General features: G+C 69.2%; 106 protein-coding genes and 2 other RNA genes (2 of these 108 cut by a window edge). 54 read left to right on the plus strand and 54 right to left on the minus strand.

Annotation, left to right across the window (positions count from 1 at the left end):
• Nucleotides 1-1,974: the 3' portion of a L,D-transpeptidase family protein gene (locus U742_RS0111435; RefSeq protein ID WP_051661095.1), read on the plus strand. Its footprint begins 144 nt before the window's first position; only the last 1,974 of its 2,118 coding nucleotides appear in the window; its start codon lies beyond the left edge, outside the window; the stop codon is at nucleotides 1,972-1,974.
• A 271-nt stretch (nucleotides 1,975-2,245) separates the two neighbouring features.
• On the plus strand, nucleotides 2,246-3,952 hold the full coding sequence (locus tag U742_RS0111440; RefSeq protein WP_248310339.1) for a peptidoglycan L,D-endopeptidase MepK: 1,707 nt from the start codon (nucleotides 2,246-2,248) through the stop codon (nucleotides 3,950-3,952).
• Between the two features lie 222 nt (nucleotides 3,953-4,174).
• Here the strand turns inward: U742_RS0111440 and U742_RS0111445 are convergent, their stop codons facing one another.
• From U742_RS0111445 to U742_RS0111455, 3 genes are all read right to left on the minus strand, one after another.
• Nucleotides 4,175-4,453: a DUF2312 domain-containing protein gene (locus U742_RS0111445; protein ID WP_029353094.1), complete on the minus strand. Its 279-nt coding sequence runs from the start codon at nucleotides 4,451-4,453 to the stop codon at nucleotides 4,175-4,177.
• A gap of 144 nt (nucleotides 4,454-4,597) precedes the next feature.
• The gene (locus U742_RS0111450) at nucleotides 4,598-4,912 is read right to left on the minus strand and encodes a DUF1244 domain-containing protein (RefSeq protein WP_029353095.1); all 315 of its coding nucleotides are present in this window, start codon (nucleotides 4,910-4,912) and stop codon (nucleotides 4,598-4,600) included.
• A gap of 19 nt (nucleotides 4,913-4,931) precedes the next feature.
• Nucleotides 4,932-5,786: an N-formylglutamate amidohydrolase gene (locus U742_RS0111455; protein ID WP_029353097.1), complete on the minus strand. Its 855-nt coding sequence runs from the start codon at nucleotides 5,784-5,786 to the stop codon at nucleotides 4,932-4,934.
• Between the two features lie 149 nt (nucleotides 5,787-5,935).
• On the opposite strand from U742_RS0111455, the gene U742_RS0111460 reads away from it, so the two are divergent.
• Nucleotides 5,936-7,228, plus strand: a complete 1,293-nt coding sequence (locus U742_RS0111460; protein ID WP_029353099.1) for a glycerate kinase type-2 family protein — start codon at nucleotides 5,936-5,938, stop codon at nucleotides 7,226-7,228.
• Nucleotides 7,197-7,748, plus strand: a complete 552-nt coding sequence (locus tag U742_RS0111465; protein ID WP_038361336.1) for a DUF1036 domain-containing protein — start codon at nucleotides 7,197-7,199, stop codon at nucleotides 7,746-7,748. Before U742_RS0111460 ends, U742_RS0111465 begins: the two co-directional genes overlap by 32 nt.
• 178 nt (nucleotides 7,749-7,926) lie before the next feature.
• On the opposite strand, the gene U742_RS0111470 is transcribed toward U742_RS0111465, so the two are convergent.
• The 6 genes from U742_RS0111470 to U742_RS22895 all read right to left on the minus strand — a co-directional run bounded on the left by U742_RS0111470 (nucleotide 7,927) and on the right by U742_RS22895 (nucleotide 12,578).
• On the minus strand, nucleotides 7,927-9,453 hold the full coding sequence (locus tag U742_RS0111470) for a Do family serine endopeptidase (RefSeq protein ID WP_029353102.1): 1,527 nt from the start codon (nucleotides 9,451-9,453) through the stop codon (nucleotides 7,927-7,929).
• Nucleotides 9,454-9,639: 186 nt separating this feature from the next.
• Nucleotides 9,640-9,825, minus strand: a complete 186-nt coding sequence (locus U742_RS0111475; protein WP_029353104.1) for a DUF2065 domain-containing protein — start codon at nucleotides 9,823-9,825, stop codon at nucleotides 9,640-9,642.
• 12 nt (nucleotides 9,826-9,837) lie between these two features.
• Nucleotides 9,838-10,755, minus strand: a complete 918-nt coding sequence (hflC, locus tag U742_RS0111480; protein WP_029353106.1) for a protease modulator HflC — start codon at nucleotides 10,753-10,755, stop codon at nucleotides 9,838-9,840.
• A gap of 11 nt (nucleotides 10,756-10,766) precedes the next feature.
• The gene (gene hflK, locus U742_RS0111485; protein ID WP_029353107.1) at nucleotides 10,767-11,909 is read right to left on the minus strand and encodes an FtsH protease activity modulator HflK; all 1,143 of its coding nucleotides are present in this window, start codon (nucleotides 11,907-11,909) and stop codon (nucleotides 10,767-10,769) included.
• A 208-nt stretch (nucleotides 11,910-12,117) separates the two neighbouring features.
• Complete coding sequence (locus U742_RS0111490; protein WP_029353110.1) at nucleotides 12,118-12,396, minus strand: ribbon-helix-helix domain-containing protein; 279 nt, start codon at nucleotides 12,394-12,396, stop codon at nucleotides 12,118-12,120.
• The gene (locus U742_RS22895) at nucleotides 12,393-12,578 is read right to left on the minus strand and encodes a DUF4169 family protein (RefSeq protein WP_081852959.1); all 186 of its coding nucleotides are present in this window, start codon (nucleotides 12,576-12,578) and stop codon (nucleotides 12,393-12,395) included. Before U742_RS22895 ends, U742_RS0111490 begins: the two co-directional genes overlap by 4 nt.
• Before the next feature lie 384 nt (nucleotides 12,579-12,962).
• On the opposite strand from U742_RS22895, the gene fumC reads away from it, so the two are divergent.
• Entirely contained in the window at nucleotides 12,963-14,354 is a 1,392-nt protein-coding gene (fumC, locus tag U742_RS0111495; protein ID WP_029353112.1) for a class II fumarate hydratase, read from the plus strand.
• 130 nt (nucleotides 14,355-14,484) lie between these two features.
• Nucleotides 14,485-15,078, plus strand: a complete 594-nt coding sequence (locus U742_RS0111500; RefSeq protein WP_029353115.1) for a Spy/CpxP family protein refolding chaperone — start codon at nucleotides 14,485-14,487, stop codon at nucleotides 15,076-15,078.
• A 186-nt stretch (nucleotides 15,079-15,264) separates the two neighbouring features.
• On the opposite strand, the gene U742_RS0111505 is transcribed toward U742_RS0111500, so the two are convergent.
• From U742_RS0111505 to U742_RS0111515, 3 genes are all read right to left on the minus strand, one after another.
• Nucleotides 15,265-15,744 (minus strand): GNAT family N-acetyltransferase, encoded by a 480-nt coding sequence (locus tag U742_RS0111505; protein ID WP_029353116.1) that lies wholly within the window; start codon nucleotides 15,742-15,744, stop codon nucleotides 15,265-15,267.
• Between the two features lie 13 nt (nucleotides 15,745-15,757).
• Complete coding sequence (locus U742_RS0111510; protein WP_029353118.1) at nucleotides 15,758-16,552, minus strand: thymidylate synthase; 795 nt, start codon at nucleotides 16,550-16,552, stop codon at nucleotides 15,758-15,760.
• 104 nt (nucleotides 16,553-16,656) lie between these two features.
• Complete coding sequence (locus U742_RS0111515) at nucleotides 16,657-17,016, minus strand: hypothetical protein (RefSeq protein ID WP_029353120.1); 360 nt, start codon at nucleotides 17,014-17,016, stop codon at nucleotides 16,657-16,659.
• 231 nt (nucleotides 17,017-17,247) lie between these two features.
• Here U742_RS0111515 and U742_RS0111520 point away from each other — a divergent pair, with 231 nt between their 5' ends.
• From U742_RS0111520 to U742_RS0111535, 5 genes are all read left to right on the plus strand, one after another.
• A complete protein-coding gene (locus U742_RS0111520) occupies nucleotides 17,248-17,562 on the plus strand; it encodes a hypothetical protein (protein ID WP_029353122.1) in 315 nt (104 codons plus the stop codon).
• A gap of 40 nt (nucleotides 17,563-17,602) precedes the next feature.
• Nucleotides 17,603-17,958, plus strand: a transfer-messenger RNA (tmRNA) gene (gene ssrA / locus U742_RS22900).
• Nucleotides 17,959-18,016: 58 nt separating this feature from the next.
• Nucleotides 18,017-18,664 carry an SspB family protein gene (locus U742_RS0111525; RefSeq protein ID WP_029353124.1) on the plus strand — a complete coding sequence of 216 codons (648 nt, stop codon included), beginning with the start codon at nucleotides 18,017-18,019 and terminating at the stop codon, nucleotides 18,662-18,664.
• Nucleotides 18,665-18,704: 40 nt separating this feature from the next.
• Nucleotides 18,705-20,000: a flavin monoamine oxidase family protein gene (locus U742_RS0111530; protein WP_029353126.1), complete on the plus strand. Its 1,296-nt coding sequence runs from the start codon at nucleotides 18,705-18,707 to the stop codon at nucleotides 19,998-20,000.
• On the plus strand, nucleotides 19,997-20,545 hold the full coding sequence (locus U742_RS0111535; protein ID WP_248310340.1) for a dihydrofolate reductase: 549 nt from the start codon (nucleotides 19,997-19,999) through the stop codon (nucleotides 20,543-20,545). Before U742_RS0111530 ends, U742_RS0111535 begins: the two co-directional genes overlap by 4 nt.
• A gap of 198 nt (nucleotides 20,546-20,743) precedes the next feature.
• On the opposite strand, the gene U742_RS0111540 is transcribed toward U742_RS0111535, so the two are convergent.
• From U742_RS0111540 to U742_RS0111570, 7 genes are all read right to left on the minus strand, one after another.
• Nucleotides 20,744-21,382 (minus strand): tetratricopeptide repeat protein, encoded by a 639-nt coding sequence (locus U742_RS0111540; protein WP_051661097.1) that lies wholly within the window; start codon nucleotides 21,380-21,382, stop codon nucleotides 20,744-20,746.
• A 192-nt stretch (nucleotides 21,383-21,574) separates the two neighbouring features.
• Nucleotides 21,575-21,700, minus strand: a complete 126-nt coding sequence (gene ykgO, locus U742_RS0111545) for a type B 50S ribosomal protein L36 (RefSeq protein WP_029353131.1) — start codon at nucleotides 21,698-21,700, stop codon at nucleotides 21,575-21,577.
• Between the two features lie 119 nt (nucleotides 21,701-21,819).
• On the minus strand, nucleotides 21,820-22,254 hold the full coding sequence (locus tag U742_RS0111550) for a DUF4260 domain-containing protein (RefSeq protein WP_029353133.1): 435 nt from the start codon (nucleotides 22,252-22,254) through the stop codon (nucleotides 21,820-21,822).
• A gap of 11 nt (nucleotides 22,255-22,265) precedes the next feature.
• A complete protein-coding gene (gene rnhA, locus U742_RS0111555; RefSeq protein ID WP_029353135.1) occupies nucleotides 22,266-22,781 on the minus strand; it encodes a ribonuclease HI in 516 nt (171 codons plus the stop codon).
• Nucleotides 22,778-23,758: a homoserine kinase gene (locus tag U742_RS0111560; RefSeq protein ID WP_029353137.1), complete on the minus strand. Its 981-nt coding sequence runs from the start codon at nucleotides 23,756-23,758 to the stop codon at nucleotides 22,778-22,780. The genes rnhA and U742_RS0111560 overlap by 4 nt, the downstream gene beginning before the upstream one ends.
• A 15-nt stretch (nucleotides 23,759-23,773) precedes the next feature.
• Nucleotides 23,774-24,736 carry a 4-hydroxy-3-methylbut-2-enyl diphosphate reductase gene (gene ispH, locus U742_RS0111565; protein WP_038361416.1) on the minus strand — a complete coding sequence of 321 codons (963 nt, stop codon included), beginning with the start codon at nucleotides 24,734-24,736 and terminating at the stop codon, nucleotides 23,774-23,776.
• A 126-nt stretch (nucleotides 24,737-24,862) separates the two neighbouring features.
• A complete protein-coding gene (locus U742_RS0111570) occupies nucleotides 24,863-25,558 on the minus strand; it encodes a sulfotransferase family protein (RefSeq protein ID WP_051661099.1) in 696 nt (231 codons plus the stop codon).
• 246 nt (nucleotides 25,559-25,804) lie between these two features.
• On the opposite strand from U742_RS0111570, the gene U742_RS0111575 reads away from it, so the two are divergent.
• Both U742_RS0111575 and U742_RS0111580 read left to right on the plus strand, forming a co-directional pair.
• Nucleotides 25,805-26,512: a DUF1013 domain-containing protein gene (locus U742_RS0111575; RefSeq protein ID WP_029353143.1), complete on the plus strand. Its 708-nt coding sequence runs from the start codon at nucleotides 25,805-25,807 to the stop codon at nucleotides 26,510-26,512.
• A gap of 90 nt (nucleotides 26,513-26,602) precedes the next feature.
• Nucleotides 26,603-27,274 carry a class I SAM-dependent methyltransferase gene (locus U742_RS0111580; protein ID WP_029353145.1) on the plus strand — a complete coding sequence of 224 codons (672 nt, stop codon included), beginning with the start codon at nucleotides 26,603-26,605 and terminating at the stop codon, nucleotides 27,272-27,274.
• A gap of 55 nt (nucleotides 27,275-27,329) precedes the next feature.
• On the opposite strand, the gene U742_RS0111585 is transcribed toward U742_RS0111580, so the two are convergent.
• Nucleotides 27,330-29,276 carry a propionyl-CoA synthetase gene (locus U742_RS0111585; protein WP_038361340.1) on the minus strand — a complete coding sequence of 649 codons (1,947 nt, stop codon included), beginning with the start codon at nucleotides 29,274-29,276 and terminating at the stop codon, nucleotides 27,330-27,332.
• A 349-nt stretch (nucleotides 29,277-29,625) separates the two neighbouring features.
• Complete coding sequence (locus tag U742_RS0111590; RefSeq protein WP_029353148.1) at nucleotides 29,626-29,811, minus strand: YdcH family protein; 186 nt, start codon at nucleotides 29,809-29,811, stop codon at nucleotides 29,626-29,628.
• Nucleotides 29,812-30,040: 229 nt separating this feature from the next.
• On the opposite strand from U742_RS0111590, the gene U742_RS0111595 reads away from it, so the two are divergent.
• Nucleotides 30,041-30,247 (plus strand): YdcH family protein, encoded by a 207-nt coding sequence (locus U742_RS0111595; protein WP_029353151.1) that lies wholly within the window; start codon nucleotides 30,041-30,043, stop codon nucleotides 30,245-30,247.
• Between the two features lie 73 nt (nucleotides 30,248-30,320).
• On the opposite strand, the gene U742_RS0111600 is transcribed toward U742_RS0111595, so the two are convergent.
• Nucleotides 30,321-30,806 (minus strand): peroxiredoxin, encoded by a 486-nt coding sequence (locus U742_RS0111600; RefSeq protein WP_029353153.1) that lies wholly within the window; start codon nucleotides 30,804-30,806, stop codon nucleotides 30,321-30,323.
• Between the two features lie 103 nt (nucleotides 30,807-30,909).
• Entirely contained in the window at nucleotides 30,910-31,725 is an 816-nt protein-coding gene (locus U742_RS0111605; RefSeq protein WP_029353154.1) for a protein-disulfide reductase DsbD domain-containing protein, read from the minus strand.
• 250 nt (nucleotides 31,726-31,975) lie between these two features.
• On the opposite strand from U742_RS0111605, the gene U742_RS0111610 reads away from it, so the two are divergent.
• On the plus strand, nucleotides 31,976-32,590 hold the full coding sequence (locus U742_RS0111610) for a YqgE/AlgH family protein (RefSeq protein WP_029353156.1): 615 nt from the start codon (nucleotides 31,976-31,978) through the stop codon (nucleotides 32,588-32,590).
• Between the two features lie 94 nt (nucleotides 32,591-32,684).
• Here U742_RS0111610 and U742_RS0111615 read toward each other — a convergent pair whose 3' ends face one another.
• The 3 genes from U742_RS0111615 to U742_RS0111625 all read right to left on the minus strand — a co-directional run bounded on the left by U742_RS0111615 (nucleotide 32,685) and on the right by U742_RS0111625 (nucleotide 37,723).
• Nucleotides 32,685-35,681 carry an EAL domain-containing protein gene (locus tag U742_RS0111615; protein WP_081852985.1) on the minus strand — a complete coding sequence of 999 codons (2,997 nt, stop codon included), beginning with the start codon at nucleotides 35,679-35,681 and terminating at the stop codon, nucleotides 32,685-32,687.
• A 258-nt stretch (nucleotides 35,682-35,939) separates the two neighbouring features.
• Complete coding sequence (locus tag U742_RS0111620; RefSeq protein WP_197028243.1) at nucleotides 35,940-37,091, minus strand: tetratricopeptide repeat protein; 1,152 nt, start codon at nucleotides 37,089-37,091, stop codon at nucleotides 35,940-35,942.
• The gene (locus U742_RS0111625) at nucleotides 37,091-37,723 is read right to left on the minus strand and encodes a thiamine phosphate synthase (protein WP_029353163.1); all 633 of its coding nucleotides are present in this window, start codon (nucleotides 37,721-37,723) and stop codon (nucleotides 37,091-37,093) included. Before U742_RS0111625 ends, U742_RS0111620 begins: the two co-directional genes overlap by 1 nt.
• A gap of 352 nt (nucleotides 37,724-38,075) precedes the next feature.
• Here U742_RS0111625 and U742_RS0111630 point away from each other — a divergent pair, with 352 nt between their 5' ends.
• Complete coding sequence (locus tag U742_RS0111630) at nucleotides 38,076-40,565, plus strand: carbohydrate-binding protein (protein WP_029353165.1); 2,490 nt, start codon at nucleotides 38,076-38,078, stop codon at nucleotides 40,563-40,565.
• Between the two features lie 86 nt (nucleotides 40,566-40,651).
• Here the strand turns inward: U742_RS0111630 and U742_RS0111635 are convergent, their stop codons facing one another.
• The 4 genes from U742_RS0111635 to tkt form a co-directional block, all read right to left on the minus strand.
• Nucleotides 40,652-41,677, minus strand: coding sequence for a class I fructose-bisphosphate aldolase (locus U742_RS0111635; protein WP_029353167.1), 1,026 nt, complete (start codon nucleotides 41,675-41,677; stop codon nucleotides 40,652-40,654).
• Between the two features lie 133 nt (nucleotides 41,678-41,810).
• Nucleotides 41,811-43,019, minus strand: coding sequence for a phosphoglycerate kinase (locus U742_RS0111640; RefSeq protein ID WP_029353168.1), 1,209 nt, complete (start codon nucleotides 43,017-43,019; stop codon nucleotides 41,811-41,813).
• Nucleotides 43,020-43,180: 161 nt separating this feature from the next.
• Nucleotides 43,181-44,188, minus strand: coding sequence for a type I glyceraldehyde-3-phosphate dehydrogenase (gene gap / locus U742_RS0111645; RefSeq protein WP_029353171.1), 1,008 nt, complete (start codon nucleotides 44,186-44,188; stop codon nucleotides 43,181-43,183).
• A gap of 149 nt (nucleotides 44,189-44,337) precedes the next feature.
• Nucleotides 44,338-46,338, minus strand: a complete 2,001-nt coding sequence (tkt, locus tag U742_RS0111650) for a transketolase (RefSeq protein ID WP_029353172.1) — start codon at nucleotides 46,336-46,338, stop codon at nucleotides 44,338-44,340.
• Nucleotides 46,339-46,568: 230 nt separating this feature from the next.
• On the opposite strand from tkt, the gene U742_RS0111655 reads away from it, so the two are divergent.
• Entirely contained in the window at nucleotides 46,569-46,850 is a 282-nt protein-coding gene (locus tag U742_RS0111655) for a DUF4164 domain-containing protein (RefSeq protein ID WP_038361345.1), read from the plus strand.
• Nucleotides 46,851-46,862: 12 nt separating this feature from the next.
• Complete coding sequence (locus tag U742_RS0111660; RefSeq protein WP_029353176.1) at nucleotides 46,863-47,246, plus strand: cell division protein ZapA; 384 nt, start codon at nucleotides 46,863-46,865, stop codon at nucleotides 47,244-47,246.
• Between the two features lie 211 nt (nucleotides 47,247-47,457).
• Here the strand turns inward: U742_RS0111660 and U742_RS0111665 are convergent, their stop codons facing one another.
• Nucleotides 47,458-48,069, minus strand: a complete 612-nt coding sequence (locus tag U742_RS0111665; RefSeq protein WP_029353178.1) for an NAD(P)-dependent oxidoreductase — start codon at nucleotides 48,067-48,069, stop codon at nucleotides 47,458-47,460.
• A gap of 181 nt (nucleotides 48,070-48,250) precedes the next feature.
• Here U742_RS0111665 and U742_RS0111670 point away from each other — a divergent pair, with 181 nt between their 5' ends.
• The gene (locus U742_RS0111670; RefSeq protein ID WP_248310352.1) at nucleotides 48,251-48,595 is read left to right on the plus strand and encodes a winged helix-turn-helix transcriptional regulator; all 345 of its coding nucleotides are present in this window, start codon (nucleotides 48,251-48,253) and stop codon (nucleotides 48,593-48,595) included.
• 28 nt (nucleotides 48,596-48,623) lie between these two features.
• Here U742_RS0111670 and U742_RS0111675 read toward each other — a convergent pair whose 3' ends face one another.
• A complete protein-coding gene (locus tag U742_RS0111675) occupies nucleotides 48,624-49,697 on the minus strand; it encodes a hypothetical protein (protein WP_156034207.1) in 1,074 nt (357 codons plus the stop codon).
• A gap of 179 nt (nucleotides 49,698-49,876) precedes the next feature.
• Between U742_RS0111675 and U742_RS0111680 the strand changes: the two genes are divergently transcribed.
• The 5 genes from U742_RS0111680 (at nucleotide 49,877) to U742_RS0111700 (ending at nucleotide 54,139) form a co-directional block, all read left to right on the plus strand.
• The gene (locus tag U742_RS0111680) at nucleotides 49,877-50,665 is read left to right on the plus strand and encodes an inositol monophosphatase family protein (protein ID WP_029353185.1); all 789 of its coding nucleotides are present in this window, start codon (nucleotides 49,877-49,879) and stop codon (nucleotides 50,663-50,665) included.
• A 221-nt stretch (nucleotides 50,666-50,886) separates the two neighbouring features.
• Entirely contained in the window at nucleotides 50,887-51,969 is a 1,083-nt protein-coding gene (locus tag U742_RS0111685) for a hypothetical protein (protein WP_038361351.1), read from the plus strand.
• A gap of 24 nt (nucleotides 51,970-51,993) precedes the next feature.
• A complete protein-coding gene (locus U742_RS0111690; RefSeq protein ID WP_029353190.1) occupies nucleotides 51,994-53,028 on the plus strand; it encodes a peptidoglycan -binding protein in 1,035 nt (344 codons plus the stop codon).
• Between the two features lie 27 nt (nucleotides 53,029-53,055).
• Entirely contained in the window at nucleotides 53,056-53,550 is a 495-nt protein-coding gene (locus U742_RS0111695) for a GNAT family N-acetyltransferase (RefSeq protein ID WP_081852986.1), read from the plus strand.
• A complete protein-coding gene (locus U742_RS0111700; RefSeq protein ID WP_029353192.1) occupies nucleotides 53,519-54,139 on the plus strand; it encodes a hypothetical protein in 621 nt (206 codons plus the stop codon). The genes U742_RS0111695 and U742_RS0111700 overlap by 32 nt, the downstream gene beginning before the upstream one ends.
• Here the strand turns inward: U742_RS0111700 and U742_RS0111705 are convergent.
• Nucleotides 54,136-56,028, minus strand: a complete 1,893-nt coding sequence (locus tag U742_RS0111705) for an ABC transporter transmembrane domain-containing protein (protein ID WP_248310341.1) — start codon at nucleotides 56,026-56,028, stop codon at nucleotides 54,136-54,138. The genes U742_RS0111700 and U742_RS0111705 overlap by 4 nt on opposite strands.
• Before the next feature lie 109 nt (nucleotides 56,029-56,137).
• Between U742_RS0111705 and rpmE the strand changes: the two genes are divergently transcribed.
• Nucleotides 56,138-56,362, plus strand: coding sequence for a 50S ribosomal protein L31 (gene rpmE / locus U742_RS0111710; RefSeq protein WP_029353196.1), 225 nt, complete (start codon nucleotides 56,138-56,140; stop codon nucleotides 56,360-56,362).
• A 334-nt stretch (nucleotides 56,363-56,696) separates the two neighbouring features.
• On the opposite strand, the gene U742_RS0111715 is transcribed toward rpmE, so the two are convergent.
• The 3 genes from U742_RS0111715 to U742_RS0111725 all read right to left on the minus strand — a co-directional run bounded on the left by U742_RS0111715 (nucleotide 56,697) and on the right by U742_RS0111725 (nucleotide 58,978).
• On the minus strand, nucleotides 56,697-57,203 hold the full coding sequence (locus tag U742_RS0111715; protein ID WP_029353197.1) for a protease adaptor protein RcdA: 507 nt from the start codon (nucleotides 57,201-57,203) through the stop codon (nucleotides 56,697-56,699).
• Nucleotides 57,204-57,643: 440 nt separating this feature from the next.
• The gene (locus tag U742_RS0111720) at nucleotides 57,644-58,564 is read right to left on the minus strand and encodes a DMT family transporter (RefSeq protein WP_051661146.1); all 921 of its coding nucleotides are present in this window, start codon (nucleotides 58,562-58,564) and stop codon (nucleotides 57,644-57,646) included.
• Between the two features lie 222 nt (nucleotides 58,565-58,786).
• Entirely contained in the window at nucleotides 58,787-58,978 is a 192-nt protein-coding gene (locus tag U742_RS0111725) for a DUF1192 domain-containing protein (protein WP_029353202.1), read from the minus strand.
• A gap of 161 nt (nucleotides 58,979-59,139) precedes the next feature.
• Between U742_RS0111725 and U742_RS0111730 the strand changes: the two genes are divergently transcribed.
• The 6 genes from U742_RS0111730 to U742_RS0111750 all read left to right on the plus strand — a co-directional run bounded on the left by U742_RS0111730 (nucleotide 59,140) and on the right by U742_RS0111750 (nucleotide 64,074).
• Nucleotides 59,140-60,141, plus strand: a complete 1,002-nt coding sequence (locus tag U742_RS0111730; protein WP_029353206.1) for an NAD(P)H-quinone oxidoreductase — start codon at nucleotides 59,140-59,142, stop codon at nucleotides 60,139-60,141.
• Between the two features lie 297 nt (nucleotides 60,142-60,438).
• Nucleotides 60,439-60,595, plus strand: a non-coding RNA gene (ssrS, locus tag U742_RS22905) — 6S RNA.
• Between the two features lie 12 nt (nucleotides 60,596-60,607).
• Entirely contained in the window at nucleotides 60,608-61,273 is a 666-nt protein-coding gene (locus U742_RS0111735; protein WP_081852962.1) for a 5-formyltetrahydrofolate cyclo-ligase, read from the plus strand.
• Between the two features lie 3 nt (nucleotides 61,274-61,276).
• On the plus strand, nucleotides 61,277-62,092 hold the full coding sequence (locus tag U742_RS0111740; protein ID WP_029353209.1) for a TIGR00282 family metallophosphoesterase: 816 nt from the start codon (nucleotides 61,277-61,279) through the stop codon (nucleotides 62,090-62,092).
• Between the two features lie 111 nt (nucleotides 62,093-62,203).
• Nucleotides 62,204-62,950, plus strand: coding sequence for a YebC/PmpR family DNA-binding transcriptional regulator (locus U742_RS0111745; RefSeq protein ID WP_029353211.1), 747 nt, complete (start codon nucleotides 62,204-62,206; stop codon nucleotides 62,948-62,950).
• Nucleotides 62,951-63,138: 188 nt separating this feature from the next.
• Nucleotides 63,139-64,074 carry a glycosyltransferase family 8 protein gene (locus tag U742_RS0111750; RefSeq protein ID WP_029353213.1) on the plus strand — a complete coding sequence of 312 codons (936 nt, stop codon included), beginning with the start codon at nucleotides 63,139-63,141 and terminating at the stop codon, nucleotides 64,072-64,074.
• Here U742_RS0111750 and U742_RS0111755 read toward each other — a convergent pair.
• A complete protein-coding gene (locus tag U742_RS0111755) occupies nucleotides 64,063-64,809 on the minus strand; it encodes a sulfite exporter TauE/SafE family protein (protein WP_029353215.1) in 747 nt (248 codons plus the stop codon). The two genes, U742_RS0111750 and U742_RS0111755, sit on opposite strands and share 12 nt — an antisense overlap.
• A 226-nt stretch (nucleotides 64,810-65,035) precedes the next feature.
• On the opposite strand from U742_RS0111755, the gene U742_RS0111760 reads away from it, so the two are divergent.
• Nucleotides 65,036-66,037 (plus strand): DMT family transporter, encoded by a 1,002-nt coding sequence (locus U742_RS0111760; RefSeq protein WP_081852964.1) that lies wholly within the window; start codon nucleotides 65,036-65,038, stop codon nucleotides 66,035-66,037.
• 39 nt (nucleotides 66,038-66,076) lie between these two features.
• Here U742_RS0111760 and U742_RS0111765 read toward each other — a convergent pair whose 3' ends face one another.
• The gene (locus U742_RS0111765; protein ID WP_038361354.1) at nucleotides 66,077-66,430 is read right to left on the minus strand and encodes a COG4315 family predicted lipoprotein; all 354 of its coding nucleotides are present in this window, start codon (nucleotides 66,428-66,430) and stop codon (nucleotides 66,077-66,079) included.
• Between the two features lie 107 nt (nucleotides 66,431-66,537).
• Entirely contained in the window at nucleotides 66,538-67,005 is a 468-nt protein-coding gene (locus tag U742_RS0111770) for a pyridoxamine 5'-phosphate oxidase family protein (RefSeq protein WP_348981014.1), read from the minus strand.
• Between the two features lie 132 nt (nucleotides 67,006-67,137).
• Here U742_RS0111770 and ruvC point away from each other — a divergent pair, with 132 nt between their 5' ends.
• The 7 genes from ruvC to U742_RS0111805 all read left to right on the plus strand — a co-directional run bounded on the left by ruvC (nucleotide 67,138) and on the right by U742_RS0111805 (nucleotide 72,510).
• A complete protein-coding gene (gene ruvC / locus U742_RS0111775; protein WP_029353223.1) occupies nucleotides 67,138-67,662 on the plus strand; it encodes a crossover junction endodeoxyribonuclease RuvC in 525 nt (174 codons plus the stop codon).
• Between the two features lie 13 nt (nucleotides 67,663-67,675).
• A complete protein-coding gene (locus U742_RS0111780; protein ID WP_029353225.1) occupies nucleotides 67,676-68,113 on the plus strand; it encodes an anthrone oxygenase family protein in 438 nt (145 codons plus the stop codon).
• On the plus strand, nucleotides 68,110-68,727 hold the full coding sequence (gene ruvA / locus U742_RS0111785) for a Holliday junction branch migration protein RuvA (protein ID WP_029353227.1): 618 nt from the start codon (nucleotides 68,110-68,112) through the stop codon (nucleotides 68,725-68,727). The genes U742_RS0111780 and ruvA overlap by 4 nt, the downstream gene beginning before the upstream one ends.
• 25 nt (nucleotides 68,728-68,752) lie before the next feature.
• Nucleotides 68,753-69,790, plus strand: a complete 1,038-nt coding sequence (gene ruvB / locus U742_RS0111790) for a Holliday junction branch migration DNA helicase RuvB (RefSeq protein WP_029353229.1) — start codon at nucleotides 68,753-68,755, stop codon at nucleotides 69,788-69,790.
• A 213-nt stretch (nucleotides 69,791-70,003) separates the two neighbouring features.
• Complete coding sequence (locus U742_RS0111795; RefSeq protein WP_029353230.1) at nucleotides 70,004-70,648, plus strand: TetR/AcrR family transcriptional regulator; 645 nt, start codon at nucleotides 70,004-70,006, stop codon at nucleotides 70,646-70,648.
• A gap of 93 nt (nucleotides 70,649-70,741) precedes the next feature.
• A complete protein-coding gene (locus tag U742_RS0111800; protein WP_029353232.1) occupies nucleotides 70,742-71,170 on the plus strand; it encodes a DUF2852 domain-containing protein in 429 nt (142 codons plus the stop codon).
• Nucleotides 71,171-71,316: 146 nt separating this feature from the next.
• Nucleotides 71,317-72,510, plus strand: coding sequence for a M14 family metallopeptidase (locus tag U742_RS0111805; protein ID WP_029353234.1), 1,194 nt, complete (start codon nucleotides 71,317-71,319; stop codon nucleotides 72,508-72,510).
• An 11-nt stretch (nucleotides 72,511-72,521) separates the two neighbouring features.
• On the opposite strand, the gene U742_RS22515 is transcribed toward U742_RS0111805, so the two are convergent.
• Entirely contained in the window at nucleotides 72,522-73,523 is a 1,002-nt protein-coding gene (locus tag U742_RS22515) for a cupin domain-containing protein (protein ID WP_156034208.1), read from the minus strand.
• 210 nt (nucleotides 73,524-73,733) lie between these two features.
• Here U742_RS22515 and ybgC point away from each other — a divergent pair, with 210 nt between their 5' ends.
• The 9 genes from ybgC (at nucleotide 73,734) to ftsH (ending at nucleotide 83,267) form a co-directional block, all read left to right on the plus strand.
• The gene (gene ybgC, locus U742_RS0111815; RefSeq protein WP_029353238.1) at nucleotides 73,734-74,243 is read left to right on the plus strand and encodes a tol-pal system-associated acyl-CoA thioesterase; all 510 of its coding nucleotides are present in this window, start codon (nucleotides 73,734-73,736) and stop codon (nucleotides 74,241-74,243) included.
• A gap of 448 nt (nucleotides 74,244-74,691) precedes the next feature.
• A complete protein-coding gene (gene tolQ / locus U742_RS0111820) occupies nucleotides 74,692-75,405 on the plus strand; it encodes a protein TolQ (protein WP_029353239.1) in 714 nt (237 codons plus the stop codon).
• A gap of 6 nt (nucleotides 75,406-75,411) precedes the next feature.
• Complete coding sequence (tolR, locus tag U742_RS0111825) at nucleotides 75,412-75,864, plus strand: protein TolR (protein WP_029353241.1); 453 nt, start codon at nucleotides 75,412-75,414, stop codon at nucleotides 75,862-75,864.
• A gap of 5 nt (nucleotides 75,865-75,869) precedes the next feature.
• The gene (locus U742_RS0111830) at nucleotides 75,870-76,841 is read left to right on the plus strand and encodes an energy transducer TonB (RefSeq protein ID WP_029353243.1); all 972 of its coding nucleotides are present in this window, start codon (nucleotides 75,870-75,872) and stop codon (nucleotides 76,839-76,841) included.
• Nucleotides 76,842-76,879: 38 nt separating this feature from the next.
• Nucleotides 76,880-78,262 (plus strand): Tol-Pal system beta propeller repeat protein TolB, encoded by a 1,383-nt coding sequence (gene tolB, locus U742_RS0111835; RefSeq protein WP_051661101.1) that lies wholly within the window; start codon nucleotides 76,880-76,882, stop codon nucleotides 78,260-78,262.
• Between the two features lie 162 nt (nucleotides 78,263-78,424).
• Complete coding sequence (gene pal, locus U742_RS0111840; RefSeq protein ID WP_029353247.1) at nucleotides 78,425-78,919, plus strand: peptidoglycan-associated lipoprotein Pal; 495 nt, start codon at nucleotides 78,425-78,427, stop codon at nucleotides 78,917-78,919.
• Nucleotides 78,920-79,128: 209 nt separating this feature from the next.
• Nucleotides 79,129-80,151 carry a tol-pal system protein YbgF gene (ybgF, locus tag U742_RS0111845; protein ID WP_029353249.1) on the plus strand — a complete coding sequence of 341 codons (1,023 nt, stop codon included), beginning with the start codon at nucleotides 79,129-79,131 and terminating at the stop codon, nucleotides 80,149-80,151.
• Nucleotides 80,138-81,271 carry a tRNA lysidine(34) synthetase TilS gene (gene tilS, locus U742_RS0111850; protein WP_081852965.1) on the plus strand — a complete coding sequence of 378 codons (1,134 nt, stop codon included), beginning with the start codon at nucleotides 80,138-80,140 and terminating at the stop codon, nucleotides 81,269-81,271. Before ybgF ends, tilS begins: the two co-directional genes overlap by 14 nt.
• A gap of 79 nt (nucleotides 81,272-81,350) precedes the next feature.
• Entirely contained in the window at nucleotides 81,351-83,267 is a 1,917-nt protein-coding gene (gene ftsH / locus U742_RS0111855) for an ATP-dependent zinc metalloprotease FtsH (RefSeq protein ID WP_029353253.1), read from the plus strand.
• A gap of 176 nt (nucleotides 83,268-83,443) precedes the next feature.
• On the opposite strand, the gene U742_RS0111860 is transcribed toward ftsH, so the two are convergent.
• A complete protein-coding gene (locus U742_RS0111860; RefSeq protein ID WP_029353255.1) occupies nucleotides 83,444-84,586 on the minus strand; it encodes an ROK family protein in 1,143 nt (380 codons plus the stop codon).
• A gap of 290 nt (nucleotides 84,587-84,876) precedes the next feature.
• On the opposite strand from U742_RS0111860, the gene glmM reads away from it, so the two are divergent.
• Both glmM and U742_RS0111870 read left to right on the plus strand, forming a co-directional pair.
• On the plus strand, nucleotides 84,877-86,220 hold the full coding sequence (gene glmM, locus U742_RS0111865; RefSeq protein WP_029353257.1) for a phosphoglucosamine mutase: 1,344 nt from the start codon (nucleotides 84,877-84,879) through the stop codon (nucleotides 86,218-86,220).
• Between the two features lie 1,081 nt (nucleotides 86,221-87,301).
• Nucleotides 87,302-87,598: a hypothetical protein gene (locus U742_RS0111870; RefSeq protein WP_156034209.1), complete on the plus strand. Its 297-nt coding sequence runs from the start codon at nucleotides 87,302-87,304 to the stop codon at nucleotides 87,596-87,598.
• A gap of 12 nt (nucleotides 87,599-87,610) precedes the next feature.
• Here the strand turns inward: U742_RS0111870 and choV are convergent, their stop codons facing one another.
• From choV to U742_RS0111885, 3 genes are all read right to left on the minus strand, one after another.
• Entirely contained in the window at nucleotides 87,611-88,804 is a 1,194-nt protein-coding gene (gene choV, locus U742_RS0111875) for a choline ABC transporter ATP-binding protein (protein WP_029353260.1), read from the minus strand.
• Nucleotides 88,805-88,807: 3 nt separating this feature from the next.
• Complete coding sequence (gene choW, locus U742_RS0111880; RefSeq protein ID WP_029353262.1) at nucleotides 88,808-89,659, minus strand: choline ABC transporter permease subunit; 852 nt, start codon at nucleotides 89,657-89,659, stop codon at nucleotides 88,808-88,810.
• 123 nt (nucleotides 89,660-89,782) lie between these two features.
• Nucleotides 89,783-90,754 carry a choline ABC transporter substrate-binding protein gene (locus U742_RS0111885; protein WP_029353263.1) on the minus strand — a complete coding sequence of 324 codons (972 nt, stop codon included), beginning with the start codon at nucleotides 90,752-90,754 and terminating at the stop codon, nucleotides 89,783-89,785.
• A gap of 435 nt (nucleotides 90,755-91,189) precedes the next feature.
• Here U742_RS0111885 and betB point away from each other — a divergent pair, with 435 nt between their 5' ends.
• Nucleotides 91,190-93,349 carry a betaine-aldehyde dehydrogenase gene (gene betB, locus U742_RS0111890; protein WP_038361359.1) on the plus strand — a complete coding sequence of 720 codons (2,160 nt, stop codon included), beginning with the start codon at nucleotides 91,190-91,192 and terminating at the stop codon, nucleotides 93,347-93,349.
• Nucleotides 93,349-95,016, plus strand: coding sequence for a choline dehydrogenase (betA, locus tag U742_RS0111895; RefSeq protein WP_029353266.1), 1,668 nt, complete (start codon nucleotides 93,349-93,351; stop codon nucleotides 95,014-95,016). Before betB ends, betA begins: the two co-directional genes overlap by 1 nt.
• A gap of 88 nt (nucleotides 95,017-95,104) precedes the next feature.
• Here the strand turns inward: betA and U742_RS0111900 are convergent, their stop codons facing one another.
• The 6 genes from U742_RS0111900 to U742_RS0111925 form a co-directional block, all read right to left on the minus strand.
• Entirely contained in the window at nucleotides 95,105-95,872 is a 768-nt protein-coding gene (locus U742_RS0111900) for an adenine nucleotide alpha hydrolase family protein (RefSeq protein WP_029353268.1), read from the minus strand.
• Entirely contained in the window at nucleotides 95,869-97,071 is a 1,203-nt protein-coding gene (locus U742_RS0111905; RefSeq protein ID WP_029353269.1) for an electron transfer flavoprotein subunit alpha/FixB family protein, read from the minus strand. Before U742_RS0111905 ends, U742_RS0111900 begins: the two co-directional genes overlap by 4 nt.
• The gene (locus tag U742_RS0111910; protein ID WP_029353271.1) at nucleotides 97,068-98,999 is read right to left on the minus strand and encodes a (Fe-S)-binding protein; all 1,932 of its coding nucleotides are present in this window, start codon (nucleotides 98,997-98,999) and stop codon (nucleotides 97,068-97,070) included. Before U742_RS0111910 ends, U742_RS0111905 begins: the two co-directional genes overlap by 4 nt.
• 159 nt (nucleotides 99,000-99,158) lie before the next feature.
• On the minus strand, nucleotides 99,159-101,198 hold the full coding sequence (locus U742_RS0111915) for an oxidoreductase (RefSeq protein WP_029353273.1): 2,040 nt from the start codon (nucleotides 101,196-101,198) through the stop codon (nucleotides 99,159-99,161).
• A gap of 132 nt (nucleotides 101,199-101,330) precedes the next feature.
• Nucleotides 101,331-103,004: a SulP family inorganic anion transporter gene (locus U742_RS0111920; protein ID WP_029353275.1), complete on the minus strand. Its 1,674-nt coding sequence runs from the start codon at nucleotides 103,002-103,004 to the stop codon at nucleotides 101,331-101,333.
• Between the two features lie 186 nt (nucleotides 103,005-103,190).
• Complete coding sequence (locus U742_RS0111925; RefSeq protein ID WP_051661147.1) at nucleotides 103,191-104,201, minus strand: GlxA family transcriptional regulator; 1,011 nt, start codon at nucleotides 104,199-104,201, stop codon at nucleotides 103,191-103,193.
• A 126-nt stretch (nucleotides 104,202-104,327) separates the two neighbouring features.
• Here U742_RS0111925 and U742_RS0111930 point away from each other — a divergent pair, with 126 nt between their 5' ends.
• A complete protein-coding gene (locus U742_RS0111930; RefSeq protein ID WP_029353279.1) occupies nucleotides 104,328-104,981 on the plus strand; it encodes a hypothetical protein in 654 nt (217 codons plus the stop codon).
• A gap of 8 nt (nucleotides 104,982-104,989) precedes the next feature.
• Here the strand turns inward: U742_RS0111930 and U742_RS0111935 are convergent, their stop codons facing one another.
• The 3 genes from U742_RS0111935 to U742_RS0111945 all read right to left on the minus strand — a co-directional run bounded on the left by U742_RS0111935 (nucleotide 104,990) and on the right by U742_RS0111945 (nucleotide 108,694).
• Nucleotides 104,990-106,210, minus strand: coding sequence for an FAD-binding oxidoreductase (locus U742_RS0111935; RefSeq protein ID WP_029353281.1), 1,221 nt, complete (start codon nucleotides 106,208-106,210; stop codon nucleotides 104,990-104,992).
• A gap of 4 nt (nucleotides 106,211-106,214) precedes the next feature.
• Entirely contained in the window at nucleotides 106,215-107,480 is a 1,266-nt protein-coding gene (locus tag U742_RS0111940) for an aromatic ring-hydroxylating oxygenase subunit alpha (RefSeq protein WP_029353283.1), read from the minus strand.
• Between the two features lie 152 nt (nucleotides 107,481-107,632).
• Nucleotides 107,633-108,694, minus strand: a complete 1,062-nt coding sequence (locus U742_RS0111945) for a GlxA family transcriptional regulator (protein WP_248310353.1) — start codon at nucleotides 108,692-108,694, stop codon at nucleotides 107,633-107,635.
• A gap of 122 nt (nucleotides 108,695-108,816) precedes the next feature.
• Here U742_RS0111945 and U742_RS0111950 point away from each other — a divergent pair, with 122 nt between their 5' ends.
• Nucleotides 108,817-109,806 carry a class I SAM-dependent methyltransferase gene (locus U742_RS0111950; protein WP_029353287.1) on the plus strand — a complete coding sequence of 330 codons (990 nt, stop codon included), beginning with the start codon at nucleotides 108,817-108,819 and terminating at the stop codon, nucleotides 109,804-109,806.
• Here U742_RS0111950 and U742_RS0111955 read toward each other — a convergent pair.
• Nucleotides 109,787-110,935, minus strand: the 3' portion of a protein-coding gene (locus U742_RS0111955) for an L-serine ammonia-lyase (RefSeq protein ID WP_029353290.1). 216 nt of this gene lie beyond the right edge of the window; 1,149 of the gene's 1,365 nt are visible here — the last part of the coding sequence; the start codon falls outside the window, past its right edge; the stop codon is at nucleotides 109,787-109,789. The two genes, U742_RS0111950 and U742_RS0111955, sit on opposite strands and share 20 nt — an antisense overlap.

The following is a 110,935-nucleotide window of genomic DNA, read 5'->3' on the forward strand; positions in this document are numbered from 1 at the left end:
ACGCCGGCGGCCGGCACCCCCGCCGACCCGACCCATGCTGCGCAGCCGGCCGCGCCGGATGGCGCGAGCGCCACGCCGCTGCCCGACGCCACGCCGGAAGCCGCGAAGGCGGCGATCCCCGACGCCATGGAGCCGAGCCGCGACAGCAAGCCTGCCGCGGTGGCGATGCCGGAAGACCCGCCCGCGCCGCCGGCGGCTCCCGAAGCTCCCGATGCGGTGACCGCCGCTCCGCTGCCCGAGGTAGCGCCGGCTGCCCCGAGCGAGCCTGCCGTCGCGGCTCCGGCGCCTGAAGCGGCGCCCGCCATTCCGAACCCGCCGGCGACCGCCGCCGCTCCCGAGCCGGTCGCCCCGGCGCCCGAGGCGCCCGCGCAGAATGCGGCGTCGCCCCAGCCTGCCGCGCCCGCCGTCGCCGCGACGCCGGAGGCGCCGGCCGCCGATCCCGTCTCCGAGGCGCTCGCCGCTCTGCTGGCGGGCCTCGACCTCGGCAAGTTCGTCGCGCAGAAGCCCGAACAGGAGGCGCTCGTCGCCTTCTATGCCGGGCGCGGCGGCAAGCCGGCCTTCCTTTCCGGGCGCGAGCTCTCGCCGCTCTCAGTCGCGGTGCGCGCGCAGTTCGCCGCTTCCGGCGAGGACGGGCTCTCGCCGTCCGACTACGCGGTTGCCGCGCCGAGCACCGGAGCGAGCGACGTCACGCTGGCGGAGACCGAGCTGCGCATGGCGGCGGCGACGCTCACCTATGCGCGGCACCTCCAGTCCGGCCGCTTCGATCCGAGCCGCATCTCCGCCGGCGTCACGCCGCTGCGCACCCCGCCGGACCCGGCGAAGGTGCTTCAGGACGTGAGCGGCGCCGCCGATCCGCGCGCTGTGCTGACGAGCTACGCGCCGCAATATGAGGGCTATGGCCGCCTCAAGGCGAAGCTAGCCGAGCTGCGCGCCGAGGTCGGCAGCGTGCCGCCGCCGCAGGTGCCGCAGGGTCGCGTGCTGCGCCCCAATATGGACGATCCTCGCGTGCCGCTGCTGCGCACCCGGCTCGGCGTGCAGGGCGATGTCGACAGCATGACCTACGACCACGATCTCGTGGAGGCGGTGAAGCAGTTCCAGGAGAAGCTGGACCAGCCTGCCAACGGCATCATCGGAAAGGCGACCATCGCTGCGCTGAACGACACCGGCGAGGCGCGCATCTCCGACATCGTCGCCAATATGGAGCGCTGGCGCTGGCTGCCGCACGACGTGGCGCCCAGCTACGTGATGGTGAACATCCCCGAGTTCATGGTGCGCATCGTGCGCGACGGTAAGCTGTTCCACGAGACCAAGGTGGTGGTCGGCAAGCCGGAGAATCAGACGCCGCTGCTCACCCACGACATGGAATATGTCGTCTTCAACCCGGCCTGGAACGTGCCGCCCGGCATCGCCCGCAAGGAGATGCTGCCCAAGCTCGCCTCGGATCCCTATGCGCTGTCGCGCCAGGGCATCGACGTGGTGCGCAACGGGCGGGTGGTCGATCCCGGCTCGATCGACTGGAGCCGCGGCACGCAGGGCTATTCGTTCCGCCAGCCGCCGGGCGAGCGCAACGCGCTGGGCAACATCAAGTTCATGTTCCCCAACAAGCACTCGGTCTATCTGCACGACACGCCGAGCCGCTCGCTCTTCGCCAACGCGCGCCGCGCCTACAGCCATGGCTGCGTGCGGGTGTTCGAGCCGCTGAAGTTCGGCGAGGCGATCTTCGCGCTGGGCATGCCGACCGACACCTGGTCGCAGCAGCGCATCGCCAAGATGAAGGGCGGCTCGGAGAAATATGTGAACCTGAAGCAGCGCTTCCCGGTGCATCTCGTCTATTTCACCAGCTTCGTGGATGACGAGGGCCGGCTGGTCTCCCGCGAGGACCTCTACGGAATCAACGCGCAGACCAAGCTGATGCTGGGCCTCGACGGCGCGCGCCGGGTGGCCGACCGGGGCGTGGTTCCCGCCGCCCGCTGATTCGGCCCACCGGGGTGCCGGCGCGCCGCTGCTGCGGCATGCAAGCCACGTTCGCCGAAAAAAGCCGGTGGAAAGGATCGCGCGGGGCGCTTTTCCTGACGGCAGCACTATTTCGCCACACTCAACCCTTAGCCAAACTCCCGGGAGTCAGGGGGCGGTCCCGATAACGGGGCCTTAACCAAACCCGACAAGACTATGTTCACCAAGTTCGGCGCGCGCCTGTCTTTGCGCGTCGACCCTTAGGAAACGTGTGGCTTCGGGTTCCGGGTTCGTGCACAGCAAACGCAAGTTTCGCCCGTATCGCATGGTCAAGGCGGTCGCGCTGGCCGCGATCGTCACCATTGGCGGTACCGAACTTCTGCAGGACGCCGTCGCCAATGGCGACACCCGCAGCCTGACCCTGCATCACGTCCATTCCGGCGAGAGCGCCACCGTCACCTTCAAGCGGAACGGGCGCTACGACCCGGCCGCGCTCCAGAAGCTGAACGTCCTGCTCCAGGACTGGCGGCGCAAGGAGCCGACCAAGATGGACCCCCAGCTCTTCGACATCATCTGGGAGGTCTATCGCGACGTCGACGCCAGCCAGCCGATCCAGGTGATCGGCGGCTATCGCTCGCCGGCGACCAACGCCATGCTGCGCGCCCGCTCCCGCGGCGTCGCGCAGATGAGCCAGCACATGCTTGGCAAGGCGATGGACTTCTTCATTCCCGGCGTTCCGCTCGCCAGAATCCGCGAGGCCGGCCTGCGCCTTCAGCGCGGCGGCGTCGGTTTCTATCCGACCTCCGGCTCACCTTTCGTGCATCTCGACACCGGCGGCATCCGGCACTGGCCGCGCATGACCCGGCCCGAGCTCGCCCGCGTGTTCCCGGATGGCAAGACCGTGCACGTTCCGGCCGACGGCCGCCCGATGTCCGGCTATGCGCTGGCCCTGGCCCAGGTCGAGAGCCGCGGCAACCGGCCGGGCGGCGCCGGCGCGGCCTTCGCTTCCGCCTATGAGAGCGGCAAGAGCGGCCCGAAGAAGAACTTCCTCGCCTCGCTGTTCGGCAAGGACGGTGGCGACGACGACGAGGAGAGCTCGTCCGCCTCTTCCGTCGCCGCGTCGTCCGCCCCGGCTGCGGCCCCCTCGGCTTCGTCCGGTGGCGAGGAGGAGGCGGCGCCTGCGGCACCCGCACCGGCCGCTGCCGCGCCTGTCGCGGTCGCGAGCGCGCAGAGCGTTCCGACCCCGGCTCCCCATCCGCTCGGCCGCCCGAGCGCGCCGGCCGAGGCTGCGCCCGCGCCGGTCGTGGTCGCGAGCGCGGTTCCGATGCCGCTGTCGCGTCCCGGCAGCGCGCCGGCGAACGCGCCCGTCTTGGCGGCTCAGCCGGCGCCGGTTGCCCAGGCCGCCCCGGCCGTCGTCGCGGCCGCGCCGGCGCCTGCCACGGAGCCCGCCGGCGAAGCGCCGATCATCGTCGCCATCGCCGAGCCGGCCGCGATCGCGAGCGCCGACATGGGCGCCGCGCTCGCCAATGTGCCGATGCCGCGGACCCGGCCGCGTGACGCCGGCCTGCCGGCGCTGATCGTGCGCGGCTCGCAGCAGCCGGACGAGCCGGCCCCGCCGAGTCTCTCCTATGCCTCCGCCGCCGATTTCGTGGTCGCTCGTCCGGCGCCGGGCCGCGCGCCCGAGCCGGCGGCGCTGCCGGTCGGCCGCTCGGCGGCACGCGCTCCGCTGCCGCATACCGCCGAGGCGCAGGCGCAGATCCGGCGCCTGTTCGCCGGCCCGACGGTGGCGGCCGACACCTCGCTCAGCGCTCCGGAGATGCGCCGCTTCGCCGCCTTCGTGGCGCCGCCGCGCGTGGTGATCGACGGCGGCTTCGGCCGCGACGCCTCCAATGGTCTGGCGACCAGCCGCTTCTCCGGCGCCGCGGTGGTGGCGATACCGGTGGTCGCGAGCGCCGATCCGCGCCCGCAGAAGAAGCGCCTCTCGATGGTGGCGGACTGACTTCGTAGTCCCGGACAACGTCATCCTGAGGCGCTCGGGCAATGCCCGAGCCTCGAAGGATGGGGTCCCGCGTGCGCCAGAACGGGCCCGCCCCCGCACGTTTATGAACATCCTTTCGAGGCCCGGCCGATGGCCGGGCACCTCAGGATGACGTGGTTCTCGTGGGAACTCCTGGAGCCGCAGGCTAGGCTCGCGCCGCGGCCGGAAGAGCCGAAGCGCTGCCTAGCCCACCATGCCCAGCGCCTGCAGATAGAGGTCGACGATCGCCTCGTGCTCGGCGCGCTGGTCGGCGTCCTGCTTGCGGATCTTCAAGATCTCGCGCAGCGCCTTGGTGTCGAAGCCGTTGCCCTTGGCTTCGGCGAAGACGTCCTTGATGTCGTCGGCGATCGTCTTCTTCTCCTCCTCGAGCCGCTCGATGCGCTCGATGAAGGATTTGAGCTGCTCCTTGGCGAAGCCGGCGGCGGCATCGGACAAAGGCTGGTCGTTCGGTATGTCGGACATGGCGTCTCCGGAAAGGGTCGGGCTGCGGAGGGCCGGCGGCCATTGGGCCGGGCCTCAGGATAAGGGGCCGCGATCAGGGCGCGTTTCGGCAAGCTGCGTCAAGCGCGAGCCGCCCTCTATGCACCGTTCCGTGCAGCCTGTGGATTAATGCGCGCCCGGCTGGCGGGTCGCGAAGGCGGCCTGCTGCTCGGGGTTCGCCTCGGCCTGGTGCTTCGCCTTCCACTTCTCATAGGGCATGCCATAGACCGCCTCGCGGCTCTCCTCCCTGGAGACCGGCAGGCCGCGTTCCTTGGCGGCGTCGAGGTACCAGTTGGAGAGGCAGTTGCGGCAGAAGCCGGCGAGATTCATCAGGTCGATGTTCTGCACGTCGGTCCGCGCGCGCAGATGCGCCACCAGCCGCCGGAAAGCGGCGGCCTCGAGCTCGGTGCGGTCCTTGTCGGTGAGGGGTTCGTCGGTCATGTCGGCCTCCGATGGTCGGTCAGACAGAGATAGGTGGCACAGCGTCGGTGCGCGAGCCGAAGATTCGGGCCTCGCGCATGTCCGGGCGAGCGAGCAGGGCGGGCATCAGGTCGGCGAGGCGGTCCGCCCAGGCGAGCTGGCCGGCCTCGTCGGCGATCAGGTCCTGGCGGATCTCGATCAGCGCATGCGGCAGGCCGCGCGCCGTACCGTGCCGGTAGAGGCAGTCATTGCGCAGCGCGCCGTCATAGGGCTCGTTGTCGCCGACGATCAGGTCGCCGGGCGCCGCCAGCGCGTCGATCATCGGCCGGGCGAAGCGGGGATCGAGGTCCCACAGCAAGGCGACGTGCCACGGGCGGGGCACACCGCGCCAGACCGGCGTGAAGCTGTGCACCGAGAACAGCGCGGGGACGACGCCGGCCGCGAGCGCGGCGTCGATCTGCTGCTCGATCGCCCGGTGATAGGGGCGGTGATAGAGGGCGATGCGCCGCTCCACCTCGGCGGCGTCGGCATGCCGGTTGCCGGGCACGACCGCGCCGTCGGACAGGCGCATCACCAGCGTGGGGTCGTCCTCGCCGCGATTCGGGTCGATGAGCAGGCGGGAGAAGCAGGAGAGCACCGCCGGGGCGCCGAGCCGGGCCGCCAGCGCGCGGGTGACGCCGGCGGCGCCGATATCGTATCCGATGTGCCGTTCGAGCTGCGTCTGCGGCAGGCCGAGCGAGCCATATTCCGGTGGCAGCGCATTAGACGCGTGGTCGCACAGGATGATCAGGCCGGTGTGCAGATTTCCGGAAATGATTTCCACAGCCCGGAAAGCATTCGCCGCCTCCGGCTCTGGTGTCGAGGGCGGCTCAGGGTCGGCGCTGAGGCGGAGCATCATCGGTTCGATCAATGCGATAAGTGGCTGAAGCATGGTGACGGGAGGCTTTCCGTGCCATAGGAATACGCCGGTTTCGCGTCGCCGGGCAGCACCTGCGACGGCACCAAAAACGATAAACCGAGCCGCCGTGTGGGTATGGGGGAATGATGTCTGTCACGTCGCCGCGCGCTTTCCTCGCCGAGCTCTTCGATGCCGCCGTGGCGGCCGCCCATCCCTCGACCTGCGTCGTGCCTCACCTGCCGGCGCCTCCGGCTTCCGGTCGCCTGATCCTGCTCGCGGCGGGCAAGGCCGCCGGCTCCATGCTGGAGACGGCGGAGAGCTATTATCTCGACACGCTCGGCTTCGATCCCTCGCGCCTCGTCGGCATCGGCGTGGCGCGCCACGGCTATGGCCGCCCGACGCGCCAGCTCGAAATGGTAGAGGCCGGCCATCCGGTGCCGGACGCGGCGGGCCTGCGGGGGGCACAGACGGCAATCGACCTCGCCGCCGGCGCGCAGGCCGGCGACCTCGTGGTGGTGCTGCTCTCGGGCGGCGCCTCGGCCAACTGGATCGCCCCGGCGGAGGGCGTCGAACTCGACGACAAGCGGGCGCTGACGCGGGCGCTGCTGCGCTCCGGCGCCAACATCACCGAGATCAACACGGTGCGTAAGCACCTCTCGCGCATCAAGGGTGGCCGCCTGACGACGCTCGCCCAGCCGGCGCATGTGGTGACGCTGTCGATTTCCGACGTGCCGGGCGATGATCCGGCGGTGATCGGCTCCGGGCCGACCGTGCCTGATCCCTCGACGCTCGCCGAGGCGCGCGACGTGCTGACCCGCTTCCGCATCGAGCCAGCCGGCTCCATCGCGGTGGCGTTGCGCGATCCGGCGAACGAATCGCCCAAGCCCGGCAATGCCGCCTTCGCCAATGCCGAATACCATCTGGTGGCGCGGCCGGCCGATTCCTTCGTCGCGGCCGAGAAGCTCGCCCGCGCGGCCGGCATCGAGCCGATCCTGCTGGGCGACAATCTCGAGGGCGAGGCTCGCGAGGTGGCGGCGGCGCAGGCCGAGCTGGCGCTGAAGCTGAAGGCCGAGGGCAAGCGCGCCGTGCTGCTGTCCGGCGGCGAGCTCACGGTGACGATGCGCGGGCAGGGACGCGGCGGCCCGAATCAGGAATATGCGCTGGCCCTGGCTGAGGCGCTCGCCGGCGCGACCGGCATCTATGCGGTCGCCGGCGACACCGACGGCACCGATGGCGGCGGTGGTGACGCCAGCGACCCGGCCGGCGCTTTCGTGATGCCCGACACGCTGGAGCGGGCGCGCGCACTCGGCCTCGTTCCCGCCGAGTTCCTCGCCAATAACGATTCCACGAGCTTCTTCGAACGCCTCGGCGACCTGCTGACGCCTGGACCGACCTATACCAACGTCAATGATTTTCGCGCCGTCCTCATCGACCCGTAGCCACCTCGCTGCGTTCGCCCGGCGGGCGGGCGGGCGCGCCTGCCGCGTCGCGCTGGCGGCGGCGCTGCTGGCGCCCGGTCTGGCCATGCTCGGCGCGAGCCCCGCCGCGGCGGATTTCCGCCTGTGCAACCGCACCAACAGCCGCGTCGGCATCGCGGTCGGCTACAAGGACGGCGACACCTGGTCGTCGGAAGGCTGGTGGAACGTCGCCGCCAACAGTTGCGAGACACTGCTGCGCGGCGACCTCGTGGCGCGCTTCTATTACGTCTACGCGGTGGATTACGATCTCGGCGGGGAATGGGCCGGCAAGGCCTATATGTGCACGCGGGAGAAGGAGTTCACCATCCGCGGCATCCAGGACTGCCTCGCGCGCGGCTTCGACCGCACCGGCTTCTTCGAGGTCGACACGCAAGAGCAGAAGAGCTGGACGGTGCAGCTCACCGAGCAGGGCCAGGCCTCGGCCAACGGAACCGCGCTGCCGCACCCCCCACCGCCGCCCGCTCCGCGCAAGACGAATTGAACGGCGCGCGGGCCGCGATGTCTGCGGCTTTCGATCTCATCGGCGCAAAGTAGCCGTCATGACCGGGCTTGACCCGGCCATCCGCCTTGCGCCGCGTTCACGGGACGAAGACGTGGATGCCCGGCTCAAGGCCGGGCATGACGAGGCGCGGAGCGGCAGGATATTGCCGGCCGTCGGGCTACTCGATCGGCACGGCGGTGAACTGCACCTGACCGTCGGTGTCGGAGACCATCAGCAGCACCGAGCGGCGGCCTTCCTGCTTCAGCGTGTCGATGCGCTTCTGGATGTCGGCCGGGGTGGCGACCGCCTCCTGATTGACCTCCAGGACGACGAAGCCGGGCTTCAGCCCCTTGTCGGCGGCGGCGGAGCCCTTGTCGACGCCGGTGACCACGACGCCCTTCACCTCGTCCTTGATCTTGAACTTGCCGCGCAGATCGGCGCTCAGCTCGGAGAGCTCGAGGCCGAGCAGCTTGCTGGTGGGCGCCTTCGGCGCGGCCGGGGCCTCCTCCTTCTTGGTGACGGCGGCCTGCTCGGTCTTCTCGCTCTCCTCGAGCCGGCCGACCTTGAGGCGCAGCGTCTCCTCCTTGCCCTTGCGGATGACGACGACCTCGACCTCCTTGTCGACCGCCGTGTCGGCCACGATGAGCGGCAGGCTGCGCATGTCCTTCACGTCCTTGCCGTCGAACTTGACGATGACGTCGCCCGCCTTGATGCCGCCCTTGGCTGCCGGGCCGTCATCGGTGAGGCCGCCGACCAGCGCGCCGCGTGGCTTGTCCAGCGACAGGCTCTCGGCGATGTCGTCGGTCACCGGCTGGATGCGCACGCCGATCCAGCCGCGCCGCGTCTCGCCGAACTCCTTGAGCTGGCTGACCACCGCGACGGCGGTGTTGGAGGGCACGGCGAAGCCGATGCCGATGGAGCCGCCCGAGGGCGAGATGATGGCGGTGTTGATGCCGATCACGTCGCCGTCCATGTTGAACAGCGGGCCGCCCGAATTGCCGCGGTTGATGGCGGCGTCGGTCTGCAGGAAGTTGTCGTAGGGCCCCGAATTGATGTCGCGGTTGCGGGCCGAGATGACGCCGACGGTCAGCGTGCCGCCGAGGCCGAAGGGATTGCCGATCGCCATCACCCAGTCACCGACGCGCAGCACGTCGGAATCGCCGAACTTGACCGCCTTCAGCGGCTTGTTCGGCTCGGGCTTCACGCGCAGAAGGGCGATGTCGATCTTGGTGTCGCGCCCGATCACCTCGGCTTTGAGCTTCGAGCCGTCGTTGAAGTTGACGAACACCTCGTCGGCGTCGGCGATGACGTGGTTGTTGGTGACGACGAGGCCCGCCGCGTCGATGACGAAGCCGGAGCCGAGCGAGGAGACCCGGCGCGGCCGGTCGCCGCCGCTGTCGTCCTCGCCCTGCTGCTGACGGCGCTTGAAGAATTCCTCGAAGAACTCCTCGAAGGGCGAGCCGGGCGGCAGTTGCGGGGTCGGCACGCTGCGCGAGGGGGCGACCGTCTGCGATGTCGAGATGTTGACCACCGCGTCCATCACCGTCGCCGCGGTGTCGGCGACCGTATCGGGGCCCTTGGTGGCGGCGGCGCGGGCGGGCACGGCGATGAGGCCAAGATTGAGGCCGGTAAGCGCGCCGGCCAGCAGCAGGGCCGAGAGGCGGCGGAAGCTCCGTCCGGCCAGCCCGTCAGTGGATCGCAACATGGTATCTCCTTCGCCGCCCGGACGACGGCTCGCGCCTGACGCACAGGAATGGCTCTACCGGGCAAACGCTGAACCGGGACGACGGGGGATGCAAGCCAAAACCATGCGAGCCGGCGGGTGCCGGCGGCGGGGCGAGTGGTCGCAGGCGCGCGGCCGCCTCGACCGCGGCGGGCGCGAGAAGCCCCTTCAGCCGCGGATCAGCCAGACGACGATGAGCCCGAAGATCGCACCGCCGACGCCGATGAGGCGCAGCGGCTGGTCGGGCAGCGCGTGCATGGTCGCCATGGCGCGGCGGGTGGCGCCGGGAAACGCCGCCAGCGCCAGACCTTCGATCACGAGAACGAGGCCCAGCGCGACGACGAGATCCGACATTGGCGGCCGCGATCAGTTCGGCTGCGCGGGCGCGACGGGTGCCGCGGCCGGAGCCTGCGCGGAGGGGCGGCCGGGATTGTTGAGGAAGCGGAAGAACTCCGAGTTCGGCGACAGCAGCATCCGGGTGTCCTCCTTCTTCAGCGCCTGCTCGTAAGCCTGCAGCGAGCGGAAGAAATCGAAGAAATCCTTATCCTTGCTGTAGGCCTCCGCGAAGATGCGGCTGCGTTCGGCGTCGCCCTCGCCGCGCAGCCTGTCGGCGGCGGAAGTGGCTTCGGCGACGATGACCGTGGATTCGCGGTCGGCGCGGGCGCGGATGGTCTGGGACGCCTGCGCGCCCTGGGCCCGGATTTCGGCCGCCTCGCGCTGGCGCTCGGTCTGCATGCGCTGGAACACCGCCTGGCTGTTGGCCTCCGGCAGGTCGGCGCGGCGGATGCGCACGTCGAGCACCCTTATGCCGAAATTGGCGGCTTCGCGATTCACCTGGTCGCGGATGCGTCCCATCAGCGCCTCGCGCTGGTCGCGTACCACCTCGATGAAGGTGCTCTCGCCGAGCACGCGGCGCAGCGCCGAGTTGAGCACGGTGGCGAGGCGCGAATTGGCGCCCTCGATGGTGCCGACCGCCTGATAGAACCGCAGCGGGTCGACGATCGAATAGCGCGCGAAGGCGTCGACCACGAGACGCTTCTGGTCGGAGGCGATGACCTCCTGCGAGGGGTTCTCGAGGTCGAGGATGCGCTTGTCGAGGAAGATCACGCTGTCGACCAGCGGCACCTTCGCGTTGAGTCCCGGCTGGGTGATGATGCGGATCGGCTCGCCGAAGCGCAGCACCAGCGCCTGCTGGGTCTGGTAGACGCTGAACAGCGCCGAATAGAGGATGATCAGGAGTACCGCCGCGACAATGGCGAGCACCAGTCCGAATGCGCTTTTCACGGTGCCGCCTCCTACTTGGTCTGGCCCGGCGCCGCGGGGCGCCGGTCGAGCCCGCCGAGGGGCAGATAGGGGACGACGCCGGTACCGCGATCGGCGGACGGGTCGATGATGATTTTGTCCATGCCGCCGAACACGCGCTCGATGGTCTCCAGATAGAGGCGCTGGCGGGTGACGTCCGGCGCCTTCTCATACTCGGTGAGCACGCTCAGGAAGCGCGCGGACTGGCCCTGCGCCTCGATGATGGCGCGCTCCTTGTAGCCCTGCGCACCCTGGGTGACACGCGAGGCCTCGCCGCGCGCCTCGGGCACGACCCGGTTGGCGTAGGCCTGGGCCTCGTTCTGCAGGCGCTCGGCATCGGCGCGCGCGGCCTGCACGTCGCGGAAGGCGTCGATGACCTGCTGCGGCGGGTCGACCTTCTGCATCTGCACTTGGGTGATCAGGATGCCCGACTGGTAGCTGTCGAGCGTCCTCTGCATCAGCTCGTGCACGGCCGCCTCGATGGTCTGGCGGGCGCCGGTGAGGATCGGCTGGATGTTGGTGCGTCCCACCACCTCGCGCATGGCGCTTTCCGCCACGGCCTTGATGGTGCCTTCCGGGTTCTGCACGTTGAACAGGTAGTTGGCGGCGCCGATATCCTCGGCCGAGCCGGCCGCGGCGGGCTTCACCATCCAGAACACGGCGAAGTCGACGTCGACGATGTTCTCGTCGCCGGTGAGCATCAGGCTCTCCTCCGGCACGTCGCGCATGGCGGTGCCGCGCCGCGGGTCGTCGCCCGAGCGGATGCCGATGTCGATGCGGTTGACGCGGGTGACCTTCGGGGTCAGCACCGTCTCGATCGGGTAGGGGAGGTGGTAGTTCAGGCCGGGATTTGAGGTCGCGACGAACTTGCCGAAGCGCAGCACCACGCCCTGCTCGTCCGGCTGCACGCGGTAGAAGCCCGAGAGCAGCCACACGACGATCGCGATCGCGACGATGGCGACGATCACCTTGGTGTTGCCGAAGCCGCCGGGAAGCACGGTGCGCAGGCGGTCCTGGCTGCGGCGGATCAGATCCTCGAGGTCCGGCGGATTGGGTCCCGACGATTGCGGACCGCTACCCCAGGGACCCCGCGGACCCCCGCCCCAGGGGCCACCGCTCTGGTTCTTCCACGACATGCCGTCGCAACTCCCCGTTTGCGCACCCGATACCACCCGGGTCGCGCAACGGCGCAGAACTCACGGGGCACCATCGTGCAGGAAAGAGACCCGCGCCGAGGGCTTGCCCGAAACCGGACTGCCCGAGGCACGTTGTCGGCGGTTATAGGTGACGCAGCACCCGGTTACAACGCGCCAACGCGGGTCGTCATATGGGAAGAGGGGCAGCTTACGCAACGGTAGATCGGGCGTTCCCCAGCTTGTCCGTGTGGTCGGGGGCTTCACGTCCGTGCGAGGGGTTGCGGAAATGCGCCAGCACGAAGAGCCGGATCGCCGAGGACAGGTTGCCCTGGTTGCGGCCCGAATCGATCGAGGCGACCAGCTCCGACAGCGTCGTACGGCGGCTGGCCGCGATTTCCTTCAGCGCGTCCCAGAACTGGTCCTCGAGGCTCACGCTGGTCTTGTGCCCGGCGATAACGATCGATCGCTTCACGACAGGGCTTTTCATGTCTCGTCCCCTTGTAGTCTGTGGCCCTCAAGCGCAGCCTCATGCCGGCGCCGGGCTGCTTCCTGTACCTCCCGCTCCACCTTCGAACGGCCAAACTTTGAACGCTGCGCGGCGGCTTTTTGTTCCGCCTCGGCACGTGCCTTGTTCTTGCGGGCGCGGCGCAGATTGATGATATCGGCCATGCACCCTGCTCAATCGCTCGTCGAGTGAATCATCCGCATACTATATTTCATGATAAGCAGACGATAATCACCCCCTCTTCAATCAATTGTTCCCGCCAGGCGCAGAATTCCGTCAGGGAAGCGCCAGATCGGCGAGGCATCACGACGTCACATTGCGGCAGAGAATAATTCAAATTTGAGTGTATTTGGCCGCCAAATCTCGTTTGTAGGCGAACCACACTGCGCAAATCCTGGCGATTACGTGGCGCCCCGGCGGCTGGATCAACTGCCCAGCCCCTGTTGCAGGCTTCGACGAAAGCCTTGGAACGGCGCCGTTTCACCCGCGTGCCACGCGTGCTAAACCCGCCGCGCCGCTTGAAGGCGAGCATCGAAGAGGTCTTCCGCATGAGCACCACCCGCACCGAAACCGACACCTTCGGGCCGATCGAGGTCGAGGCCGACAAGTACTGGGGCGCGCAGGCGCAACGCTCGCTCGGCAACTTCAAGATCGGCTGGGAGAAGCAGCCTCTGCCGGTCGTGCGGGCGCTCGGCGTCATCAAGCGGGCGGCGGCGGAGACCAATCTGGAACTCGGCCGGCTCGATCCGAAGCTGGCCGCCGCGATCGTCGAGGCGGCGCAGGAGGTGATCGAGGGCAAGCTCGACGCGCATTTCCCGCTCGCCGTCTGGCAGACCGGCTCGGGCACCCAGTCGAACATGAACGCCAACGAGGTGATCTCGAACCGCGCCATCGAGATGCTGGGCGGCGAGAAGGGCTCCAAGAAGCCGGTCCATCCGAACGACCACGTCAATATGAGCCAGTCGTCCAACGACACCTATCCGACGGCGATGCACATCGCCTGCGCGGAGGAGATCGTGAACCGGCTGATCCCCGCCCTGTCGAAGCTTCGCGACGCGCTCGACGCCAAGGCGCGGGAATGGGCGAACATCATCAAGATCGGCCGCACCCACACGCAGGACGCCACGCCGCTCACCCTTGGCCAGGAATTCTCCGGCTATACCCAGCAGGTCGAGAACGGCATCAAGCGCATCGAGCTGACGCTGCCGGCGCTGATGGAGCTGGCCCAGGGCGGCACCGCGGTGGGCACCGGCCTCAACGCGCCGGTCGGCTTCGCCGAGAAGGTGGCCGAGAAGATTTCCGCCATCACCGGCCTGCCCTTCACCTCGGCGCCGAACAAGTTCGAGGCGCTGGCCGCGCATGACGCCATGGTGTTCTCGCACGGGGCGATCAACACGGTGGCGGCCTCGCTGTTCAAGATCGCCAACGATATCCGCCTGCTCGGCTCGGGGCCGCGCTCCGGGCTCGGCGAGCTCTCGCTGCCCGAGAACGAGCCGGGCTCCTCGATCATGCCGGGCAAGGTGAACCCCACCCAGTGCGAGGCGCTCACCCAGGTCTGTGTGCAGATTTTCGGCAACAACGCCGCGCTCACCTTCGCCGGCAGCCAGGGCCATTTCGAGCTGAACGTCTACAACCCGGTGATGGCCTACAACTTCCTGCAGTCGGTGCGGCTGATGGCCGACGCGGCGATCAGCTTCACCGACAATTGCGTGGTCGGCATCGAGGCACGCGAGGACAACATCAAGTCGGCGCTGGAGCGTTCGCTGATGCTGGTCACCGCGCTCGCCCCGAAGATCGGCTACGACAACGCCGCCAAGATCGCCAAGACGGCGCACAAGAACGGCACCACGCTGCGCGAGGAGGCTGTCGGCGGCGGTTACGTGACCAATGAAGAGTTCGACGCCGTCGTGCGCCCGGAGAAGATGATCTCGCCGGGTTGATGATCTCGGCGAAGATTAAATTTTGTCCATGATGCCGGCGGCGGGTGATTTACTTCATTACCGAAGTTTCATTTGAGTAGCCACCGGTAGCGCAGCAAGATCGGCCTTATCCGACGAGGAGATGAGGCCGATGAAGCGTACCATCATTGCCGCCACCGCCGCCGCGCTGCTTGCCAGCGTCACCTTCGGCATCGCCGCCCCCGAACTGCGTTCCGGCGACCGCCGCACCCCGCCGAGCCCGGCGGAGATGGCGGAGAACGCCGCCGCCATGACCGATGCGCGCATCGCCGCGCTCAAGGCCGGGCTGCGCATGAACGCCGAGCAGGAGAAGCTCTGGCCGGCGGTCGAGAGCGCCCTGCGCGACCTCGCCAAGCAGCGGGCCGACCGTCGCGAGGAACGCCTGCAGCAGCGCGCCGAGCGCGTGCGGCCTGACATCATCGAGCGCATGCGCGAGCAGGCCGACGGCCTTCTCGCGCGCGGCGACGGGTTGAAGAAGCTGGTCGATGCCGCCGATCCGCTCTATCGCAGCCTCGATCCCGGCCAGCAGCGCCGTTTCAGCATCCTGCTCCGCGAGGTTCGCAGCCCGCATATGGCCGAATGGCGCCGCGGCGAGCATGGCGGTCCCCGCGGCCGGGACGGGCACGGCCCGCGCGGTCCGCATGATCATCACCGCCACGGGCCGATGCCGGGCGGGCCGGGACCGGGCGGTTCCGAGCGGCTCTGAGCCGGGCTACGCAGTTGAACGGCGGATGAACGGCGATCTCAGCTTCGGTTCAGCCGCCGAGCCCTATTCCTACACGCGAATTCCGGCGGCCTTCGCCGCCCTGATTCTCTTCTTTTTGGACCCCCGAGCACCCCGCTCGACACTTGAAGCCGCTGGCCCTGCCGGCGGCTTTTTTCTTTTGGCGGGTCAGCCTTCGGCGAGCTTGCGCAGCGCCTCGCCGGTCACGCGCTGCACCGTCCATTCGTCCATCGGCTCGGCGCCGATGCGGCGATAGAAGCGGATCGCCGGCTCGTTCCAGTCGAGCACCCACCATTCGAAGCGCCCGAGCCCCTCGTCGAGGCAGCGCCTCGCCAGCCGGCGCATCAGCGCCATGGCGATGCCGCGCCCGCGCAAGTCGGGCCGTACATAGAGGTCCTCGAGATAGAGGCCATGGCGGCCGCGGAAGGTCGAGAAATTGTAGAACCACAGGGCGAAGCCGGCCGGCTCGCCCTCCCATTCGGCGATGTCGCAGAAGACGCGCGGCTGCGGGCCGAACAGCGCCGCGTCGAGGTCCTCGACCGTCGCCTCCACCTCGTGGAGCAGCCGCTCATATTCGGCAAGCTCGCGCACGAAGGCGAGGATGACGGCGGCGTCACCCGGCCGGGCCGGGCGGATGGCGAGAGACACGGGGGACGATCCGTCAGACCGCGACCGGCGCCCTGATGGCCGGGTGCGGGTCATAGCCTTCGATGGCGACGTCCTCGAAGCGGAAGGCGAACAGGTCCTTCACCTCGGGATTGAGCACCAGCTTCGGCAGCGCGCGCGGGGCGCGGGAAAGCTGCTCGTGCACCTGTTCCAGATGGTTCAGATAGATGTGCGTGTCGCCCAGCGTGTGGACGAAGTCGCCCGGCTTCAGGCCGGTGACCTGCGCCACCATGTGGGTGAGCAGCGCATAGCTCGCGATGTTGAACGGCACGCCGAGGAAGGTGTCGGCCGAGCGCTGGTAGAGCTGGCAGGAGATCCGGCCGTCGGCGATGTAGAACTGGAACAGCAGGTGGCAGGGCGGCAGCGCCATCTTCGACACGTCGGCCGGGTTCCATGCGGTGACGATCAGCCGGCGGGAATCAGGGTTGCGGCGTATGTCCGCCACGACCTGCGCGATCTGGTCGATCACGCCGCCTTCCGGCGTCGGCCAGGAACGCCATTGGTGGCCATAGACAGGCCCGAGATCGCCATTGGCGTCTGCCCACTCGTCCCAGATAGAGACGCCGTTCGCCTTGAGGTAGGCGATGTTGGTGTCGCCGGCGAGGAACCACAGCAGCTCGTGGACGATGGACTTCAGATGCAGCCGCTTGGTGGTGACGAGCGGAAAGCCTTCGGAGAGGTCGAAGCGCATCTGGTGACCGAACACGGACAGCGTGCCGGTGCCGGTGCGGTCGTCCTTGCGCGTGCCCTCACGCAGGATGCGTTCCAGAAGCTCGTGATATTGCCGCATGGCCGTCGATTCGCAGTTTCGCCGATCCGGCATTCTAGCGCATGACGGCGGGCAGCGGAGAACCCGCCGCCCGCCATTCACAGATGCATATGGGAACGCGGAGGTCAGCAGCCAGAGCTGACGGTGATCATGCGGCCATAGGCGTCCTCGCGCTGGAACGTGCGGCAGCCGCTGTCGATCTCGTCCGCCGGCAGGGGCGCATAGACGGCGCGCGGCGCGGGCTCGCGGACGATGACGCGCGGTCGCGGCGCCACCGGCTCGGCGACGATCACGCGGCGCGGAGCTTCCACCACATAGGGCGGCGGCTCATAGCGCGGCGCCGAGGGAAGGACGGTGACCGTGCCGGCGTAATAGCCCGGCGCGGTCTCCTGCACGTAGATCTCGTCGGCAAATGCTGGCGTCAGCGCCAGCGCGCCGAAGCCGACCGTCGCGGCAATGCCGCCCTTGATGAGCGTGGCTAGCATGCGTGTCTCCGTGTCTCTGCCCCCGGCGCCCCTGCCGTCACGGCGGAGGGAGAACGGGTGGGCGCCGAGGGGGTTCCGGACAGCTCGGGGTGGAAGCGGGGTATTCCTGTGACCATTTCGCGACGCGCCGCGCAGTCAGCCTCACAAGTCGCTTGTCGACGCGGGGTTTCGGCGGGAACCTGCGAGGCGGCCCGCCGCTTGACCGGTGTGCCGAACCAGGTGGAGGGAGCGATGACCATGCTGACCCACGACGAGCTCAAGACCGCCCTGCATCGTGCCCGGGTGCATCTGAGCCTGCTGGAGCAGGACGGCACTCATCCGCTGGACCTCGCGCTCGCCGGCGTCAGGGGCGCGCCGGCGCTGATCCTGCGTCCCGGCGAGAGCCTGCGCAGCGCGCATTCCGACGTGCGGCTCGACTATGAGCTGGTCCGCGAGCTGATGATCGCGGCGCTTCAGGCGCGGGTCGAAGTGCTTGCCGAGAAGGTCGGCGCCGAGGCGATGGTGCCGCTCGACCGGTTGCAATATGGCGACCAGACGGAGGCCTGAGCGGCGCTTTTCCCACACCCTGCCGGCAACCGGCGCGCGGCCTCTTCCAACCGGGCGCCGGCCTGCCTATATTCGGGGTGCCGGCGCAAGCCGGCTATGGCGATAAACGGCCATCGGAATAAACCCTTCGGACCCGGGGGCAGTACCCGGCGCCTCCACCCGAGCCCAGACCGGACGCTGGTCTCCGGCGGGGGCGAAACAGGATCGACGAGGGCGTAAAGGGTGGACTTTCGCTCGGCATGGTACCGCCGTCATCGGACCAAACATATAGTTGCCAACGACAACTATGCTCCGGTTGCTCAGGCCGCGTGAGCGGTTTGATCTCTGGAAATTAAGTCCTTGCGGGTAGCACTGTAAGGCGGGGTTCGGAGGTACCTGGCAACAGAAACCTCCACTTTCGTTTCGCGGCCTGTTGAGGCTGGCGGTGTGAGCCGGAATCGGGTTCATTGCGCGCATGAGTGTCGATCTGATCCGCTATGATCTCCTGGTCCAGGATGCGCTGCGTGATGTCGTGCGCCGCGTCCTCAGCGACGTCGCGCGCGACGGGCTGCAAGGCGACCACCATCTGTTCATTTCCTTCGATACGCGTGCACCGGGCGTGCGGCTGTCCAGCCGCCTCAAGGAGGACTATCCGGACAAGATGACGATCGTGCTCCAGCACCAGTTCTGGGACCTGATCGTCACCGAGCAGTTCTTCGAGGTCGGGCTGTCCTTCAAGCGCGTGCCCGAGCGGCTGCACGTGCCGTTCTCCGCGCTGAAGGAATTCTACGATCCCTCCGTCAAGTTCGGCCTGCAGTTCGAGCCTTCCGCCGAGGACGCCGACGCCCCGGCTTCCGAGACCGCGTCCGAAGCGTCGCCTTCCGAGCCGGTCGGCGGTCCCGCACGGCCCACCTCGGTTCCCTCGACAGGGCCGACGCGGCTGCCCGAGCGCGCGGGGCCCTCGCGTCCGGCCGAGCTGAAGCCGGTCGAGGCACGCCCCGCATCCAAGGCGAGCGCCGAAGCGGAGCCGCCCGCCGAGAGCGTTCCAGAGGACGCCGAGCCACCATCGTCCCCCGCCGGCGGGGCGCAGGTCGTGCGGCTCGATACGTTCCGCAAGAAGTGACCCGCCGCAAGAACAGTCTGCTGCAAGAAGAAGCGCTCCCGTGACCGATGCATTCGACGTGGTGGTGGTTGGGGCCGGCGCCGCCGGTCTCGCCGCCGGAGCGCGGCTGACGGCGGCGGGCGTTTCCGTCGCCGTGCTGGAGGCCGCCTCGCGCCCCGGCGGACGGGCCTATACCGACACGACGAGCCTCGATGCCCCCTGGGACCAGGGCTGCCATTGGCTGCACTCCGCCTCGGTCAATCCGCTGCGCGCGGCGGCCGACGAACTCGGCGTCTCCTACATGCTGCGCGGCAGCCGGCAGGCGCGCGCCACCCATCTCGGCGACCGCTGGGCCGACGAGGCCGAGCGCAACGAGGTCTGGCAGGCGATCGACGGCGCCTTCGCGGCGGTGAAGCAGGCCGGAGACGAAGGGCGCGACATCGCCGCCAGCGCGGTGCTCGACACCTCCTCGCGCTGGCTGCGGCTGGTGCGGCACTGGATCACGCTGATGTCGGCGGCCGAGCCCGAGCGGCTTTCGACGCTCGACTACGCCGCCTATTCCGACACCGCCGAGAACTATCCGGTCTCAACCGGCTATGGCGCGCTCATCGCCGCCGCCGCACGGCGCATGGCCCCCGCGCTCGACGTCACGCTCGACTGTCCGGTCGCCGCGGTGGACTGGTCGGGCCAGGGCGTCGTGCTCGACACGCCGCGCGGCCGGGTGAAGGCGCGGCTTGCCATCCTCGCTCTGCCGACCACCATTCTCGCCTCCGGGCGGCTGCGCTTCGCGCCGCTGCTGCCGGCGGCGCTCGCCGAGACCTTCGAAGCCCTGCCGCTCGGCTGCGCCGAGAAGGTGGCGCTCCGCTTCGACCGCGAGGTGTTCGGCATGCCGGCGACCAGCTATTGCGACACCATCGACCTGCGTGATCCCAAGCGCCCGCCGGTCAATTTCACGCTGAACCCGTTCGGCCATTCGATGGCGATCGCCCAGCTCGGCGGTGACAATGCGGCGCGGCTGGTGAAGGCCGGCCCGGCGGCGATGGTCGACTTCGCCCTCGCCGCGCTGGTCGACACCTTCGGCGCCGACATCCGCGACCGCGTCGCCGGCACCGCCACCACCGGCTGGATCGCCAACCCGCTGATCGGCGGCGCCTATAGCTGCGCGCTGCCGGGCAAGGCGCATATGCGCACCCGCCTTGTCGACGCGCTGGACGATCCCGGCACGCTCGACGGCAAGGTGATGTTCGCCGGCGAGGCGGTCTCCGCCTACGCCTATTCCACCGCGCACGGCGCCTGGCTGTCCGGCCTCAGGGCGGCGGACAATGCGCTCGCCCGGCTCGGGAGGAAGGCGGCGTGAGCGCGGTGCCCGCCGAGCCGCTGGCCAAGCCGAAGGGCATCAAGCTCGTCATCGTCGCGGCGGTCGCCGAGAACGGGGTGATCGGGCGCGGCGACGCGTTGCCCTGGCGGGTGTCCAGCGATCTCAAGCGCTTCCGCGCCATCACCTGGGGCAAGCCGATCCTGATGGGACGGCGCACCTTCGAATCGCTGCCGCGCGTGCTGCCGGGGCGCACCAGCATCGTGATCACCCGCGATGCGGGTTTCGTGCCGCCGGAGGGCGTGCTGGTGGCCGGTTCGATCGACGAGGCGCTGGCGCTTGGCGCCGATGAGGCGAAGCGTCTCGGCACCGACGAGATCATCGTGATGGGGGGCGCGCAGCTCTATGCGCAGCTTTTGCCGCTGGTCGACCGGCTGCGGCTGACCCTGATCCACGGCCGTCCGCAGGGCGACGTGCATTTCCCGCCCTACGACGCCGCGCACTGGCGCGAGATCGCCCGCGAGGGGCCGCATCAGGGTGAGAAGGACGAGTTCGCCTTCACCTATGTGGATTATGAGCGGGTGTGAGGGTGGGCGCGCTCGCCTGCGGTTCAGCCTCGACTGCAATCGCAGCGCATCGTCATCCTGATGTGCTCGACCGCAGGTCGAGCCTCGAAGGATGGGCCTTGGGGCCATCAAGCCGGCATCCTTCGAGGCCGGCTTCGCCGGCACCTCAGGATGACGTTGCTCTGGTTTGACGTGGAGCTGCCATGACGCCGCCCGACGTCAGATCGGCCGTCCCTCGACGGAGATGGCGAGGCTCTTCTCCATCTCCTTCATCTGGTCGAGCTGCGGATAGATGGCGAGCGCCCGGCGGGCCGCGTCCAGCGCGTGCTTCTCGTCGCCGATCTCCTTGCAGATCAGCGCGATGCCGGCCCAGGCGCCGTAGTGGCGCGGCTCGCGCGCCAGCACCTGCTGCAGGTCGGCGAGCGAATCGGAGAAGTCCTGCTTCAGGAAGAACACTGTGGCGCGCTTGTTCCACGCCTCCAGATGATCGGGCGCCACCGCGATGACGCCGTCGAGCAGCTTGATGGCGAGGTCGAAGTCCTTCGCCTCGGCGGCCAGCGCCGCGCGGCTCATCAGGAGATCGGCGGTGTCGCTGTCGGAAGGCAGCAGCGCGACGTCGATGCGGTCGGCGATCGCCTTGGCGGATTCCTTGGTGGGGGCGAACTTGAGCGCCTCGAACAGGGCGTCGAGCCGCTTGGCGCGGTCGGGTTCGGCGGGCTTGGCGCTGGCTGCCTTACCGTCAGGCGACTTGCCGTCAGGCGCCTTGGCGTCGGGCGTGTTGGCCGGCGGAGCCGCCAGTCTGGGCTGCGGCTTCGGCTTCAGGGTTGGCGAGCCGTCGTCCGCCGTCGTGCCGTCCATGGCGAGGTGCGGACGCGCCTCGTCCGCGCGCGCTTGCTGCGCAGCCGTCAGCAGGCCGCAAAATAGAAGAGCCAGAGCGGGGACAGCGAAAAGGGCGCGCATGCTCCTGAGTTTAGGAGCGATGGCGCCCTCGTCAATGCTGCAATGCAGAAAAACGCGCGATCGTGAAACGCACGATCGCGGCGCGTGGCCTCAGCCCTGACGCGCCTTGAAGCGCTTCTGGGTCTTGTTGATGATGTAGACGCGGCCCTTGCGGCGGACCAGGCGGTTGTCGCGGTGGCGGCCGAGCAGCGTCTTGAGCGAATTGCGGATCTTCATGACACGTAACCTTCGGATCGATTGCGCCTGCGCATGAGACGGCGCCTCCATGGCCGCGCCCCGATCCGCCAGCTTGCATAAATTCGAGGCCGGCTGATAGCGGAGCGGCGGGTGCTTTGTCAATCCGCCGAGCGCTCCGAACCGGCGCGTCGTGCACCGCCGGAAAGGCGGCCGAGATGGGTATCGGCGAACCCCGTCCCGTATTTCAGCCCGAAGCCGAGCGCCCGGTCGAGGCCGATATGGGCGAGCCAGACCACGGCCAAGAAGGTGAGCGGTGGCAGGTCGAGGACGAGGCCGGCGCCGCTGAGGGCCGCCGGGACCAGATAGGTGTGCGCCGCGTTGTAGAGCCCGGCCCCGATCCGCGGCCCGGCCAAATAGCCGGCCATGGAGAGATCGGGGACGAGGAGCATGAGCACGAAGAACCACCAGTCGCCGCCGTTCCACAGATAGACCAGCAGCGCCACCACCAGCACGGTGAAGCCTTCCAGCCGGAGCAGCAGCCGGGGCATGCCGGTCACCGCGCCCTCGCCGACGGTCCGCAGCGTCTGGTCCATGGGTCTGTCCTTCAGTCCGTCGCCTCGCCCCGCCTGCGCTTGAAGGGCGCCATGCCCTTGCGGGCGAGCTCGTCGGCGCGCTCGTTCATTTCATCACCGGCGTGGCCCTTCACCCAGTGCCAGCGTATGTCGTGGCGTCCGAGCAGCGCGTCGAGCTTTTCCCACAGGTCGACATTCTTCACCGGCTTCTTGTCGGCAGTGCGCCAGCCATTGCGCTTCCAGTTGGTCATCCACTGCAGCACGCCGCCGCGCAGATACTGGCTGTCGGTGTGCAGGTCGACCGTGCAGGGCCGCTTCAGGGCCTCCAGCGCGGCGATGGCGGCGGAGAGCTCCATGCGGTTGTTGGTGGTCTCCGCCTCGCCGCCGGAGAGTTCCTTCTCGTGGCCGGCATAGCGCAGGATCGCGCCCCAGCCGCCGGGGCCGGGATTGCCCGAGCAGGCGCCGTCGGTCCACACCGCGACCGTGCCCCTGGCCGCCTCTCCGCCATCGTCGCCGAAGACGCGGGCGGTTCCGGGCGCGGTCTTCATGCCTCCACCGTGCGGGCGACGCCGTAGTCGCCCGCGCTCATCACGGCGCGGTGGAAGCGGAGTTTGCGCAGATATTCGAGCGGATCGTGCGGGCGTACCAGCGCGCCGGGCGGCACGTTCAGCCAGTCGACGAGGCGGGTGAGCAGGAAGCGCAGCGCGCCGCCCCGGCAGAGCAGCGGCAGGGCGTCGATCTCGGCCGGCGAAAGCGGGCGCACCGCCTGATAGGCGGCGAGCAAAGCGCGGCCCTTGGTCTGGTTGTAGGCGCCGTCCGGCTCGAAGCACCAGGCGTTAAGGCAGATGGCGACGTCATAGGCGAGGAGGTCGTTGCAGGCGAAATAGAAGTCGATCAGCCCCGAGAGCCGCCCGTCGAGGAAGAACACGTTGTCCGGGAACAGGTCGGCGTGGATGACGCCGGCCGGCAGCCCGTCCGGCCAGTTCGCCTCGAGGAAGCCGAGCTCGTCGCCGATCAGCGCCCGAAGTCCCGGCGCCACCGTGTCGGCGCGATCGCCGGCGGTCTCGTAGAGCGGCCGCCAGCCAGCGACGGAGAGCGCGTTCGCCCGCGAGAAGGCGGTGAAGTCCGCTCCGGCCTTGTGCAGCCCGGCGAGCGCGCCCCCGAGCGCGGCGCAATGGGCGACGCCCGGCCGGCGCACCGAGGTGCCGACGAGGAAGGTGGCGATCAGCGCCGGCCGCCCGGCGAGCATACCCAGCGCCTCGCCGGCGCGGTTCTTCACGGGGAGCGGGCAATCGATACCGTGGCGGGCGAGATGCTCCATCAGGCCGATGAAGAAGGGCAGGTCGGCCGGGTTCACCCGCTTCTCGTAGAGGGTGAGGATGAAGCTGCCGGCCTCGGTCTGCAAAAGGAAGTTGGAGTTCTCGACGCCCTCGGCGATGCCCTTGAAGGCACGCAGGCCACCGAGATCGTAGGTGGACAGGAAGGCTTCGAGCTCTTCCGGGGAGACGTCGGTATAGACCGCCATGATGTGTTCCGGGCCTCAGGCGGCGTCGGGGCGGAGTTGGCGGGGCAGCGGGAAGAACACGTCCTCTTCCACCGTGTGCACCGTCTCCACCTCGACGTCGAAGCGCTCGGCGAAGGCGTCGATGATCTCCTCGACGAGAATCTCCGGCGCCGAGGCGCCGGCGGTGACCGCCAGCGACGCGATGGCGCCGAACACCGACCAGTCGATGTCGCCGGCGCGCTGCACCAGCGCGGCGTTCGGGCAGCCCTCGCGCTCGGCCGCCTCGCGCAGGCGCTGCGAGTTGGACGAGTTCGGCGCGCCGACCACGATCATCGCGTCGACCTGCCGCGCCACCTTCTTCACCGCCTCCTGGCGGTTGGTGGTGGCGTAGCAGATGTCCTCCTTGTGCGGAGCCACCATTGCCGGGAAGCGCTCTTTCAGGATCGCGACGATCTCGGCGGTGTCGTCGATGGAGAGCGTGGTCTGCGTCGTATAGGCGAGGTTTTCCGGGTCGCGCGGCGTGAAATGGCGCGCCTGCTCGGCGGTCTCGACGAGGGAGACGGCGCCGGGCGGAAGCTGGCCCATGGTGCCGATCACCTCGGGGTGGCCGGCATGGCCGATCAGCACCACCTCGTGCCCCTTCTTGTAATGCACCGTTGCCTCGCGGTGGACCTTGGTGACCAGCGGGCAGGTGGCGTCGATGGCGAAGAAATTGCGCGAGGCCGCGTCCTCCGGCACCGATTTCGGCACGCCATGGGCGGAGAAGATCACCGGCGCACGGGTACCGGCGGGCACCTCGCCGAGTTCCTCGACGAACACCGCGCCCTTCGCCTTCAGGCCTTCGACGACATATTTGTTGTGCACGATCTCGTGCCGCACATAGACCGGTGGGCCGTAGAGGACGAGGGCGCGCTCCACCGCGTCGATCGCCCGCACCACGCCCGCGCAGAAGCCGCGCGGGGCGCAGAGCAGGACGCGAAGCGGCGGCTTTCCGGCAATGGTCATGCAGCGATCCGGTGGACGAGGAGAGGCATCGTCCGTCTGATCAAGCTCATGGGATGCGGCGGGGCGTGCTGTCAAGCCGGGCCGCCAGGCGAGGGGGGCGACCGGCCCGGCCGGCGGCGCTCAGAAATCGTAGCCGAAGGCTTCGATCTCGCGGGCGTACCAGCCGGCCACCAGATCGCGCGTCTCCGGCGTGTAATAGCTGCGGTAGTCGCCCTTCGGCCGGTGGCCGGACTTGGCCATCGGCAAAGGCGGAAGCTTCAGGCCGAGCTCGCGCGCCACCGCGTCGAGCTCGGATGAGAGCCTCTCGTAGCGCAGCACGCGGTCGGCGACGATGATGTCGTCGACGGTGTAGATGTGCCAGTTGTCGAGCATCGCGTCGTCCCCCGAGCGCAGCCAGTCCTCGAAGGGCGGGCGCCGGGCCGGGTTGCGCCAGCGCCAGAAATAATAGGACACCTGCCGGTCCCACGGGTTGCGCTCGATCGAGAAGCGGAAGGCGCTGTCGAACACCTCCGGCCCGACGAAGGCGCGCACCGTGGGGGCGCGGGCGTGCTGGTCGAGCGGGATATGCGGGCTGTAGCGGGTGTCGCGGCTGCCGAGCGTCCAGCGCAGCCGGTGCGGCAGCGGCCAGCGGGCGCGGCGGTGCGGATAATAGTGGTTCTGCGGCGGGCGCGTGGCCAGCCTGCGTTCCTCGTCCGGAGTGACGCAGGTGATGACGTCCTCGCGCCCGCACACCGTGCGCAGGGCGAGCTCGACGCTGGTGCCCGCGGTCTTGCGGGTCTTGAGGAAGACAAAGCCGCGTGATTTGGAGCAGATCATAAAACTGCAAGGACCTTCGTGGAATCCGGCTCCGCTCCCTGATTGCTCCATAGCCTCCCGGAAGGTTAACGGGAAGAGAAATAAAATTTCGCCTCGCCGGGGTTTGCCTCGGAAGATGCGGGCGCCTATAATTCAGTCATCCCGGTCATCGCGAGACGGTCCGAGGCTCGATCCCCGAAAAGGGGTTGGGCACGCGTGAGAGGCTTTGCCCCGGGAACCCATTTCCTCCTCGATGGAGACGCGTCGATGTCGAACGCCCCGCTCATGCCCAAGGCGACCGCTGTCTGGCTGGTCGAGAACACCGCGCTCAGCTTCGAGCAGATCGCCGATTTCTGTAAGCTCCACCCGCTGGAGGTGAAGGGCATCGCCGACGGCGAGGTGGCGCAGGGGATCAAGGGGCTCGATCCGGTTTCCACCGGCCAGCTCTCGCGCGACGAGATCGACCGCGCCGAGAAGAACCCGAACCACCGGCTGAAGTTGCTCGAGTCCAAGGTCCGCCTGCCGGAGCCCAAGCGCCGGCGCGGCCCGCGCTACACCCCGGTCTCCAAGCGGCAGGACCGTCCGAACGCGATCCTGTGGCTGCTGCGCAACCACCCGGAACTCAAGGACAGCCAGATCATGCGGCTGGTGGGCACCACCAAGACCACCATCGAATCGATCAAGGAGCGCACCCACTGGAATGCGCAGAATCTGACGCCGATGGACCCGGTGACGCTCGGCCTGTGCTCGCAGATCGACCTCGACATCGAGGTGCAGCGCTCGTCCAAGGACCGCCCGGCCGTGCCGGCCGGCGAGCATGGCGCGACGCTGCTGCCGGCCGAGGTCACCACCGGCCACGCCGAACCGGCGGAGCCCTTCGCGCCGGCCCGCAAGCCGAAGGAGGACGCGCTCGACCTCGAAACCGTGTTCGCCAAGCTCGGCGGCTCGCGCAAGGGCGAGAACGAGGACGAGTGAGGCCCGCGGCTTCGGCCGCCGGCCTGACGAACGGCGCTCCGGCACTTTTTCAGGGACGGCCTGAGGCCTGTAGAGTCGCAGCGAGGTGCCGTGAGTTCCTTCGACGATCCGCAGGCCGTCGCGCGCTATGCCGAAGGGCCGCCGCGGCTGGTTCCCGGCTTCGCCGACATGCAGCGCATGGCGCTTCTGCTGCTGGCGGAGCATGCGCCGAGGGAGGCACGCCTGCTGGTGCTCGGGGCCGGCGGTGGGCTGGAGTTGCGCGCCTTCGCCGAGGCCTGTCCGGGCTGGAGCTTCGATGGCGTCGATCCGTCGAGCGAGATGCTGAAGCTGGCGCTGGCCATTCTCGGCTCGCTCGCGTCGCGCGTGCGGCTGCATCACGGCGACATCGCGGTTGCGCCCGAGGGGCCGTTCGACGGCGCGACCTGCCTGCTGACCCTGCATTTCGTGCCGGAGGCCGAACGCCTGACGACGCTTGCCGCGGTACGCCGCCGGCTGAAGCCGGGCGCACCCTTCGTCGTGGTCCATCACAGCGTCTCGGACGATGTCGAGGAGCGCGCACGATGGCTGTCGCGCTATGCCGCCTTCGCCACCGCCTCCGGCGTCCCGCCTGAGCAGGCGGAGAGCGCCCGCACGACCATCGCCGCGCGCCTGCCCATCCTCTCGCCGTCGCAGGATGAGGCGCTGCTGCGCCAGGCGGGCTTCGCGCAGATCGAGCTGTTCTACGCCGCCTTCACCTTCCGCGGCTGGGTCGCCCGCGCCTGACGTCATGCCCGCCGTCATAGCCGGGCGCGACGCAGGCCCGAGACGGCCGGGTCGCCTAGGCCGCCGACACCTTGGCGAAGCCGTGAGCGGCCAGCGCGCTGGCGATCTCATCCAGCGCGGCGGGATCGTCGATGGTCGCCGGCATGGTCCAGGGCTGGTGATCGGCGATCTTCTTCATGGTGCCGCGCAGGATCTTGCCGGAACGGGTCTTCGGCAGCCGCGCCACGGTGATGGCGATGCGGAAGGCCGCGACCGGGCCGATGCGGTCGCGCACCAGCGCGATGATCTCCCGCTCGATCTCGTTCGGCGCGCGCGAGACGCCCGATTTCAGCACCACGAAGCCGCAGGGCACCTCGCCCTTCAATTCGTCATGCATGCCGATGACCGCACATTCGGCGACGTCCGGATGCGAGGCCAGCACCTCCTCCATGCCGCCGGTCGAGAGGCGGTGGCCGGCGACGTTGATGATGTCGTCGGTGCGGCCCATGATGAACAGATAGCCGTCCTCGTCGCAGAAGCCGGCGTCGGCGGTCTTGTAGTAGCCGGGGAACTCGGCGAGGTAGCTCTCGACGAAGCGCTCCTTCTGCTGCCACAGCGTCGGCAGGCAGCCGGGCGGCAGCGGCAGCCTGATGGCGATGGAGCCCATCTTGTTCGGGCCGACCGGATGGCCCGCCTCGTCCAGCGTCTCGACCCGGTAGCCCGGCATCGGCACGCCGGTCGAGCCCGCCTTGACCGGCAGCAGCCCGAGGCCGACCGGATTGCCGGCGATCCCCCAGCCCGTCTCGGTCTGCCACCAGTGGTCGACCACCGGCACGCCGAGCTTCTCGCCCGCCCAGATGACGGTGTCCGGATCGGCGCGCTCGCCGGCGAGGAACAGCGTGCGCAGGGTGGAGAGGTCGTAATTGCGGATCAGGAGGCCGTCGGGGTCTTCCTTCTTGATGGCGCGCAGGGCGGTCGGCGCGGTAAACAGCGCGGAGACCTTGTACTGCTCGATCACCCGCCAGAAGGCGCCGGCATCGGGCGTGCCCACCGGCTTGCCCTCATAGAGGATGGTGGTGCAGCCGGTCAGCAGCGGGGCGTAGACGATGTAGGAATGGCCCACCACCCAGCCGATGTCGGAGGCCGACCAGAACACTTCGCCCGGCTTCACGTCGTAGAGCCCGTCCATCGACCAGCGCAGCGCCACCATGTAGCCGCCGGTGTCGCGCACCACGCCCTTGGGCTTTCCCGTCGTGCCGGAGGTGTAGAGGATATAGAGCGGATCGGTGGCGCCCATCGGCGCGCAGTCGACCCCACGGCCGGCGGCGGCGGAGGCGGCACGCGTCTCGGCCCAGTCGCGGTCGCGGCCCTGCTTGAGCTCGGCGGTGAATTGCGGGCGCTGCAGGATCACGCAGGCGTCCGGCTGGTGCTCCGCCATGGAGATGGCGAGGTCGAGTAGCGGCTTGTAGGCGACGACGCGGCTCGGCTCGATGCCGCAGGAGGCGGAGAGCACCACCTTCGGCTTGGCGTCGTCGATGCGGGTGGCGAGCTCGGCCGCCGCGAAGCCGCCGAACACCACCGAATGGATCGCCCCGATGCGCGCGCAGGCGAGCATGGCGAACACCGCTTCCGGGATCATCGGCATGTAGATGACGACGCGGTCGCCCTTCTCGACGCCGAGGTCGCGCAGCATGCCGGCGAGGGTGCGCACCTCGGCGAGCAGGTCGGAATAGGTGACGGTGCGGCTCGTGCCGGTGACCGGGCTGTCATAGATGATCGCCGCCTGCGTGCCGCGGCCGGCGCTGACATGACGGTCGACGGCGTTGTAGCAGACGTTGCAGATGCCCCCGACGAACCACCTTCCATAGGTGCCGATCGCAGGGTCGAACACCTCGCGCGGCTGCGCGATCCAGTCGATGGCGCGCGCGGCCCCGCCCCAGAAGGCCGCCGGATCGTCGATCGAGCGCGCGTAGATTTCCGGATAACGACCTGGCGATGGCTTGGTCGTCGAGGGCGTGGTCATGGCCGTCTCTCCCGCGTCGGGTTGATCTTGTTTGGGTTTCCCAGGCCAGCAGCTAATTCCACCTCCCGCCATCCGCGCAAGCACGCTGAAATGCTTACGACGTTGGTCGGGCGCTCCCGAGCGGCGATGCCGCCCCGGCGCGCCGTCCGATCGCCGAGATGCACGAGCCGCCGGGCCATGCCGGCCGGCGGCTCGCATCGGGTTCGATTGCGACGCTCCCGGCGCGACGTGCCGGGGTGTGACGCATGATCAGCGATCGCTGGAAAAGTTCGGTCCCGCGAGGCGCGCACAGCTCAATGTTGCGAGCGGAAATCCCCGACGGAACCCGAGGCGGCCGAGCCGCCGGCGACTAATGGAAGACGCTCGAGGGAGCGCTCCTCAACCTGGTTATTTCGTCCTTGATGTGGAGCTTGCGCCGCTTGATGTCGGCGATCCGGTTCTCGTCGGTGCCGGGGTGGGAAAGGGCTTCCTTCAACTCCTTGTCGAGCGCCTGATGGCGCCGTTCCAACTCCGCAACATGCGCCTGCATGGACATGGACGATGTCTCCCTGTCTATCCGAAGTGAACGTCATCAGTCTGTCACGGGTGAGGGTGGCTGTCGACGAAACGAGTCGCTGCATCGCAGCATGGGCGAGCCGGCAGGACGCGAGCGGAACGGGGTGTGAGGAAGGGCGTATTGCGGCCGCGGGCAAGCGCGACGATACTCCTGCTCGCCGTGCCGCGAGGGCGGCGAGTCGGGGTTCAGGTCGGGCGTTCGGACGAAGATGACGGCGGATGAGGAACGCGAGCTGAAAGCACTCCTCGAGCGCCTGCGGCAGGAGCATCGTGATCTCGATGCGGCGATCCAGGCGTTGCAGGAGGTACCGGGCTGCGATCAGCTACAGCTCGCCCGCTTCAAGAAGCGCAAGCTGCAGCTCAAGGACCGCATCGGCTTCGTCGAGGATCAGATCACCCCCGACATCATCGCGTGAAGAGTGTTCTCGTCATGCCCGGCACGCAGGCCGGGCATGAGGGGGTTCGGTCGCAGGCGCGGCGCGCGCGTCCTCAGATCTGGGTGAGCAGCACGTCGGCGCTGGTCTTGTCGGCCTTGCTCGGCACGTCCTCGACGTTCAGCACCATCACCTCGCCGTCCTCGACCAGCATCGCATAGCGCTTGGAGCGCAGGCCGAGACCGGCGGCGGAGGCGTCGAAATCGAGACCGATCGCCTTGGCGAATTCGCCATTGCCGTCCGACAGGAAAACGATCTTGCCGCCGGCATTGGAGGCCTGCTCCCAGGCGGCCATGACGAAGGGATCGTTCACGGCGGTCACAGCGATGGTGTCGACGCCGCGCGCGAGGATCTCGTCGGCGCGGGCGATGAAGCCCGGCAGGTGGTTCTTGTGGCAGGGGGGGGGGAAGGCGCCGGGCACGGCGAACAGCACGACCTTCTTGTTCTTGAAGATCTCCTCGCTGGACTTCGGCACCGGCCCGTCGGCGGTGGCGACCCGGAAGGTGGCGCTCGGCAGCATATCGCCGACCTTGATCGTCATGCTCTGTCCCTTTCATGCGCGTGAGTTGCGAAGGCGCGCGGCCGGCGCAGAACGGCCGTTTCGCGCGCGGTAGAATAGTCATTTCCGATGCGGCGGAAAGTCCTCAGCGCGCGGCGGGCGCGGCCTCGATCTCGACCGCACGGGTGCCGTCGATCAGCGTGAAGCGCAGCGGCGTGCGGGCGATGTCGGCGCCCTTCGGCGCGCCTTCGACCGGTACGATGAAGAGGGCGCGTCCATCGATCCCGGCGGCGGATGCGGGCAGCGGCAGCGCCCAGTCCTCGGTCGGCCCCTCGACGAAGAGGTCGGCCTTGCCGTCGACCCGCGCCTTGACCCTCAGCACCGGGCCTCCGGCCTCCTGCCCGAGCGCGATCTCCTCGATGCCCAGCGGGCCGGGCGCGCCGAGTGCGACGGCGGGGGGCACCGTGGTCCTGGCGTCGATGAGGGCGGCGGGGGAGGGGGCGGCGCCGCCGGCTGGAACGTCCAGCACCAGGCTGGCATGGGCCGGCTGGCAGATCTTCTCGCAGACCGCGAAGTCGAGATCGAGCCGCAGCTTCATCGGCTCGCCGGCCCGCTTCGGCGCGATGGCGAGCGGCAGCACGACGTCGTGCTTATAGCCGATCGAGGAACTGCCGGCGCCGTCGTCGAACCGCGTGGGGGCGGGCCAGAACACCGCGACGTCCCCGACATTCTCCGATTTCGACCAGTCGAAGCGCGGCGGCACACCGCTGTCGCCGGGATAGCGCCAATAGGTCTTCCAGCCGGGCGCGAGGCGGATCTCGACGCCGGCGTCGAGATGCCCTTCCTTCAGGCCGCCGGCGATGAGTCGCACAGCCGTACCGCTCGGCGCCGACCAGTCGGAGGCAGTCTCGGCGCGCGCCGGGCTGCCGCCCACGAGGGTGGCGGCGCAGATGAGCGCCATGGACCGCCAGCGGGCATTTCCTCGCGCGGCAGCGATTCGCGCGGTGGCAACCAGCGCGCGCGGGCGCCGGGAGCGCGAGGGAGGAAAGTGATGTTCAGGCAGGCACATCGGCATGGATCGGCGATAACCCTTCCGCGCTCCGGCGGGAAGCCGGCGGCGTCGCACGTTGTTGTGAGGCTCCGGCACGGCGCGGCATTCGGCCGGGGAGCTCTCCCTTGAAAATGCGCCCGCAGGGTTTACGCTTCCTGACATGGATATCGGACAGCGAGGCAGCGGCGGGTCCGACGAGCGTTTTCTCGACGGGCAGATGCTGGTGGCGATGCCGGGCATGCGCGACGAGCGGTTCGCCCGCGCGGTGATCTATCTCTGTGCCCATTCGAACGAAGGCGCGATGGGCATCGTCGTCAACCAGCCGGCCAGCCACATCAATTTCCCCGACCTTCTGGTCCAGCTCGACGTGATTCCGGAGGCCGAGCGCATCCGCCTGCCGTCGCGGGCGGGCGAGGTGAAGGTGCTGCGCGGCGGCCCCGTCGAGACCGGGCGCGGCTTCGTACTGCACAGCGCCGATTTCGTGATCGAGAACTCGACGCTGCCGATCGACGAAGGGGTCTGCCTCACCGCTACGCTCGACATATTGAAGGCGATCGCCGCCGGCGGCGGCCCGAGCAGCGCGGTGCTGGCGCTCGGCTATGCCGGCTGGGCGCCGGGGCAGCTCGAGAACGAGATCCAGCAGAATGGCTGGCTGCATTGCCCGGCCGATGCGGCGCTCATCTTCGGCACCGACGCCGGCGCGAAATACGAGCTCGCCCTGCGCAAGATCGGCATTCCGCCGGGCATGCTGTCGAGCGACAGCGGCCACGCCTGAGGCGGGGCGGCCGATCCGGGACCCAGCGAAAATCCCTTGGCCTTAAGCCTTCTGCCGTTTCCCCGCGAGGGGCGCGGATTCCACCTGTAGCCGATCAGCCCTGCTTGGCGCGCTTGGGCGCGCCCGGGGCGGGATCGCCGGCGCTCTTGGCGGCGGGGGCGGCCGCGGCGGGGGCCGGCGGGGTGGCCGGCACGGGCTTGCGGGCGGCGAGCCGGCCGCGCTCCAGCAGCGAGGGGGGCGGGGCCTCCGCCGCCGGCTGGATCAGCTTGCGCGCCTCCTCGGCCGTCATCGGCTCGCCGAACAGGAAGCCCTGCGCATAGTCGCAGCCGAGCTTCGACAGCAGCGCGGCCGCCGGCTCGCTCTCGGCGCCTTCCGCGACCACCTCCATGCCGAGCTCATGGGCGAGGTTGATGATCGAGCGCACGATCACCGGGCGCGGCGCCTTGCCATTGCCGCGCGAGAGGTCGCGCACGAAGCTCTGGTCGATCTTGATGGTGTCGAAGGGGAAGCGCTGCAGATAGGCGAGCGAGGAGTAGCCGGTGCCGAAATCGTCGAGCGCGAGCCCGGCGCCGAGCTCGCGGATGCGCATCAGCATCTGCGCGGCATATTCCGGGTTCTCCATGATCAGCGACTCGGTGAGCTCCAGCTTGAGCGTGCCGGTCGCCACCACGTTGCGCGCCAGCACCGCTTTGAGATCCTGGATCAGGTCGTGGCGCAGCATCTGGCGGGAGGAGACGTTGACGCTGATGAACATCGGCTCGCCGCGCACCTGACGCTGCCAGGTGCCGAGCTGCCGGGCGGCGGTGTCGAGCACGAACAGGCCGATGTCGACGATAAGCCCGGTCTCCTCGGCGATGCCGATGAAGTCGTCCGGGCCGAGCGTGCCGAGCTGGGGGTGGTTCCAGCGCACCAGCGCCTCGAAGCCGGCGACCTTGCGGCCGTCGAGCCGCACCACCGGCTGGTAGAGCACGCTCATCTCGCTGCGCTCGAGCGCGCGGCGCAGGTCGCTCTCGATGGTCAGCCGGTCGAGCTTGTGGGTGCGCATCGCCGGGCGGAACACCTCGATGCGGTCGCCGCCGGCGCGCTTGGCGAAGTGCATGGCGAGCTCGGCGTCCTTCAGCACCTCGGCGGGCTGGCGCTTCTGGCCGTCCGAGAGGAACATGCCGATCGAGGCGGTGATGAAGATCTCGCGGTCGCCGAAGGTGATCGGCGCGCGCAGCGTGCGGCGCAGCGTGTCGGCGAAGGCGGTGATCCGCTCGGGGTCGCGCTCGAACAGCAGGACGAGGCCGAAATGGTCGCCGCCGAGGCGGGCCAGCGTGTCGTGCTGCTTCATCAGCCGCATCAGCCGGCGGGCGACGGTGAGCAGGATGGAATCGCCGGCCGCCATGCCGAGGCTGGTGTTCACCTGCTTGAAGCGATCGAGGTCGATCATCAGCACGGTGGGCTTCAGCGTGTCGTCGGCGCGGGCGAGGCCGAGCGCCGAGGAGAGCCGGTCGAGGAACAATTCGCGGTTCGGCAGGCCGGTGAGGTTGTCGTGCACGGCGTCGTGCAGCAGCCGTTCCTCGGCGGTGCGGGTGTCGGTCACATCGGTGAGCGTGCCGATGCAGCGCACCACCTCGCCATCGGTGCCGACGACCGGGCGGGCGCGCAGGTTGAACCACAGATAATGCCCGTCCTGCGCGCGCAGGCGGAAATCCTGGTCGATGCGGCCGCGCCGCTGGTCGAGCACGCCGTCGAGGGTGGCGCGGAAGCGGTCGCGGTCGCCGGGATGGATCACGTCGAGCCAGCCGGCCGCCTCGGTCTCCAGCGCGCCGCGCTTGAGGCCCAGCGCCTCCTCGACCTCGGGGCTGACATGGATGCGGTCGGTGTCGACGTCCCAGTCCCACACGATGTCGCCGGAGCCGGCGACGGCGAGCGCGCGGCGCTCCAGCTCCTGCGCCGTGCCGGCGATGGCGCCGAGGCCGGCGAAGGCATGCTGCATCACGGTGAAGCCGATCAGCATTACGATCAGCACGAGGCCGCCGAGCAGCGCCGGCGCGACGAGGTCGTTGCCGATATAGCCGGACACGGCGAGGCCGGCGGTGATGACCCAGACCACCAACAGGAACAGCGTCGGGATGATCAGCACCGCGCGGTCGTAGCGGTGCATGGCGAGCCATACCACGACGCCGAAGCCCATGAAGGCGACGGCGAGCAGCGACAGGCGCGCAATGCCGGCCGCCGCCGCCGGGTCGAGCAGGGCGAGACCGACCAGCGCGGCGAGGAAGACCAGCCAGCCGGCGGCGATATGGGCGTAGCGCACATGCCAGCGGTTGAGGTTCAGATAGGCGAAGAGGAACACCACCAGCGTCGCGGCGAGGATTGCCTCGCCGGCCGCCCGCCAGAACTGCTGGGCCAGCGGCGAGATGCCGAACACCTTGGCCCAGAATCCGAAATCGAGGCCGATATAGCCGAGCACCGCCCAGGCGAGCGCCGCCGCCGCCGGGAACATGGCGCTGCCCTTCACCACGAAGAGGATGGTGAGGAACAGCGCCAGCAGGCCGGCAATGCCGATGACGATGCCGTTGTACAGGGTGAAGCTGTTCACCTTGTCCTTGAAGGCTTCCGGCTCCCACAGATAGAGCTGCGGCAGCTTGCGGTCGGTGAGCTCGGCGACCAGCGTCACCGTGGTGCCGGGATCGAGCGTGATCAGGAAGACGTCGGCGTCCGGCGAGTTCTGGCGCTCGGGGCGGAAGCCCTGGCTCGCGGTGATGTTGACGATGCGGCGGTTGCCGAGGTCCGGCCAGAACATGCCGGAGCCGACCATGCGGTAGTGCGGCGCGACGATCAGCCGGTCGACCTGCTCGTCGGTGTTGTTGGCGAGCGCGAACACCGCCCACTGGCTGCCGTTCGGGCTGGGCGCCACCGCGCGCACCTCGATGCGCCGCACGATGCCGTCGGCGCCGGGCACGGTGGAGACCTGGATGCGGTCGCTGTCGCTGCTGTGCAGCTCGACCGCCGGGGCGATGTCGATGACCAGCGCCTCGAGCCGGACGGCGATGGCGTCGAGCGCATAGGCCGGCAGGACATGCGCACCGGCGACGAGCGCCAGGGCAAACGCGAACGCCGCAAGCCGGCAAGCCGGTTGTGCGACCGCGCTGGCGGCGAGACGACGGACGATGCGCAAAAATCCACCTCGAATGCTGCTTCGAACGAACGCGGCGCCATGCCCCGGCGACGGACGCGCGCCGATGAGTAGCGGTGCGCGGCGGCGTGAGCAAGGCGAGGGAGAATGTCGCAATCATGGCGACAAGGAAAGCCGACCCGCGGGAAGCCGCCCTCGGGTGCCTTTCTACCAGTGCGCAAGCCGCTACGGGGAAGCCGACGAAGCTGGACCGGAAGGCTGGGCGCCGTTGCCGGCGGGGGCGGAGGGCGCGGACGGCCGGGGTGAGGCGGGCGCGGGTGCCGCAGGAGGACTGGCCGGCGTCGGCGACTTCGCCGGTCCTCCCTGCGTGGACGATGCGGGCGCCGGTGACGCCGTCGCCGGTGCCGCGGCCACGGGCGCGCGGCCGGTCCAGAGCCGCACCTTGTTCTCCGCCGTGGTGCGCTCCTCGGGCGTGAGCGTCGCCAGCATCTGCTCGAGATAGTCGTCGTTCAGTCCCTGCTGCTTGGCATAGAGATGCCAGGCCGCCGCCATCACCTTGTCCTGCGGCAGGCCACGGCCGGCGGAGAGGATACGGGCAAGGCGGTTCTGCGCGATGGCGTTGCCGGCGAGCGCCGCCTTGCGGAACAGGCGCGCGGCCTCCTCCTCGTTCTTCGGCACGCCGCTGCCGTTGAACACCATGATCGCGTATTCGACGGTGGCCACGGTGTGGTCCAGCAGCGTGGCGCGCTGGAGCAGGCGCGCCGTCTCGCCGATGTCGCGCGGCACGCCGTTGCCGTCGCGATAGAGCGTGGCGAGGGCGTAGAGCGCATCGGGCTGGTCGCGGTCGGCGGCGCGGCGGAACCATTCGGCGGCGGCCGAGAGGTCGCGCGGCACCACGTCGCCCTCGAAGAACAGCAGGCCAAGATTGTAGGCGGCGACCGGGTTGCCCTTCTCGGCGGCCTGGCGGAACAGGTCAAAGGCGCCCCGCTTGTCGGCGGTCTCGCCGCGTCCCTGCAGCTTCAGCACCGCGAGGGCGAACAGGGCGTCGGCATTGCCGCGATCGGCGGCGGCGCGGTACCACTGATGCGCCTTGGCGAGGTCCTGCGGCAGGCCGAAGCCCTGGGAATAGAGCTCGCCGACCAGCGTCATGGCGACAGCGTCGTTGCCCTGGTTGGCGCGGGCGACGGCGAGGTTCAGCGCCGTGACGTAGCGCCCGCGCTGATAGGCGGCATAGGCGGCATCCGTCGGGACGCCCGAGGCGGCGGGAGCCGGCGCGGAGGGGGTAGGTGATCCGCCAGCGGGAGGAGCCGGCTGCTGCGCGCCGGCGGGCGTCGCGAGCGCGAGCAAGGCCAGAAGGGTGAGCAGCCGCCGCGCCATCAGCTACGCTCCGCGCCGGCGAGACGGCCGGCAAGCGCCGGGCCGACGCCCTCGGGGTCGTCGAGCAGAAGCGCTCCCACGGCGATGAAGTCGGCACCGGCGCCGATCAGCGCGTCGGCTTCGGCGAGCGTCTCCGCATAGCCGACGCAGGGCGGCTCGAAGAGCTGCGCCCACCATTCGATGCGTTCCAGCACGGCGTCGAAGGCGGCGCGGCGGCCGGCGGAATCGGGTTCGCCGAACATCACATAATCGGCTCCGAGCTCGCCCGCCGTCATCGCGTCGTGACGGGTGCGCAGGCCGCCGACACCGGCGATGCCGTGCGGGTGGACCGCGCCGATCGCCGCCTGCAGAGCGGCGATGCCGTCGAGATGGACGCCGTCGAAGCCCTGCTTCAGGGCGCCGACATCGCCCTCGGCGAGGCAGGCGGCACTGATCTCGTGCGCGGCCGCCAGAAGCGGGGCCGGCTCGAACGCCGCCCCGGCCGGGCGGCGCAGCAGCACGGCGGCGATATCGACGCGGTGGCCGGCCGCGCGGATGGCCGCGCCAAGCCCGTTCTCATCCCCGCGCGCGGGCGCGGCGATCAGATAGAGCCGCGGCGCGGACCGCGTCGGTTCAGCTTCACGTCGGGCCATGGACGAGCCATTTCAGCAAGATGGGGCAAAAGAGCGACCAGGGTGCATGGCGGCTCCAGTACGGCGTCCTTTTTCCTAGAACAAGTCGCGCCGAAACTGAACGGCATTTGCGGCCGCGGTCGTTCCACAAGCTATTGATCGGCTGGCGGTTCTCTCAAGGGCTGCGAAGCGGACGCTTTTCCCCCTCGGCGCGGCGGTCGCGGACAAAGCGGCGGATTTCGTTGCGATCTTCTCAATCTTATGGAGATGTCCTCGCCGAGGATCGGCCCGTCCGCTTTCTGGGTACGCCGCGCGGTGCTAATCAGCCTGTGCCGCGATCGGCGGCGATCGACCGGTCCTGCTCGGGGGAAACATGCTGAAGCCGTCCGTCCGTGCCGTCGCTCGTGTGGCGGTGACGATCGCCCTGTCCTCGCCGCTCCTTATGGCTGCCGGCGGCGCGTCCGCGCAGCAGCCATCCGCGCCGGCGCCGGCCGCGGCGGCAAACCCGTCCGGCGCGGCGTCGCTCGTCTGGCCGCGCAGCTTCGACCTTGCCGGCGGCAATCTGCTTCAGGTCTATCAGCCGCTGATCGAACAGTGGGACGGCGACCAGCTCTCCGGCCGCGCCGCCATCGCCATCGGCCCGAAGAACGGCACACCGACCTACGGCATCGCCCATTTCACTGCGCTGGTCGCGATCGACAAGCCGGCGAAGCTCGCGCAGCTCAGCAACATCAGGGTCGTGAAGGTCGACGTACCGACTGCGCCTTCCCAGGACGTCGCGCTGATGAGCGCGCTGCAGTCGCGCCTGCCGCCGCAGGGCATCACGGTGGCGCTCGACCACCTCACCACGAGCTACGCTGCGGCCAAGGAACTGTCGGCCGAACTCGCCCAGCCGGTGCAGAACACGCCGCCGAAGATCGTCTTCGCCGCCAGTCCGACGCTGCTCGTGCTGGTCGCCGGCAAGCCGGTGCTGCAGCCGTTGCAGGGCGTGCCGGGCTATCAGCGGGTGATCAACACCCGTCCGCTGATCCTGGTCGACGCCAATGGGGTCTATCACCTGCAGGCGGCGGGTAGCTGGTACGAGGCGACGAGCCTCGAGGGATCGTGGGTCGTCACCGCCTCGCCGAGCCCGGCGCTCGAAGCCGCTGGAGGCACCGCCAATTACGAGGAGGCGGCGGACGCGATGATGCCGGCGGACGGCAAGAAGCCGGCGCAGCCGGCTGCGGTCATCGTCGCCACCATGCCGACCGAGGTGATCGTGACGAACGGCCAGCCGCAGATGGTGCCGGTCGACGGGACCTCGCTGCTGCGCATGAGCAACGCCGACCACGCCGTGCTGCTCGACCCGTCGAGCAACGACTATTACGTCCTCATCTCCGGCCGCTGGTTCAAGGCGCGCGACCTCAAGGGGCCGTGGGCCTTCGTGCCGGGCTCGTCGCTGCCGGGCTCGTTCGCCAAGATCGCCGCCACCGACCCGGTCGCCAACGTGCTGGTCTCGGTGCCGGGCACGCCGCAGGCCAAGGAGGCGGCGATCGCCGCCTCCGTGCCGCAGACGGCCACCATCGCCCGCAACACCGACCTCACCATCCAGTATGACGGCGGCGCGGCGAAGTTCGTGCCGATCTCCGGCACCGTGCTCGCCTATGCGGAGAACACCCGCACGCCGGTCATCCGGCTCGACGCCGAGCGCTATTACGCGGTGTTCCAGGGCGCCTGGTTCGTCTCCTCGACGCCGGGCGGCCCGTGGGTGGTGGCCGACGTAGTGCCGGCGGCGATCTACACGATTCCGGTGTCCTCGCCGCTGCACTACGTCACCTATGTGCGCGTCTATGCCAGCACCGCCGATTCCGTCGTGGTCGGCTACACGCCGGGCTATTTCGGCGTGGTGCTGGCGCCCGGCGGCACCGTTGTCTACGGCAGCGGCTATGACTGCGTCGGCTATGTCGGCACCTACTGGTACGGCTGCCCGGTGACCTATGGCTACGACGCCGCCTTCGGCTGGACCGACGGCTTTGCCTTCGGCTTCGCGCCCGGCTGGGGCTGGGGCTATGCCTCGCCGTGGTGGGGGCCGTATTGGGGCCCCGGGCCGTGGGGCGGAACGTGGAACGCGGTCAACGTCAACCAGACCAACATCTACGGCCAGTGGGGCGGCAACGCCACGGTGAACCACGCCTATGGCTATAATTCGTGGACCGGCAACCAGTGGTCGCAGAGCAACTGGAGCGGCCAGACCGGGCGCGGCACCGCCTTTTCCGGGCGGTCGGGCGCGGCGTTCAATCCGTGGAGCGGCAACTATGCCGCCGGCGCCGAGAACAGCCGCTACAATCCGGCGACCGGCGCCTCGGGCGCCTCGCGCTCCGGCATCACCGGAAATGTCGACACCGGCAATTTCGCCGCCGGGCGCCAGTCCGCCGGCTACGACCCGGCCACCGGCACCGGCCATGCCTCGGAGACCGGCATCACCCGCGACGATGGCAATGTGAGCGTCGCCAGTCGCGGCGTCGCCGGCAACGTCAACACCGGCAATGCGGTCGGCTGGAACAATGGCAACATCTACACCGACCACGACGGCACGATCCACCAGTACAGCAACGATGGCTGGCAGCATCAGACCATCGATGGCTGGGATCGCGACACCGATCCCGACCAGATCAACCGCCTCGATACGCAGCGCCAGTTCCAGGACATGGGCGGCCAGCGCTTCGACGATTTCGCGCGCGGCGGCGGCTATGACGGCTTTGGCGGCGGCGACCGGTTCGGGGGTGGCGATTTCGGTGGCGACCGGTTCGGCGGAGGCGGCGGCTTCGGGGGAGGCTTCCGCGGTGGATTCGGCGGCGGGTTCGGTGGCGGGTTCCGCCGCTGAACCTGCTCCGTAGACAGGGCTTCACATGCAAACGCCGCCCGGAGGGGCGGCGTTTTTCGTGAGGTGTCAGCTTGAGGCGAGGCCGCTCAGGCGGCCTTCTTCTGCTCGACCTCGGGCGTCCATTTACCGAGCGCGGCGAGATAGTTCATCTTGGCGCGGTGGTTGAACGCCGCCTGGCCGGCGGCCCAGTTCTCCGGCTTGCCGGACCACGCCTTCTGCGGCGCCGCCTGAAGGGCGCGGCCATAGGAGAAGGTGAGGTTCCAGGGCAGGCCGCCGATCTTGATCATGGCATCGAGATGGGCGGTGGCCTCCTCGTCCGACTGGCCGCCGGAAAGGAAGGCGACGCCCGGCACGGCGGAGGGCACGCAGTTCTTCAGGCAGCGGATGGTCTTCTCGGCCACTTCCTGCACGGAGGCCTGCTTCGGCGCCTTCTTGCCCGGCACGACCATGTTCGGCTTCAGCACCATGCCCTCGAGGCGGATGCGGGCGTAGAAGAGCTGCTGGAACACCTCCTTCAGCACCCACTCGGTGACCTCGTAGCAGCGGTCGATGTCGTGGGCGCCGTCCATCAGCACTTCCGGCTCGACGATCGGCACGATCTTCGCCTCCTGGCACAGCGCCGCGTAGCGGGCCAGCGCCTGGGCATTGGCGATGATCGAGGCATAGCTCGGGATGTGCGGCCCGATGTCGATCACCGCGCGCCATTTCGCGAAGCGGGCGCCGAGGTCGTAATATTCCTTCAGCCGGCCGCCGAGGCCGTCGAGGCCCTCGGTGATGGTCTCGCCCGGGCAGCCGGCCTGCGGCTTGGCGCCGGCGTCGACCTTGATGCCCGGAATGGAGCCGGCGGCCTCGATCAGCTTCACCAGCGGCGTGCCGTCTTTGGCGTTCTGCCGGATGGTCTCGTCGAACAGGATGACGCCGGAGATGTAGTCCTTCATCGCCTCGTCGGTGCGGAACAGCATCTCGCGGTAGTCGCGGCGGTTCTCGAAGGTGGATTCGACGCCGATCGCGTCGAAGCGCTTCTTGATCGTGCTGGAGCTCTCGTCGGCGGCCAGAATGCCCTTGCCGCCCGCACACATCTTGTAGGCAATTTCGTCAAGACTTGCCGTCATCGTTCTTCTCCCGCGCAAACCAACAGACCCGCACCCCGCGGCCCGTTCTTCCGCAGGGTACGGTTCTTCAATATCGTCTTATATCGCCTATGGCACCTTGATCTTCCGCTAATCAATACCGGTGCAGCGGCACTCAGCGTCGCAGGGCCTCCACACCCGGCAACGCCTTACCTTCGAGCCATTCGAGGAACGCGCCCCCGGCGGTCGAGACATAGGTGAAGTGGCTCGCCGCCCCGGCGTGGTTCAGCGCCGCCACGGTGTCGCCGCCACCGGCGACCGACAGGATGCGCCCCTCGTCGGTCAGCTCCGCCGCGGCTTTTGCGACCGCCACCGTGGCGGCATCGAAGGGCGGCAGCTCGAAGGCGCCGAAGGGGCCGTTCCACAGCACCGTCTTCACGCCGTCGAGCTTGGAGACGACGTTGGCGATCGAGGCCGGGCCGGCATCGAGGATCATCTCGTCGCCGGCGACGTCATCGACACCGGCCACGCGGTGCGGCGCGTTGGCCTTGAACTCGGTCGCCGCCACCGCATCGACCGGCAGCACGATCTCGCAGCCGGCCGCCTTCGCCTTGGCGAGGATGTCCAGCGCGGTGCCGGCGAGGTCGTGCTCGCAGAGCGACTTGCCGACGTCCTTGCCCTCGGCAGCGAGGAAGGTGTTGGCCATGCCGCCGCCGATCACCAGAAGATCGACCTTGGAGACGAGGTTGCCGAGCAGGTCGAGCTTGGACGACACCTTGGCGCCGCCGACCACCGCCATCACCGGATGCTCCGGCGCCTCGAGAGCCTTTGCCAGCGCCTCGATCTCCTCCTGCATGCAGCGCCCGGCATAGGCGGGAAGCAGATGCGCCAAGCCCTCGGTGGAGGCGTGGGCGCGGTGGGCGGTGGCGAAGGCGTCGTTGACGTAGAGGTCGCCGAGCTTGGCGAGCGCGGCGACGAAGGCCGGGTCGTTCTTCTCCTCGCGCGGATCGAAGCGGGTGTTCTCCAGCAGCAGCACCTCGCCGGGCGCGAGCTTGGCGACCGCTGCCTCGGCCTCCTCGCCGATGGTCGCCGGCACGAAGCCGACCGGGCGGCCGAGCCGCTCGGCGACCGCTTTGGCGATGGGCGCCAGCGAGAGCTTGGGATCGACGCCCTTCGGCCGGCCGAAATGAGCGAGCAGGATCACCTTGCCGCCCTTGTCGGCGATCTCGCGGATGGTCGGCAGCACGGCCTGGATGCGGGTGTCGTCGGTGACGCGGCCGTCCTCGACCGGCACGTTGAGATCGACGCGCACCAGCACGCGCTTGCCCGCGACATCGGCGTCATCAAGGGTGCGGAAGGCGGAAGGCGAGTGGCTCTGGGTCATGGCTCTGTCCGGTGAGGAGGAACCGCGCGGTTCAGTCGTCCCCGGAGGATGTTCTTGTCGATCAGGCGGCTTCGCCTGAACGGGCTCCGGTGGGATTGGCGGCTTTGCCGTTCTTATGGAGAAGGCCGGGGCCATTTTCGGCGCCCGGCCTTGCTTTGGGTTCAGATCGTCTTCGCGAAGGCGACGGAGGTGTCGAGCATGCGGTTCGAGAAGCCCCACTCATTGTCGTACCAGGTGAGGATGCGCACGAAATTGCCTTCCATCACCTTGGTCTGGTCGATCGCGAAGATCGAGGAGTGCGGGTCGTGGTTGAAGTCGCGCGAGACCAGCGGCTCCTCGGTGTAGCCGAGCACGCCCTTCAGCGGGCCGTTGGCGGCCGCCTTGATGGCCTCGTTGATCTCGTCCTTGGTGGTGTTGCGCTTGGCGACGAACTTCAGGTCGACGACCGACACGTTCGGGGTCGGCACGCGGATCGACGAGCCGTCCAGCTTGCCCTTGAGCTCCGGCAGCACGAGGCCGACCGCCTTGGCGGCGCCGGTCGAGGTCGGGATCATCGACAGCGCCGCGGCGCGGGCGCGGTAGAGATCCTTGTGCATCTGGTCCAGCGAGGGCTGGTCGTTGGTGTAGGAGTGGATGGTGGTCATGAAGCCGTGGTCGACGCCGACCAGGTCGTTCAGCACCTTTACCACCGGCACCAGGCAGTTGGTGGTGCACGAGGCGTTGGAGATGACCTGCATGTCCTTGGTCAGCTTGTCGTGGTTCACGCCGTAGACGACCGTCAGATCGGCGCCATCGGCGGGGGCCGAGACGATCACCCGCTTGGCGCCGGCGGTCAGGTGCGCGGCGGCCTTGTCGCGGGCGGTGAAGATGCCGGTGCATTCCAGCGCGATGTCGACGCCGAGCGCCGCGTGCGGCAGCTCTGCAGGATTCTTGATCGCGGTGACTTTGATCTTCTTGCCGTCGACGACGATGCTGTCGCCCTCGACCTTCACCTCGCTCGGGAAGCGGCCATGCACCGAGTCGTAGCGCAGCAGATGGGCGTTGGTCTCGACCGGGCCGAGGTCGTTGATGGCCACGATCTCGATGTCGGTGCGGCCCGACTCGACTGCGGCGCGCAGCACATTGCGGCCGATGCGTCCGAACCCGTTGATGGCGACCTTGAGCGTCATGCGTCTTTCCCCGAAATGAGCGTTCTGTGAACCGTGACCATCCGCGCTGAGGCCTCATAACCTGCCGGACGCAGCGGCACCAGTCGCCGGAACGGCGAGCGCGGCACAATTGCGCAGCTCGACGGCCGGTTCTGCGCCGAGCGCATGGCTCAGCCGGCCAGCTTCTTCAGCCGGCTGCGGGTGGCGGCCGCCACGCCCTCGGCGGTGAGGCCGAAATGCGCGAAGACCTTGTCCGCCGGGCCCGAGGCGCCGAAGCCGGTCATGCCGACGAAGGCGGCGTCGGAGCCGACGATGGCGTCCCAGCCCTGCCGGATCGCGGCTTCCACGGCGACCTTGACCGGAGCGGTGCCCACCACCTGCCGGCGGCTCTCCTCCGGCTGGTTCAGGAACAGCTCGAAGCAGGGCACCGAGACGACGCGGGTCGGGATGCCCTCGTCCTCGAGGATCTCGCGGGCGCTGGCGACCAGCGAGACCTCCGAGCCGGAAGCGAACAGCGAGACCTTGGCCGGGCCGGAGGCGGCGATCAGCTCATAGGCGCCGCGCGTGGTCAGGCAGCGCTCATTGTCGCCGCGCCGCAGCAGCGGCAGGTTCTGGCGGGTCAGCACCAGCACGCTCGGGCCGTTCTTGTGCTCCAGCGCCAGCCGCCAGGCTTCCGCCGTCTCGACCGTGTCGCAGGGGCGGAAGACCAGGAGGTTCGGGATGGCGCGCAGCGCGGCGAGCTGTTCGACCGGCTGGTGGGTCGGGCCGTCCTCGCCCACCCCGATCGAATCGTGGGTGAACACATAGACGACATGCGTGCCCATCAGCGCCGCGAGGCGGATGGAGGGGCGGCAATAATCGGAGAAGACGAGGAAGGTGCCGCCATAGGGGATGAAGCCGCCATGCAGCGCGATGCCGTTCATCGCCGCCGCCATGCCGTGCTCGCGGATGCCCCAGTTCACATAGCGGCCATCATATTTCGGCGGCTCGACATAGACCGAGGTGGCCTTGGTCTTGGTGTTGTTGGAGTGGGTGAGATCGGCCGAGCCGCCGACCATGTCCGGTATGACCGCGGTCAGCGCCTCCAGCACGATCTCGGACGACTTGCGGGTCGCCACGGCGGCGCCGTCCGACAGCGCCTTGGCGATCACGCCGGCGATCGCCTCAGTGTATTTCGAGGGCAGCTCGCCGCGGATGCGCCGCTCGAACTCGCTGCGCTTGCCGATCTCGGCGTCCTTCAGGCGCTGCGACCAGGCCTTGTGCGCCTGCCGCGAGCGCAACCCGGCGAGGCGCCAGGCGTCGAGCACGTCGCTCGGGATCACGAAGGGCTCGGAGTCCCAGCCGAGCGCCTTGCGGGTGGCGGCGATCTCGGCGGCGCCGAGCGGGGCGCCGTGCACGCCGTTGGTGCCGGCCTTGTTGGGCGAGCCGAAGCCGATGGTGGTGCGGCAGGCGATCAGCGAGGGCTTGCTGGTGGTCTTGGCGCGCTCGATGGCGGCGAGGATGGCGTCCGGGTCGTGGCCGTCGATGCGGGTCGCCTCCCAGCCGGACGCCTCGAAGCGGGCGAGCTGGTCGGTCGAGACGGAGAGCGAGGTCGGCCCGTCGATGGTGATCTGGTTGTCGTCGTAGAGCACGATCAGCTTGCCGAGCTTCAGGTGCCCGGCGAGCTCGATCGCCTCCTCGGAGATGCCTTCCATCAGGTCGCCGTCGCCGGCGAGCACATAGGTGTAGTGGTCGACCAGCTCCGGGCCGAACTGGGCGGCCAGCATGCGCTCGGCGAGCGCGAAGCCGACCGCGTTGGCGATGCCCTGGCCGAGCGGGCCGGTGGTGGTCTCGACGCCGATGGTGTGGCCGTATTCCGGATGGCCCGGCGTCTTCGAGCCGAGCTGGCGGAACGCCTTGATGTCGTCGATGCCCATGCTCTCGTAGCCGGTCAGGTACAACAGCGCGTAGAGCAGCATCGAGCCGTGGCCGGCGGAGAGGATGAAGCGGTCGCGATCCGGCCAGGCGGGATCGCATGCGTCGAACTTCAGCACCTTGCCGAACAGCACCGTGGCAACGTCCGCGGCGCCCATGGGCAGGCCGGGATGGCCGGACTTCGCCGCCTCGACGGCATCCATGGCGAGCGCCCGGATGGCATTGGCCATGCGGTCATGCTTTTCACGGTTGGACATGAGGGCTGCGGTCTCCGAAAGATGCGGCGCGAGCGCCGTGCCGTGCTTGGGGGGCTGCCGCAGGGGGCAGGGACGGGCGCGGAGTGATAACACCCCGCCTGCACCTGTCAAACGCGCAAAAGGGCGGGAGGATGCGCGGCGGTTGACGCTCGCGCGCGGTGCGCTCAATTGTTACGAATTCCTCGCGACCCGAATCGTCGCCTTCTCCAATGCGGGAGCCCGCTGCTCGGATGGCCGAACCGGCATCGATCGAAGCCGCGACGCGGCGGCTCTACACCGCCATCGAGGCGCTGGAGGCGGCGGTCGGCCGGCGCCTTGAGGTGGAGCGGCAGGAAGCGGCGCTCGCCGCGCAGCTTCACGCGCTCGGCGCCGACCGCTCGCGCCTCGCCGCCGAGCTCGACGGGGCGCAGGCCCGCGCCCACGAGCTCGCCGGCGCCAATCACGAGGTCTCCCGCCGGCTCGGCAGCGCGATGGAGACGATCCGCGCGGTGCTGGCCGCCCATGAGCGCTAAGGGAAACGATCCATGGCCCACGTCACTGTCAGCATCGCCGGGCGCGCCTATCGCATGGCCTGCGACGACGGGCAGGAGGAGCATCTGACCGGTCTGGCGACCGAGGTCGACTCCCGCATCGACCAGCTTCGCAGCGCCTTCGGCGAGATCGGCGACCAGCGCCTCAGCGTGATGGCGGCGATCACCATCGCCGACGAGCTCGCCGAGGCGCGCCGCCAGATCCGCGCGCTGGAGCAGGACGTCGCCAATGAGCGAGGCGCCCGCGACGCCGCGCTGGAGCAGTTGGGGCGCACCGAGCAGGCGGTGGCCGGCGCGGTGCTCGGCGCCGCCGAGCGGCTGGAGCAGCTCGCCCGCGAGCTGGGCACCAGCCCTTCCGCCGGCGTGGCGATGGGGTGAGTGGCGGCCGGCTGGGCGTCGGCCCGGGTGTCGTCGTCTTCCCGCGCACCGTCATCCTGAGGTGCTCGCGAAGCGAGCCTCGAAGGATGGTGCTCCGGGCGCACGAGGCGAGCATCCATCAAGGCTCGGGCGTTGCCCGAGCGCCTCAGGATGACGTGGTTCGGAGAGGGGGCGGTGTCCGCGTCGGCTCGCACCCCCGCCTCCGCACGCCTCAATATCCCACCGTAAAGCGTCCCTTCACGTGGCGCGGAGTCTCGATCTCGTCGATGAGGGCGACAGCGAAGTCCTCGTAGGAGACCGCGCTCTTGCCCTCGGCATCGACGAGAAGCTGGTCGCCGCCGAGCCGGAAGGTGCCGGTGCGCTCTCCCTCGAAGAAATAGGCGGAGGGGCTCAGCATGGTCCAGTCGAGGTCGTCGGCGCCGCGAAGGAGGTCCAGATAGGCCTTGCCGCCGCGCGCCTCGGCCAGATAGGGCGCAGGGAATTCGGGGGTGTCGACCAGCAGCGCGCCGGGCGCCACCTCGAGGCTGCCGGCGCCGCCGACGGCGAGATAGCGCTTCACGCCCGAGGCGCGGACGGCCTTCAGGATGTTGGCCGGATCGGCGGCGGTAAACATCACCGCGCTGATCACCACGTCGTGCCCGGCGAGCGCCTTCGCAAGCGCCTCGGGCCGGTCCACGTCGCCGGCGGCGACGGTCAGCCCCGGCCGGGCGGCGAGCTTCGAAGGATCGCGGACGATGCCGGTGACCTCGTGTCCGCGCCGCAGGGCTTCGTCGGTGAGGCGGCGGCCGGCCCGGCCGGCGGCGCCGATGATGGCGATCTTCATGATGGGCCTCCTCGATCTCATATGGTAATGTGGTCTCAATTCGAGACCAAGTTCATATGCGAATGCGCCCGAAGGCGTAAAGAAGGCACTTGAAAATCAGATGGTTACGTCAAGGGAACCAGCCGAGCCCGCTACCGCCGTCGCGACCTTCGTCAGGGACGGGCGCCTCGAGAATGGGCGCATTGACGTGGACTGTCCGATCCGGGCGGTGCTCGACCGCATCGGCGACAAATGGAGCTACCTCCTGGTGCTGCACCTCGCCGACGGGCCGCGCCGCTTTGGCGAGCTCAGGCGCGCGATCGACGACATCTCGCAGCGCATGCTGACCGAGACGCTGCGCAGCCTGCAGCGCGACGGGCTGGTCTCCCGCACGGTGTTCCCGACCACGCCGCCGAGCGTCGAGTACCGCCTCACCGAACTCGGCCGCTCGCTGCTGGCGCCGATGCGCGAGCTGGTGCGATGGGCGGACGCCAAGCGCCCCGACATCCTCGCCGCGCGCGAGGCCTATGACCGCGGCGAGGGGTGACGCTTCGGCGCGCGGGAAGCCCTCGACCTCAGCCGAGCAGGTTGCCCTTGCGCGCCAGGAAGTCCCGGGTGGCGATATCGGTCATGCGTGCGCCGATGAGATGCCACTCATGACCAGTCGTCTTGCGGGCAGCCCATTTGCGCAGCACGTCGCGCACGTCCTCGGCGATGCCGATCACCGTTCCCAACACCGGCACATAGTGCAGCGGTTTGATGACCCAGCTGGTGATCTCGAACACGCGCTCGGCCCGCCGACCGGCTTCGGCCCGCTCATAGGTCTCCTGCATGGCCTTCAGCAATTCGCGCTGCCCGACCCGCTGGTCGGCGCGATCGAGGAACGGGCGGATGCGTGCCGCATAGCGGGCAATGAGAGGATCGCGCTTCACCGCCATCAGCGAGAGCGCGTCAGGCGGAGCGAAATTCAGAAGCCCAGCCCCGAAATTGTCTGCGTCGACGAGCCGATCGGAGATGGCGGGAATCGGATAGGGCGTCGGCAGGCGGCGTTCCGCCACGAAGTCGGCGATCTCGCTCAGCAGGCGGATGTCGTCCTCGCCCAGCACCAGCACGGCTGTGGCGTCGGGCGCCGCACGCAGATGCAGGAACAGCCGGCACAAATAGTGCCGCGCGAGGGTGCGGCGCACCTCGGCCTCTCGGACCCGCATCGCGTCTTTCGCGGCAACGTCGAGGTCGTCGAAGGAAAAGTCCCCGATCCGGGCTTGGGATGCCGGGGACAGCGCATCGCTATCGAGGAGCAACTCGGCGAAGGTCTGGCTGTCGTCGTCCCACTCCCGCCCGCCATAGGCTGCCTCGTCATTGATGCTCACGCCGAGATCGCGAGACGACAGTTCCGCTGGCCCGTTGGCCTGCGGCGGCATGGACCAGTCGATCGATGGCACCACCGTCTCGGTAGCCAGTGCGACGAAGGTCGCCGCCCGGTCGAAATAGAGCTTCGATACACGCCGATTTAGCGCCATATAATAGAGATGGGTCGTCCTGTTGCGTGACGGGTCGCGGACCTCGTCCACATAGCGGATGAGGCCTGTCTCGATAGAGCCGCCAAGCACGATCCGCATGCCATCTCGCAATCCGGTTGCTGCCGCCAAATCTATTCGGACGGTTCCGAGCCGGCAATCGCGCCGGCCGCCCGTCGAGCCGGTGTGACCGTCATTGTCACACCTCCGTCGGCCGGCGAGGCTTGACGGGGGGCGCCGCATCGGGGACAGGTGCGCCCGACCCTGAACCACCCGGCGCCGCGCTATCCGCCGCGCCACGGAACCCCGCAATGATCCGCTCCCCGCTCATGACCGTGATGGTCCAGGCCGTGCGCAAGGCCGGCCGCTCCCTCGTCCGCGACTTCGGCGAGGTCGAGAATCTCCAGGTCTCTCTGAAGGGCCCCGCCGATTTCGTCTCCAACGCCGACCGCAAGGCCGAGCGCATCCTGCACGACGAGCTCGCCAAGGCGCGACCCGCCTTCGGCTTCCTGATGGAGGAGAGCGGCGAGGTCGACGGCACCGACACCGCGCATCGCTGGATCATCGATCCGCTCGACGGCACCACCAATTTCCTGCACGGCATCCCGCTGTTCTGCGTCTCGCTCGCGCTGGCGCGCGACGGCGTGCCGGTGGCGGGGGTGGTCTACAACCCGGTCACCGACGAGCTGTTCATCGCCGAGAAGGGCGCCGGCGCCTTCATGAACGATCGGCGCATCCGCGTCGCGGCGCGGCGCAATCTCGCGGATTCGGTGATCTCCTGCGGCATGCCGCATATGGGGCGCGGCGATCTCGGCCGCTTCGCGCGCGAATATGGCGCGCTGGCGCCGAAGGTGGCGGGGCTGCGGCGCACCGGCTCGGCGGCGCTCGATCTCGCCTGGGTCGCCGCCGGGCGCTTCGACGGCTTCTGGGAGCGCGACCTCAGCGCCTGGGACATGGCGGCCGGCATCGTCCTCATCCGCGAGGCGGGCGGCTATGTCAGCGATCTCGACGACGGCGACAAGATCCTGGACAAGGGCCACGTCGTCGCCGGCAACGAGTTCATCCGCCGCGACCTGCTCGCCATCGTCCGCGCGGCGTGACGCCGCCGGCGGGCCGCGGTCCCGTCCGAAGCATGCCCGTTCCGGCGGTGCCGGGATCGGTCCGGCCCATGCCGGTCAGGCGCTTGGGTCGCGTCGCGCGGCGGTCGGAAATCGACGCCGCGCCGTTCCATTTCGTTGCGTCTATGGCATAGTCGCGCATCTTGCGTGCCGGCGGCCCCGGACGACGGCGAAGTGACGGCGACAGCGGAACGACGACTGGCATGGCGCATCCGGCGGACCCCTTCCTCAAACTGTCCTCGCCCCGCATCTTCCTGGTGCGGATGCTGGTCTTCCTCCTGCTCTGCGGCGCGCTCGCGGCGGTGATGTACCGGCAGATCTGGGAAGCCTTCCTCAACAATCCCGGCCTCAACGGCGTCATCTTCGGCGTGCTGTTCATCGGCATCGTCTTCGCCTTCCGGCAGGTGCTGCGGCTGTTCCCCGAGGTCGAATGGGTGAACAGCGTGCGGCTCGCCGATCCCGGCCTGGCGGTCGCGCGCGCGCCGGTGCTGCTGGCGCCGATGGCGGCGCTGCTGCGCGACCGGATCGGGCGCATGGCGATCTCGCAGACCACCATGCGCGGCATCCTCGAATCCATCGGCACCCGGCTCGACGAGGCGCGCGACCTGCTGCGCTACCTCACCGGCCTGCTGGTCTTCCTCGGCCTGCTTGGCACCTTCTGGGGCCTTCTGGAGACGGTGAGCTCGATCGGCCGGGTGATCGGCTCGCTCGATGTCGGGCCGGATTCGGCCTCCGTGCTCGATGCGCTGAAGTCGGGCCTCGCCGCCCCGCTGGGCGGCATGGGCATCTCCTTCTCGTCCTCGCTGTTCGGCCTCGCCGGCTCGCTGGTGCTCGGCTTCCTCGACCTGCAGACCGGTCAGGCGCAGAACCGCTTCTATACCGACCTCGAGGACTGGCTCTCGACCAGCGTCGCCGATCTCGGGCTCGACCTGCCGGTCGCCGCCCGCCCGGCGCCGCCCCCGGTGGTCGGCCCGGTGCTGCCGGCGCCGCAGGCCGTCACGCCGCCGGTGACGCCGCCGGCGCCACTCCCGGCGCTGCCCTCGCCCAATTACGTCCAGCTCACCCAGGCGATCGAGAAGCTGGAGCACACCATGAACGAGGCGGGCTCGCACCGCGTCACCGCGGCGATGGCGCATCTCGCCGAGAGCCTGCAGGGCCTCGTCCAGCACATGCGCTCGGAGCAGCAGATGGTGCGCGAGTGGGTGGAGGCGCAGGCAGAGCAGCAGCAGGAGATCAAGAAGGTCCTGGAGAAGCTCGCCCGCGCCGCCGACCGCGAGAGGATCTGATCCATGGCGGAAGGGTACTAAAGCATGGCACTTGGCCGCGCGCGCGGCGGCGAGCGCCGCATCGACTACTGGCCCGGCTTCGTCGATGCGCTCTCGACGCTGCTGCTCGTCTTCGTGTTCCTGCTCACCGTCTTCGTGCTGGTGCAGTTCTTCCTCACCCGCGAGATGGCCGGCAAGGACGACGCCATGGCGCGGCTTCAGGCGCAGATCCGCGAGCTGACCGACCTGCTGGCTCTGGAGCGCACCAGCCGCGACGACGCCGAGAGCGACCTCGGCTCGCTGCGCTCCAGCCTCGCGCTGATGCAGCAGGAGCGCGACCGGCTGCGCTCCGAGATCGTGGCGCCGCCCGACGAGGCCGAGCAGGCCGCCGCGCGGGGCCGCGCCGAGGCGCTGGCGAGCCAGCTCGCCCAGCAGAAGGACGTGGCCGCGCAGGCGCTCTCGCAGATCGACCTGCTCAACCAGCAGATCGCGGCGCTGCGCCGGCAGATGGCGGCGCTGGAGGAGGCGCTCGCCATCTCCGAGAGCAAGGACAAGGAGAGCCAGGCCAAGCTCGCCGATCTCGGGCGGCGGCTGAACGTGGCGCTCGCCCAGCGGGTGCAGGAGCTGACGCGCTTCCGCTCGGAGTTCTTCGGCCGGCTGCGCGCCATTCTCGGCGACCGGCCGGACATCCGCATCGTCGGCGACCGCTTCGTGTTCCAGTCCGAGGTGTTCTTCGATCCCGGCTCGGCGGGCATCCGCCCCGAGGCGATACCGGCCCTCGACAAGCTCGCCGAGGCGATCGCCGCGCTGGAAAAGGAGATCCCCTCCGACATCGCCTGGGTGCTCAGGGTCGACGGGCATACCGACAACCGGCCGATCCAGACGCCGCAATTCCCCTCGAACTGGGAGCTCTCGGCGGCGCGCGCCATCGCGGTGGTGCAGTATCTGGTCGGCAAGGGCATCCAGCCGGTGCATCTGGTCGCCGCCGGCTTCGGCGAGTACCAGCCGATCGACGCCGCCGACAGCGACGAGGCGCGCGCCAAGAACCGCCGCATCGAGCTGAAGCTCACCGAGCGATGAGCGCGGGCGCCAAGGCGCACAGCAGCGATGGCTGAGCTGACCTTCGTTCCGCTCGACGATAGCCGCCAGCCGGAACTCGTCGATCTGTGGGTCGCGAGCTGGCAGGCGGCGATGCCGGAGATCGATTTCGAGGCGCGGCGCGGCTGGCTCGCCGCCCGGCTCGACTCCCTCGCCGCCGAGGGCTCGGTGGCGCGCCTCGCGGTGGAACCGGGTGGCGCGCTCGCCGGCTTCGTGATGGTCTCGCCGGCAACGGGCTATCTCGACCAGCTCGCGGTGGCGCCGCGCCTTTGGGGAAGCGGCGTCGCGCAGGCGCTGGTCGTGGAGGCGCGGCGGCTCTCGCCGGGGCGGCTGGAGCTGCATGTGAACCAGGACAATCCCCGCGCCGTCACCTTCTACGAGCGCGAGGGGTTCCGGCGCAGCGGCATGGGCGTCAATCCGCGCTCCGGCCTGCCGATCTGGCGCTATGTGTGGGAGGCGGAGGTAACGCCGAATGCAGCGCCCGCGCAGCGTGAGGGGGCTTGAGGAGCTCGGCCGGGTGCGGCTGTCGCCGTCCTTCTTCCTGCGCGACTTCCTGCATTCCGAGATCGCGGACATCTACGGTCTGTCCAACGTGCCGGACGACCCGGACCTCGCCATCGTGGCCGGTCGGCGGCTCTGTGAGGAACTGCTGGAGCCGCTGCAGGCGCGCTTCGGGCGGCTCGCCATCCGCTCCGCCTTCCGCTCGGCGCAGGTGAACGCGCTCGGCAATCGCGACGGCCATAACTGCGCGTTGAACGCGGCGAGCTTCGCCGGCCACATCTGGGACCGGCGCGACGCGGAGGGCTGCATGGGCGCCACAGCCTGCGTGGTGGTGCCGGCCTTCATCCCGTACTACGAGGCGAGCGGCCGCTGGGAGGCGATGGCGTGGTGGGTGCACGACCATCTGCCCTATTCGGAGATGGAGTTCTTCCCGCGCTACGCCGCCTTCAACCTTGCCTGGCACGAGCGGCCCAAGCGGCGGATTCTCAGCTTCATCCCGCCGCGCCGCGGCGTGCTCACCAAGCCGGGCATGGCCAATAATGAAGGTCGGCACGAGGCCGAATACGCCGCTTTTCTTGAGAGCCTCGGCTAATCCTCGCCGAACTGCAGCGCCGCCAACCGCGCATAGAGGCCGCCCTTGGCGACCAGCGAGGCATGGGTGCCTTCCTCGACCACGCGGCCGGCTTCCATGACGAGGATACGGTCGGCCGAGAGCACGGTGGACAGCCGGTGGGCGATGACGATGGTGGTGCGCCCTTCCATGGAGCGGTCGAGCGCCTGCTGCACCAGCGTCTCGCTCTCGGCGTCGAGCGCCGAGGTCGCCTCGTCGAGCAGCAGCACCGGGGCCCGGCGCAATATGGCGCGGGCGATGGCGATGCGCTGGCGCTGGCCGCCGGAGAGCGTCACCCCGCGCTCGCCGACCGGGGTCTCCCAGCCCTGCGGCAGGCGGGCAACGAACTCGTCGGCGCGAGCGAGATGGCCGGCCTCCTCGACCTCGGCGTCGGTGGCGTCCGGCCGGCCGAGCCGGATGTTCTCGCGGATCGAGGCGGCGAATACCGCGACGTCCTGCGGCACCAGCGCGATGCGCGCGCGCACCGCCTCCGGATCAGCCATGCGCACGTCGACGCCGTCGAGGAGGATGCGCCCGCTCGTCGGGTCGTAGAAGCGCAGCAGAAGCTGGAACACCGTGCTCTTGCCGGCGCCGGAGGGGCCGACGATGGCGACCCGCTCGCCGGGCCGCACTTCGAAAGAGACGCCGTCGAGGGCGGCGATGCCGGGCCGGGTCGGATAGGCGAAGGCGACATGCTCGAAGCGCACCGCGCCATGCGGCGGCTCGGGCAGCGTCACCGGATCGGCAGGACGCTTGACCTCGGGCTGGACGGCCAGCAGTTCGGCGATGCGCTCGGTGGCGCCGGCGGCCTGCGAGACCTCGCCCCACACCTCGCCGAGCTGGCCGAGCCCGCTCGCCGCCAGTACCGCATAGAGCACGAACTGTCCGAGCGTGCCGGCGGTCATGGTGCCGGCGAGCACGGCGTTGGCGCCGGCCCAGAGAATGCCGACGACGCTGGCGAAGACGACGAAGATGCCGAACCCGGTCAGCATGGCGCGGGCGCGGATCGCGGCGCGCGCGGCGCCGAAGGAGCTCTCGACCTCGGCGGAAAAGCGCGCGTCGGCCGCCCGCTCCGCCGTGTTGGCCTGCAGGCTGCGCACCGCGCCGATCGCCTCGGCGGCATAGGCGGAGGCCTCGGCCAGCGTGTCCTGCGCGCCGCGTGAGCGCTTGCGCACGCCGCGCCCGGAGCCGAGCAGCACCGCCACGATCACCGGAATGGCGATGAGCAGGATCGCCGACAGCCACGGGCTGGTGATCGCCATCATGATCGCCGCGCCGATGAACATCATGATGTTGCGCAGCGCGATGGAGGCGGAGGCGCCGACCGCCGACTTGATCTGGGTGGTGTCGGCGGTGAGCCGCGAGATCAGCTCGCCGGACTTGGCGGTGTCGTAGAAGCGCCCGTCGAGCAGCAGGAGATGCGAGAAGACGGCGGCGCGCAGGTCGGCGACGATGCGCTCGCCGAGCGACATGACGAGGTAGTAGCGCACGGCCGAGGCGCCGGACAGCACGGCGACCACCACCAGCATCACCGCGAAATAGCGGTCGACGAAGCCGGCATGCCCGGCGTCGAAGCCGAAGTCGATCATCCGCCGCACGGCGATCGGCACCGCCAGCGTGGCGAGCGAGGCGACGACGAGCGCGACGAGCGCGGCGCAGGCCCGGCCGCGATAGCGCTTTACATGCGGCCACAGCGCCAGCAGGGGAGAGAGCCGCCGGCGGGCGGTGGGCGCGCTCGCCGGATAGGTCTCACTGCCTGCGCCCGCGCCTCCCGGATTTGCGGCACCCTGGCTTGCCTTGGCTGCGCCGGCTGCCGCGACGGCATCGGCTCCCGGCAGATCGCGTTGGCTCGGCAGATCGGCTTGTGTCACGGCAAGGTCTCGGTTATAGACCCGCACGGATTTCCGGCAGGATCGAATTGAGGATCGCCGCGTGGCCTCCCGGAAGGGGCCCGGCCCCGCGGCGGCGAGGATGCAACCCATGAAGAGCGACATCCATCCCGACTACCACTTCGTCAAGGTGGTGATGACGGACGGCACCGAGTACACGACCCGGACGACTTGGGGCAAGGAGGGCGACACCCTTCAGCTCGATATCGACTCGACGTCCCACCCGGCCTGGACCGGCGGCTCGCAGCAACTGCTCGACCGCGGCGGACGCGTCTCCAAGTTCCAGAAGAAGTTCGCCGGCTTCCTCAAGGCGTGAGAAAAGCGCGCCTTTCGCGGGCGCGCCTCATCCTTCGGAACGGCCGACATCAGAGCCTCCGCGTCCGGCGCGGGGGCTTTTCGCGTTCATGGCGGCGCGATGTCGCGTGGCGGCTGGTCGCGCGTGGGTTGCGGTTGAAGAGTGTGCGTTGGGCGGCCGGATCGGCCGAAGGGTTTCCCCTGGGTCCCGGATCGGCGCTTCGGCTTCGCCTCCGCTTGTCCGGGACACGCCGACCTTATGCTTCCCGGACAAGCCGCACGGCGTGCGGCGTCGATCCGGGACCCAGGAAAAACCCTTCGGCCATATGGCGAGACGCGCGTGATCGCGCGAGCCCTCAATGCCCCTCGAAGGCGGCGCGCAGCATGCCGAGCTGACGCACCACCGGGTTCGGGGCGGGGCGCGCGGTGCCGGTGAGTGCGGATTCGAGCATGAGGATACGCTGCTGCAGCTCGCGGGCGTCGTCGATCAGGTCGGCCAGCTCGTCGGGCAGCAGGCGCGCCTCGTCATCGGGCAGCCGCTCGGGGCGGCCGAGATCGACCTTCGCCTTCTCGCGCAGCGCCTCGCCGGGGGTGAGGTCGCCCTCGTTCACCGCGCGCTGGAGCAGCAGCCAGGAGGCGAGCTGCATCAGCCGGGTGGTGAGGCGCATGCTGTGCGTCGCATAGAGGCTGGCGCCGGTGCGGGTGAGCGCCCGGTAGGCGCTGCGGCCCGGCCCGTCCAGATAGGCGGCGGTGCGCTCGACGAGCGCCATGCCCTCCTGGAACAGGGCGTCGAACGCCGGGGACGTTGCCCTGCGCTCTCCGAGATTGATCGCCCGCGCGGCGCTTTCGCCATGATCGGCCATGCCAAACCTGCCATTCGCCCTGCCGACGCGAATCACGTCGGCAAATCCTAGATGTTTTGGCGTTGCCTCGCGCGGGACGGCTCTTCTGTCCACACACGCTTGCCGCACACGCTCGGCTCCGCACAGGGGGAGGCTGCAATCGCGGGGCCGGGAATCTGTGCCAAATCGGCACGCGCGCGAAAGGAGAAGGGCTCGCCCGTCGAAAAAAGAGCCGCCCGGAGGCGGCTCGTGAAGTGATGACAGGGAGGCGTCAAACAGAGTGGACAGGAGCCACTCACGTCCAAAAATTGGACAGTCCCTGTAATGAACCGGAAAGCTTAATGGCGGGTTAAGCGGGAAGGGACAGGGAACAAAAAAGGACCGGACCGGCGGCATTTGGCCGAGGCTCATCGCAATTTTAGTCAAATGCCCGTGCCCGATGCGTGCTTTTCGAGGCGAGCTCAGCGCCGCGTCGCATCGGCCATGGAGGGCGGCGTTCCCTGAACGGCACGCTGTCGTCCGATCTGCAGCATCGCAATGCTGACGAGGATCAGGGTCACCGCTGCCAGCTCCGGCGGGCCGACCTGTTCGCCGGCGCCCCAGCCTATGATCAGCGCGACCACCGGCGTGATGTAGGTCGCGCCCGAGGCCGCCACGGCACCGAGTTCCTGCAGCAGGAAATAGTAGATCAGGAAGGCCGTCCCGGTGCCCAGAATGCCGAGCCCGACCGCGACGCCGGCCGCCGCGTGCCAGTCCTGGAGGATCCGCGCCATTCCGCTGCGGTCCGTCAGCAGCAGGAGCAGCAGCAGGGCGAGCCCCGTCTGCCAGGTGGCGAGCGCCAGCGGCGGCAGGTTCAAAGGCGAGAGAAAGCGACGGACATAGACATAGGAGACGCCGAGGATGATCGCGGCCCCCAGCATCCAGAAGACGCCGGCGATGTCGATGGTGTTGGCCGCGCCTTCCCAGGGGCGCGCGATCAGCACGATCCCGGCAAAGCCCATCGCCACACCGGCCGCCATCAGCCCGTTGAGCCGCTCCGTGCGAAGGAACAGGAGCGTGGCGAGGGTGGTGAACAGCGCGATCGACCCGCCCAGCACGCCGGCGACGCCGGAGGGAAGCAGGGCCGTGCCCTTCGCGATGGCGAAGTAATAGAAGGCCGTCGCCAATGCAGCCATGGCGAGGAAATGCGGGACATGGCGCAACTGGCGCCGCTCGATGACGCCCATGCGCCAGGCCACGAGCGCCAATGGCAGGAAGCCGAACAACACGCGCAGGAGGGTGATCTGGGCGGGGTCGATAAAGGCGGCGGCCCATTTCATGTAGATGAAATTGGACCCCCACAGCAGGCCGAGCAGGACGAAAGCGGCGTAGGTGAGCCTCATCATCGGACCTGTGAGCGGATCGTCCGCGCAACCGGCCGGCAAGGTGCCTCATGAAGCCGGTCAGACGCGTCCGGTCGGGGCGCTATGTCAGGTCACTGTAAGGACGAAGGGAAAAGCGAGGTTGCACCAATCCGTCACGGACGTTGCCTGCCGGCGCCGTCCGACTGCGCGCAAGCCGGTTCTGGCATCACCTCGTGCCCGCCGCGATGCGCGATCCGCCACCTATTTCTTGAAAAACGCGTCGGCCGCCGCGCGCGAGGCGCGCTTGGAGCCGAGCGCGGCGCTCAGCCGGGCGATCTCGGCCTCGAGCGCGGCGATGCGCTCCTCGATCTCGGTTTCCGACAGGGTGGAGAGGTCGCCGCCAATCTCGAGGGCCGCGCGCGGCGGGCGCAGCGGGTCGTCTTCCATGGCCATGGCGTCTTCCTCGCGTGGTGCCGTCTCGTCGCGGCGGTCGGGATAATTTATTCCCGCGGCGGGTCGGTTGCCAGCCCGGTGCGGGTGACCTAGGAGACGGTTGAATACCATATGCCACGCGACGCCGGCGGTTCCGCCGGCGCAGGCGAGAGGAGTGCGCCGTGACCGAGCTGCCGTCCACCATGACCGCGATCGCCATTCCGACGCCGGGAGGGCCGGAGGCGCTGGTGCCACAGACGCGGCCGGTGCCGGTGCCGCGCGCCGGGCAGATCCTCGTCAGGGTCGCGGCCGCCGGCGTCAACCGGCCGGATGTGATGCAGCGCAAGGGCTTCTACCCGCCGCCGCCCGGCGCGCCGGACATTCCGGGACTGGAGATCGCCGGCACGGTGGCGGCGCTCGGCGAGGGTGTGACCTCCTGGAAAATCGGCGACGAGGTGTGTGCGCTGGTTTCCGGCGGCGGCTATGCGGAGTATTGCGTCGCCGAGGCCGGCGCGGCGCTCCCCGTTCCCGCCGGGCTCTCGCTGGTCGAGGCGGCGGCGCTGCCCGAGACCTTCTTCACCGTGTGGACCAACGTGTTCGACCTCGCCGGGCTGAAGGCGGGCGAGAGCTTCCTCGTCCATGGCGGCACCTCGGGCATCGGCACCACGGCGATCCAGCTCGCCAAGGCCTTCGGCGCGAAGGTCTTCACCACCGCCGGCAGCGCCGAGAAATGCGCGGTGTGCCGCGATCTCGGTGCGGACCTCGCGATCGACTACAAGACGCAGGATTTCGTCACTGAAATAAAGCAGGCGACCGGCGGCAAGGGGGTGAACGTCATCCTCGACATGGTCGGCGGCTCCTACATCGCCCGCAACTACGAGGCCGCCAGCCCGCAGGGCCGCATCGTGCAGATCGCCTTCATGGAAGGCTCGAAAGTGCAGATCGACTATATGCGGCTGATGCTGAAGCGCCTCTCGCACATGGGCTCGACGCTGCGCTCGCGGCCTGACGCCGAGAAGGCGGCGATCGCCGCATCGCTCAAGGCGAAGGTCTGGCCGCTGATCGCCGCCGGCACGGTGAAGCCGGTAATGGACCAGAGCTTCCCGCTGACCGACGCCGCCGGGGCGCATGCGCGGATGGAGAGCAGCGCGCATATCGGCAAGATCATGCTGACGGTGGGGTGAGGGGCACCGGAGGTCGCGGCGCTGACGCTGTCCCCCTGGGAGGCGGGTGATCGGCCGAAGAGCTTCTCCTGGGTCCCGGATCGGCGCAGCACTGCGTGTCGCTTGTCCGGGACGCCAAGGTCAGGCGAGGCGCCCCGTGTCCTGGACAAGCGGAGGCGTAGCCGGAGCGCCGATCCGGGACCCAGCGAAGGCCCTTCGGCCATGAATCCGTCCAGGACGCGTGTATGCCGGGGATAGTCGTTCGCGACGTGCACCCTGCCTCTGGCAATCGGCGCCGCCGCGTCTTACATTCGTCATGCGGGGCTGCGGGGCGCGTCAGGAGAACATATTCCCCGGGGCCTTATCGATCTCAAAGGGAGCTGTCCCTGACCGGACCCGTGGGTTCGGACATACGGCGCCCACCTACGTTGTAGGTTCCCGGGATCGATCCTCCAACGGCCATCGTGGCTCCGCGCTTTTCTCTCTCATGGCTTCGTCTCCTTCCTCCCCCGGTCCATCCACCCCGAACGGCACGGCCGCCAACGGCAAGACGGAGCTGCGCGCGCTGGCGCTCGCCCGCCGGGCGGCGCTTTCCACGGAAGCCCGCGCGCGCGCTTCCGAGGCGGCGGCCCGCAACGCCATGGCATGGCTCGACGGACGATGGCTCGACGGACGCGGGCGCGGCACGGTGGCGCTGTTCGCGCCGATCGGCGAGGAGATCGACACCACCCCGCTCGCCGACCTGCTGCGCGGCGCGGGGGCGCGGCTCGCCTTGCCGGTGGTGACCGGGCGCGAGCGTCCGCTGCTGTTTCGCGAATGGCGCGCCGACGAGCCGCTGGTGGCGAGCGCCGGGCCGGGCCGCAGCCCCATTCCCGCGCCGCCCGATCATGCCGCCGAAGTCGAGCCGGACGTGCTCGTGGTGCCGCTCGCCGCCTTCGACGCGCGCGGCCACCGGCTCGGTTACGGCGCTGGCTTCTACGACCGCACCCTCGCTTTGCTGCGCGCAAGCAAGCGCGTCGAGGCGATCGGCTATGCGTTTGCGGTGCAGGAGCTGCCCGCGCTGCCGGACGAGCCGCATGACGAGCCGCTCGATGCCATCGCGACCGATGCCGGCCTGATCAGGCCGTGCGATCCGCGACCGGCGGAGGACTGAACCATGCGGCTCCTCTTCCTCGGCGACGTCGTGGGCCGGGCCGGCCGCAATGTGGTGGCCGAGCATCTGCCGGACCTGAGGCGCGACCTCGCGCTCGATTTCGTCGTGGTGAACGGCGAGAACGCGGCGGGCGGCTTCGGCATCACCGAGACGATCTACGAGGAACTGCTGGAATTCGGCGCCGACGCGGTGACGCTCGGCAATCACGCCTTCGACCAGCGCGAGGCGCTGGTCTTCATCGAGCGCGCTCCGCGCCTCGTCCGCCCGGTGAACTTTCCCGCCGGCACGCCTGGGCGCGGCGCCGCGCTGATCGAGGCGCGCAACGGCGCGCAGGTGCTGGTGGTCAACATCATGGGCCGCGTCTTCATGGACGCGCTGGACGACCCCTTCGCCGCCATCGACCGCGAATTGACGGCCTGCCCGCTCGGCGAGGTTGCGGACGCCATCGTCGTCGACCTGCACGCCGAAGCATCGAGCGAGAAGCAGGCCTTCGGCCATTGGTGCGATGGCCGGGCGAGCCTCGTCGTCGGCACCCATACCCACGTGCCGACCGCCGACCACCGCGTGCTGCCGGGCGGCACCGCCTACCAGACCGATGTCGGCATGTGTGGCGCCTATGACGGGGTAATCGGCATGGACAAGGAAGAACCCCTGCGCCGCTTCACCCGCAAGATCGGTTCGACCCGCTTCGAGCCGGCCGCAGGGGCGGGCACGCTGGCGGGGATCGCGGTCGAGACCGACGCGCGCGGCCGCGCCGTGAGGTGCGCGCCGGTGCGGATCGGCGGCGAGCTGTCGCCGGCGATGCCCGAGTTCTGGTGAGCGCCCTTCTTTACGCGCGCATAGGCTCTCGCCTATAAGCCGCGCACCCAATTTTTCAGCATGAAGACGCGGGAGACCGATCGGTCCCGCCCGCGCGACGTGGAGGCGGCCATGGCCGGGCATTCGCAGTTCAAGAACATCATGCACCGCAAGGGCAAGCAGGACGCGGTGCGCTCCAAGCTGTTCTCAAAGCTGGCGCGCGAGATCACCGTCTCGGCCAAGCTCGGCCTGCCCGACCCGAACATGAACCCGCGCCTGCGCGCCGCCATCCTCGCGGCCCGCGCCGAGAACATGCCGAAGGACAATATCGACCGCGCCATCAAGAAGGCGTCCGGCGGCGATGCCGAGAACTATGACGAGATCCGCTACGAGGGCTACGGCCCCGGCGGCGTCGCGGTGATCGTCGAGGCGCTGACCGACAACCGCAACCGCACCGCTTCCGAGGTGCGCTCCTACTTCACCAAGTCGGGCGGCAACCTCGCCGAGACCGGCGCGGTGTCCTTCATGTTCGACCGCGTCGGCCAGATCGAGTTCGATGCCGCCAAGGCCTCCGAGGACGCGATGATGGAAGCCGCCATCGAGGCGGGCGCCGACGACGTGTCCTCCTCCGAGGACGGCCATGTCGTGGTCACCACGGTCGAGAATCTCAACGAGGTGGCGGCGGCTCTGGAGGCGAAGTTCGGCGAGCCGCGGAAATCCGGCCTCGTGTGGAAGCCGCAGAACACCATCGCGGTGGACGACGAGGTGGCCGAGAAGCTGCTGCGTCTCGTCGAGACGCTGGAAGACAATGACGACGTGCAGAACGTCTACGCCAATTTCGAGGTTTCCGACGCCGTGATGGCGAAGCTCAGCGCCTGAGCGCCGCATCTTCCGCCATCGCGCCGGTAATGGCGTGCGCCTGACCTAACGTCATGTGTGCACGCATGGAATTGTCCCTGGGGCAAGGCGCGGTCGGTCACGTTTCCGCCATCGGCGGCTGACAAGCAATGCGGCGCGGGCGCCCGACGGCGTTGTCGCGTATCCAGGTCTCCGCCGCAGGATCCCCCTTGGACGGGCTCGTCGTCGTCACCGCAACCGACCGGCACTATGTCGAGCTCGTCGGCGTCATGCTGATGTCGCTCGCCGCGCAGGCGGGCGACGCGGTCGCCGCCATCCATATCTTCGGCACCGGGCTGACCGAGGCCGACCGGCGACGGATTGCCGCCTGCTACCCCGAGGCCGGCCGGCTTAACATCCACGACATCGACAACCAGTCGCGGGCGCTGCTCTCGCGCATGAAGGTGCGCACCCACATCACCCCGGCGGGCTATGCGCGGCTGCTGATCCCGCGCCTGCTGCCGCAGGTCGAGGGGCGGATGCTCTATGTCGATTGCGACGTGCTGATTAATGGTGACCTCGCCCCGCTCGCCGCGCTCGACATGGAGGGCCTCGCCGTTGCCGCCGTCGAGGACCGGCGCGATGCGGCCCATGCCGAATGGAATCGCCGCCTCGGCCTGCTGGAGGACACGCCTTATCTGAACAGCGGCGTGCTGCTGATCGATCCCGTCCGCTGGCGCGCCGAGGGCCTCACCGAGAAAAGCTGCGCGGTGGCGATCGAGAAGGCGGACCGCATCCGCATGATGGACCAGGATGCGCTGAACGCGGCGCTGGCCGGGCACTGGCTGAAGCTGCCGCGCGAGTGGAACTACTATGAGAGCTCGTTTGCGGCGCGCCAGTGCACCGATCCCTCCGGCTTCCAGGCGGCGCGGATCATCCATTTCGTCGGCCGGGCCAAGCCGAACCACGCCGATTGCCGGCACCCGATGACCGAGCTCTACCGCGCCTATCGCGCCCGCTCGCCCTGGGCGAACGCGCCGCTGCACGACCCGGTCCGCCGCAACATCCGCGTCTATGCGGCGGAAACGGTGCGGCGCGTCATCCGCTGGGCGCGCGCGCTGTTCGCACGTCGACCGGCCGGCGGTCTTCCGAGCTCAGGAGCGTAGCAGGCCGTCGAGCCACGGCAGGCTGAGCAGGGCGGCGAGCGCGATCACCACATAGGCGGCGCGCCGGTAGGTGCGGTCCGACGCACCGGCGAAGGCGCGCGAGCCACCGACCAGCCCGATCGCGTAGAGCGGGGCGAGGATCAGCGACAGGCGACCGACCTCGCCGGTGAACAGGCCGTGCCGCCAATAGGCGAGAGCGCTCGCCACGGTGACGAGGGCGAAGAAGCCGAACAGGTTCGCCCGCACCTGCGCGGCCGGATGGTTGCCGCCGATCCAGTAGGCGACGACCGGCGGGCCGGACATCTGCGCCACGCCGCCGAGCGTGCCGGCGAGCGCGCCGACGCCGAGCGTCACGGCAAGATGCGGGCGCCCGCTGTGCCGCCAGCCGGACATCAGCAGCACCAAAAGCCCGAGCGCGACGCCGGCGAGCGCCCAGCGCAGCACGATCGGATCGACGCGGCCGAGGATGGCGACGCCGACCGGCACCATCGCCACCGCGGCGAGGGCGAGCGGCAGCACCTGCCGCCACAGGCAGGCCCTGAGCGCGCGCCGGAGGATCGGCAAAGTGAGCACGGTGTCGACCGCCAGCAGCACGGGCGCTGCGACCTCCGGGCCATAGGCGGCGCTGACCAGCGGCATGAAGATAAGCGCGCCGCCGAAGCCGGAGAAGCCGCGCGTGATGCCGGCGACGAGCGCGGCGCTGGCTGCCCAGAGGAGGGCCGGATCGAGGGGCATGGGGAATCGGCAACCGGCGAAACGACAGTTCGGTTCGGTTCCTTTGCACGAAGCCTCGCCTCCGGCCAAGCGTTGTCGTCCCCGTCCGCCCGGCGCCGATTCATCAGCGATGCTTGCCGGCCCCATCTGGAAAACTGATTTGCCGCCTGCCGCCCCCGAGGTCAGAATACGGGCGACATGCGGCAAAGCGCCGGCCGCGATTCCCGATCACCGCAAAGAACCCGACATGAGCACGCCGCCGGCCGACGCCGCGATCGCGGCCCCCGCGCCATCCCAGCCGCCATCATCGCCCGCAATCCGCGCCGAGACCCCCGCCCCGCCCGCCGGCCTCGCGACGCCGACGCCGCGCAACCGGCTGATCGGGGCGGCCTGCGCGCTGCTCGCCATCGGCATCTGGGGTGGCTGGATCGTCTCCACCCGCCATGCGGTGGCCGGCCATATGAGCCCGGCGACCGTCGGCTTCCTGCGCTTCGTGGTGCCGGCGCTGGTGCTGGCGCCGGCCTGGTGGCGGGTCGGCATCTGGCCGCGGCGCGCGCTGATACCCTACCTGCTCTGCTTCATGGGCTCGGGGGCCCTGTTCTTCCTGCTGGTCGGCAATGCGATGCGCTTCGTGCCGGCTGCCGATGTCGGGCCGCTGCTGCCCGGCACCATGCCGCTGGTGGTGGCGCTGATCTCGGTCGTGGTCTATCGCGAGCGGCTCGGGCGCTGGCGCTGGCTCGGCTTCGCGCTGATCGCGCTGGGCGGTCTCGCGCTCGGCGGGCGCGGGCTGCTCGCTCATGCCGACGGCGCCTGGCGCGGGCACATATTGCTGGTGACCTGCGCGGTGCTGTGGGCGGGCTACACGCTGGCGTTCCGCCGCACCGGCATGAGCGCGACCGAGCTCACCGGCCTGATCGGGCTGTGGTCGGCGGTGCTGCTGGCGCCGGTCGGCCTGCCCGGCGCGATCGCCGCGGTCGAGGCCGGGCACGGCCTGGAGATCGCGCAGCTCGTGCTGGTGCAGGGGCTCGGCTCGGGCGTGATCGCGCTGATCGCCTTCGGCACGGCGATCGCGCGGCTGGGCTCCTCGCGCGCGGCGGCCTTCACCGGCCTCGTGCCGGCGCTCGCCGCGACGCTGGCGGTGCCGCTGCTCGGCGAGCATCCGGACGCCGCGGCGATGTTCGGCATCGCCGCCACCGGCTGCGGCGTGGTGCTGGCGAGCGGCGCGCTGCAGCGCGGGCGGACCGGCTGACGGCCCGCCCCTGGCGTTGCGCCTTCCGTCTGGCCGGGTTCAGTCGTTGACGACGTGCCAGATGCCGCCGCGCCCGTCGCCGGCCTTGTCGCCCTTCTTCTTGTCGCCGGCGAAGAAGTAGAGCGGCTTGCCGTCATAGGACCATTGCATGGCGCCGTCCTTGCGCGGCACCAGCTTCCAGCCTTCCTTCATCTTTTCGCCGGCCTTGCCGAGATAAGGCGGCCAGTTGGTGGCGCAGGCATCGTAGCAGCTCGGCACGCCGCCGGTATCCTTGTCGAAGACATAGAGCGTCATGCCGTTGGCGCCGGTCAGCAGGCCGGCGGCATGGGCGGGCAGGCCGAGCAGGGCGGAGGCGGCGAGAAAGCAGGCACCGAGAACGGGAAGCTTCGTCATGGCGGTTCTCCGAATGTCGGAGCCCCTGATCCCCGGCGCGGACGATGCGACCGGCCTGTGGCGAAGTCGGGGCAGTCGGATGCCGCCCGCCGCCCGTTCGACCGGCGCTACAGCGTCACCAGATCGGTGTGGCCGAAGCCCTTCGAATAGTCGAGCAGCGAGATGACCACCGGCGTGACGGCGAAGATGCGCACGTCGCGCGGCGCCGGCGGGTCGATCGGCGGGCTGGCGGCGGCCTCGGGATAGGCGGCGATCATCGCCGCGATCACCCGGCCGGCCACCGCCTCGTCCTCGACGGCACGGGCATGGCCCGCCAGCGACAGGCCGCTGATCGCCATCAGGTCGGCGGTGTCGTGGTCGATGGTGAGCGAGACGCGGTCGTCGCGGGCGAGATTGGCCGCTTTCTGGCTGTCGCGCCCGCAGAGGAAATAGACCGTCAGCCCCTCATGCACATAGCCTACCGTCGTCGCTTGCGGCCAGCCATCCGGCCGGAGCGTCGCCACGGTGCAGATGCGGTGGGTGTCGAGGACGTGCAGAATGCGCTCGCGGAGCGCCGCGTCGATCGGTTCGGGCATGACGGCTCTCCTCTCGCCTGACCGGTGCGGGCGCAGCATGCCCGCGACCGGCCGGCCTTCCCTTGACCCGCGTCAAGCGCGCGGGGATCGGCCGGCCTTCACGTTCGTCCTTTGTTCGGCTACGCCGTAGTCATGGCGCCGCGCGCGATTCGCATCATCGGTCTCGATCCGGGTCTCCGCCGCACCGGCTGGGGGGTGATCGAGGCCGTCGGCACGAAGCTCACCTTCGTCGCCAGCGGCACGGTGCTGCCGCCGGAGGAGGGCGCGCTCGCTGCCCGCCTCGCCTGCCTGCACGAGGAGCTGGCGCGCGTCATCCGCGACCATGCGCCGGACGAGGCGGCGGTGGAGGAGACCTTCGTCAACATGAACCCGGCCTCGACGCTGAAGCTCGGCCAGGCGCGGGGCGTGGTGCTGCTGACCCCGGCGCTCGCCGGCGTGCCGGTGGCCGAATATGCGGCGCTGCTGGTCAAGAAGACCGTGGTCGGCGCCGGGCGGGCCGAGAAGGCGCAGATCCGCATGATGATCAAGGTGCTGATGCCCAAGGCCGACTTCGGGACGGACGACGCGGCGGACGCGCTTGCGGTGGCCGTCACCCACGCCCAGCATAGGGGCGCGGCGGCGCTCCGGGCGGGCGTTCTCGCCGGAGCGGGTGGCTGAGGGGGAGGGGATCATGCTCGCCGAGCTCATCGGCCTCGTCATCGCCGCGCTGTTCACCGGCGCGGCCTTCTACATCAATTTCGCCGAGCAGCCGGCGCGGCTCCAGCTCGACGACGCGGCGCTGCTGACGCAGTGGAAGCCGGCCTATAAGCGCGGCTTCGTCATGCAGGCGAGCCTCGCGGTCGCCGGCTTTCTGTGCGGTCTTGCCGCCTTCGGAGCCGAGGGCGACGGACAGGCGCTCGCCGCCGGCCTCGTGATGCTGGCCAACTGGCCCTATACGCTCCTCGGCATCATGCCGACCAACAACCGGCTGATGGCGACCGAGCCGTCCGCCGCCGGCCCGCAGACGCGCCGGCTGATCGAGCACTGGGGCCGGCTGCACGCGGTGCGCACCGCGCTCGGGGCGCTCGGCGTCCTCTTGTTCCTCGCCGCGCTGACCGGTGAGCCATGATCGGCAAGCTGAAGGGCCTCATCGACAGCTACGCCGAGGACCATGTGATCCTCGACGTGCAGGGGGTCGGCTACCTCGTGCACTGCTCGGCGCGCACGCTGCAGGCACTGCCTTCCGCCGGCGAGGCGGCGGTACTGCACATCGAGACCTTCGTGCGCGAGGACATGATCCGGCTCTACGGCTTCGCCTCGGAAGCCGAGAAGGCGTGGTTCACGCTTCTGCAGAACGTGCAGGGGGTCGGCGCCAAGGTGGCGCTCTCCGTGCTCTCGACGCTGTCGCCCTCCGATCTCGCCAACGCCGTGGCGCTCGGCGACCGGGCCATGGTGGCGCGGGCCAACGGCGTCGGGCCGAAGGTGGCGGCGCGCATCGTCGCCGAGCTGAAGGACAAGGCGCCCGGCTATGCCAGCGTCGATCCGGCGGTGGCGCAACTCGCCGGTCAGGTCGAGGCGAAGCGTGCCCCGGCGCCAGTGGCGGACGCCGTCTCGGCGCTGGTCAATCTCGGCTACGCGCAGATACAGGCGAGCGCGGCGATCGCGAGCGCCGTGCGCGAGGCGGGGGAGGGCGCCGACACCGCGAAGCTGATCCGGCTCGGGCTGAAGGAGCTGGCGCGGTGAGGGGCCCTTGGCCTAAGGAGGCGGCATGAACACCTCCCGCCTCATCACCCCCGAGCGCCGCGACGAGGACGGCGCGGAGGCGTCGCTGCGGCCGCAGACGCTTTCCGAATTCATCGGGCAGGAGCAGGCGCGGGCCAATCTCGGCGTCTTCATCAGGGCCGCCAAGACCCGCGGCGAGGCGCTCGACCATGTGCTGTTCGTCGGCCCGCCCGGCCTCGGCAAGACCACTCTGGCGCAGATCGTGGCGCGCGAGCTCGGCGTCGGCTTCCGCGCCACCTCCGGGCCGGTGATCGCCAAGGCCGGCGACCTCGCGGCGCTGCTGACCAATCTCGAAGAACGCGACGTGCTGTTCATCGACGAGATCCATCGGCTCAACCCGGCGGTGGAGGAGATCCTCTATCCGGCGATGGAGGATTACGAGCTCGACCTGATCATCGGCGAGGGGCCGGCGGCGCGTTCGGTGAAGATCCAGCTCTCGAAATTCACGCTGGTCGGAGCCACCACCCGCTCGGGCCTGCTCACCACGCCGCTGCGCGACCGCTTCGGCATCCCGGTGCGGCTCAATTTCTACACGGTGGACGAGCTGGAACTGGTGGTGACGCGCGGGGCGCGGGTGCTCGGCATCCCGATCTCGAAGGACGGCGCGCGCGAGATCGCCCGTCGGGCGCGTGGCACGCCGCGCATCGCCGGCCGGCTGCTGCGCCGGGTGCGCGACTTCGCGCTGGTGGCGGGCGCGACCACCATCGACCGGGCGGCGGCCGACCGCGCGCTCGGGGCGCTGGAGGTGGACGAGGCCGGGCTCGACCAGATGGACCGGCGCTACCTCACCGTCATCGCGGTGAATTACGGCGGCGGGCCGGTCGGGGTGGAGACCATCGCGGCGGCGCTCTCCGAGCCGCGCGACGCCATCGAGGAGATCATCGAGCCCTATCTGGTGCAGCAGGGGCTGGTGCAGCGCACCCCGCGCGGGCGCATGCTCACGCCGCACGCCTTCAAGCATCTCGGCCTCGCCGTGCCGTCCTCGACGACGCAGATGCCGCTGTTCGACGAAGGCGGGAAGTGAGCCGGGCTGCGGGAGGCCGCCTGCGTCCTTCGAGGCTCGACCTGCGGTCGAGCGCCTCAGGATGACGACGCTTGGGAGAAAATCCTGCACGAGACCCGTCATGCTGAGGTGCCGGCCGACAGGCCGGCCTCGAAGCACGCAGGCCTCTGCCGCGACGGTGCCCCTCCGCAATCGCATCGACGCCGCGCCCGGCGTGATGTAAGTGCTTTTCACATGAGCTGGTCCAAAAGCGGCGACAAGGGCGGAGAATCGCGTGGCTACCATCACGGTAACCTGCGGGAAGCCCTGATGCAGGCGGCGCTCGACCTGATCGCCGAGCGCGGGCCCGCCGGGGCCACCTTCGCCGAGGCGGCGCGGCGCGCGGGGGTGAGCCCGGCCGCGCCCTACCGGCATTTCCGCGACCGCGAGGAACTGCTGGCCGCGGTGGCGGCGGCCGGTTTCGACCGTTTCGCCGAGGCGCTGAAGGCCGGCTGGAACGGCGGGCGGCCCGACGCCGCGAGCGCCTATGAGCGCATGGGCCACGCCTATCTCGACTTCGCCCGCCAGCATCCGGCGGACTATGTCGCCATGTTCGAATCCGGCATTCCGACCGAGGCCGACCCGGCGCTGCGGCAGGCCGCCGACCGGGCCTTCGGCGTGCTGCGCGAGGCGGCCGAGACGCTGGTGGCGGCGATGCCGGCACAGGGTCGCCCGCCGGCGCTGATGGTGGCCCTGCACACCTGGGCGCTGGCGCATGGCGTCGCCGCGCTGTTCGGGCGGGCGGACGCGGCGCGCCGCAAGGTGCCGATGCCGGCGGACGATCTCCTTGAGGCCGCATTCCTCATCTATCTGAAAGGCCTCGGCGCCCCCGCAGCCTGAAATTTCCGGTCTGGCATTGACAGTTCCGAGCGCCTTTCCTATCTATGTAAATGTGATTAACATTCACGATCACACTAACCAGGGACCGCTGCCATGGAGCTCACGCAAAAGCTCGACAGTTTCGGCAAACCGGCCTGGATCGCACTCACGGTCCTGGGCTTCATGGCCTGGTGGCCCCTGGGGCTCGCGGTCCTGGCCTTCTCGATAGGGAGTGGACGTATGGGATGCAGCAGCAGGCGCGGCTTCGCGCACTGGCAGGAGCAGGGGCGCGACGCGTTCCGCAACGCCTTCGACGGCCGCTTCAACCGCGGCTACTCCGGCTTCCAGTCGAGCGGCAATGCCGCCTTCGATGAGTACCGGCAGGAGACGCTGCGCCGTCTGGAAGACGAGCAGCGCGATTTCAAGGATTTCCTCGAGCGCCTGCGCCAGGCCAAGGACAAGTCCGAGTTCGACCAGTTCATGGCCGAGCGCCGCAACCGTCCGGCTCCCGCGCCGGAGCCGACGACCGAGGGGCAGGGCTGAGCCCGCTCCCGGCCGACCGCCTATACTGACCGTCTTCAGGGCCCGGCTTCGCGCCGGGCCTTTTCTTATGGGTTGCCCTCCCACAGACCCGACGGGTCGATCGCCGTGTATGCTGGCGCCCGAACGTCACGGTCAGGAGTTCCATCATGCCGGGCAATCCAGAAGACCATCTCGACCGCCGCGACTTCATGATCGCATCGCTTGCGACGGTCGGCGCGTCGGCGGCTCTCGTGGCCAATGCCGGTGCCGCGAACGCCCAGGGCGCGGCGGCTCCTTCCGCGGGCGCGGCATCCGCGACCGTCTATACCGGCGATACGATCGCGGGGAAAAAGGTCGTCAGCGGGCTCGACGTCAACGATCTGGAGCCCGGCAGGAAGCACCTTCTGTATTTCCAGGGCGTGCAGATGCCGACCGGGCAATACTGGTACGTGTCGGTGACGGTCGCGAAAGGGGCGAAGCCGGGCAAGCGCGTCGTGCTCACCAGCGGTGTGCATGGCGACGAGATGAGCTCCGTGCAGACGGTGCAGACCGTCATGAACCAGCTCGATCCGGCGCAGATGTCCGGCACGGTGATGGCGGTCACCGATGTGTCCCGCCCGGCCCTCGAGAGCATGCAGCGCCGATGGCCCAATTTCGGCCGCGGCGCCGATCTGATCGACATGAACCGGGAATGGCCGGGTAACGAGAACGGCCTCACCGCGCCCAGCCGGCATGCCGGGCTGCTGTTCAACCGGCTGCTGCGCCCGAACGCCGACGCCGCGATCGACTTCCACACCGGAACGACCGGGTTCGAGGTCACCGCCTTCAACATCGGCGGTATGGACGTGCCGGAGGTCAAGGCGATGCTGGAGCTCTATCCGGTCGGCCAGATCTTCGACAATCACGTCTATCCCGGCGTCCTGCACAACGCATTCATGGATGTCGGCATTCCCGCCTTCACGCCGGAAATCGGAGCGGCGCGGGTGCTGGATCTGAAGATGATCCCGCTGTTCGTGGAAGGCACGATGAACGTGCTCAAGCACTATGGCATCGTGCCCGGCCCCATGGGACGCACGGGCAAGGACGTGAATGTCTTCGTCGGCAACAGCGCGTTCCCGGTCCTCGCCACCCAGGGTGGGCTCGTCGAGCATCTGGTCGGGCTCAACGACAAGGTCCAGCCCGGACAGAAGGTCGCCGTCCAGCGCGACAGCTTCGGCGCCATAGTCGCGGAATATACGAGCGGCGTCGCCGGAGAGGTGACGGGCCTGCGCAGCGACGCGATGGCCGAACCCGGCGACCCGCTGACCTTCATCCTGTTCCACAGGCCGACGCCGGAAGCTGGCGAAACCTACCCTGAGTGATCGAAAACGGTCTAGCCGGTGCGGTCGGCGGCGTTGCCGCGGATCACGAAGCCGAAGCGGTCGTGCAATATCTTGCCGGTCTCGGCGTTGCGCGGAATGTCGTCGGGCCATGTCTCGTTCGGGCCGCGCAGGCGCCCGGTGATGGCGAGCGCGCCCTCGACGCCGGGCGGGTCGACGATGGCGAAGTTCTGCGCGTCTGTCTCGCCGGCATTGGCCCAGTAGTGCATCACGTTGCGGCCGATGACGATCACCGTGCCCTTCGGGCACAGCGCCTCCTGTCCGTCGAGCGCCGCGCGCGCCAGCCCCTTGCTGATGACGAAGAACTCGCTGAGCTGGTTGTGGCCGTGCTCGCGCACGCCGCAGCCGGGGAACAGCGTCTGCATCAGCACGCCATAATGGTGCACGTTGGAGGTGAACGGCGCGAGCTTGACCTCGACGAAGCCGGCGCTGGGCTTCGCCTGCCAGTAGGACGGTCCCTCGTTCGGCAGCAGATAGACGAGCTCGCCCTTGCCCGCGTCCGGAAGCGCCGCCGCCTGCTCCCGGGAGACGAGGCCGAAGACCTTGCGCAGGGTGTCCGTGATCTCGAGCCAGAGCTGGCCGTCGAGGTCCCGCGTCATCAGGTCGGCGCGCGCCTCCGGGCTGGGGCCGAAGACGAAGCTGAACACCTGCAGCGGCGCAGCGCCGGTATTGGCCAGCGCGACATGATGCCCTTCGCCGACATGGACGAACGTGCCTTCGGGGAACGGCCTGCGCCGGCCGTTCAGCACGATCTCCCCGTCGCCTTCGAGGCCGTAGAGCATGCGGCCGGCATAGAGCGAGGCGGCAAGGTCGAGGCTGGCGCCGGGTTCGAGATCGTAGCGGACGGCAGTGAACTTGAAGTGGGTGTAGTCCCCCGGCGCCAGCTTGATCTGCGCGGTGATGCCCGGCTCAGCCAAGCGATAGGTCGTACCCTGATCGGGCAGGACGACGCCCTTCGGGCCGAAATACTGCTCCATCGCGAGATCTATGTTCACGTCCTTGCTCCATCCCACACGCCACCCCGGCAAGGGGCCGCGATCTGCTCACGCGATCTGCCCACACGCGTCTGTAAACGTTATCATCGCGTCGGGACGGGCCGACGTCTTGACCTGGATCAAGGGAGGCGAACGGCGCCGGGAGCCCGGTCGCGCCTGCGCCCTTCGTCGAGTGTTCCACGGGGCCGGAAAAGGCTCTATGAGGGCGCCATGACCGAGCGCCCCGATCCCTTCTCTCCGGACGTCCTGAAAGCCGATCCCTTCCTGCATCTCGCCGGGCGGCTGGTGCCGGGCGGGCATGTGCTGCCCGTGCGGGTCTATTACGAGGACACGGATTTCTCAGGCATCGTCTACCACGCCAACTATCTGAAGTTCATGGAGCGGGCGCGCTCCGATCATCTGCGGCTGATCGGCGTGGTGCAGGGCGAATTGTTCGGGCAGGCACAGGAGGAGGCGCCGGGCTTCGCCTTCGTGGTGCGCTCGATGACGCTCGACTTCCAGCGGCCGGCGCGGATCGACGACGTGCTGGAGGTTCACACCACCCCCGTCGAGGTCGCCGGCGCCTCGATCACGCTGTCGCAGAAGGTGATGCGCGGCGGCGAGCTCATCGTCGAGGGCAAGGTGAAGGTCGCCTTCGTGGCGCAGGGCCGCGCCCGGCGCATCCCCGATGCGCTGCGTCAGGCGATGAAGGCGGCGCAGGACGAAGCGCCGCAGGTCTGATCGCGGAGAGCCGATTCCCCCTCCCGGGCACGGCGTCATCCTGAGGTGCGAGCGAAGTTCGCCTCGAAGAAATGGCCGTCTCATACGTCAATGGCCGGGCATCTCAGGGTGACGTGGCGCCACTCGAAAGCGAATCGCCGGCCGGGGCGGGACGCCCGCGGCAACCCTGGGCGGTGGGGCGCAATCTGTTGCTGCGGTGCAACGCTAACCCGGCATTAACCCTGACGGGTGCTTAATCCTCCCGTCGCAAAGCCTGCGGCGCCAAAGTTTTGTCAGATTCCCCGCCGAACAGGAGACCGTACGGAATGGGGCGGTCTGGCGGGACGGCGGCGTGTGCCGGCTCCGCGGATTGGACGATGCCACACCTAATCATGGGCGTTGGTGAGTAGTGAGGCGTACCGGCACCGACCGGGCGATGCACCAGGCTTTGGTGTCGAGGTAAGGCCATATGAATCCCGCCGATGTCGCACAGACGGCGATCGCCGCTCCCAGTGCCGACCTTTCGCTGATCAGCCTGTTCCTGCAGGCCCATATTCTCGTCAAGCTGGTGATGGCGGGCCTCGTCGCGGCCTCCATCTGGGTCTGGGCGATCATCATCGACAAGACGCTGCTGTTCGCCCGCATGAAGCGGCAGATGGACCGCTTCGAGCAGGTGTTCTGGTCCGGCCAGAGCCTCGAGGAACTCTACCGCACGCTTTCCGCGAGCCCGCCGCACGGCATGGCGGCGATCTTCGTCGCGGCGATGCGCGAGTGGAAGCGCTCCTATGAGGGCGGCGCGCGCTCCTTCGCCGGACTGACGCAGCGGCTCGACAAGGTGATGGACGTGACCATCGCCCGCGAGGTGGAGCGGCTGGAGGCGCGGCTGCTGGTGCTGGCGACCGTCGGCTCGGCCGGCCCGTTCATCGGCCTGTTCGGTACGGTTTGGGGCATCATGACCTCGTTCCAGTCGATCGCCGCCTCGAAGAACACCAGCCTCGCAGTTGTGGCGCCGGGCATCGCCGAAGCCCTTTTCGCAACGGCAATCGGCCTCATCGCCGCCATCCCGGCGACGATTTTCTACAACAAGTTCGTGTCACAGGTTGGCCGTCTGGCGCTTCGGCTGGAGGGTTTCGCGGACGAGTTCTCCGCCATCCTCTCGCGTCAGATCGACGAGCGGGGCTGATACACGATGGGCATGTCCGGCGCAGGAGGAGGCGGTTGGCAGTCGCGGCGCTCGCGCCGTCGCGGCGGCGCGGCCGTCATGTCCGAGATCAACGTCACGCCGATGGTCGACGTGATGCTGGTGCTGCTCATCATCTTCATGGTGGCGGCGCCGCTGCTCACCGTTGGCGTGCCGCTCGACCTGCCGCAGACCGACGCCAAGGCGGTGGAGCAGGACCGCGAGCCGCTGGTCATCTCGATCAACAACAAGGGCCAGGTCTATCTGCAGGACGCCGAGATTCCGGTGGAGGAGCTGGTGCCCAAGCTGCAGGCCATCGCCAAGGCCGGCTATGAGGAGCGCATCTTCGTGCGCGGCGACCGCACGGTCGACTACGGCACGGTGATGAAGGTCATGGGCCGCCTGTCGGGCGCCGGCTTCAAGCGCGTCGCGCTGGTCTCCGAAGTCGAGCAGGGGAGCTGAGCGGAATGCGCGCCGGCCTCATCTCCTCCACCGCGCTGCACGCCGGAGTGCTCGGCTTCATGCTGGTGAGCTTCTCCTCGGCGAAGCCCTTCGATCCGACGCTGACCGAATCGATGCCGATCGACATCATCTCCGACGCCGAGCTGTCGCAGATGATGGCGGGCAAGAAGGACGCGGCGAAGGCCGAGAAGCCGAAGCCGGTGGTGGAGAAGGTCGCGCCGGAGCCGAAGCCGGTCGATAATCTGGACGACAAGATCACCGAGAAGCCCAAGATCAAGGCCGCCAACGAGCCGCCGCCTCCGCCCCCGCCGCCGCCGGAGGTGAAGCCGCCGGAGCCGAAGCCCGAGGCTGCGCCGAAGCCGCCGCAGGCCAAGGCCGATCCGGCCCCGACCGACGCCGAGGCGCTGAAGTCGAAGCCGCCGGAGCCGAAGAAGGAAGAGCCGAAGCCCGAGCAGATGGCCCAGCTTCCGCCGCCGCCCCCGATGCCGCCGAAGAAGCCGCCGCCGCCCAAGCCGGTGGTGCAGGCGCCGCCGAGCGACCAGCAGCGCGAATTCAAGCCGAACGAGATCGCGGCGCTGCTCGACAAGCGCACGCCGCAGCGTCAGGCGGCGATCGGCGACACCATCAACAACACCGCCTCGCTCGGCGCGGCGCGCGGCACCTCGGCGATGCTGTCGCAGACCGAGATCGACGCGCTGCGCGCGCGGCTGATGTCGCTGTGGAACCCCCCGGCAGGCGCCGCCAATCCGCAGGAGCTGATCGTCACCGTGCGCATCCGGCTGAACATCGACGGCACGCTTGCCGGGCCGCCGCAGGTGATGACCTCCGGCTCCAGCCCGTTCTTCATGAGCGCGCGCGAGAGCGCGGTGCGCGCGGTGTTCCGCGGTCAGCCCTTCAACATGCTCTCCCCGTCGAAATACGACGCGTGGAAGGACATCGAGATCACCTTCGATCCGCGCGAGCTGGTGCGCGGCTGAGTTTCCGTCAGTGACGATTGCCCTTCGAGATATTGGACATGAGTGACCTTTTCCGGCCCAGCCTCCCGAGCCTCCCGATCCGCGCGTTGGGCGCCCCGCTGAGCCGCCGCACGGTGCTGGCCGGAGCCGGCGCGCTGGCTGGCGCCTCGCTGATCGGCACTCGCGCCGCCAACGCGGTGCTGAAGCTCGACGTCACCCAGGGCACGGTGCAGCCGCTCCCGATCGCCATCACCGACTTCGTCGGCGGCGGCAGCGAGCAGGATGCGCAGGCCGGCAAGGGCGTGACCCAGATCATCTCGGCCGACCTGCGCCGCTCTGGCCTGTTCGCGCCGATCGACCCGGCCGCCTTCGTCGAGAAGATCACCAACCCGGATGCCTCGCCGCGCTTCCAGGACTGGCGGGTGATCAATTCGCAGGCGCTGGTCACTGGCCGCATGACCCGCCAGCCGGACGGGCGGGTGAAGGCCGAGTTCCGCCTCTGGGACGTGTTCGCCGGCCAGCAGCTCATCGGCCAGCAATATTTCACCCAGCCGGAGAACTGGCGCCGCGTCGCCCATATCATCGCCGACGCGATCTATGAGCGCCTCACCGGCGAGAAGGGCTATTTCGATACGCGCATCGTGTTCGTCGACGAGTCCGGCTCCAAGGAGAAGCGCGTGAAGCGCCTCGCCATCATGGACCAGGACGGCGCCAACGTGACCTATCTGACGCGCGGCGACGACCTGGTGCTGACCCCGCGCTTCTCGCCGACCAGCCAGGAAATCACCTACATGTCCTACGGCAAGGGCGAGCCGCGGGTCTATCTGCTCAACATCGAGACCGGGCAGCGCGAGGTGGTCGGCAACTTCCCGAACATGAGCTTCTCGCCGCGCTTCGCTCCGGACGGGCAGAAGGTGATCCTCTCCCTGCAGCAGGGCGGCAACTCGAACATCTTCGTCATGGACCTGAGGTCCAAGGCGACGACGCGGCTCACTGACACGGCGGCGATCGACACCGCGCCCTGCTATTCGCCGGACGGCGCGCGCATCGTGTTCGAGAGCGACCGCGGCGGCACCTCGCAGATTTATCTGATGGGCGCCGACGGCTCCTCGCCGACCCGCATCTCCTTCGGTGACGGGCGCTATTCGACGCCGGTGTGGTCGCCGCGCGGCGATGTCATCGCCTTCACCAAGCAGGCGCAGGGGCGGTTCGCCATCGGCATCATGCGCACCGACGGCTCGGGCGAGCGCATCCTCACCGAGGGCTACCACAATGAGGGTCCGACCTTCGCGCCGAACGGGCGCGTGATCATGTTCTTCCGCGATTCCGGCGGCGCCGGCGGCCCGCAACTCTATACGGTGGACGTCACCGGCTACAACGAGCAGCGCGTACCGACGCCCAGCTATGCGTCGGATCCGGCCTGGTCGCCGTTGCGTTCCTGAGCGGAGTGGTCTTTAAGCATTCGGAAACCATAACGAATGATTTCCCCAATACAGTGAATCTTTACGTACTGTCGTAAGATTCCGTCAAGGTTGACGGAACCTTCAATTAACCAACGAACTGCTAGACCGGGACATCCGGTCCAGGAATAGGAGTCAACCGGCATGATCCGTATGCTGAGCCTCGTGGGTGGCCTGCGCGCCGCCACCATCATCGGTGTGGCGATGCTCGCCGCGGCCTGCGCCAAGAACCCCATGGACGGCGCGGGCAAGGCGCTCGGCTCGGCTCCTCCCGGCAGCGCGCAGGAGTTCGTGGTCTCGGTCGGCGACCGCGTGTTCTTCGAGAGCGACCAGAGCGACCTTTCGGGCGACGCCCGCGCCACGCTCGACAAGCAGGCGCAGTGGCTCACCCAGTACAACCGCTACACCTTCACCATCGAAGGCCACGCGGATGAGCGCGGCACCCGCGAATACAACATCGCGCTCGGCGCCCGCCGCGCCCAGAGCGTGCGCGACTACCTGGTCTCGCGCGGCATCGACGGCAACCGGATGCGCACCATCTCCTACGGCAAGGAGCGCCCGGTGGCGGTGTGCAACGACATCTCCTGCTGGTCGCAGAACCGCCGCGCGGTCACCGTGCTCAACGGCGCCGGCTCGTAAGCCTGACCGGACCGGACCGACCGCAGCCGGCGCGCTCGACAGGGCGTGCCGGCTTCGTCGTTTTCGCGCCGGCTCCGCGTCGATCGGACAGGTCCGAAGCCACACTTTGGACGCGATCCGTCCGGTATGCTCGGGCCTGTCGCTGGGGCAGTGAATCGCCGCGCGGCCTCCGCCAAAAGACACTGGCCGTTCAAACCCCTTAGTCGCTCATGACCGTCCGCGTTCCGCGCTCCGGCGCCTCCCTGCTGGGGGCCCCCCTTCTGGCCCTTGCCATCGGCCTCGGCACCCTCGCGCCGTCCCTCGCGACGGCCCAGGGCAACCCCAACTTCTTCGGCAACCTGTTCAAGCCGCCGGGCCAGGTCGGCGGCGGCCAGGCCGCCTCGCCGGCCGTCGGCGGCGAGGATCCGGGCGAGCTCACCACCCGCATCGACCGGCTGGAGAACCAGCTCAGGCAGATGACCGGCCAGCTCGAACAGCTCCAGTACCGCAACCAGCAGCTCGAACAGCAGGTCAAGCGCTTCCAGGAGGAATTCGACTACCGCATGGGCGGGGCAGGGGGCGGCGCCTCGCCGGCACCGCGCGCCAATCCCGCGCCGGCGCCATCGGGCGGCACGCCCTCGATCATGGCGCCGCCCGTCGCGCCGGGCGGTCCCGCGCCGGCCAAGCGCTCCGACGCCTTCGACCCGAACGCGCAGCCGGCCGCCCCCGGGGCGCCGCGCCCGCTCGGCACCACGCCGCCGTCCGAGCCGGTCAATGCCGGCGCGCCGGGCGCGCCGATGGACCTCGGCAGCGGTGCGCCGGCCGGCGCGCCCTCCGGCGGCACGCAGGTCGCCACCCTGCCGCCGTCGAACAGCCCGAAGGACATGTACGACCTCGCTTATGGCTATGTGCTGCGGCAGGACTACGTGCAGGCGACCCGCGAGTTCGAGACCTTCGTGCAGCAGTACCCGACCGATCGGGCGGCGCCCGACGCCTATTACTGGCTCGGCGAATCCAACTATCAGCGCCAGCTCTACAAAGAGGCGGCGCAGAGCTTCCTGAAGGTGTCGACCGACTATCCCAACGCGGTGAAGGCGCCGGACGCGCTGCTGCGGCTCGGCCAGTCGCTAGCCGCCATCGGCGAGAAGGACGCGGCCTGCGCCACCTTCAACGCGATCGGCAATAAATATCCGCGCGCCTCCGCCACCGTCCGGCAGGGCGTCGAGCGGGAACAGAAGCGTGTGCGCTGCTGAGGCAGCTCCCGCCGCCGCCGCGGCCGTCGAGGCGGCGCGGCTCGACGCGCTGTTCCGTCCGTTCGAGGACCATGCGGGCGTGCTGCTCGCCGTCTCGGGCGGGCCGGATTCCACCGCTCTCCTTCTCCTCGCCGCGCGCTGGCGCACCGCACGGGCGGATGGCCCGGCTCTTTACGTCGCGACCGTCGACCATGGCCTGCGCGCCGGGGCGCGGGCGGAAGCCGAGGCGGTCGGCACCCTCGCGGCCCGGCTCGGCATGCCGCACGCCATCCTGGACTGGGAGGGCGAGAAGCCTATGAGCGGGCTTCAGGAGGCGGCGCGGGACGCGCGCTATGCCTTGCTGGCGGACCATGCCCACACGGTCGGCGCCAGCGCGATCGCCACCGCCCACACCGCCGACGACCAGGCCGAGACGGTGCTGTTCCGCCTGCTGCGTGGCTCCGGCCTCGCCGGGCTCGCCGGCATTCCGGCCGCCCGGCCGCTCGACGGGCTGACGCTGCTGCGCCCGCTGCTCGGCATCGGCAAGGCCGAGCTGACCGCCACCTGCCGGGCGGCCGGCATCGCCTTCGCCGAGGACCCCTCGAACCGCGACGAACGCTTCGCCCGGGTGCGGCTGCGTGCCTCGCTGCTGCCGGCGCTCGCCGCCGCCGGGCTCGACGCGGACGGATTCGCGCGGCTCGCCGAGCGCATGGCGCGCGCCGACGCGGCGCTGGAGGCGGCGACCGATGCCGCCGCCGCGCGGCTGCTGGCGGAGGGGCCGGTCTTTCGGCTGCCGCGCGCGGCCTTCGCGGAGCTGCCGGCCGAGATCGCGCTGCGCCTGCTCGGCCGGGCGATCGACCGGGTCGGCAGGGAAGGGCCGGTCGAGCTCGGCAAGCTGGAGGCGCTGCACCGCTGGATCGCCGAGGAGCATGCCGCAGGCGGTGCGGCGGCCTCCCGAGCCCCCGCGCGGACCCTTGCCGGCGCTGTGGTCCGGCTCGGGCCGAAGGCGTTGACCGTTGGCCCGGCGCCGGCCCGGCGGGCGCCGGCCAGCGCATCTTTCGTTCATGCTGACGCGAAATTGCGCACCGCCGGGGCGCCGCGGACATTGCGGCATCTTGGCAAGGATCAAGGCGGGACCTAAATTACGGTGGGAAAACAGGTGGCCGTCAGCGCCGGCGGCACCGCGTCGGGAGCAGAATTCCGACGCCGAAAGGACAATGATGAACGCCAATATCCGGAATTTCGCCCTCTGGGTGATCATCGTTCTCTTGCTGTTGGCGCTGTTCTCGCTGTTCCAGAATCCGGGCCAGCGGCAGGCAAGCAATGACGTCAGCTTCTCGCAGCTGCTGAACGAGGTCGATCAGGGCCGCGTGCGCGACGTGCTGATCCAGGGCCCGGAGATTTCCGGCACCTTCACGGATGGGCGCACCTTCCAGACCTATGCGCCGAACGATCCCTCGCTGGTGCAGCGCCTCTATGGCAAGGGCGTCTCGATCACCGCGAAGCCGCTGCAGGACAACGTCCCGTGGTTCGTCAGCCTGCTGATCAACTGGCTGCCCTTCATCGCGCTGATCGGCGTGTGGATCTTCCTGTCCCGCCAGATGCAGGGCGCCGGCGGCAAGGCGATGGGCTTCGGCAAGAGCCGCGCCAAGCTGCTGACCGAGGCGCATGGGCGCGTCACCTTCGAGGACGTCGCCGGCATCGACGAGGCCAAGAGCGACCTCACCGAGATCGTGGAGTTCCTGCGTGATCCGCAGAAGTTCCAGCGGCTCGGCGGGCGCATCCCGCGCGGCGTGCTCCTCGTCGGCCCGCCCGGCACCGGCAAGACGCTGCTCGCCCGCGCCATCGCCGGCGAGGCGAACGTGCCGTTCTTCACCATCTCCGGCTCGGACTTCGTCGAGATGTTCGTCGGCGTCGGCGCGTCCCGCGTGCGCGACATGTTCGAGCAGGCGAAGAAGAACGCGCCGTGCATCATCTTCATCGACGAGATCGACGCGGTCGGCCGCCATCGCGGCGCCGGCCTCGGTGGCGGCAATGACGAGCGCGAGCAGACGCTGAACCAGCTCCTCGTCGAGATGGACGGCTTCGAGGCGAATGAGGGCATCATCCTCATCGCCGCGACCAACCGCCCGGACGTGCTCGACCCGGCGCTGCTGCGTCCCGGCCGCTTCGACCGCCAGGTCATCGTTCCGAATCCGGACGTGGTCGGCCGCGAGCAGATCCTGAAAGTTCATGCCCGCAAGATCCCGGTGGCGCCGGACGTGAACCTCAAGGTGATCGCCCGCGGCACCCCCGGCTTCTCCGGCGCGGACCTCGCCAACCTCTGCAACGAGGCGGCGCTGATGGCGGCCCGGCGCAACAAGCGCATGGTCACCATGAGCGAGTTCGAGGACGCCAAGGACAAGGTGATGATGGGCGCCGAGCGCCGCTCGCTGGTCATGACCGAGGACGAGAAGCTGCTCACCGCCTATCACGAGGGTGGCCACGCCATCGTCGCGCTGAAGGTGCCGGCCACCGATCCGGTGCACAAGGCGACCATCATCCCGCGCGGACGCGCGCTCGGCATGGTCATGCAGCTTCCCGAGCGGGACAAGCTCTCCATGTCCTACGAGCAGATGACCTCGCGGCTCGCCATCATGATGGGCGGGCGCGTGGCTGAGGAGCTGATCTTCGGCCACGACAAGGTGACCTCCGGCGCCGCTTCCGACATCGAGCAGGCCACCCGCCTCGCCCGCATGATGGTCACGCGCTGGGGCTTCTCCGACAAGCTCGGCCAGGTCGCCTATGGCGAGAACAATGACGAGGTGTTCCTCGGCATGTCGATGCAGCGCCAGCAGAACGTCTCGGAAGCCACCGCGCAGACCATCGACAGCGAAGTGCGCCGTCTGGTCGATGACGGCTATGCCGAGGCGACGCGCATCCTGACCGAGAACAAGGACCAGCTCGAGGCGCTGGCGCGTGGCCTGCTCGAATATGAGACGCTGTCCGGCGACGAGATCATCGGCCTGCTGGACGGCAACGCTCCGGTGCGCGACACCACGATCGAGCCCGCCAATGTGCGCGGCTCGGTAGTGCCGACCGCCGGCAAGAACCGCCCGCGCCCCGACACCGGCATGGAGCCGCAGCCGCAGGCGTGAGGCCCCCCTCACCGTGACGAGACGCCCGCCGCAAGGCGGGCGTTTTCGTTTGGGGGGCTTGCATTCCGTCATCCCGGACGGCCGCAGGCCGATCCGGGATCGCGTGCCGAACCGGAGAGCGATCCCGGCTCTCCGGCTTCGCCTCCGGCCGGGATGACGGCGGATGATGGGCGGACTTAGCCCTTCGCCCTCTCCTTGCGCTCCTCGCCCTTCTTCCCGTCGTCCTTCTTCGCGTCGTCCTTACCGCGCTCCTTCGGCCGCTCGCGATTGGTGAAGCGCGCATTGCCGAGGCCGGTGCCGATGGTCAGCACGCCCCAGCGCTCGACATCCTGCATGAAGGGCACCTCGCTGAGGCCCTGCACCACGGCGTCGTTGTGCATCAGCGCCAGCGTCTCCTCGTCGCCGATGGCCGGGATCGCCTCGCGCAGCGCCTCGGGCAGGTTGAAGCGGCGGCTCTCCCAGTTGCCCGGCAGGTTCTGCGCGCCGGCCTCGATGGTGCCTTCGGGGGTGATGAAGCCGGGGCAGCCGATGCCGATGAAGGGGGCGAGGCGCAGCTCGCGCTTGCGGGCGTAGCCGACCAGCTCCTTGAGCATCTCGACGAGCCGCGCGACCGCGGCGTCGCGATCGAGCTTCTCCTCGTCGGCATGGCGCCAGACCTCGCTGGCCTTCACCGCCGCGCTGGAGAGGTCCGGGTTCTTCTTGAGGTTCAGCTCGACGAGGCCGGCGCGGATGTTGCTGCCGCCGATGTCGACGCCGAGGATGCTGTCGTGGCCCTTGAACATCCAGCTCGGCGCCAGATGGATGGTGCCGACGATGCCGGCCTCGTCCGGATCGTGGCGGATCGGGCGCAGCTCGACCGGGTTGTCCGCCTCGCGCAGCAGCAGCTCGGTGCGGGCGACGGCGATCTCGGCGAAGCGGGAGGCGCGCAAGCCCCCGCCGATGGCGATGCGCTCCGTGTCCTTCCATTCCTTGGTGCGCAGCAGCCGGCGGATGACGGCGGCCAGCGCCTGCGCATAGTCCTCCGTCGCGCTCATCACCAGAGCCTGCCCGGCCGGCGAGCCGTTCTTGAGCGTGCGGTCGATCTCCTTCTTGGAGATCTCCGCCGTCTCCTGCTCCCCGAACGGGTCCTCGCCCGCCTCGGCCATCACGTCGCGCCAGGCCTCGAAGGCGGTGAAGAAGGCCGAGCGCTTCGCCTTGTCGCCGACGAAGCCGTCCTCGTCGCGCAGCTCGCTGTTGTAGCCGTCGACGCTCACCGCCGGCAGGCGGGCGGCGCCGTGCCCGGCGATGGCGGGAGCGGTGGGGCGGGTCTTCGTCGTCATGGGTTCTCCCCCGGCGGTATCGGAGGAGACAACGGGCGGGAGCGGCGATTGTTTCCCCCGCCATGCGGCGCCGTCGCGGAAAAGGCTCCAACTTATGGAGATGGAGCCCTTTCCGAACGGGTGATTCCACCTGATCGGAAAGGGCCCTAAAAGCGGGGGATTAACCCTCGCCGCCGACAGTTCGAATTTTCGCCAAATGTGCTGGTAATGTACGTTCACGATATGTGAACACTCCCATGCACGGGATGCGCGTAGAACATGCGCGGTATTCGACCGAATCGGACCTGGACATGACGCGGAAATTTTTCGGGACGGACGGCATTCGCGGCCGTGCCAACGGGGTGATCACGCCGGAGCTGGCGCTGCGCGTCGGCATGGCGGCGGGGCTCGTCTTCCAGCGCGGCGAGTACCGCCACCGGGTCGTGATCGGCAAGGACACGCGCCTGTCCGGCTACATGATCGAGAACGCGCTGGTCGCCGGCTTCACCTCGGTCGGCATGGACGTGCTGCTGCTCGGCCCGATGCCGACGCCGGCGGTCGCCATGCTCACCCATTCCATGCGCTGCGACATCGGGGTGATGATCTCCGCCTCGCACAACCCCTATGACGACAACGGCATCAAGCTGTTCGGGCCGGACGGCTACAAGCTCTCCGATGCCATCGAGAGCGAGATCGAGGCGCTGATGTCCGGCGACCTCTCGAGCCGCCTCGCCAAGCCGGCCGACATCGGCCGCGCCAAGCGCATCGAGAGCGTGCATGCGCGCTACATCGAGTTTGCCAAGCGCACGCTGCCGCGCAACCAGTCCTTCGACGGCATCCGCGTGGTGGTGGACTGCGCCAATGGCGCGGCCTATCGCGTCGCGCCCGAAGCGCTGTGGGAGCTCGGCTGCGAGGTGGTCACCATCGGCGACACGCCGGACGGCTTCAACATCAACCGCGACGTCGGCTCGACCGCGCCGGAGGCGCTGGCGGCCAAGGTGCGCGAGGTGCGCGCCGATATCGGCATCGCGCTCGACGGCGACGCCGACCGGGTGCTGATCGTCGACGAGAAGGGCCATCTGGTCGACGGCGACCAGCTCATGGCGGTGGTGGCCGAGAGCTTCAAGCAGGATGGACGGCTCACCCGCGACGGTGTGGTGGCGACCGTCATGTCCAATCTCGGGCTGGAGCGCCACCTCGCCGCGCTCGGCCTGTCGCTCGCCCGCACGCCGGTCGGCGACCGCTACGTGCTCGAGCACATGCGCACCCACGGCTACAATGTCGGCGGCGAGCAGTCCGGCCACATCATTCTCTCCGACTATTCCACCACCGGCGACGGCCTCGTCGCCGCGCTGCAGGTGCTGGCGGTGGTGCAGCGCATGGCCCGGCCGGTGTCGGAGGTGTGCCATCGCTTCGACCCGCTGCCGCAGATCCTCAAGAACGTGCGCTACAGAAGTGGCCGCCCGCTGGAGGACGACGAGGTGCGCCGCGCCATCGCCGCTGGCGAGCAGAAGCTCAACAATCACGGCCGCCTGCTGATCCGCCCCTCCGGCACCGAGCCGGTGATCCGGGTGATGGGCGAGGGCGACGACCGCGAGCTGGTCGAGTCGGTGGTCAACGACATCGTCGAGGCGGTCGGCCTGGCGGCGGCGTGAGGGGACCGGTCGGTCCCTTTCGCGGCGGGTGCCTAAATCCCCTCCGGCGCTTCCTTTGTTCCTTCCCCACACGCCGTCCTTCGTCACTTCTGTCGCTCCCCACGCGCCGTCATGCCCGGACGTGATCCGGGCATCCGCGCGGGTGTGCAGGTGGGAAGGAAGGCGTGGACCCGGAGCGGGTGGCGGCAGAGCGACCTCGTCATGCTGAGGTGCCGGCCGTCAGGCCGGCCTCGAAGCACGCAGGCGGGTGCCGCGAGCCAAAGGCCAGTGCCCTGCATCCACCGCCTGCGTCCTTCGAGACTCGCTGCCGCGAGCACCTCAGGATGACGAGGGGCGGGGTGGCAGGGGTATTCCGTCCTTCTCCACACGCGCTTATCACCCCGCACGCCGTCATGCCCGGACGTGATCCGGGCATCCACGCAGTGCCCGAGCACTCCGATCATAGGAATTATTTCCTTGATCTTTGCCTGCGACGCTGCCATCCTTCTCCCACCTCGTCCTTCCTGAAGGGGCGCAACCGGAGCGGCCGATGGCGCGGGGCGGGGTGCGGTGGCCTCCTCGTGCGGAGTAACGCACCACGCGATGAGGCGGCCCAAGCCGTACGTTCCCGGCTCGCTCCACCGTGAGCCACAGATTGGGCGGGAGGCTGGTCGCTGCGACAGGTGGTCCGCAAGGACCGCCATCGGGCGAACGGCTCCGTCCCGCAGCGGAGGATAGCAAGGGTCAGTCCTCCGGGGGCCGTGCGGAGCAAGCCTATAAACGCCGCGTGCGGGGCGCCGGAGACCGGCGCATCGGACGATTGACGACCAGTCTGCACCACCTTTCATCACCCGGTGCAGGCGATCGGCCGGAGCGGTCCGGCCCGGTGCCCCGCGCGCCCTTCATTTCAGGGCGAGAACGCAAGGTGCCTCATCCACACCCCCGGCCCGGTCAGGGCGCGGGGCGATTGGTGCTGGGGGAGGGGTTCCGATGGAACCGCCAGCTTGCGGCGGCATTGTCTTACCGGAGCGTGATCTGCCGGGAGCGTGACATGACGCGTCGGCTGGTGATTGGCCTGGTACGTCGCATGATATTTGGCCTGATGTCTGGCCCGGCGCCCGGCCTTTTGCTGCTCGCCGCCGTGCCGGCCTTCGGCCACGACGCGCCGAGCGGCTGGAGCTATGCGGTCGCGTGCTGCGACAACAAGGACTGCCGGCCGACCGTGCCCGGCGAGATCGAGGCCACGCGGCTCGGCTACAAGGTGCGCGACAGCGGCGAGCTGATCCCCTATTCGGACCGCCGCATCAAGCCGTCCGGCGACGGCGGCATGCACCGCTGTTCCTATGGCGGCTTCCCGGCGGCCGGGACGATCTGCCTCTATGTGCCGGCCGGCTCGTGATGTCGTGCGGGATCAGCCGTCCAGCCGGCGCAGCAGGCCGCGATAGATCTCGTCGTCGTCGCACAGCCCGGCGAGGCGGCCGAGATTGTCGACGAGGAGGATCGGCAGGTCGGTGTGGCGCTTGAGCTCGATCGCCGCCTTCAGGCGCAGATCGACCGGCGCGACGATGGCGTCGCAATCCTGCGCCAGCTTGTCGTCGATGCGGCCGACATCGCCGTCGGCCACCGCGAGCAGGCCCTCGCGCCCGTCGAGGTCGAGCGCGACGGGGCGGCCCTCACCGTCGACCTTCACCTTCACCCGGCCGTGCTTGTCGAGCACGACAGCGTCGCCGTCACGCTTCAGGGCTGCGGCCGGACGCATCACCGCGGTGCCGCGCAGCACGTTGAGCGGGTTCATGTGCTTCACGAACTCGGCGACATAGGCGTTGGCGGGGCGCAAGAGGATGTCCTCCGCCGTGCCGGCCTGCACGATGCGCCCGCCCTCCATGATGGCGATGGTGTTGCCGAGCTTGAGCGCCTCGTCGAGGTCGTGGCTGACGAAGACGATGGTCTTGTGGATGCGCTTCTGCAGGTCGAGCAGTTCGTCCTGCAGCTTGTCGCGGATCAGCGGATCGAGCGCCGAGAAGGGCTCGTCCATCAAGAGGATGTCGGCGTCGGTGGCGAAGGCCCGGGCGAGGCCGACGCGCTGCTGCATGCCGCCGGAGAGCTCGTTGGTGTATTTCTCGGCCCAGTTGGTGAGGCCGACCATGGCGAGCTTCTCGTCGACGATGCGGTTCTTCTCCGCCGTCGGCGTGCCGCGCAGCTCGAGGCCGAAACCGACATTGTCGCGCACCGTGCGCCAGGGCAGCAGGCCGAACTGCTGGAACACCATGGAGACGGTGTGCATGCGGATGTCGCGCAGCGTGTCCTCGTCGCAATGGGCGACGTCGACCGCCTTGCCCTCGTGCTCGACGATGACCTCGCCGCGCGCCACCTCGTTCAGCCGGTTGATGGCGCGCAGGATCGTCGACTTGCCGGAGCCGGACAGGCCCATCAGCACGCAGATCTGCCCGCGTTCGATGGCAAGGCTCACCCCCGCCGCGCCCAGCACGGCGCCGGTCTCGCGCAGGATCTCCTCGCGGGTCTTGCCCTGGTCGATGAGGGCGAGCGCCTTCTTCTGCTCGGATCCGAAGACGATGTCGATGTTGCGGAACTCCACGGCGGACATGGCTCACCCCTTCTTGGACCGGCGCTCGGGCCGCTTGCAGACGCGGTCGAGCACGATGGCGAGAACGACGATGGCGAGGCCCGCTTCGAAGCCCATGGCGATGTTCACCGAGTTCAGCGCCCGCACCACCGGCTTGCCGAGGCCGTCGGCGCCCACGAGGGCGGCGATCACCACCATGGAGAGGCTGAGCATGATGCACTGGGTGATGCCGGCCATGATGGTCGGCAGCGCATAGGGCAGCTCCACCTTGAACAGAAGCTGGCGCTTGGTGGCGCCGAACGCCTTGCCGGCCTCGAACAGGTTCGGCGGCACCGAGGAGATGCCGAGATGAGTGAGGCGGATCGGGGCAGGGATGGCGAAGATCACGGTGGAGATCAGCCCCGGCACCGCGCCCAGGCCGAACAGCACCAGCGTCGGGATGAGGTACACGAAGGTGGGAATCGTCTGCATCAGGTCGAGGATCGGCCGGATGGCGGTGTAGAGCCATGGCCGGTGCGCCGCCGCGATGCCGATCGGCACGCCGATGACCACGCAGACCAGCGTCGCGCAGATGACCAGCGAGAGGGTCTCGATGGTCGCCTGCCAGTAGCCGAGATTGGTGACCAGCAGCAGCGCCGCCACGATGAAGACGACGAGCCCGATTGAGCGGTGCATGTACCAGGCGCCGAGCGCGAAGATCGCGATCAGCAGCAGCGGCGGCACCAGCAGCAGCGCGCCGGTGAGGCCGGCGATCAGCCCGCCGAGGACCAGCGAGATGAAGTCGAACACGCTCTGCCCGTGCTCGGTCAGCAGGTCGACCAGGTTCTTCAGCCAGAGCCCAAGCGGGATCTTGTGCTCGGTCAGCCAGTCATACATCGGGCGCTCCCCCGGACGGCGATGAAAGGGCGAAATCGAACATCGTGGCCGGACGGTCGCCCGGCCATCGGCAGGTTGCAAGGTCAGGAGGCCATCCGCCGTGCGGATGGCCGAAGTCCGCCGTCAGAGGCCGACGCTCTTCTTCACGGCGTCGACCGCCGGCTTGCCGTCGATGGTGGTGACGCCCTTCAGCCAGGGCTCCCACACGGTGGGGTTGGCCTTCAGCCATTTGGCGGCGGCCTTCGGGCCTTCCATGCCGTCGAACAGGATGTAGCCCATCACCACGTTCTCGGTGTCGAGCGAGAACTTCAGGTTCTTGATGAGGGCGCCGACATTCGGGCACTCGGTGACATAGCCGGCGCGGGTGTTGGTGTAGACGGTGGCGCCGCCATAGTTGGGGCCGAACACGTCGTCGCCGCCGGAGAGGTAGGACAGCTTGTACTTGGTGTTCATCGGGTGGGGCTCCCAGCCGAGGAACACGATCGGCTCCTTGCGGCGGGCGGCGCGCTCGACCTGCGCGAGCATGCCCTGCTCGGAGGATTCGACCAGCTCGAAGCCCTTGAGGCCGAACTTGTCGTCCTTGATCATGTCGAGGATCAGCCGGTTGCCGTCATTGCCCGGCTCGATGCCGTAGATCTTGTTGCCGAGCTTGTCCTTGAACTTGGCGATGTCGGCGAAGGACTTCAGGCCCTCGTCATAGAGATAGGTGGGCACGGCGAGGGTGTATTTGGCGCCTTCGAGATTGGCGCCGAGCACCTCGACCGACTTGTCCTCGCGATAGGGCTTGAGGTCGGCTTCCATGGTCGGCATCCAGTTGCCGAGGAAGACGTCGATGTCCTTGGTCTGCATTGACTTGTAGGTGACCGGCACCGACAGGACCTGCGTCTTCGGGGTGTAGCCGAGCGCTTCCAGGATCGCCGAGGCGACGGCGGTGGTGGCGGTGATGTCGGTCCAGCCGACGTCGGCGAACTTCACCGTCTTGCAGGCCGCCGGCTCGGCCGCGCTAGCGGTGGATGAGGCGGCGTCCCAGGCGAAGGGGACGATCAGGAGTGCCGCACCGAGTGCGGCGCCCGCCAGAGACTTCAAGCTGCGCATCGTTCGCTGTTCCCGTATCTAGGCGCGTCGCGTCGATGAACGCGGGAGGCGCATCCGGGCGCGGCTTGGCGTCGCTCCCCGATGGCCGCCGGTCGACCGTGCGGACGCCGACATTGCCGATCCCTCTCGGCGATCACGCCGCCGACTCTAGCCGGAAGCGCCGATCGCCGCATCATGGCCCCGTGCGGCTTCCATCGAAGTCTGCGGGCTCTTTTGAACAGTCATTCAATATTGGATTCTCGCATTTGTCACGCGTAATTTTCAGCCATGTATGCGCCGAGAATGATTGATTTTGCTGCATTGCATCAGAGGGGCGGCGATGTGGCGTGCAGCGGCCCTCCGGATTCGGCCTGCGCGATTTTTGCCTCTTTGCGGGTGGTGGCCTTCGCTGTATTATTTGTTCGTTCAATTAATCTCCAAGCCGGTGAGGGCGACATGGCGGCACAGGCGCAGGCCCGGCAGGCAGGTGATCGCGAGGAGGGGCGTCGCGACGAGGAGGTGCGCCGCCGCGAGCCGGAGGATGTGCGCCGTCGCCAGCTCATCGAGGCCACCGTCGATTCGCTCGCCGAGGTCGGCTTCAACGCCTCGACCCTCGCCCAGATCGCGCGCCGTGCCGGCGTCTCGCCCGGCCTCGTTGCCCATTATTTCGGCGACAAGGACGGCCTGCTCGAGGCGACGCTGCGCCATCTCGCCGGCCGCATCGCGCGCGGCACGGCGGCCCGCCTCGCCGAGGCGCGCTCGCCGCGGGCCCGTGTGCAGGCGGTGATCGACGCCAACCTCGCGCCCGAGGAATTCGACCAGCAGACCTGCAGCGTCTGGCTCGCCTTCTGGGGACAGGTGCTGCATTCCGAGCGGCTGCGCCGGGTGCAGAAGGTCTACCAGTCGCGCATGCTCTCCAATTTGCGCCACGACCTGACCCCCATCGTCGGCGCCGCCGAGGGGCGGCGGCTCGCCATCGCCATCGCCGCGGTCATCGACGGGCTGTGGCTGCGCTCGACGCTCTCCGCCACCGGCGAGACGGACGCCGCCAGCGCCCGCTCGATCGCAACCGCCTTCGTCGACGGGCAGCTCGCCACCGCGCGTCTCGCCAATCCCGTGATCCTGGAAACCAAGGGAGCGCCCGCCGTGAGCGCCGCTGTTCCGCTTCACCGCAACCATATCGGCGGGCGCTACCTGCCGTCGGCCGGCGGCGAAACCTTCGAGACCATCAATCCGGCGACCGGCGAGGTGCTGGCCAACATCGAGATCGCCGGCGAGGCCGAGGTCGAGGCGGCGGTCGCCGCGGCACGCAAGGGTCAGAAGCTCTGGGCGGCGATGCTAGGTGCCGAGCGTGGGCGCATCCTCAAGCGCGTCGCCGACCTTTTGCGTGCCCGCAACGAGGAACTGGCGCGGCTGGAGACGCTCGACACCGGCAAGCCGATCCAGGAAACCATTGCGGTCGACGTGCTCTCCGGCGCCGACTGCATCGAATATTATGCCGGCCTCGCCGGCAGCCTGTCCGGCGAGCATATCGACCTCGGCCCGTCGGCCTTCGGCTATACGCGGCGCGAGCCGCTCGGCATTGTCGCCGGCATCGGCGCCTGGAACTATCCGCTGCAGATCGCCTGCTGGAAATCCGCTCCCGCGCTCGCCTGCGGCAATGCGATGATCTTCAAGCCGGCCGAGCTCACCCCGCTCACCGCGCTCAAGCTCGCCGAGATCATGGCCGAGGCTGGCGTGCCGGACGGCGTGTTCAACGTGGTGCAGGGCTTCGCGGATACCGGGCGCCTGCTGACCCGCCACCCGGATATCGCCAAGGTCTCGCTCACCGGCGAGGTCGGCACCGGCAAGAAGGTGATGGCGGACGCCGCCGGCACGCTGAAATACGTCACGCTGGAGCTCGGCGGGAAATCCCCGCTGATCGTGTTCGACGACGCCGATCTCGACGATGCGGTCTCCGGCGCGCTGCTCGGCAATTTCTATTCGGCGGGCGAGGTGTGCTCGAACGGCACCCGCGTCTTCGTGCATTCCTCGGTGCGCAAGGCGTTCCTCGGCAAGCTGGCCGAGCGTGTGAAGAAGATGGTGGTGGGCGATCCGCTCGACCCTGCGACGCAGGTCGGCGCGCTCATCAGCAGGCCGCATATGGAGAAGGTGCTCTCCTATATCGCCAAGGGCCGCGCGGAGGGCGCCAAGCTCCTCGCCGGCGGCGAGCGGGTGACTGCCGGCGCGCTCGCCAAGGGCTGCTTCGTCGCGCCGACCGTGTTTGAGGGCTGCGCCGACGAGATGAGCATCGTGCGCGAGGAGATCTTCGGCCCGGTGATGGCGGTGCTCGCTTTCGACGACGAGGACGAGGTGATCGCGCGGGCCAACGACACCGTATTCGGATTGGCGGCGGGCGTGTTCACGCGCGATCTGGCGCGCGGCCATCGCGTCATCGCGCAGCTTCAGGCCGGCACTTGCTGGATCAACCACTACAACATCACGCCGATCGAGTTGCCCTTCGGCGGCTTCAAGCAGTCCGGTCTTGGCCGCGAGAACGGCAAGGCGGCGATCGAGCACTACACGCAGCTCAAGAGCGTCTACGTCAATCTCGGCCGCGTCGAGGCGCCCTACTGATGAAGAACGGCACGGCCGAGTTCGACTACGTCATCGTCGGGGCCGGCTCGGCCGGTTGCGTGCTGGCCGATCGGCTGTCGGCGGACGGGCGGAACCGCGTGCTCGTGCTGGAATATGGCGGGTCCGACCGCTCCGTGTTCATCCAGATGCCGAGCGCGCTCTCCATCCCGATGAACATGAAGAAATACAACTGGATGTATGAGAGCGAGCCGGAGCCGGGCCTCGGCGGCCGGCGCATCCACTGCCCGCGCGGCAAGGTTCTTGGCGGCTCCTCCTCCATCAACGGTCTCGTCTATGTGCGCGGCAACCCGGCGGATTTCGACCGCTGGGAGGAGGAGGGCGCACAGGGGTGGTCCTATGCAGACGTGCTGCCCTATTTCCGCCGGGCGGAGAGCCGGCAGGAGGGTGGTGACGCCTATCGCGGCGGCGACGGTCCGCTCGCCACCCGCTACGGCAAGCTGGAGAACCCGCTCTACACGGCCTTTATCGAGGCGGCGAAGCAGGCCGGCTATCCGGCCACCGACGACATCAACGGCTATGCCCAGGAAGGTTTCGGCCGGATGGACATGACGGTGAAGGACGGCGTGCGCTGGTCGGCAGCGAACGCCTATCTGAAGCCGGCTATGAAACGGCCGAACCTGACGGTCGAGACCCATGCGCGGGTGACCCGCATCCTGTTCGAGGGGCGGCGCGCGGTCGGCGTCGCCTATGGGCGGGGCGGGCAGGCGCATGAGGTGCGGGCGCGCCGCGAGGTGATCCTCGCTGGCGGGCCGATCAACTCGCCGCAACTGCTCAAGCTCTCCGGCGTCGGGCCGGCGGAAGAGCTCGCCGCGCACGGCATCGAGGTGATCGCCGACCTGCCGGGAGTGGGCGAGAACCTGCAGGATCATCTGGAATTCTATTTCCAGATGGCCTGTCGCGAGCCGATCACGCTCTATTCGTCAATGGGCCTCGTCGCGCGCGGCATGATCGGGCTGCGCTGGCTGCTGGCGAAGGACGGGCTCGGCGCGACCAACCATTTCGAAGCCTGCGGCTTCATCCGCTCGCGGCCGGGCGTGCCTTATCCCGACATCCAGTATCACTTCCTGCCGCTCGCCGTGACCTATGACGGGCAGGGCCTCGCCTCCGAGCACGGCTTCCAGGCGCATGTCGGGCCGATGCGCTCGAAGAGCCGCGGCTGGGTACGGCTGAACTCCGCCGACCCGCACGAGAAGCCGCGCATCTTCTTCAACTATATGAGCCACGAGGACGACCGGGCCGAGATGCGCGCCTGCGTGCGGCTCACCCGCGAGATCTTCGCGCAAAAGGCGTTCGATCCCTATCGCGGGCGGGAGATCCAGCCGGGCGCGGATGTCGTGAGCGACGAGGCGATCGACGCCTTCATCGCGAACAAAGTGGAGAGCGCCTATCACCCATCCTGCACCTGCAAGATGGGCGCGGCCTCTGATCCGATGGCGGTGGTCGACCGCGAGACGCGGGTGATCGGGCTGTCGGGCCTAAGGGTGGTGGATTCCTCCATCATGCCCTCGGTGACCACCGGCAACCTCAACGCGCCGACCATCATGCTGGCCGAGAAGGCCGCCGACCATATCCTCGGCAAGCCGCTGCTGGCGCCGTCCAACGCGCCCTATTACGTCGCGCCGGACTGGCAGCGCGCGCAGCGGTGACGCCTCAGCTTTTCTCTGGAACGCCGTCATCCTGAGGTGCTCGGCGGAGCCCGAGCCTCGAAGGATGGCTGGTTTGGGTGGAAACCGGTTAGCCGTTACCCCGCAGCACGCCGATCTCGCGCAGATGTGCGATGATTTCGCGCGCGGCCTCGTCAGGGGGCGGGTCGACCAGCAGCCGGCCGCCCGCCGCCGCCGTCTCCGTCGCGGCCTTGAGCCGGTCGGCGGCGGAGGCGCCGGCCGCGGCCTTGGCGATCAGCTTCGGGCGGGGGCGATAGGGACGCTGCTCGGCATCCGTGGCGGGCCGCGGAGCGGCGATGCCGGGGCGCGTGTCGACCCGCCCCGAACGGGCCTGCGCGAAGGCGAAGGGTAGGGGCGTCGGTGCGGCGGGATGCACGGTGAGAATCGCCGGCAGGCGCAGTGTCACCCGCCGGCGCACGCCCTTCGGCAGCGCCTGGTCGACGACGAGCGTATCGGCCGCCTCGCCCGGCGCGAGCAGCGCGGCATCGGAGAGGATAGGCAGGCCGAGGGCATCCGCGACGAGATAGGGGAGCTGTCCGCTGTCCTCGCCGCCGCAGCCCACCCGCCCGGCGAGGATCAGGTCCGGCTGCATCTCGGTGAGTGCGCCGACGAGGCTTGGCAGAGGGTCGTCGCCATCCGGGATCGCCAGATGCGCGAGGCCAGCGAGGCCATGGCCGAGCGTGTCGCGCACCGCTTCCGCCTTCGGCCCGGCATGCAGGCCGGAAGGCGCCGCGCCGAGCAGGCGTGCGAGGCGGATCGCCTGCAATTCGACGGGCACGGGGCTGGCGCGTCCGGTGACAGGATGGCGGCCGGCGGAGACGAGGACTACGACCTTCACGGGTTGCCCTCCTTCTCCGCCTTCAGCGCTTTGAGGATCGCCGGCATCACCTTCTGTGCGTCGGCGACGATGGCGAGACCGGCGCGCTCGATCATCGCCGCGTGCAGGTCGGTGTTGACCGCCACCACATGTTCACACTTCGCCACGCCCTGCAGATGCTGCGGCGCGCCGGCGATGCCGAGGGCGAAATAGCAGCTCGCCTCGAGAACCGTGCCGGAGGCGCCGACCTGTGCCGCGCGCGGCATGAGGCCGGCGTCGCAGACCACGCGGCTGGCGCCGGGTGTTGCGTTGAGCGTGGCCGCGAGCGCGCGGAACGCCTCGAAATCGCTGACGCCGTTGCCGGCCGAGACGACGAAATCGGCTTCGGACAGCGGCACGGCGGAAGGGTCGGCCGGAATGATCCGGGCATCGAGGATGGCGGGCGAGGGCGGTGCTGCCACCGGTTCCATCTCGATCAGCCGCGCCTCGTGGAGCGTGCCGCCGTGTGGGGCGACGCTGTCGGGCGAGAGGCTGATGAGCCGTGGCGGCGCGATGCGCTGCTCGGTCCGCCGACCGTCCGACGCGCGGGAGACGGCTTTCGCGGTGACCGTCTCCGCGCCGGTGAAGAGTGGTTCCCTGAGCCGCGCGGCGACGCGGCGAGCGAGATCACCGCCGTCGGCGCTTTCCGGGAACAAAGCGTAGCGGACGGCCAGCACTTCCAGCGTCGCGGCTACGGCGCCTGCGCGGCGGGCGGGATCGTAATCCTCGTCCGTGCCGAGCAACAGAACGCGGTCCGCGCCGGCAGCGGCGAGGTCTTCCATCGGCGCGGCAACGACCGCGACCACGGCGCCGCGGGCGGCATCCGCCAATATGCGGGCGGCGCCAAGAAGCTGGCGGTCCTGCGGACTCAGCCTTCCGCCCGGCGCGTCCGGCACCACAGCAACCAGGAAGGCCGGCTCGGCGATGATCCGCAGTTTCGGCGCAGCCTCGACCGGCGCGGGGCGGGACTCGGGCGCGACGACAGCTGCCTGCCGCTGGGCGCGGTCGAGCCGCAGCCGCGCGGTGCCGCCGACCAGCATCAGGCGCAGCTCGGCGCGCGGATCGCGGCGCAGGCGGCCGCCGGCCGACGCCGAGGCGGCGAGATCGAAGCGAGGACGCGCCTCGCCGGCAACGCGATGGGCGCTGCGCTCGGCCCGCGGGTCGCGACGGATGCGGCTCATGTCACCGTCTCCACGCCACGGGCGACGGGCTTGACTCGCGCAGCCTCGACGGCGTCGAGCACCAGCTCGGCGACGTCGCGCACTTCGGGTCGGTTGCCGGTGACGCCCTCCAGCATCGCAGTGCATTGCGGGCAGGCCACCGCGACGATGCCGGCGCCGGTCGCGCTCGCCTGCGCCATGCGGATGTCCGGGATGCGCCGGTCGCCCTCGATGTCGCTCAGCGGCGCGCCACCGCCGCCGCCGCAGCACATGGAACGCTTGCCGGAGCGTTCCATCTCGACGCGCGACAGGCCCAGCCGGTCGAGCAGGCGGCGCGGGGCGTCGATCTCGCCATTGTAGCGGCCGAGATAGCAGGGGTCGTGATAGGTCACGCCGATGCCGAGCGCGCCGACATCGAGCCGTCCGGCAGCCACCAGCTCGTCGAGGAAGGCGGCGTGGTGGATCACCTCATAGCTGCCGCCGAAGGCCGGATATTCGTTGCGCAGCACATGCAGCGCGTGCGGGTCGGCGGTAAGGATGCGGCGGAAGGAATGCGTCGCCAGCGTCGCGATATTCTCCCGCGCGAGGCGCTGGAAGGTCGCCTCGTCGCCGAGCCGGCGGGCCACGTCACCGCAATCGCGCTCCTCCGCCCCGAGCACGGCGAAATCGACTTTGGCGAGATGCAGCAGCCGCACCAGCGCACGCAGGCTGCGGCCATAGCGCAGGTCATAGGCGCCCTCGCCGAGCCAGAGCAGGATGTCGGCACTGCCCTTCGCGCCGATCAGCGGCAGGTCGAGACCGGCGGCGAAATCGGTGCGGGCTTTGAGCGGGCGGCCCTGCGGCTCGTCGGCATAGCGCAGCTCGGCGAGCGGGGCCGCCGCCTTTTCCGGCACGGCACCGAGCTCCAGCGTCTGGAAGCGGCGCAGCGAGACGATGGCGTCGACATGCTCGATCATCATCGGGCATTCCTCGACGCAAGCGCGGCAGGTGGTGCAGGACCACAGCGTGTCCGGGTGGATCATCGCCCCGGCGCCGACGATCGGCTGCTCCGGCCCGCCGCGCCCGGCCACCGGACGGGCGTTCGGATAGGGGCTGCCGGAATAGTTCGCATTGGTGCCGCCAGGGACCATGGCGGCGGCCAGGTCCTGGATCAGCCGCTTCGGGTTCAACGGCTGGCCGGCGGCGAAGGCCGGGCAGGCGACCTCACAGCGCCCGCACTGGATGCAGGCGTCGAAGCCGACGAGCCGGTTCCAGGCGAAATCGGCGGGCGTGGCGGTGCCGAGGCGGGGCGCGTCGAGGTCGATCGGCAGCAATGCCGTCTCGCGTCGACCCTCGAAGCGCCCGTCACGCGGATGGGCGACGAGATGCAGCGCGCCTGCGAAGGCGTGGCGCATCGGCCCGCGGTCGAGCTGAAGCACGAGCCCGAGCCCGCCCGCCGCCGCCAGCCACAAGCCCAGCCAGCCGAGCGGCCAGACGGTGCCGGCCAGCGCCGCATCGAGCGCGGCGAGGAAGGCGCCGGTCGCGTAGCCGATCAGCAGCAGCGGCAGGACCTGGAAGCGCCCGCCGGAAAGCCGCGCCGGCTTCTGCGGATAACGGCGCCGGCCGACCATCGCGCCGCCGATCAGCATGGCGGCGAAGAGCACGGCGATCAGCGCCCAATAGAGGCGCGAGCCGCCGAGGGCCGGGACAAGCGTGAGCAGGACAAGCGCCGAGCCGCCCAGCAGGCCGCCGGCGACGAAGGCGTGCATCCGCGCGGCGAAAGGATCGCGGCCGACGACGTGATGGACGTCGACGAGATAGCGCTTGGGCAGCGCCATCACGCCATGCAGCCAGTTCACCGCGGCTGGCCGCCCGACGCGCCACAGCCGCACGCGCCGTCCTGCCGTCACCGCGGCGATCACCGCGAGGGTGAGAACGACATAAGCGAGGCTGAGCGCCGAGGACGTCATTGGGCCTGTCGTTTCCTTCCCTTCACCGATGCAGCGTCATCCTGAGGTGCCGGCCCTTGGGCCGGCCTCGAAGGATGCTCGTCGGGAGCACTACATCCTTCGAGGCTCGCTTCGTTCGCACCTCAGGATGACGGCGCGTTTGACCGAACCGAAGCTGCCTCACAGATCCTTGCACAGCCGTAGCGAGTCATAGATCGCGGCGTGGATGTTCCGCCCGGTCCATGCGTCGCCGACGCGGTAGAGCGCGAAGCCGTCGGCGCCCGTCCAGCGCTGTGGGCGGCCGGCGACCAGAGCTTCGAGATCGGTCTCGCCGTCATTCACCGAGCGCCCGCGCAGCTCGCCAAACAGGCCCTCGACGGGGAGCGTGCCGTAATCGACGACGACCCGGTCGACCACCCGCTCCTCCTCGGCGCCGGTCATGGTGTTGCGCAGAGCGGCGACGAGGCGGTTGCCCTCGGGGTAGATCTCGATGAGCTCCATGTTCGGGCTCATCACTACGCCGAGCTTGTAGAGCTCGCGCAGATGGATCGGCTTGTTGGTGGTGCCGACCTCCTGCGCGACCTGCAGATCGTGGGTCGCCATCTCCACGAGGCAGCCGCGTTTGGCTAGCACCTCGGCGGTGGAGGCGGCGTTGTGGCCACCGATCTCGTCATAGAGAAGCACGGTGCCGGTCGGCTCGACCTTGCCGGTGAGCACGTCCCAGGTGGAAACCGCGTGCTCGTGCCCCTTGGCATGGCCGAGACTGGGCAGGCCGCCGGTGGCCATGATGACGACGTCCGGATTCTCGGCGAGCACCTTGTCGGGCGTCGCCTCGGTGCCGAGCCTTATGTCGACGCCCTTCTTCTGGACCTGCGCGAACAGCCAGCGCGGAATGCCGGACAACGCCTCGCGCCAGGTCGCCTTGGCGGCGATGTTGATCTGGCCGCCGGCCTTGTCGTCCTTCTCGAACAGCACGACAGAATGCCCGCGCTCGGCGCAGACGCGGGCCGCCTCCAGCCCGCCGGGGCCGGCGCCGACCACCACCACCTTGCGCGTCGTCTCCGCTTTGGGGATGACATGCGGCATGGTGGCTTCGCGCCCGGTCGCGGCGTTCTGGATGCACAGCGCGTCGCCGCCGACATAGATGCGGTCGATGCAGTAGCCGGCACCGACGCATTGGCGGATGTCGTCCTCGTGCCCCTCCGTCAGCTTCTTCACGAGATGCGGGTCGGCGATATGGGCGCGGGTCATGGCGATCATGTCGACATGGCCCTCGGCGACCGCGCGGGCGCCGGTGGCGAGGTCGGTCACGCGCTGGGCGTGGAAGATCGGCACGTCGACCTCGCGCTTGATCGCGCTCGGCAGGAACAGGAACGGCGCCACCGGGAAGGACATGTTCGGCAGCGAGATGGCGTGGGAGAGCTCGTCACGGGCCTGTCCGCCCACGACGTTCAGGAAGTCGACGAGGCCGGCCCTGGCATATTCCGAGGCGATGGCGACGCAGTCCTCGTGGGAGAGGCCGTCGGCGATCATCTCGTCGCCGGACATGCGCATGCCGATGACGTAGTCGTCGCCGGCCGCCTCGCGCATCGCCTCCAGCACCTCCTTGCCGAAGCGCATGCGGTTCTCGAGGCTGCCGCCATACTCATCCGTGCGCTCGTTCACCGACGGCGACCAGAACTGGTCGACCAGATGGCCGTGCGCGGCGGAGATCTCGCAGCCGTCGAGCCCGCCTTCCTTGCAGCGGCGGGCAGCCTCGGCGAAAGCCTTCACCACGCGGCGGATGTCGTTTTTGTCCATGGCGCGCGGGATGGTGCGCGAGGCCGGCTCGCGGCGCGCGGAGGAGGACAGCGTCGGGAACCAGTTCTCGGTGTCCCATTTGGTGCGCCGGCCCATATGGGTAAGCTGGATCATCAGCTTGGCGCCGTGGGCATGCACCCGCTCGGCGAAGCGCTGGAAATGCGGGATCACGCTGTCGTCGGCGACCGAGATCTGTGCCCAGGGCGCGGCCGGGCTGTCGATGGCGACCGAGGAGGAGCCGCCGAACATGGTGAGACCGATGCCGCCCTTGGCCTTTTCCTCGTGATAGAGCTGGTAGCGTTCCTGAGGCTTGCCGTCCTTGCCGTAGCCGGGGGCATGCGAGGTCGACATCACCCGGTTGCGGATGGTCAGGCCCTTGATGGTCAGGGGCTTCAGAAGGGCATCGGCATTGGCGATCATAGCGGCGGCGCGTGCTCCCGTACCGGCCGAACCCGGATCATGGTCGCACGATAGGTCGCCGCGTCAAATCGACGACAGAATGATTGCGCCATCGCGCCGGAAGCTTTGCGACCGGCGCGATTTCGGGGCGTGTCAGCTGCGCGTCGCGGCGTCGGCGATGCGGTGGCGGTAGCGCACCAGCGGCGGGCGCAGCCCGTGGTTCCATAATGTGCGGCGGATCGCCGGGGTGGTGCCGGTGAGGATCACCCTGACGCCGGAGCGCTGCATCTTGTGGGCAAAGCCCTCCAGCATCGCGGCGGCGGTGGAATCGAGGAAGGGCACGGCCTCGAAGTCGAGCACGAAGCGCTTGGGCAGCCGCGCGATGTTGTCGAGCACGGTGCCGACCGTCGAGGCGGCGCCGAAGAAGAAGGCACCGGACAGGCGGTAGACCATGGTGTCGGGATCGATCCCGGCGGCATGCCCGTTGCCGGCGGAATCGGCGACATCCTCCTCGGCGAGCGGCTGGCCGACGGCGATGTCGACGGCCTGCGACATGCGATGCAGGAACAACAGCGTGCCGAGGGTGAAGCCGACGACGATGCCCTCGGTGAGGTCGCGGAATACCGTGAGCAGCAGCGTCGCGAGCAGCACCAGCGCGTCGCCCCAGCCCGAGCGCAGCAGGGCGGCGATGGCGCCCTTCTCCACCATGTTCCAGGCAACGACCGCCAGCACGCCGGCGAGCGCGGCGAGCGGGATGTAGCTGGCGAGCGGCGCGGCGATCAGCATGAAGGCGAGCAGGAAGGCGGAGTGCAGCATGCCGGAGATCGGCCCACGGGCGCCGGCGCGGACATTGGTGGCGGTGCGGGCGATGGTGCCGGTGACGCAGATGCCGCCGAACAGCGCCGCGCCCATATTGGCGACACCCTGCGCCACCAACTCGCAATTAGAGCGGTGCCGACGGCCGGTCATGCCGTCGGCGACGACGGCGGAGAGCAGCGACTCGATGGCCCCAAGCATGGCGAAGGCGGCGGCGTCCGGCAGCACGGCCAGGATGCGCTCGGGCGCGAGGTTGGGCAGGCTGGGGAAGGGCAGGCTGGAGGGAATGCCGCCGAACTGGGTGCCGATGGTGGCGACCGGCAGTCCGAACAGCGCGGTGGCGAGGCTCGCCAGAGCGACGGCGATGAGCAGGTTCGGCCAGCCGGGGCGCAGCTTCTTGACGCCGACGATGGTGAGGACGGTCAGCACCGAGATGCCGAGGGCGGCCGGATTCAGCGTCGGCAGCGCGCCGGCCAGCACCTCCAGCTTGGGGATGATCTCGGCGGGCTCCTTGCCGCTGAGTGTCAGGCCGAGCAAATCCTTGATCTGGCTGGAGAAGATGATGGCGCCGATGCCGGCGGTGAAGCCCACCGTGACCGGATAGGGGATGAACTTCACATAGGTGCCGAGCCGCAGCAGGCCGATGCCGGTAAGGAAGATGCCCGAGAGGAAGGTGGCGAGCAGCATCCCCTCGATGCCGTGCCGCTGGATGGTCAGCGCCACCAGCACGATGAAGGCACCCGCCGGCCCGCCGATCTGGAAGCGGCTGCCGCCGAGCGCCGAGACGATGAAGCCGCCGACGATGGCGCTGTAGAGGCCGCGCTCCGGCGTGGTGCCGCAGGCCATGGCGATGGCCATGGAGAGCGGCAGGGCGACGATGGCGACGGTGAGTCCGGCAAGTGCGTCGGCGCGCAGGCCGGCGAGCCCGTAGCCTTCGCGCAGCACCGTGACGAGCTTGGGCGTGAAAAGCTCGACGAAGCTCGGCGGGGCCGGGCGCGTGATGGTCGTCATGGCGATATGGTTTCGAAACGATAGGAGATATCTATGGTGCGCCCACATGGGCGCCAGCACAAGGTCCGCAGCATTGCGGATTCAGCGGAGCTGGCCGGCTATGTCGGCCGCCGCCGCGCCCTTTCAGGAGATCGCGCGCCTCTGGCACGTGCCGAACGTGCTGCAGGGCCATGCTACAGATATTTCTCATCTTACCAGCGGGCTCTGCTGGTCAATATTTTTGCCCGCGACGCGGCTGCGTTCGGCGCGGGGCGAGCGGCCGAAACGCCTCGCATAGGCGCTGGAAAAATGCGCGGCGGACTGGAACCCGCAGGCCAGCCCGACATCGGTGATCGAGAGCGGCGATAGACGCAGCAACTCGCGGGCGCGCTCCAGCCTCAGCCCGAGATGATAGGAGGAGGGGCTGGCGTCGAGATGCTTCCTGAACAGGCGCTCCAGTTGGCGCGGCGACACGTCGAGCCGACGCGCGATGGCCGCGACGCCTTGCGGCTGCTCGATCGCCGCCTGCATCATCTTCACCGCCCGGGCGAGGGTCGGATCGGGCAGAATGGGGCGCGGACGCGCGACGAGACGGGCGCTCTGCCGCGGCGTCGCCGTCCGGCCGCGGTCGAGGATGAACTGCTCGGAGACGCGCTCGGCGAGGCTCTTGCCGCCGCTGGCCTCGATCAGCTCCAGCATCATCTCCAGCGGCGCGACGCCGCCGGTGCAGGTCAGCCGGTCGCGGTCGACCACGTAGGCCTCCTCGACGAAATCGATGTGCGGGAACTCCTCGCGGATCGCCGAGAGGTTTTCCCAATGGATGGCGCAGCGGTAGAAATCGAGCAGGCCGGCATCGGCCAGCACGAAGGAGCCGGTGCACAGGGCGCCGAGCGCCGTGCCGCGGCGGGTAAGGCGGCGCAGCATGTCCTCGAGGCCCGGCGCCACGGCATGGCGTACGTCGATGCCACCGCAGACCAGAACGAGGTCGAGCGGGCCGGCCTCGGCGATCGGCAGGGTGGGTGAGACGCTGAGGCCGTTCGAGGCGACCGCCGGCGTCCCGTCGGGGGTCACCACGTGCCACGTGTAAAGCTCGGATTGCGCGACGTAATTCGCCATGCGCAGGGCTTCCAGCGCATTGGCGCAGGCGATCATCGAGTGGTTCGGCAAAGTGAGGAAGCCGATGCGCCGAAGCCGCGAGAGGTCGGTCTGTGGTGTCATGATGCCGCCATGGCGCAGGGAGCTTCGCTCCAGCAAAACCCTTAACTCGCCACGACTGTGCAGGAAAGGCGCCGCAAATTCGCCTCCGCCGCTGCGGTCAATGACGCATCGATTGGAGATTCTGCCATGCCGCTCGGTTTCCTCCCGCTGTTCCCCGCATCCGCCCGTCGTCTGGCGACGCTCGGGGTCCAGGCCGCCTTCGCCGTGACGCTGGTGGCCGGCACCTACGCCTTCAGCCAGTACGGCGGAACCTCCGAGGCGCCGGCCGCGGTCGTGAAGAGCGCCGACCGCCTGCTGGAGCCGGTGCCGGGCGAGAACGAGGACTTCACGCTCGCGACCAAGGGCGACCGGATGCCGGTCGTGGTCCGCACTTCCGCGACGCCGGCCGGCCTGCCGATCGATGACGCGGTGGCGCACCCGTCCGCGACGGCGAATGCTAAATCCTCGCCGAACAACGGCATTGCGCGGCGCGTGCCGGCCTTCGGCGGCAAGGAGAGCGCGGCGGCGATGCCGGCCGGCGTCGAGCGCTTCGACAATTGCCGCACGGTGTGCGAGACGCGCGATCCTAGGATCGTTGCCCCGGCCGCCCCGCGCGGCGCCAGCATCATCGCGCCGTCTCAGCCCGTCGCCGAGGCCGCGCCTTCGGAAAGCGGACTGTTTTCCGGCCTGCCGGCGCTGCCGAGCGCGCAGCAACTGATCGGGCAGACGCTCGACGGCACCGAGGCCGCGATCGACCGGGTCAAAGAGGCGGTCGGCGGGGCGCTCGACTTCGTGCGCTGAACGGCGCCTCAGCGATCCACGACGAGATCGCTGCGCGGCTTGGAGCAGCACAGAAGGCGCATGCCGGCGTCGATCTCGCGCTGGCGGATGCCGCCCTGGTGCTTCATCTCCACCTCGCCCGAGACAAGCTTCGACTTGCAGGTGCCGCACAGCCCCTTCGAGCAGGAGGAGGGCAGGCGCACGCCGGCGCGGCGGGCGGCGTCGAGCACGAACATGTCGGATGAGCACTCGATGGTGCGGCCCGACTTGGCGAAAGAGACCTTGTAGACCACGGCCGGCGCGGCGGGCTCGGGCGCGGGCGGTGCCGAAGCGGGCACCGGCTCTGGAGCGGGCACCGCTTCCGGTGCGGGCTGCGGCGCGCGGGCGGCTTCCTTCGCCTCGGCGACGACCACCTCCGCTGCCACTTCCGGCTCGGCCGCGGCCAGCTCCTCGAAGTTGAAGCTCTCCTCGTGGTGGCGGGACATGTCGAAGCCCGCCTCCTTCAGCATGCTGCGCACAGCCGCCATGAAGGGCGAGGGACCACAGACGAAGATCTCGCGCTCCTTGTAGTCGGGCGCGATGTGGTTCAGCAGGCCAAGATTGAGACGCCCGCGCAGCCCGTGCCAGGGCTGCATCGGGCTGTCCGTCTCGCAGACCGGGGCGAAGCGGAAATGCCCCGGCTGGTTGCGCGCCATCAGCTCCAGCTCATCGCGGAAGATGATGTCGGCGGGCGAGCGGGCGGCGTGTACGAAGACGATGTCGCGCGGCTCGGCGAGATCATGGAAGGCACGCGACATCGACATCAGCGGGGTGATGCCCGAGCCGCCGGACAGGAACAGGTAGCGCGTCGCGCCGTTCCCCGGCTCGAAGCAGGAGAAGTCGCCCATCGGGCCGACCGCGCGCAGCGTCGAGCCAGGCTTCAACGTGTCGTGCAGGAAGTTCGACACCGGTCCACCCGGCACGCGTTTCACCGTGATGGAGACGGCGTCCGGCCGGGTCGGGGTGGAGGACAGCGTGTAGCAGCGGTTGATAGTCTCGCCGCCGATCTCGATGTCGAGCGTGATGAACTGGCCGGGCAGATAGCGGAACCGCGCGGGGTTGCGCGGGGCCAGCACGAAGGTCCTCACGTCGTGCGTCTCGTCCCGCACGGCGCGCACCACCAGCACGTCGTCGACGTCCGGGTTCCAGTCGGGACGGCCATCCGCCAGCAGGCGGGCGGCGGAGTCGGCGGCACGAGCACGCGCGTCCATCGGCTCACCGCCCGACATTCAGATGCTCGGCCATGCGGCCGATGTACCAGTTGCAGAACTTGTCCACGAGCATCTCGGTGTGCGGCGAGTAGGGGCCGGGTTCGTAGGCCGGCGAGCGTGCGCCCTCCTGGCAATAGCCGACGAGGGTCGAATCCTGGTCGTTGGTCGCGTCCCACACGCCGACGAGGTTCTCGACGTCGTAATCGACGCCTTCGACGGCGTCCTTGTGGACCAGCCACTTGGTGCGCAGCAGCGAGCGCTCGGCGTCGAGCGGCAGCACCGAGAACACCACCGCGTGGTCGGACATGAAGTGGTGCCAGCTATTCGGCTGGGTCCAGAAATGCAGCGCGCCATGCTTGGGATCGTTGATCTTGCCGAGCAGCTTCCTGCACGCCGCCTTGGTGTCGGAGGTGTGACTCTCACCGTCGCCGGCGAGCGGCAGGCGTTCGGTGCGGAAGCCGGTCACCATGTCGTCGAGGTGTTCCATCATGGTCGAGGGGAAGCCGCAGCTCTCCCATTCGCGATGGCTTTCCCTGATGAGCCGCGCGTAGTCCTCGGCCTCCTTGCGGCCGTGCTCGTCGAGCTCCTCCGGCGCGAAGCCGAAGCCATAGGCGAAGAGCGGCACGGTGAGCTCGGGATGATTGCCCGCGCAGTGGTAGCACTCGCGGTTGTTCTCCATGGTGAGCTTCCAGTTGCCCGGCTCGATGATGTCCTTCTCGAAGGCGACCTTGGCGTTCTTCAGGTCGTGCGGGGCGAGATAGGGCGCCATCTTCGCCGCCATCACGTCGAAATCGGCCGGCGGGTCATCGGACAGGCAGACGAAGATCAGCCCTTCCAGCGAGCGCACATGCACGGGCTTCAGGCCATGGCAGGCGGGATCGAAATCCGCGCCCATATGCTCGGCGAACAGCAGCTTGCCGTCGAGGCCATAGGTCCAGGAGTGGTAGCGGCAGACGATATTGCCGACTGTGGTCTTGTAGTCGTGGATGAGCGGGGCGCCGCGGTGGCGGCAGACATTGTGGAAGGCGCGCACCTCGCCGTCGTCGTCGCGCACCACGAACACCGCATAGGTGCCGATGTCGAAGCGCATGGCGTCGCCGGGCTCGGGAATATCGGGATCGACGCCGACGAAGATCCAGTGGCGGGCGAAGATGACCTCCATATCCGCCGCGAACACCTCCGGGCTGGTGTAGAAGGGCGCTTCCAGGCTGTAGCCGGGCTTGCGGCGGCGGATCAGCGACTTGATCGCGGTGTCGGTCACGTCGAGCATGGCTGTTCTCCCTCGCGCCGTTCGCGGGCGTCGTGTGCCCGCCATATGCCGTCCCGGCCGGCGCTTACGGATTGGAATTGTTCGACGGAAGGGCGCCGCAAACTTTCACGAATGCGACAGCGTCTTTGTCGAAAGCGACAAAATCGCGCGCTTTACTCGAACAGGCGCTGGGCCGCCATGCTACGCGCCGCCGGGCCGGGGCCGTGGGCGCGCGCGTCGGACGGCGTGAAGCCGTGCATCGCCTTGAACTGGCGCGAGAAATGCGCGCAGTCGGAGAACCCTGCCTCGAGCGCGATGTCGGTGACGGAACGCACCGTGGTGTCGAGCAGGAAGCGCGCATAACGCAGCCGCAGCCGCCGGTAGAACTCGGCGGGGCGCTGGCCCATCACGGTCTGGAACAGCCGCTCCAGTTGCCGGGTGGAGAGCTGGAGCCGGCGCGCGACGTCGGCGATGGGCAGCGGGTCGGCCATGTGCTGCTCCATCAGCAACAGAGCGCGGCGCACGCGGTCGTCGGCGACCAGATCGGCGATCGGCGGGTGCGGCTGGGATTCGGTGCCGGGCCGGGCGCGGTCGAGCAGCAGCACGTGCCGGCTCTTCTGCGCCACCGAGCGGCCGATATGCTTCTCGACCAGCGCGGTCGCGAGGTCCGCCGCGCCGCCGCCGCCAGCGCAGGTGATGCGGTCGCCGTCGATGACATAGAGCCGGTCGGCGACCGGGGCGTGGTGCGGGAACTCGTCGAGGAAGTCCTGGTAGTGATACCAGCTCACGCAGCAGCGCCGGCCGGTCATCAGCCCGGCGCGGGCGAGGATGAAGCTGCCGGTGCAGATGCCGACCAGCGGCACGCCCACCTTCGCGGCGCGCTTCAGATAGGCGACGGTCTCCGCGTCGATCTGCGGGCCGGAATGCAGCAGGCCGCCGACCACGACGATGTACTGGAAGCCCGACGGATCGGCGAGCGGCCCGGTGGGTGCGACGGTGACGCCGCAGCTCGCACGGATCGGCTCGGACTTTGACGCCATGATCTGCCAGCGGGCGAGGATCGGGCGCGAGCGGTCTCCCTCGTCGGCGGCGAGACGAAGCTGATCCACGAAAAGGGAAAAAGCCGAGAGGGTGAAATTGTCGGCGAGGATGAAGCCGACATTCAGCGCCGGCGCCGTCTGGGCCGCGCCGCTCGCCTGCGCTCCGCTCATCGGGCGGAAATGGGTCGGTCGCATCTCGTTCATGTCTGGCTCCAGGCTGGAACCATAGCAAAGTTGATGCCGGAATGCGCGGGGGATGAAACTGCCGCCGGATGGTGTAGTCTCGCGGTACTTCGGAACCGCATCCCGGGGGCAGGATGAGCTCCGCTGCCGAACAGACCGCCGCGCATTGGGACCACCTGGCCAACCAGCAGCCGGCGTTCCGCACCCGGTTCTGGGAATCGCCGGTGCTGCTGCGCCTCATCGAGGAGCGGCTGTTCCGCGCCACCGGCTGCCGCAATCCGCGCGAGCTCATCGTGAAACAGAGCGGGCGCGAGCATTTCGAGGTCGGGCTGTCGGTCGGCTGCGGGCTTGCCGTGCCGGAGCTCTGGATGCTCAAGGACGGCACGGTCGGCCATTTCATCCTGTGCGACGTGGCGAGCGAGGCGCTCAGGCGGGCGGCGGAATTCGCCCAGAGCATAGGCGTCGACCCGTCGCGCATCACGCTGATGCGCGAGATCGAGATCGGCGCGGCGTTGGAGCGCAAGATCGACCTCGTGGTCTGGCGCAACGCGCTGCATCACATGTTCGACACCGATCTCGCGGTGAAGTGGAGCGTCGACATCCTGCGCGGCGACGGCGTCGTCTATTGCGAGGAATATTGCGGCCCGGACCGCATGCAGTTCTCCGACGAAATGATGGACTGGGCCGAGCGGGTGCGCCGGGCGCTGCCCGAGAGATATCTGCGCGACCCGGCGATGCCCGGCCAGCTCTATCCGGTGCGCCCGGAAATACCGAGCACCGAGGACTGGCTGCGCATCGACCCCTCGGAATGCGCGGATTCGGCGAACATCGTGCCGGCGCTGCGGCGCCACGCGCCGGACACCCGGATGACCTTCATGGGCGGGGCGATGTACCACCTCGCGCTGAACGACATCCTCCACAATTTCGAGGACGGCATCGACGACCATCTGCTCGACCTGATCATGATGGTGGACGAGTTGCTGGTCGACCGCGGGGTGAACCAGTTCGTGCACGCGGTGAGCGTCGTCCGGCCGCCGGCGCGCCCGCCATCCGCCCTGGCGCGGCTGCGCGGACTCGTGAAGAACGCGCTCGGCACGCGCGGAGTCAGCACTCCGGCAGGTTGACGGCGAGGCCTCCGAGCGAGGTCTCCTTGTATTTGGAGGCCATGTCGCGGCCGGTCTCGCGCATGGTGGCTATCACCTTGTCGAGCGGGACGATGTGGCGCCCGTCGCCATGCATGGCGAGGGAGGCGGCGTTGACCGCGCTGATGGCGCCGAAGGCGTTGCGCTCGATGCAGGGCACCTGGACCAGCCCGCCTATGGGATCGCAGGTCATGCCGAGATGGTGCTCCATGCCGATCTCGGCGGCGTTCTCGATCTGCTCGTTGCTGGCGCCGAGCGCGGCGGCGAGCCCGCCGGCGGCCATCGAGCAGGCAACCCCGACCTCGCCCTGGCAGCCGACCTCGGCGCCGGAGATCGAGGCGTTCATCTTGAACAGCGCGCCGATGGCGGTGGCGGCGAGCAGGAAGACGTGCATCCCCTCGCGATCCGCGCCGGGGGTATGGTCGCGATAATAGCGCAGTGTCGCCGGCACCACGCCGGCGGCGCCGTTGGTCGGGGCAGTGACGACGCGCCCGCCGGCCGCGTTCTCCTCGTTCACCGCGATGGCGTAGAGGCTCACCCAGTCCATGATCTCGTGCGGGCTCGGATCGTTGCGGGCGACCAGCCGGTCGCGGATCGACTTCGCCCGCCGTCGCACGGCAAGACCGCCGGGCAGCTCGCCGGTGGTGGCGATGCCGCGCTCGACGCAGTCCATCATCGCGGCCGCGATGCGGTCGAGGTGGGCGACCACCTCGTCGGCGGGACGCAGCGCGCGCTCATTCGCCATGACCAGATCGGCGATGCCGAGCCCGGCGTCGCCCGCCATGGCGAGCAGCTCGCGGGCGTTGCGGAACGGGTAGGGCACCAGCTTGTCGGCCGGCGGGGTCGGTCGGCCGACCTCCTCCTCCGGCACCACGAAGCCGCCGCCGATGGAGCACCAGCGCTCCTCGACGATGAGGTCGCCGCGTGCGTCGAAGGCGCGGAAGGCCAGCGTGTTGGGATGCTTGGGCGTGTCGGAGACGCCGTCGAACAGGATGTCGAGCGCCGGGTCGAAGGCGACCGGATGCCGGCCGCCGAGCTCCAGCCGGCGCTCGCTGCGGGCGTGGGCGAGGATGGCGTCGGCGTTGTCCGGATCGACCGTCTCAGGCAGCTC

It is taken from the genome of Allobosea sp. 117, from assembly GCF_000702305.1.
Lineage (GTDB): Bacteria > Pseudomonadota > Alphaproteobacteria > Rhizobiales > Xanthobacteraceae > Ancylobacter.

Bases quoted from the DNA above. Each gene is read 5' to 3' on its own strand.
- U742_RS0111665 (WP_029353178.1), bottom strand. From the start codon at position 48,069: ATGAAGATCGCCATCATCGGCGCCGCCGGCCGGGCCGGCCGCCGCCTC.
- U742_RS0111860 (WP_029353255.1), bottom strand. From the start codon at position 84,586: ATGACGACGAAGACCCGCCCCACCGCTCCCGCCATCGCCGGGCACGGC.
- U742_RS0111520 (WP_029353122.1), top strand. From the start codon at position 17,248: ATGACCATGCTGACCCACGACGAGCTCAAGACCGCCCTGCATCGTGCC.
- U742_RS0111925 (WP_051661147.1), bottom strand. From the start codon at position 104,201: ATGACACCACAGACCGACCTCTCGCGGCTTCGGCGCATCGGCTTCCTC.
- U742_RS0111910 (WP_029353271.1), bottom strand. From the start codon at position 98,999: ATGACGTCCTCGGCGCTCAGCCTCGCTTATGTCGTTCTCACCCTCGCG.
- ftsH (WP_029353253.1), top strand. From the start codon at position 81,351: ATGAACGCCAATATCCGGAATTTCGCCCTCTGGGTGATCATCGTTCTC.
- U742_RS0111765 (WP_038361354.1), bottom strand. From the start codon at position 66,430: ATGACGAAGCTTCCCGTTCTCGGTGCCTGCTTTCTCGCCGCCTCCGCC.
- ruvB (WP_029353229.1), top strand. From the start codon at position 68,753: ATGAACACCTCCCGCCTCATCACCCCCGAGCGCCGCGACGAGGACGGC.
- U742_RS0111830 (WP_029353243.1), top strand. From the start codon at position 75,870: ATGCGCGCCGGCCTCATCTCCTCCACCGCGCTGCACGCCGGAGTGCTC.
- U742_RS0111585 (WP_038361340.1), bottom strand. From the start codon at position 29,276: ATGACCACGCCCTCGACGACCAAGCCATCGCCAGGTCGTTATCCGGAA.
- U742_RS0111455 (WP_029353097.1), bottom strand. From the start codon at position 5,786: ATGCTCCGCCTCAGCGCCGACCCTGAGCCGCCCTCGACACCAGAGCCG.
- U742_RS0111500 (WP_029353115.1), top strand. From the start codon at position 14,485: ATGAAGCGTACCATCATTGCCGCCACCGCCGCCGCGCTGCTTGCCAGC.
- U742_RS0111930 (WP_029353279.1), top strand. From the start codon at position 104,328: ATGCCGCTCGGTTTCCTCCCGCTGTTCCCCGCATCCGCCCGTCGTCTG.
- U742_RS0111630 (WP_029353165.1), top strand. From the start codon at position 38,076: ATGCTGAAGCCGTCCGTCCGTGCCGTCGCTCGTGTGGCGGTGACGATC.
- fumC (WP_029353112.1), top strand. From the start codon at position 12,963: ATGAGCACCACCCGCACCGAAACCGACACCTTCGGGCCGATCGAGGTC.
- hflK (WP_029353107.1), bottom strand. From the start codon at position 11,909: ATGTCGTGGAAGAACCAGAGCGGTGGCCCCTGGGGCGGGGGTCCGCGG.
- U742_RS0111795 (WP_029353230.1), top strand. From the start codon at position 70,004: ATGAGCTGGTCCAAAAGCGGCGACAAGGGCGGAGAATCGCGTGGCTAC.
- U742_RS0111625 (WP_029353163.1), bottom strand. From the start codon at position 37,723: ATGGCCCGACGTGAAGCTGAACCGACGCGGTCCGCGCCGCGGCTCTAT.
- tolQ (WP_029353239.1), top strand. From the start codon at position 74,692: ATGAATCCCGCCGATGTCGCACAGACGGCGATCGCCGCTCCCAGTGCC.
- U742_RS0111885 (WP_029353263.1), bottom strand. From the start codon at position 90,754: ATGCGCAGCTTGAAGTCTCTGGCGGGCGCCGCACTCGGTGCGGCACTC.
- U742_RS0111490 (WP_029353110.1), bottom strand. From the start codon at position 12,396: ATGAAAAGCCCTGTCGTGAAGCGATCGATCGTTATCGCCGGGCACAAG.
- pal (WP_029353247.1), top strand. From the start codon at position 78,425: ATGATCCGTATGCTGAGCCTCGTGGGTGGCCTGCGCGCCGCCACCATC.
- U742_RS0111725 (WP_029353202.1), bottom strand. From the start codon at position 58,978: ATGGCCATGGAAGACGACCCGCTGCGCCCGCCGCGCGCGGCCCTCGAG.
- glmM (WP_029353257.1), top strand. From the start codon at position 84,877: ATGACGCGGAAATTTTTCGGGACGGACGGCATTCGCGGCCGTGCCAAC.
- U742_RS0111600 (WP_029353153.1), bottom strand. From the start codon at position 30,806: ATGACGATCAAGGTCGGCGATATGCTGCCGAGCGCCACCTTCCGGGTC.
- U742_RS0111695 (WP_081852986.1), top strand. From the start codon at position 53,056: ATGGCTGAGCTGACCTTCGTTCCGCTCGACGATAGCCGCCAGCCGGAA.
- tolB (WP_051661101.1), top strand. From the start codon at position 76,880: ATGAGTGACCTTTTCCGGCCCAGCCTCCCGAGCCTCCCGATCCGCGCG.
- U742_RS0111780 (WP_029353225.1), top strand. From the start codon at position 67,676: ATGCTCGCCGAGCTCATCGGCCTCGTCATCGCCGCGCTGTTCACCGGC.
- U742_RS0111445 (WP_029353094.1), bottom strand. From the start codon at position 4,453: ATGTCCGACATACCGAACGACCAGCCTTTGTCCGATGCCGCCGCCGGC.
- tolR (WP_029353241.1), top strand. From the start codon at position 75,412: ATGGGCATGTCCGGCGCAGGAGGAGGCGGTTGGCAGTCGCGGCGCTCG.
- U742_RS0111590 (WP_029353148.1), bottom strand. From the start codon at position 29,811: ATGTCCATGCAGGCGCATGTTGCGGAGTTGGAACGGCGCCATCAGGCG.
- ruvA (WP_029353227.1), top strand. From the start codon at position 68,110: ATGATCGGCAAGCTGAAGGGCCTCATCGACAGCTACGCCGAGGACCAT.
- ybgC (WP_029353238.1), top strand. From the start codon at position 73,734: ATGACCGAGCGCCCCGATCCCTTCTCTCCGGACGTCCTGAAAGCCGAT.
- U742_RS22895 (WP_081852959.1), bottom strand. From the start codon at position 12,578: ATGGCCGATATCATCAATCTGCGCCGCGCCCGCAAGAACAAGGCACGT.
- U742_RS0111635 (WP_029353167.1), bottom strand. From the start codon at position 41,677: ATGACGGCAAGTCTTGACGAAATTGCCTACAAGATGTGTGCGGGCGGC.
- U742_RS0111460 (WP_029353099.1), top strand. From the start codon at position 5,936: ATGTCTGTCACGTCGCCGCGCGCTTTCCTCGCCGAGCTCTTCGATGCC.
- U742_RS0111660 (WP_029353176.1), top strand. From the start codon at position 46,863: ATGGCCCACGTCACTGTCAGCATCGCCGGGCGCGCCTATCGCATGGCC.
- gap (WP_029353171.1), bottom strand. From the start codon at position 44,188: ATGACGCTCAAGGTCGCCATCAACGGGTTCGGACGCATCGGCCGCAAT.
- U742_RS0111680 (WP_029353185.1), top strand. From the start codon at position 49,877: ATGATCCGCTCCCCGCTCATGACCGTGATGGTCCAGGCCGTGCGCAAG.
- U742_RS0111560 (WP_029353137.1), bottom strand. From the start codon at position 23,758: ATGGCGGTCTATACCGACGTCTCCCCGGAAGAGCTCGAAGCCTTCCTG.
- U742_RS0111640 (WP_029353168.1), bottom strand. From the start codon at position 43,019: ATGACCCAGAGCCACTCGCCTTCCGCCTTCCGCACCCTTGATGACGCC.
- U742_RS0111540 (WP_051661097.1), bottom strand. From the start codon at position 21,382: ATGGACGGCACGACGGCGGACGACGGCTCGCCAACCCTGAAGCCGAAG.
- U742_RS0111515 (WP_029353120.1), bottom strand. From the start codon at position 17,016: ATGCTAGCCACGCTCATCAAGGGCGGCATTGCCGCGACGGTCGGCTTC.
- U742_RS0111470 (WP_029353102.1), bottom strand. From the start codon at position 9,453: ATGTTGCGATCCACTGACGGGCTGGCCGGACGGAGCTTCCGCCGCCTC.
- ykgO (WP_029353131.1), bottom strand. From the start codon at position 21,700: ATGAAGATCCGCAATTCGCTCAAGACGCTGCTCGGCCGCCACCGCGAC.
- U742_RS0111475 (WP_029353104.1), bottom strand. From the start codon at position 9,825: ATGTCGGATCTCGTCGTCGCGCTGGGCCTCGTTCTCGTGATCGAAGGT.
- choV (WP_029353260.1), bottom strand. From the start codon at position 88,804: ATGTCCGCCGTGGAGTTCCGCAACATCGACATCGTCTTCGGATCCGAG.
- U742_RS0111690 (WP_029353190.1), top strand. From the start codon at position 51,994: ATGGCACTTGGCCGCGCGCGCGGCGGCGAGCGCCGCATCGACTACTGG.
- rnhA (WP_029353135.1), bottom strand. From the start codon at position 22,781: ATGAAGACCGCGCCCGGAACCGCCCGCGTCTTCGGCGACGATGGCGGA.
- U742_RS0111510 (WP_029353118.1), bottom strand. From the start codon at position 16,552: ATGCGGCAATATCACGAGCTTCTGGAACGCATCCTGCGTGAGGGCACG.
- U742_RS0111685 (WP_038361351.1), top strand. From the start codon at position 50,887: ATGGCGCATCCGGCGGACCCCTTCCTCAAACTGTCCTCGCCCCGCATC.
- U742_RS0111935 (WP_029353281.1), bottom strand. From the start codon at position 106,210: ATGGACGCGCGTGCTCGTGCCGCCGACTCCGCCGCCCGCCTGCTGGCG.
- rpmE (WP_029353196.1), top strand. From the start codon at position 56,138: ATGAAGAGCGACATCCATCCCGACTACCACTTCGTCAAGGTGGTGATG.
- U742_RS0111805 (WP_029353234.1), top strand. From the start codon at position 71,317: ATGCCGGGCAATCCAGAAGACCATCTCGACCGCCGCGACTTCATGATC.
- U742_RS0111595 (WP_029353151.1), top strand. From the start codon at position 30,041: ATGACGGCGGATGAGGAACGCGAGCTGAAAGCACTCCTCGAGCGCCTG.
- U742_RS0111740 (WP_029353209.1), top strand. From the start codon at position 61,277: ATGCGGCTCCTCTTCCTCGGCGACGTCGTGGGCCGGGCCGGCCGCAAT.
- U742_RS0111755 (WP_029353215.1), bottom strand. From the start codon at position 64,809: ATGCCCCTCGATCCGGCCCTCCTCTGGGCAGCCAGCGCCGCGCTCGTC.
- U742_RS0111575 (WP_029353143.1), top strand. From the start codon at position 25,805: ATGTCGAACGCCCCGCTCATGCCCAAGGCGACCGCTGTCTGGCTGGTC.
- U742_RS0111550 (WP_029353133.1), bottom strand. From the start codon at position 22,254: ATGGACCAGACGCTGCGGACCGTCGGCGAGGGCGCGGTGACCGGCATG.
- U742_RS0111620 (WP_197028243.1), bottom strand. From the start codon at position 37,091: ATGGCGCGGCGGCTGCTCACCCTTCTGGCCTTGCTCGCGCTCGCGACG.
- U742_RS0111720 (WP_051661146.1), bottom strand. From the start codon at position 58,564: ATGAGGCTCACCTACGCCGCTTTCGTCCTGCTCGGCCTGCTGTGGGGG.
- U742_RS0111945 (WP_248310353.1), bottom strand. From the start codon at position 108,694: ATGCGACCGACCCATTTCCGCCCGATGAGCGGAGCGCAGGCGAGCGGC.
- U742_RS0111605 (WP_029353154.1), bottom strand. From the start codon at position 31,725: ATGGCGCTCATCTGCGCCGCCACCCTCGTGGGCGGCAGCCCGGCGCGC.
- U742_RS0111770 (WP_348981014.1), bottom strand. From the start codon at position 67,005: ATGCCCGAACCGATCGACGCGGCGCTCCGCGAGCGCATTCTGCACGTC.
- U742_RS0111800 (WP_029353232.1), top strand. From the start codon at position 70,742: ATGGAGCTCACGCAAAAGCTCGACAGTTTCGGCAAACCGGCCTGGATC.
- U742_RS0111450 (WP_029353095.1), bottom strand. From the start codon at position 4,912: ATGACCGACGAACCCCTCACCGACAAGGACCGCACCGAGCTCGAGGCC.
- betB (WP_038361359.1), top strand. From the start codon at position 91,190: ATGGCGGCACAGGCGCAGGCCCGGCAGGCAGGTGATCGCGAGGAGGGG.
- U742_RS0111735 (WP_081852962.1), top strand. From the start codon at position 60,608: ATGGCTTCGTCTCCTTCCTCCCCCGGTCCATCCACCCCGAACGGCACG.
- U742_RS0111655 (WP_038361345.1), top strand. From the start codon at position 46,569: ATGGCCGAACCGGCATCGATCGAAGCCGCGACGCGGCGGCTCTACACC.
- U742_RS0111700 (WP_029353192.1), top strand. From the start codon at position 53,519: ATGCAGCGCCCGCGCAGCGTGAGGGGGCTTGAGGAGCTCGGCCGGGTG.
- U742_RS0111760 (WP_081852964.1), top strand. From the start codon at position 65,036: ATGAGCACGCCGCCGGCCGACGCCGCGATCGCGGCCCCCGCGCCATCC.
- U742_RS0111465 (WP_038361336.1), top strand. From the start codon at position 7,197: ATGATTTTCGCGCCGTCCTCATCGACCCGTAGCCACCTCGCTGCGTTC.
- ruvC (WP_029353223.1), top strand. From the start codon at position 67,138: ATGGCGCCGCGCGCGATTCGCATCATCGGTCTCGATCCGGGTCTCCGC.
- U742_RS0111905 (WP_029353269.1), bottom strand. From the start codon at position 97,071: ATGAGCCGCATCCGTCGCGACCCGCGGGCCGAGCGCAGCGCCCATCGC.
- choW (WP_029353262.1), bottom strand. From the start codon at position 89,659: ATGTATGACTGGCTGACCGAGCACAAGATCCCGCTTGGGCTCTGGCTG.
- U742_RS0111525 (WP_029353124.1), top strand. From the start codon at position 18,017: ATGAGTGTCGATCTGATCCGCTATGATCTCCTGGTCCAGGATGCGCTG.
- U742_RS0111715 (WP_029353197.1), bottom strand. From the start codon at position 57,203: ATGGCCGATCATGGCGAAAGCGCCGCGCGGGCGATCAATCTCGGAGAG.
- U742_RS0111950 (WP_029353287.1), top strand. From the start codon at position 108,817: ATGAGCTCCGCTGCCGAACAGACCGCCGCGCATTGGGACCACCTGGCC.
- U742_RS0111870 (WP_156034209.1), top strand. From the start codon at position 87,302: ATGTCTGGCCCGGCGCCCGGCCTTTTGCTGCTCGCCGCCGTGCCGGCC.
- U742_RS0111940 (WP_029353283.1), bottom strand. From the start codon at position 107,480: ATGCTCGACGTGACCGACACCGCGATCAAGTCGCTGATCCGCCGCCGC.
- ybgF (WP_029353249.1), top strand. From the start codon at position 79,129: ATGACCGTCCGCGTTCCGCGCTCCGGCGCCTCCCTGCTGGGGGCCCCC.
- U742_RS0111745 (WP_029353211.1), top strand. From the start codon at position 62,204: ATGGCCGGGCATTCGCAGTTCAAGAACATCATGCACCGCAAGGGCAAG.
- tkt (WP_029353172.1), bottom strand. From the start codon at position 46,338: ATGTCCAACCGTGAAAAGCATGACCGCATGGCCAATGCCATCCGGGCG.
- U742_RS0111920 (WP_029353275.1), bottom strand. From the start codon at position 103,004: ATGACGACCATCACGCGCCCGGCCCCGCCGAGCTTCGTCGAGCTTTTC.
- betA (WP_029353266.1), top strand. From the start codon at position 93,349: ATGAAGAACGGCACGGCCGAGTTCGACTACGTCATCGTCGGGGCCGGC.
- U742_RS0111570 (WP_051661099.1), bottom strand. From the start codon at position 25,558: ATGATCTGCTCCAAATCACGCGGCTTTGTCTTCCTCAAGACCCGCAAG.
- U742_RS0111915 (WP_029353273.1), bottom strand. From the start codon at position 101,198: ATGATCGCCAATGCCGATGCCCTTCTGAAGCCCCTGACCATCAAGGGC.
- U742_RS0111610 (WP_029353156.1), top strand. From the start codon at position 31,976: ATGGATATCGGACAGCGAGGCAGCGGCGGGTCCGACGAGCGTTTTCTC.